This window comes from Corynebacterium sp. HMSC072A02, assembly GCF_001810085.1.
In the GTDB taxonomy this organism is placed as follows: Bacteria; Actinomycetota; Actinomycetes; order Mycobacteriales; family Mycobacteriaceae; genus Corynebacterium; species Corynebacterium hesseae.
The window spans coordinates 1-115,343 of the sequence record NZ_KV799871.1 but is presented as its reverse complement, the minus strand read 5'-3'; the positions used below and the strand labels follow the sequence as shown (position 1 = coordinate 115,343).

At 60.8% G+C, this 115,343-nt stretch carries 106 protein-coding genes, 3 tRNA genes and 1 pseudogene (1 of these 110 running past the window's edge); 39 read left to right on the top strand and 71 right to left on the bottom strand.

Features of this window, described 5'->3' with window-relative positions:
* The 3 genes in view from sufD to HMPREF2698_RS10685 are tightly spaced (at most 22 nt apart) and all read right to left on the bottom strand, a layout consistent with a single transcriptional unit that may run on beyond the window.
* Positions 1-404, bottom strand: the 5' end (the start) of a protein-coding gene (sufD, locus tag HMPREF2698_RS10695; protein WP_070564479.1) for a Fe-S cluster assembly protein SufD. 787 nt of this gene lie to the left of the window's left edge; 404 of the gene's 1,191 nt are visible here — the first part of the coding sequence; it begins with the start codon at positions 402-404; the stop codon falls past the left edge of the window.
* Positions 405-1,850, bottom strand: coding sequence for a Fe-S cluster assembly protein SufB (sufB, locus tag HMPREF2698_RS10690; RefSeq protein ID WP_070524260.1), 1,446 nt, complete (start codon positions 1,848-1,850; stop codon positions 405-407).
* 22 nt (positions 1,851-1,872) lie between these two features.
* Positions 1,873-2,523, bottom strand: coding sequence for a helix-turn-helix transcriptional regulator (locus tag HMPREF2698_RS10685; RefSeq protein WP_154736555.1), 651 nt, complete (start codon positions 2,521-2,523; stop codon positions 1,873-1,875).
* Between the two features lie 198 nt (positions 2,524-2,721).
* Here HMPREF2698_RS10685 and mptB point away from each other — a divergent pair, with 198 nt between their 5' ends.
* The 5 genes from mptB (at position 2,722) to HMPREF2698_RS10660 (ending at position 8,380) form a co-directional block, all read left to right on the top strand.
* The gene (gene mptB, locus HMPREF2698_RS10680) at positions 2,722-4,485 is read left to right on the top strand and encodes a polyprenol phosphomannose-dependent alpha 1,6 mannosyltransferase MptB (protein WP_070564476.1); all 1,764 of its coding nucleotides are present in this window, start codon (positions 2,722-2,724) and stop codon (positions 4,483-4,485) included.
* A gap of 6 nt (positions 4,486-4,491) precedes the next feature.
* The gene (locus HMPREF2698_RS10675; RefSeq protein WP_070564473.1) at positions 4,492-5,406 is read left to right on the top strand and encodes an ABC transporter ATP-binding protein; all 915 of its coding nucleotides are present in this window, start codon (positions 4,492-4,494) and stop codon (positions 5,404-5,406) included.
* A 45-nt stretch (positions 5,407-5,451) separates the two neighbouring features.
* Positions 5,452-6,213: an ABC transporter permease gene (locus HMPREF2698_RS10670; protein WP_070564470.1), complete on the top strand. Its 762-nt coding sequence runs from the start codon at positions 5,452-5,454 to the stop codon at positions 6,211-6,213.
* Positions 6,214-6,295: 82 nt separating this feature from the next.
* Positions 6,296-7,306, top strand: coding sequence for a COX15/CtaA family protein (locus HMPREF2698_RS10665; protein ID WP_070564468.1), 1,011 nt, complete (start codon positions 6,296-6,298; stop codon positions 7,304-7,306).
* A 102-nt stretch (positions 7,307-7,408) separates the two neighbouring features.
* Positions 7,409-8,380, top strand: a complete 972-nt coding sequence (locus tag HMPREF2698_RS10660; RefSeq protein WP_070564669.1) for a quinone oxidoreductase family protein — start codon at positions 7,409-7,411, stop codon at positions 8,378-8,380.
* A gap of 19 nt (positions 8,381-8,399) precedes the next feature.
* On the opposite strand, the gene HMPREF2698_RS10655 is transcribed toward HMPREF2698_RS10660, so the two are convergent.
* Complete coding sequence (locus HMPREF2698_RS10655) at positions 8,400-9,344, bottom strand: heme o synthase (RefSeq protein WP_070564465.1); 945 nt, start codon at positions 9,342-9,344, stop codon at positions 8,400-8,402.
* A gap of 340 nt (positions 9,345-9,684) precedes the next feature.
* Here HMPREF2698_RS10655 and tkt point away from each other — a divergent pair, with 340 nt between their 5' ends.
* The 5 genes from tkt (at position 9,685) to pgl (ending at position 16,344) form a co-directional block, all read left to right on the top strand.
* Positions 9,685-11,760 (top strand): transketolase, encoded by a 2,076-nt coding sequence (tkt, locus tag HMPREF2698_RS10650; protein ID WP_198531016.1) that lies wholly within the window; start codon positions 9,685-9,687, stop codon positions 11,758-11,760.
* Positions 11,761-11,804: 44 nt separating this feature from the next.
* Positions 11,805-12,893 (top strand): transaldolase, encoded by a 1,089-nt coding sequence (tal, locus tag HMPREF2698_RS10645; RefSeq protein ID WP_070564459.1) that lies wholly within the window; start codon positions 11,805-11,807, stop codon positions 12,891-12,893.
* A 130-nt stretch (positions 12,894-13,023) separates the two neighbouring features.
* A complete protein-coding gene (zwf, locus tag HMPREF2698_RS10640; protein ID WP_083303832.1) occupies positions 13,024-14,556 on the top strand; it encodes a glucose-6-phosphate dehydrogenase in 1,533 nt (510 codons plus the stop codon).
* A gap of 21 nt (positions 14,557-14,577) precedes the next feature.
* Entirely contained in the window at positions 14,578-15,510 is a 933-nt protein-coding gene (locus HMPREF2698_RS10635) for a glucose-6-phosphate dehydrogenase assembly protein OpcA (protein WP_070564456.1), read from the top strand.
* Between the two features lie 72 nt (positions 15,511-15,582).
* Positions 15,583-16,344, top strand: coding sequence for a 6-phosphogluconolactonase (gene pgl, locus HMPREF2698_RS10630; protein WP_070564453.1), 762 nt, complete (start codon positions 15,583-15,585; stop codon positions 16,342-16,344).
* A 108-nt stretch (positions 16,345-16,452) separates the two neighbouring features.
* Here pgl and secG read toward each other — a convergent pair whose 3' ends face one another.
* The 29 genes from secG to pyrR all read right to left on the bottom strand — a co-directional run bounded on the left by secG (position 16,453) and on the right by pyrR (position 48,841).
* Positions 16,453-16,686 carry a preprotein translocase subunit SecG gene (secG, locus tag HMPREF2698_RS10625; RefSeq protein WP_070524288.1) on the bottom strand — a complete coding sequence of 78 codons (234 nt, stop codon included), beginning with the start codon at positions 16,684-16,686 and terminating at the stop codon, positions 16,453-16,455.
* A 186-nt stretch (positions 16,687-16,872) separates the two neighbouring features.
* Entirely contained in the window at positions 16,873-17,652 is a 780-nt protein-coding gene (gene tpiA, locus HMPREF2698_RS10620) for a triose-phosphate isomerase (RefSeq protein ID WP_070564450.1), read from the bottom strand.
* Between the two features lie 42 nt (positions 17,653-17,694).
* Positions 17,695-18,912, bottom strand: a complete 1,218-nt coding sequence (gene pgk / locus HMPREF2698_RS10615) for a phosphoglycerate kinase (RefSeq protein ID WP_070564448.1) — start codon at positions 18,910-18,912, stop codon at positions 17,695-17,697.
* A 237-nt stretch (positions 18,913-19,149) separates the two neighbouring features.
* Positions 19,150-20,157: a type I glyceraldehyde-3-phosphate dehydrogenase gene (gene gap, locus HMPREF2698_RS10610; protein ID WP_070532937.1), complete on the bottom strand. Its 1,008-nt coding sequence runs from the start codon at positions 20,155-20,157 to the stop codon at positions 19,150-19,152.
* Between the two features lie 481 nt (positions 20,158-20,638).
* The gene (whiA, locus tag HMPREF2698_RS10605; RefSeq protein ID WP_070564445.1) at positions 20,639-21,628 is read right to left on the bottom strand and encodes a DNA-binding protein WhiA; all 990 of its coding nucleotides are present in this window, start codon (positions 21,626-21,628) and stop codon (positions 20,639-20,641) included.
* Between the two features lie 179 nt (positions 21,629-21,807).
* Positions 21,808-22,806 (bottom strand): gluconeogenesis factor YvcK family protein, encoded by a 999-nt coding sequence (gene yvcK / locus HMPREF2698_RS10600; RefSeq protein WP_070564442.1) that lies wholly within the window; start codon positions 22,804-22,806, stop codon positions 21,808-21,810.
* Between the two features lie 76 nt (positions 22,807-22,882).
* Positions 22,883-23,764 (bottom strand): RNase adapter RapZ, encoded by an 882-nt coding sequence (gene rapZ / locus HMPREF2698_RS10595; protein WP_070524299.1) that lies wholly within the window; start codon positions 23,762-23,764, stop codon positions 22,883-22,885.
* Between the two features lie 38 nt (positions 23,765-23,802).
* Positions 23,803-25,857, bottom strand: coding sequence for an excinuclease ABC subunit UvrC (gene uvrC, locus HMPREF2698_RS10590; protein WP_070564439.1), 2,055 nt, complete (start codon positions 25,855-25,857; stop codon positions 23,803-23,805).
* On the bottom strand, positions 25,857-26,480 hold the full coding sequence (locus HMPREF2698_RS10585; RefSeq protein WP_070564436.1) for a PH domain-containing protein: 624 nt from the start codon (positions 26,478-26,480) through the stop codon (positions 25,857-25,859). Before HMPREF2698_RS10585 ends, uvrC begins: the two co-directional genes overlap by 1 nt.
* A gap of 83 nt (positions 26,481-26,563) precedes the next feature.
* Entirely contained in the window at positions 26,564-27,046 is a 483-nt protein-coding gene (ribH, locus tag HMPREF2698_RS10580) for a 6,7-dimethyl-8-ribityllumazine synthase (protein ID WP_070524305.1), read from the bottom strand.
* Between the two features lie 42 nt (positions 27,047-27,088).
* Positions 27,089-28,351, bottom strand: a complete 1,263-nt coding sequence (locus tag HMPREF2698_RS10575) for a bifunctional 3,4-dihydroxy-2-butanone-4-phosphate synthase/GTP cyclohydrolase II (RefSeq protein WP_070524307.1) — start codon at positions 28,349-28,351, stop codon at positions 27,089-27,091.
* A gap of 11 nt (positions 28,352-28,362) precedes the next feature.
* Positions 28,363-29,001 (bottom strand): riboflavin synthase, encoded by a 639-nt coding sequence (locus tag HMPREF2698_RS10570; RefSeq protein ID WP_070564433.1) that lies wholly within the window; start codon positions 28,999-29,001, stop codon positions 28,363-28,365.
* A gap of 18 nt (positions 29,002-29,019) precedes the next feature.
* Positions 29,020-30,045 (bottom strand): bifunctional diaminohydroxyphosphoribosylaminopyrimidine deaminase/5-amino-6-(5-phosphoribosylamino)uracil reductase RibD, encoded by a 1,026-nt coding sequence (ribD, locus tag HMPREF2698_RS10565; protein ID WP_083303831.1) that lies wholly within the window; start codon positions 30,043-30,045, stop codon positions 29,020-29,022.
* Positions 30,042-30,719: a ribulose-phosphate 3-epimerase gene (gene rpe / locus HMPREF2698_RS10560; protein ID WP_070564430.1), complete on the bottom strand. Its 678-nt coding sequence runs from the start codon at positions 30,717-30,719 to the stop codon at positions 30,042-30,044. The genes ribD and rpe overlap by 4 nt, the downstream gene beginning before the upstream one ends.
* Before the next feature lie 28 nt (positions 30,720-30,747).
* The gene (locus HMPREF2698_RS10555) at positions 30,748-32,322 is read right to left on the bottom strand and encodes an RsmB/NOP family class I SAM-dependent RNA methyltransferase (RefSeq protein WP_070564427.1); all 1,575 of its coding nucleotides are present in this window, start codon (positions 32,320-32,322) and stop codon (positions 30,748-30,750) included.
* Positions 32,319-33,317: a methionyl-tRNA formyltransferase gene (gene fmt, locus HMPREF2698_RS10550; protein WP_070564424.1), complete on the bottom strand. Its 999-nt coding sequence runs from the start codon at positions 33,315-33,317 to the stop codon at positions 32,319-32,321. The genes HMPREF2698_RS10555 and fmt overlap by 4 nt, the downstream gene beginning before the upstream one ends.
* Before the next feature lie 88 nt (positions 33,318-33,405).
* On the bottom strand, positions 33,406-33,915 hold the full coding sequence (gene def, locus HMPREF2698_RS10545; RefSeq protein ID WP_070564421.1) for a peptide deformylase: 510 nt from the start codon (positions 33,913-33,915) through the stop codon (positions 33,406-33,408).
* A 152-nt stretch (positions 33,916-34,067) separates the two neighbouring features.
* A complete protein-coding gene (locus HMPREF2698_RS10540) occupies positions 34,068-36,110 on the bottom strand; it encodes a primosomal protein N' (RefSeq protein ID WP_070564418.1) in 2,043 nt (680 codons plus the stop codon).
* Positions 36,111-36,121: 11 nt separating this feature from the next.
* Complete coding sequence (metK, locus tag HMPREF2698_RS10535; RefSeq protein ID WP_070564415.1) at positions 36,122-37,345, bottom strand: methionine adenosyltransferase; 1,224 nt, start codon at positions 37,343-37,345, stop codon at positions 36,122-36,124.
* Between the two features lie 115 nt (positions 37,346-37,460).
* Positions 37,461-38,681: a bifunctional phosphopantothenoylcysteine decarboxylase/phosphopantothenate--cysteine ligase CoaBC gene (gene coaBC, locus HMPREF2698_RS10530; RefSeq protein WP_070564661.1), complete on the bottom strand. Its 1,221-nt coding sequence runs from the start codon at positions 38,679-38,681 to the stop codon at positions 37,461-37,463.
* Positions 38,682-38,894: 213 nt separating this feature from the next.
* Positions 38,895-39,197, bottom strand: a complete 303-nt coding sequence (rpoZ, locus tag HMPREF2698_RS10525) for a DNA-directed RNA polymerase subunit omega (RefSeq protein ID WP_070524322.1) — start codon at positions 39,195-39,197, stop codon at positions 38,895-38,897.
* A 38-nt stretch (positions 39,198-39,235) separates the two neighbouring features.
* The gene (gene gmk, locus HMPREF2698_RS10520) at positions 39,236-39,805 is read right to left on the bottom strand and encodes a guanylate kinase (protein WP_070564413.1); all 570 of its coding nucleotides are present in this window, start codon (positions 39,803-39,805) and stop codon (positions 39,236-39,238) included.
* 8 nt (positions 39,806-39,813) lie between these two features.
* Entirely contained in the window at positions 39,814-40,134 is a 321-nt protein-coding gene (gene mihF / locus HMPREF2698_RS10515; RefSeq protein ID WP_010186801.1) for an integration host factor, actinobacterial type, read from the bottom strand.
* Between the two features lie 270 nt (positions 40,135-40,404).
* Positions 40,405-41,253: an orotidine-5'-phosphate decarboxylase gene (gene pyrF / locus HMPREF2698_RS10510; protein WP_070564410.1), complete on the bottom strand. Its 849-nt coding sequence runs from the start codon at positions 41,251-41,253 to the stop codon at positions 40,405-40,407.
* Entirely contained in the window at positions 41,237-44,578 is a 3,342-nt protein-coding gene (carB, locus tag HMPREF2698_RS10505) for a carbamoyl-phosphate synthase large subunit (RefSeq protein ID WP_070564407.1), read from the bottom strand. Before carB ends, pyrF begins: the two co-directional genes overlap by 17 nt.
* 30 nt (positions 44,579-44,608) lie before the next feature.
* The gene (carA, locus tag HMPREF2698_RS10500; protein ID WP_070564404.1) at positions 44,609-45,772 is read right to left on the bottom strand and encodes a glutamine-hydrolyzing carbamoyl-phosphate synthase small subunit; all 1,164 of its coding nucleotides are present in this window, start codon (positions 45,770-45,772) and stop codon (positions 44,609-44,611) included.
* Positions 45,773-45,875: 103 nt separating this feature from the next.
* A complete protein-coding gene (locus HMPREF2698_RS10495) occupies positions 45,876-47,234 on the bottom strand; it encodes a dihydroorotase (protein WP_070564400.1) in 1,359 nt (452 codons plus the stop codon).
* Positions 47,235-47,278: 44 nt separating this feature from the next.
* Positions 47,279-48,250 carry an aspartate carbamoyltransferase catalytic subunit gene (locus HMPREF2698_RS10490; protein WP_070564397.1) on the bottom strand — a complete coding sequence of 324 codons (972 nt, stop codon included), beginning with the start codon at positions 48,248-48,250 and terminating at the stop codon, positions 47,279-47,281.
* A complete protein-coding gene (gene pyrR / locus HMPREF2698_RS10485) occupies positions 48,251-48,841 on the bottom strand; it encodes a bifunctional pyr operon transcriptional regulator/uracil phosphoribosyltransferase PyrR (RefSeq protein WP_070524339.1) in 591 nt (196 codons plus the stop codon). It abuts the gene before it with no gap.
* Between the two features lie 161 nt (positions 48,842-49,002).
* On the opposite strand from pyrR, the gene HMPREF2698_RS10480 reads away from it, so the two are divergent.
* Genes HMPREF2698_RS10480 through HMPREF2698_RS10460 form a run of 5 tightly spaced genes read left to right on the top strand, consistent with a single transcriptional unit; the run spans position 49,003 to position 52,507 of the window.
* Positions 49,003-50,400 carry a TIGR01777 family oxidoreductase gene (locus tag HMPREF2698_RS10480; protein ID WP_070564394.1) on the top strand — a complete coding sequence of 466 codons (1,398 nt, stop codon included), beginning with the start codon at positions 49,003-49,005 and terminating at the stop codon, positions 50,398-50,400.
* 35 nt (positions 50,401-50,435) lie between these two features.
* Complete coding sequence (locus HMPREF2698_RS10475) at positions 50,436-50,951, top strand: YbjN domain-containing protein (protein WP_070564391.1); 516 nt, start codon at positions 50,436-50,438, stop codon at positions 50,949-50,951.
* Entirely contained in the window at positions 50,944-51,465 is a 522-nt protein-coding gene (locus tag HMPREF2698_RS10470) for a YbjN domain-containing protein (RefSeq protein WP_070564388.1), read from the top strand. The genes HMPREF2698_RS10475 and HMPREF2698_RS10470 overlap by 8 nt, the downstream gene beginning before the upstream one ends.
* Entirely contained in the window at positions 51,462-51,980 is a 519-nt protein-coding gene (locus tag HMPREF2698_RS10465) for a hypothetical protein (protein ID WP_070564385.1), read from the top strand. The genes HMPREF2698_RS10470 and HMPREF2698_RS10465 overlap by 4 nt, the downstream gene beginning before the upstream one ends.
* Entirely contained in the window at positions 51,977-52,507 is a 531-nt protein-coding gene (locus HMPREF2698_RS10460; protein ID WP_070524349.1) for a hypothetical protein, read from the top strand. Before HMPREF2698_RS10465 ends, HMPREF2698_RS10460 begins: the two co-directional genes overlap by 4 nt.
* 3 nt (positions 52,508-52,510) lie before the next feature.
* On the opposite strand, the gene HMPREF2698_RS10455 is transcribed toward HMPREF2698_RS10460, so the two are convergent.
* From HMPREF2698_RS10455 to HMPREF2698_RS10420, 8 genes are read right to left on the bottom strand one after another with little or no spacing between them, the layout of a single operon-like run.
* Positions 52,511-53,365, bottom strand: a complete 855-nt coding sequence (locus tag HMPREF2698_RS10455; protein ID WP_070564382.1) for a PPK2 family polyphosphate kinase — start codon at positions 53,363-53,365, stop codon at positions 52,511-52,513.
* A 10-nt stretch (positions 53,366-53,375) separates the two neighbouring features.
* Complete coding sequence (locus HMPREF2698_RS10450; RefSeq protein ID WP_070564379.1) at positions 53,376-54,146, bottom strand: sulfite exporter TauE/SafE family protein; 771 nt, start codon at positions 54,144-54,146, stop codon at positions 53,376-53,378.
* A 6-nt stretch (positions 54,147-54,152) separates the two neighbouring features.
* Complete coding sequence (coaD, locus tag HMPREF2698_RS10445; RefSeq protein WP_070564658.1) at positions 54,153-54,656, bottom strand: pantetheine-phosphate adenylyltransferase; 504 nt, start codon at positions 54,654-54,656, stop codon at positions 54,153-54,155.
* Positions 54,631-55,233: a 16S rRNA (guanine(966)-N(2))-methyltransferase RsmD gene (gene rsmD / locus HMPREF2698_RS10440; protein ID WP_070564376.1), complete on the bottom strand. Its 603-nt coding sequence runs from the start codon at positions 55,231-55,233 to the stop codon at positions 54,631-54,633. The genes coaD and rsmD overlap by 26 nt, the downstream gene beginning before the upstream one ends.
* Before the next feature lie 42 nt (positions 55,234-55,275).
* The gene (locus tag HMPREF2698_RS10435; RefSeq protein ID WP_070524361.1) at positions 55,276-57,372 is read right to left on the bottom strand and encodes an ATP-dependent DNA helicase RecG; all 2,097 of its coding nucleotides are present in this window, start codon (positions 57,370-57,372) and stop codon (positions 55,276-55,278) included.
* A gap of 3 nt (positions 57,373-57,375) precedes the next feature.
* Positions 57,376-58,761: a DAK2 domain-containing protein gene (locus tag HMPREF2698_RS10430; RefSeq protein WP_070564373.1), complete on the bottom strand. Its 1,386-nt coding sequence runs from the start codon at positions 58,759-58,761 to the stop codon at positions 57,376-57,378.
* Positions 58,762-58,771: 10 nt separating this feature from the next.
* Entirely contained in the window at positions 58,772-59,380 is a 609-nt protein-coding gene (locus HMPREF2698_RS10425; protein ID WP_154762012.1) for a uracil-DNA glycosylase, read from the bottom strand.
* Between the two features lie 35 nt (positions 59,381-59,415).
* Positions 59,416-60,414, bottom strand: coding sequence for a thiamine-phosphate kinase (locus tag HMPREF2698_RS10420; protein WP_070524368.1), 999 nt, complete (start codon positions 60,412-60,414; stop codon positions 59,416-59,418).
* A 57-nt stretch (positions 60,415-60,471) separates the two neighbouring features.
* On the opposite strand from HMPREF2698_RS10420, the gene HMPREF2698_RS10415 reads away from it, so the two are divergent.
* Positions 60,472-61,386: a DUF3515 domain-containing protein gene (locus HMPREF2698_RS10415; RefSeq protein ID WP_070524370.1), complete on the top strand. Its 915-nt coding sequence runs from the start codon at positions 60,472-60,474 to the stop codon at positions 61,384-61,386.
* Between the two features lie 50 nt (positions 61,387-61,436).
* Here HMPREF2698_RS10415 and HMPREF2698_RS10410 read toward each other — a convergent pair whose 3' ends face one another.
* Entirely contained in the window at positions 61,437-62,507 is a 1,071-nt protein-coding gene (locus HMPREF2698_RS10410) for a D-alanine--D-alanine ligase family protein (RefSeq protein ID WP_070524372.1), read from the bottom strand.
* Positions 62,508-62,528: 21 nt separating this feature from the next.
* Complete coding sequence (locus HMPREF2698_RS10405; RefSeq protein ID WP_070564367.1) at positions 62,529-63,527, bottom strand: NAD(P)H-dependent glycerol-3-phosphate dehydrogenase; 999 nt, start codon at positions 63,525-63,527, stop codon at positions 62,529-62,531.
* 147 nt (positions 63,528-63,674) lie between these two features.
* On the opposite strand from HMPREF2698_RS10405, the gene HMPREF2698_RS10400 reads away from it, so the two are divergent.
* Positions 63,675-64,673 (top strand): NUDIX hydrolase, encoded by a 999-nt coding sequence (locus HMPREF2698_RS10400; RefSeq protein WP_070564363.1) that lies wholly within the window; start codon positions 63,675-63,677, stop codon positions 64,671-64,673.
* Between the two features lie 46 nt (positions 64,674-64,719).
* Here HMPREF2698_RS10400 and HMPREF2698_RS10395 read toward each other — a convergent pair whose 3' ends face one another.
* The 3 genes from HMPREF2698_RS10395 to leuC all read right to left on the bottom strand — a co-directional run bounded on the left by HMPREF2698_RS10395 (position 64,720) and on the right by leuC (position 67,753).
* Positions 64,720-65,628, bottom strand: a complete 909-nt coding sequence (locus HMPREF2698_RS10395; RefSeq protein ID WP_070564360.1) for a hypothetical protein — start codon at positions 65,626-65,628, stop codon at positions 64,720-64,722.
* Positions 65,629-65,703: 75 nt separating this feature from the next.
* Positions 65,704-66,294 carry a 3-isopropylmalate dehydratase small subunit gene (leuD, locus tag HMPREF2698_RS10390; RefSeq protein ID WP_070533004.1) on the bottom strand — a complete coding sequence of 197 codons (591 nt, stop codon included), beginning with the start codon at positions 66,292-66,294 and terminating at the stop codon, positions 65,704-65,706.
* A gap of 16 nt (positions 66,295-66,310) precedes the next feature.
* A complete protein-coding gene (leuC, locus tag HMPREF2698_RS10385; RefSeq protein ID WP_070533006.1) occupies positions 66,311-67,753 on the bottom strand; it encodes a 3-isopropylmalate dehydratase large subunit in 1,443 nt (480 codons plus the stop codon).
* Positions 67,754-67,801: 48 nt separating this feature from the next.
* Here leuC and HMPREF2698_RS10380 point away from each other — a divergent pair, with 48 nt between their 5' ends.
* Positions 67,802-68,515 (top strand): IclR family transcriptional regulator, encoded by a 714-nt coding sequence (locus HMPREF2698_RS10380; protein WP_070533008.1) that lies wholly within the window; start codon positions 67,802-67,804, stop codon positions 68,513-68,515.
* A gap of 63 nt (positions 68,516-68,578) precedes the next feature.
* Here HMPREF2698_RS10380 and HMPREF2698_RS10375 read toward each other — a convergent pair whose 3' ends face one another.
* Positions 68,579-69,325, bottom strand: coding sequence for a S1 family peptidase (locus HMPREF2698_RS10375; protein WP_232748517.1), 747 nt, complete (start codon positions 69,323-69,325; stop codon positions 68,579-68,581).
* 223 nt (positions 69,326-69,548) lie between these two features.
* Between HMPREF2698_RS10375 and HMPREF2698_RS10370 the strand changes: the two genes are divergently transcribed.
* Positions 69,549-69,839: a hypothetical protein gene (locus HMPREF2698_RS10370; RefSeq protein ID WP_070533011.1), complete on the top strand. Its 291-nt coding sequence runs from the start codon at positions 69,549-69,551 to the stop codon at positions 69,837-69,839.
* A 115-nt stretch (positions 69,840-69,954) separates the two neighbouring features.
* A complete protein-coding gene (locus tag HMPREF2698_RS10365) occupies positions 69,955-70,671 on the top strand; it encodes a hypothetical protein (protein WP_246819462.1) in 717 nt (238 codons plus the stop codon).
* Between the two features lie 57 nt (positions 70,672-70,728).
* Here the strand turns inward: HMPREF2698_RS10365 and HMPREF2698_RS10360 are convergent.
* A tRNA-Glu gene (locus HMPREF2698_RS10360) sits at positions 70,729-70,801 on the bottom strand.
* A gap of 635 nt (positions 70,802-71,436) precedes the next feature.
* Between HMPREF2698_RS10360 and HMPREF2698_RS10355 the strand changes: the two genes are divergently transcribed.
* Positions 71,437-71,841 carry a hypothetical protein gene (locus tag HMPREF2698_RS10355; RefSeq protein WP_070564358.1) on the top strand — a complete coding sequence of 135 codons (405 nt, stop codon included), beginning with the start codon at positions 71,437-71,439 and terminating at the stop codon, positions 71,839-71,841.
* Positions 71,834-72,163, top strand: coding sequence for a transcriptional regulator (locus HMPREF2698_RS10350; protein WP_070564355.1), 330 nt, complete (start codon positions 71,834-71,836; stop codon positions 72,161-72,163). The genes HMPREF2698_RS10355 and HMPREF2698_RS10350 overlap by 8 nt, the downstream gene beginning before the upstream one ends.
* Positions 72,164-72,247: 84 nt before the next feature.
* Here the strand turns inward: HMPREF2698_RS10350 and HMPREF2698_RS10345 are convergent.
* The 3 genes from HMPREF2698_RS10345 to gltX all read right to left on the bottom strand — a co-directional run bounded on the left by HMPREF2698_RS10345 (position 72,248) and on the right by gltX (position 74,122).
* A tRNA-Glu gene (locus HMPREF2698_RS10345) sits at positions 72,248-72,323 on the bottom strand.
* Between the two features lie 55 nt (positions 72,324-72,378).
* A tRNA-Gln gene (locus tag HMPREF2698_RS10340) sits at positions 72,379-72,450 on the bottom strand.
* Between the two features lie 172 nt (positions 72,451-72,622).
* Complete coding sequence (gene gltX, locus HMPREF2698_RS10335; RefSeq protein WP_083303830.1) at positions 72,623-74,122, bottom strand: glutamate--tRNA ligase; 1,500 nt, start codon at positions 74,120-74,122, stop codon at positions 72,623-72,625.
* Positions 74,123-74,284: 162 nt separating this feature from the next.
* On the opposite strand from gltX, the gene HMPREF2698_RS10330 reads away from it, so the two are divergent.
* The 8 genes from HMPREF2698_RS10330 (at position 74,285) to HMPREF2698_RS10295 (ending at position 84,275) form a co-directional block, all read left to right on the top strand.
* A complete protein-coding gene (locus HMPREF2698_RS10330) occupies positions 74,285-76,627 on the top strand; it encodes a choice-of-anchor M domain-containing protein (RefSeq protein WP_070564352.1) in 2,343 nt (780 codons plus the stop codon).
* Positions 76,628-76,643: 16 nt separating this feature from the next.
* Positions 76,644-77,741: a choice-of-anchor M domain-containing protein gene (locus tag HMPREF2698_RS10325; protein WP_246819461.1), complete on the top strand. Its 1,098-nt coding sequence runs from the start codon at positions 76,644-76,646 to the stop codon at positions 77,739-77,741.
* Positions 77,741-79,240, top strand: coding sequence for an anchored repeat ABC transporter, substrate-binding protein (locus HMPREF2698_RS10320; protein WP_070564346.1), 1,500 nt, complete (start codon positions 77,741-77,743; stop codon positions 79,238-79,240). Before HMPREF2698_RS10325 ends, HMPREF2698_RS10320 begins: the two co-directional genes overlap by 1 nt.
* Positions 79,233-80,132 (top strand): choice-of-anchor M domain-containing protein, encoded by a 900-nt coding sequence (locus HMPREF2698_RS10315; RefSeq protein ID WP_070564343.1) that lies wholly within the window; start codon positions 79,233-79,235, stop codon positions 80,130-80,132. Before HMPREF2698_RS10320 ends, HMPREF2698_RS10315 begins: the two co-directional genes overlap by 8 nt.
* Positions 80,125-80,853 (top strand): anchored repeat-type ABC transporter ATP-binding subunit, encoded by a 729-nt coding sequence (locus HMPREF2698_RS10310; RefSeq protein WP_070564340.1) that lies wholly within the window; start codon positions 80,125-80,127, stop codon positions 80,851-80,853. Before HMPREF2698_RS10315 ends, HMPREF2698_RS10310 begins: the two co-directional genes overlap by 8 nt.
* On the top strand, positions 80,850-81,746 hold the full coding sequence (locus HMPREF2698_RS10305; RefSeq protein ID WP_070564337.1) for an anchored repeat-type ABC transporter permease subunit: 897 nt from the start codon (positions 80,850-80,852) through the stop codon (positions 81,744-81,746). Before HMPREF2698_RS10310 ends, HMPREF2698_RS10305 begins: the two co-directional genes overlap by 4 nt.
* Entirely contained in the window at positions 81,743-83,092 is a 1,350-nt protein-coding gene (locus HMPREF2698_RS10300; protein WP_070564334.1) for a choice-of-anchor M domain-containing protein, read from the top strand. The genes HMPREF2698_RS10305 and HMPREF2698_RS10300 overlap by 4 nt, the downstream gene beginning before the upstream one ends.
* Before the next feature lie 79 nt (positions 83,093-83,171).
* A complete protein-coding gene (locus tag HMPREF2698_RS10295) occupies positions 83,172-84,275 on the top strand; it encodes an isochorismate synthase (RefSeq protein WP_070533024.1) in 1,104 nt (367 codons plus the stop codon).
* Between the two features lie 8 nt (positions 84,276-84,283).
* Here the strand turns inward: HMPREF2698_RS10295 and HMPREF2698_RS10290 are convergent, their stop codons facing one another.
* The 10 genes from HMPREF2698_RS10290 to HMPREF2698_RS10245 all read right to left on the bottom strand — a co-directional run bounded on the left by HMPREF2698_RS10290 (position 84,284) and on the right by HMPREF2698_RS10245 (position 96,783).
* Complete coding sequence (locus HMPREF2698_RS10290; protein WP_185963178.1) at positions 84,284-85,093, bottom strand: fumarylacetoacetate hydrolase family protein; 810 nt, start codon at positions 85,091-85,093, stop codon at positions 84,284-84,286.
* A gap of 118 nt (positions 85,094-85,211) precedes the next feature.
* Positions 85,212-85,829 carry an exonuclease domain-containing protein gene (locus HMPREF2698_RS10285; protein ID WP_070564331.1) on the bottom strand — a complete coding sequence of 206 codons (618 nt, stop codon included), beginning with the start codon at positions 85,827-85,829 and terminating at the stop codon, positions 85,212-85,214.
* Entirely contained in the window at positions 85,830-87,698 is a 1,869-nt protein-coding gene (locus tag HMPREF2698_RS10280; RefSeq protein ID WP_070564328.1) for a DUF294 nucleotidyltransferase-like domain-containing protein, read from the bottom strand.
* A 17-nt stretch (positions 87,699-87,715) separates the two neighbouring features.
* Complete coding sequence (locus HMPREF2698_RS10275; RefSeq protein WP_070564324.1) at positions 87,716-88,735, bottom strand: 3-isopropylmalate dehydrogenase; 1,020 nt, start codon at positions 88,733-88,735, stop codon at positions 87,716-87,718.
* 135 nt (positions 88,736-88,870) lie between these two features.
* Complete coding sequence (gene serA / locus HMPREF2698_RS10270; protein WP_070564321.1) at positions 88,871-90,457, bottom strand: phosphoglycerate dehydrogenase; 1,587 nt, start codon at positions 90,455-90,457, stop codon at positions 88,871-88,873.
* Positions 90,458-90,501: 44 nt separating this feature from the next.
* Complete coding sequence (locus tag HMPREF2698_RS10265) at positions 90,502-91,386, bottom strand: hypothetical protein (RefSeq protein ID WP_118781218.1); 885 nt, start codon at positions 91,384-91,386, stop codon at positions 90,502-90,504.
* A 28-nt stretch (positions 91,387-91,414) separates the two neighbouring features.
* Positions 91,415-93,208, bottom strand: coding sequence for a GmrSD restriction endonuclease domain-containing protein (locus tag HMPREF2698_RS10260; RefSeq protein ID WP_070524423.1), 1,794 nt, complete (start codon positions 93,206-93,208; stop codon positions 91,415-91,417).
* Positions 93,209-93,320: 112 nt separating this feature from the next.
* Positions 93,321-94,334 carry a ketol-acid reductoisomerase gene (gene ilvC, locus HMPREF2698_RS10255; RefSeq protein ID WP_070564318.1) on the bottom strand — a complete coding sequence of 338 codons (1,014 nt, stop codon included), beginning with the start codon at positions 94,332-94,334 and terminating at the stop codon, positions 93,321-93,323.
* Positions 94,335-94,442: 108 nt separating this feature from the next.
* Positions 94,443-94,958, bottom strand: coding sequence for an acetolactate synthase small subunit (gene ilvN / locus HMPREF2698_RS10250; RefSeq protein ID WP_070528612.1), 516 nt, complete (start codon positions 94,956-94,958; stop codon positions 94,443-94,445).
* Positions 94,951-96,783, bottom strand: a complete 1,833-nt coding sequence (locus HMPREF2698_RS10245) for an acetolactate synthase large subunit (protein ID WP_070564315.1) — start codon at positions 96,781-96,783, stop codon at positions 94,951-94,953. The genes ilvN and HMPREF2698_RS10245 overlap by 8 nt, the downstream gene beginning before the upstream one ends.
* 314 nt (positions 96,784-97,097) lie before the next feature.
* Between HMPREF2698_RS10245 and HMPREF2698_RS10240 the strand changes: the two genes are divergently transcribed.
* From HMPREF2698_RS10240 to HMPREF2698_RS13700, 7 genes and pseudogenes are all read left to right on the top strand, one after another.
* Complete coding sequence (locus HMPREF2698_RS10240; RefSeq protein WP_070564312.1) at positions 97,098-97,631, top strand: PH domain-containing protein; 534 nt, start codon at positions 97,098-97,100, stop codon at positions 97,629-97,631.
* Between the two features lie 2 nt (positions 97,632-97,633).
* Positions 97,634-99,487: a dihydroxy-acid dehydratase gene (ilvD, locus tag HMPREF2698_RS10235; RefSeq protein ID WP_070564309.1), complete on the top strand. Its 1,854-nt coding sequence runs from the start codon at positions 97,634-97,636 to the stop codon at positions 99,485-99,487.
* An 11-nt stretch (positions 99,488-99,498) separates the two neighbouring features.
* Complete coding sequence (locus HMPREF2698_RS10230; RefSeq protein ID WP_070564306.1) at positions 99,499-100,767, top strand: glycosyltransferase 87 family protein; 1,269 nt, start codon at positions 99,499-99,501, stop codon at positions 100,765-100,767.
* A gap of 99 nt (positions 100,768-100,866) precedes the next feature.
* Positions 100,867-101,430, top strand: a complete 564-nt coding sequence (locus HMPREF2698_RS13280; RefSeq protein ID WP_141748949.1) for a hypothetical protein — start codon at positions 100,867-100,869, stop codon at positions 101,428-101,430.
* 9 nt (positions 101,431-101,439) lie between these two features.
* Positions 101,440-101,709: pseudogene (locus HMPREF2698_RS13755) on the top strand (hypothetical protein); the annotation flags it as partial.
* A gap of 304 nt (positions 101,710-102,013) precedes the next feature.
* A complete protein-coding gene (locus HMPREF2698_RS13275; protein WP_141748948.1) occupies positions 102,014-102,244 on the top strand; it encodes a hypothetical protein in 231 nt (76 codons plus the stop codon).
* A gap of 4 nt (positions 102,245-102,248) precedes the next feature.
* Positions 102,249-102,740 (top strand): IS30 family transposase, encoded by a 492-nt coding sequence (locus HMPREF2698_RS13700; protein ID WP_118781216.1) that lies wholly within the window; start codon positions 102,249-102,251, stop codon positions 102,738-102,740.
* On the opposite strand, the gene HMPREF2698_RS10220 is transcribed toward HMPREF2698_RS13700, so the two are convergent.
* From HMPREF2698_RS10220 to HMPREF2698_RS10205, 4 genes are all read right to left on the bottom strand, one after another.
* Positions 102,704-103,018: a transcriptional regulator gene (locus HMPREF2698_RS10220; protein WP_070564300.1), complete on the bottom strand. Its 315-nt coding sequence runs from the start codon at positions 103,016-103,018 to the stop codon at positions 102,704-102,706. The two genes, HMPREF2698_RS13700 and HMPREF2698_RS10220, sit on opposite strands and share 37 nt — an antisense overlap.
* The gene (locus HMPREF2698_RS10215; RefSeq protein ID WP_070564297.1) at positions 103,015-103,452 is read right to left on the bottom strand and encodes a hypothetical protein; all 438 of its coding nucleotides are present in this window, start codon (positions 103,450-103,452) and stop codon (positions 103,015-103,017) included. The genes HMPREF2698_RS10220 and HMPREF2698_RS10215 overlap by 4 nt, the downstream gene beginning before the upstream one ends.
* Before the next feature lie 132 nt (positions 103,453-103,584).
* A complete protein-coding gene (locus HMPREF2698_RS10210) occupies positions 103,585-104,559 on the bottom strand; it encodes a DoxX family protein (RefSeq protein WP_070564294.1) in 975 nt (324 codons plus the stop codon).
* A gap of 28 nt (positions 104,560-104,587) precedes the next feature.
* Positions 104,588-105,472, bottom strand: a complete 885-nt coding sequence (locus HMPREF2698_RS10205) for a LysR family transcriptional regulator ArgP (protein ID WP_070524444.1) — start codon at positions 105,470-105,472, stop codon at positions 104,588-104,590.
* Positions 105,473-105,542: 70 nt separating this feature from the next.
* On the opposite strand from HMPREF2698_RS10205, the gene HMPREF2698_RS10200 reads away from it, so the two are divergent.
* A complete protein-coding gene (locus tag HMPREF2698_RS10200; protein WP_070564292.1) occupies positions 105,543-106,232 on the top strand; it encodes a LysE/ArgO family amino acid transporter in 690 nt (229 codons plus the stop codon).
* Here the strand turns inward: HMPREF2698_RS10200 and HMPREF2698_RS10195 are convergent.
* From HMPREF2698_RS10195 to HMPREF2698_RS10170, 6 genes are all read right to left on the bottom strand, one after another.
* On the bottom strand, positions 106,229-107,653 hold the full coding sequence (locus HMPREF2698_RS10195) for a YkvI family membrane protein (RefSeq protein WP_070564288.1): 1,425 nt from the start codon (positions 107,651-107,653) through the stop codon (positions 106,229-106,231). The two genes, HMPREF2698_RS10200 and HMPREF2698_RS10195, sit on opposite strands and share 4 nt — an antisense overlap.
* 185 nt (positions 107,654-107,838) lie before the next feature.
* Positions 107,839-108,894, bottom strand: coding sequence for an NAD(P)-dependent alcohol dehydrogenase (locus tag HMPREF2698_RS10190; RefSeq protein WP_070564285.1), 1,056 nt, complete (start codon positions 108,892-108,894; stop codon positions 107,839-107,841).
* A 55-nt stretch (positions 108,895-108,949) separates the two neighbouring features.
* On the bottom strand, positions 108,950-110,464 hold the full coding sequence (gene gatB / locus HMPREF2698_RS10185) for an Asp-tRNA(Asn)/Glu-tRNA(Gln) amidotransferase subunit GatB (protein ID WP_196189557.1): 1,515 nt from the start codon (positions 110,462-110,464) through the stop codon (positions 108,950-108,952).
* A gap of 34 nt (positions 110,465-110,498) precedes the next feature.
* Positions 110,499-112,097, bottom strand: a complete 1,599-nt coding sequence (locus tag HMPREF2698_RS10180) for an aspartate:alanine exchanger family transporter (protein ID WP_070564279.1) — start codon at positions 112,095-112,097, stop codon at positions 110,499-110,501.
* A 39-nt stretch (positions 112,098-112,136) separates the two neighbouring features.
* Entirely contained in the window at positions 112,137-113,168 is a 1,032-nt protein-coding gene (locus HMPREF2698_RS10175; RefSeq protein WP_070524457.1) for an ATP-dependent 6-phosphofructokinase, read from the bottom strand.
* 22 nt (positions 113,169-113,190) lie between these two features.
* Entirely contained in the window at positions 113,191-114,567 is a 1,377-nt protein-coding gene (locus HMPREF2698_RS10170; protein ID WP_070564649.1) for an MFS transporter, read from the bottom strand.
* 49 nt (positions 114,568-114,616) lie between these two features.
* Here HMPREF2698_RS10170 and HMPREF2698_RS10165 point away from each other — a divergent pair, with 49 nt between their 5' ends.
* Entirely contained in the window at positions 114,617-114,940 is a 324-nt protein-coding gene (locus HMPREF2698_RS10165; protein WP_070564276.1) for a hypothetical protein, read from the top strand.
* The last annotated feature ends 403 nt before the right edge of the window (positions 114,941-115,343 follow it).

Genomic DNA, 115,343 nt, shown 5'->3' with positions numbered 1-115,343 from the left:
ATGGAGGTCGCACCAAAGGAGGTCACGCCCTCACCAGCACCGGTAATGGTGATCTCCACCGGCTGGTCCAACTGTGCCTCAGCGTCCACAGTGACAACCTGTGCTTCCGGCATGGAAGTCCAGGCCTGTGCGGCAACGCGGTCAGCAGGGGCGCCAGCGGTGCCGAGGCGGGCGTCGTCAGGCGCGACGGTTTCGGAGGTTACGCCTTCCGGAGCGGTGACGTCGATCTTCTGTGCGGTCGCCGGCGCAAACTCACCGTTGTGCAGGCCCCGCAGGTTACGCAGGGCGATAAAGCGCCACACCTCATCGCGGCCATGCGGGACCGGGAAGTCCTCCACATTGAATGACGTGAACTGGTCACCCTTGGTGACGTCAGCAGGATTAAATTCGTTGGAAGCTACCACTTAGCCCACCGATCCTTCCATCTGCAGCTCGATAAGACGGTTGAGCTCCAATGCGTATTCCATGGGGAGCTCCTTTGCAATCGGTTCAACGAAGCCGCGCACGATCATCGCCATGGCCTCTTCCTCGGCGATACCGCGGGACATGAGGTAGAACAACTGCTCCTCAGAGACCTGCGAAACGGTCGCCTCATGGCCCAAGGTGACGTGGTCGTTGCGGATATCGTTGTACGGATACGTATCCGAACGCGAGTTATTGTCCACCAGCAGCGCGTCACACTCGACGTTGGCCGTGGAATTGGCAGCGTTGGCGTTGACCTGCACCAAACCACGGTAAGCGGCGCGGCCACCATTGCGAGCCACCGACTTGGACACAATGTTGGAGGAGGTATTCGGCGCCATGTGGACCATCTTGGAGCCGGTGTCCTGCACCTGGTTGTCCGCCGCGAATGCCAGGGAGAGAACCTCGCCCTTAGCGTGCTCGCCGGTCAGCCAGCAGGAGGGGTACTTCATGGTGACCTTGGAACCGATGTTGCCATCAACCCATTCCATGGTGCCGCCCTCTTCCACCTTGGCGCGTTGGGTCACCAAGTTATAGACGTTGGTGGACCAGTTCTGAATGGTGGTGTAGCGGCAGCGGCCGCCCTTCTTCACGACGATCTCGATGACACCGGTGTGCAGTGAGTCCGAGTTGTAGATCGGAGCGGTGCAGCCCTCGATGTAGTGGACGTAGGCGTCCTCTTCCACGATGATGAGGGTGCGCTCGAACTGGCCCATGTTCTCCGTGTTGATGCGGAAGTAAGCCTGCAACGGGATGTCCACGTGGACGCCCTTCGGCACATAGACGAAGGAGCCACCAGACCAGCAGGCATTGTTCAGCGCGGAGAACTTATTGTCACCGGCCGGGATGACCGTGCCGAAGTACTCCTGGAGGATCTCCGGGTACTCGCGCACAGCGGTATCGGTATCGACGAAGATAACGCCCTGGGCTTCGAGGTCCTCACGAATCTTGTGGTAGACCACCTCAGACTCGTACTGGGCGGCAACACCGGAGACTAGACGCTTCTTCTCGGCATCCGGGATACCCAGCTTGTCGTAGGTCTCCTTAATATCTGACGGCAGGTCATCCCAGGTTTGGGCCTGCTTCTCAGTGGAGCGGACAAAGTACTTAATGTTGTCAAAGTCGATGTCGGACAGATCCGGACCCCACGTGGGCACCGGCTTCTTGTTGAAAACGCGCAGTGCCTTGAGTCGAGACTCAAGCATCCATTCCGGCTCGTTCTTCTTCTCCGAGATATCGCGGACGACGTCTTCGCTCAACCCTCGGTGTGCTGCCTGGCCGGCCGCGTCCGAATCGTGCCAGCCGTAGTCATATCCACCGATGGAGGAGATGATCTCATCATCGCTCATCTTGGTCTCAAGCCCTGGTGCTGGTTGTGCCTGTGTCAAAGCCCGCTCCTTTCTATGTTGATTAGTCTTTTTCCCGTTCCACCGCAGACGGCGGGACAGGTTTTAAGGGGATATTCGTGGTGCAGATTCCGTGGCCATCCGCGATGGAGGCCAAGGGCTGCACATGTTTGCCTAATAGCGCGGAGAAAACTTCTTGTTCAGCTTCACACAACTCCGGATGCTCAGCAGCCACATGGGCCACCGGGCAATGGTGCTGGCAAATCTGCACTCCATTTCCCACCGATGTCACCGTGGCCGCGTAGCCGTGTGCATCAAGCACAGCGGCCAGCTGGCGTGCCACCTCAGGTACGGATTCTTCCTCCTCTACCAAAGGGGTCACGTCTTCCACGAGCCGCTCGAAGCGGGCCTTGGCAAAGCGCCGGACCGCCTCGGGCCCTCCCGCTTCGCGCAACGCGGTGAGTGCTTCCGCCGCCAGTTGGTCATAGGCGTGCCCGAATTGGGCACGGCCTTGATCCGTGAGGCGGAAGTGCTTGGCGGGGCGACCACGGCCTGCCGACTGCCCGGGGCGGGCTGCTGGGCGGCGGTGTACAACCTCGGTGAGTCCTTCCTCCACCAAAATGTCTAAGTGCCGGCGTATGCCGGCTGCAGAGAGACCTAGGCGTTCACCTAAGTACGACGCCGTCACCGGGCCGTCCTTGAGAAGCAACAACATGACGTGGCGGCGAGTATCGCCCTCGGTCGAGCGAGTCTCCCTGGGTAACTCCTTCGTCACGGTGCACACCTCCTTGAGTGAATCATTCCCTGTTTAGACAACACTAGTGTTCCTTAATTCATTCCCAATTTCCACTCTTTCCTTCGTGTCGCGGGCAGCTAGTTCCCGCTCACCACTGAGCCGCTAAGGTAGACAGTCATGAATATGGAACGCGACTACACCCGATCGGGGCGACTGCCCCGCGTCATCTGGGGCGTGCGCGATGAGCTTCCCCGCATGGGTGTTCCTGGTTCCCGTTCCGCGCTCCTTCACCAAGACTTCCCCGACTCCGCCGAGGGCGCAGATCACGCCGCGCTTGGCGACGCCCACCGCCGCACCATCTCCCAGCTGCGTACACTGTTCACGCTTCGCTGGCTCGGCACGATCGGCGCATTGCTCATTGCACTCGGCGGCCTGGGCGCCGGCGCGCTCCCAGTGGTGGGAAACCCGTATGAGTCCTTACCTTTCGGTTCACTCATGTCACGAATGCTGCAGTCTTCCTCCGCCATCGTGTTTATCGGTGTCGGTTTCATGGTGACCGCGTGGATTTGTATGGCCCCACTCGTGGGAGCACCACTGCGCCTGCGCAAGGCCGAGCACAATCCAAAGCTAACGGGCGACGGGGAAGATACGAGGTTTAGCCACTCCCCACGAGTGCTGACGCAAAGCCAGATGTGGCGAACCTGGCTGGGATGGGTACTTCCACTACTGGTCACCGCTCCCCTTTTCACCCAAGACATCTACTCCTACCTGGCCAACGGATCCATCGTGCTGCAAGGCCTCGATCCCTATTCCGCAGGCCCCGTCGAACTGCTGGGTGCCGATAACGACCTTGCCCGTTCCGTCCCATTCATCTGGGCAAACTCCCCCTCCCCGTATGGCCCTGTGGCGTTAGGACTGGCCGCATTGGTCAGCTGGCTCACCCACGACTCCATCATCTGGGGTGTAGTCCTGCACCGAGTGTTTTCCCTCGTCGGCATTATCGCTGCTGGCTGGGCCATTTCGCGTCTTGCCGCCCGCTGCCGGGTGGCGCCGGAGGCCGCACTCTGGCTCGGCATCCTCAACCCCTTGACCATCCTTCACCTGGTAGGAGGCATTCACAATGAATCCTTCATGCTAGGGCTGGCTCTCGTCGGAGTGGAATTGGGCCTTCGGGCTGTCAACGATTCCCACGCCGCCCGTTGGCGGGTATGGGCACTGTTCATCGCGTCTGGCGTCCTCATTTCGTGCGCCGGCATGGTGAAAGTTACCGGCTTTATTGGACTTGGGTTTGTCGGTATGGCGGCTGCTCGCGGGCTCGTTGACAAGCACGGTGTGCCCGCCGTCCGGGCGGTCCTTGGCGCCGGTCTCGCCCAGCTGCTTCTGCTCGCCGTCTCTATTGCGGCAGTCACGATAATCACGGGTATCGATATTGGATGGATCTTTGGTCAAGGCGGCGCGGCTACGATCCGTTCCTGGCTCTCTGCGACAACCTCCGTGGGCGTCGGCGCCGGCTTCCTCGGGATGCTGTTGGGTTTGGGCGATCACACCGAGGCCATTCTCAGCGTCACCCGCACTGTCGGCGTCATCATTGCCGCCGGTTTTATGCTCCGCATGCTGTATGCGACCTTCCGCGGAGCCATCCACCCGGTGGGCGGACTCGGTGTGTCCACCTTCGCGCTCGTGGTTTTCTTCCCCGTCGTCCAGCCTTGGTACATCCTGTGGGCCGTGCTGCCGCTCGCGGCATGGGCAAACCGGCGTTTCTTCCGTATGGCGGTAATGATTTACTCCGGGTTGATGAGCTTCATCGTCCTACCGCGCGGGCTAGGCCTGCCCCCAGGCACGGTCTTCGTTATCTACCTAGCCGCTGTGGTGACGTTCGTAGCACTGATCGCTGCGGGGTGGGTTGCGTTGCGCCGAGCGGGCGTGCGTGTCTTAAACTAACTGCCCGTGACTAGATCGGCTCTCATCCTAGAAAACGTCAAAAAGACCTATGGCGACGTCAACGCGGTTAATGGGCTGAGTTTCCGCGCTAATTACGGCGAGATTCTATGTCTGCTTGGCCCCAATGGTGCGGGCAAGACAACCACCATCGAGATGTGTGAAGGATTTAAGAAACCCACCTCCGGTCACATTGAGGTTCTGGGGCTTGACCCTGCACGCAACCCTGACGCGGTGCGCGCCCGCATTGGCATCATGCTGCAGGGCGGAGGTTCTTATTCCGGAATCAAGGTTAAGGAGATGCTGCAACTTAGCGCCTCCTATAACGACAATCCCTTAGACCCGGAATGGCTACTGGATACCCTAGGGCTGCGCGCGGTGGAAAAGAATAGTTACCGCCGTTTGTCGGGCGGGCAGCAACAGCGGCTTTCTCTCGCCTTGGCCATCATTGGACGTCCAGAATTGGTCTTCCTCGATGAACCCACGGCAGGTATGGACGCGCAATCGCGCCTTGCCGTGTGGGATCTCATCCGTGCGTTGCGTGCAGATGGCGTGACAGTCATCCTCACCACGCACCTCATGGATGAAGCGGAAGCACTCAGCGACCGCGTGGTCATTATTGATCACGGCCAGCTCGTCGCCAGCGGCACCGCAGCGTCGCTGACGAGTTCCGCTGATATCCCACAGGTGAGTTTTGAGACCGCGACTCCAGTGGACCTTGAGGCGCTGCGTAAGGCAGGCATCTCCGCCGACGCTACCCGCCCCCTCCACTACCGCCTTACCTCTTCGGTCAGCCCAGAGGTCATCGCAGCGCTCGCCACGTTCTTAGCCGCGCACAACATTGTCCTCCGCAACCTGCAAACCTCGCACCGTAACCTCGAAGAGGTCTTCCTAGATCTCACTGGCCGCGAGATGCGCAGTTAGCCCGCATCTGACACCTACCACTTTGTTTGATCAAGGAGAAGCTCCATGAGCACCTTCGCACCCGGCACATTCAGCCCGAATCCGCAGCGCGTTGGCGTTGCCGCCATGGCCCGTGCCCAAGGGGCAATCGAGTCAAAGCTGATGCTGCGGCACGGCGAGCAACAGCTACTGAGCATCATCATTCCGCTCGCTATCCTGATCGGCGCCGCCAAGATGCAGGACAGTACGGGCCACGGCGTAGAGGAGATCTTCCCCATGGTCCTAGCCGTCGGCGCTACATCCTCTGGGTTTACCGGCCAAGCTATTTCTCTGGCTTTCGACCGTCGCTATGGCGCGCTCAAACGAACGGGCGCATCAGGAGTTCCGGCTTGGGCCATCGTGGTGGGAAAGATCCTTGGCGTTCTTTCAATGGTGGTACTTCAAGTCCTTGTACTGGGCACAGCAGCTGCCATCCTCGGGCTGCATATTACTGCCGGCGGTGCCGCCATCGGTGTGGTGGTGTTGGCGTTTGGTGTCGCCACATTTACAGCGCTCGGCTTGCTGCTCGGCGGGACCCTCAGTTCAGAGGCTGTCCTGGCGGTGTCCAACCTCATTTGGTTCATTCTGCTCGGTACCGTCGGCTGGGTGATGTATTCCCAGGGTCTGGGCGATAATGGAGTGCTCACGCTCGTGCCCACTGTGGCGATGGCCGGTGGGCTCGACATCGCTCTTAAAGGAGCATTCCCTGTCTTTGAGATCCTCGTCCTCATCGGGTGGTCAGCGGTAGCGTCGTTTGCAGCGGTGCGTTGGTTCCGCTTCGAGGGCTAAAAGTGATTCTTCTCCCTTGCACGGCGTGACGCACATACTGATTTTGGTTTCGAAGCGGTGCCGAACGGTAGGCTGAGTACCCGTGAGTACTGCCAACATTTCTTCTCAACGCACCCCTGCGCCTGCTACAAGTCCTGCAGGCCCCTCGCTGAAGACACAGCGCATTATCGCACTCGTCCTCTTAATCTGTCAGGCTGGCATTACAGTATCGGGTTCCATCGTCCGCGTGACCGGTTCCGGCCTTGGTTGCGTGACGTGGCCCAACTGCCACCCCGGCTCCCTCGTTCCTATCCAGGGCGCGGCCCCCATGCTGCACCAGGCCATTGAGTTTGGTAACCGCCTGCTGACCTTTGTTGTGGCGGCGGCGGCCATCGCCAGCATTGTGGCCGTTCACAAGGCGCAGCGCCGCAAGGAGCTCAAGGTCTATGCCTGGGCGGGGCTCGCAGGTATCTTCGTGCAGGCACTCATTGGTGCCCTGTCGGTCGTGCTGAAGCTTTCTTGGTGGAGTGTGGCAATTCACTTCCTCCCCTCTATGGCCCTGGTGTGGATTGCGGCCATGCTGTTCTCCCGCATCAACGAACCCGATGACGGAACCCCTACTCGCCTCTTCCCCGCCGCCGTGCGCACGCTCGCGGTCGTTGCTGCGGTAGCGCTCTCCATCGTGCTTCTCACCGGTACCTTTGTCACCGGCTCTGGAACACACTCCGGCGACGCTGGCGTGGGCATGGAGGGGCGCCTCGGTGTCGATACCTATGGCATGGCCGTCATCCACGCTATCTGCATGTACGTTTACTTGGCACTGACCCTCATTGTGGTCTTCCTCCTTCACCGCACTGGTGCACCCAAGGCGGCCAGGAAGGCCGGCTGGGTGCTCATTGCCTGCATCGTCATCCAATGGGCTCTTGGCGTAACGCAGTTCTACCTGCACATTCCACGCTGGACAGTCCCCTTCCACGTTGGGATGTCCTCGGTGGTTACGGCCTTCACCGCCCTACTGTGGGCGCATGGACTGCGCCGCGTCCGCACCACTGAAGCTGCTTCTTCCAGCGCTACTCAACCTGGTGTCGAAAGCAACTCCGCAACCCAAAGCTAGGACAACCCGGTAGGTGCTCACAGCGCCGTCTTCCCCACCACGCTAGGAGGAAGGCGGCGCTTTTGCTGCGCGGGGGCCGGGGTGTCGTTTAGCCTAGACACCATGCATGCTATTCAGGTGACCACGACCGGAGGGCCTGAGGTCCTCACCTACGCCGAGGTAGATTCCCCCACGCCATCGCAGGAGCAGTTGCTTGTCGACGTCTCCGTGGCCGGCGTCAACTACATCGACACCTACTACCGCGAAGGCATCTACAACGCCTCTGTGCCTTTCATCCTCGGCCTCGAAGGCACCGGCCGGGTTGTGCACGATCCCCAGGGGGAGATCGCCCCGGGCACGATGGTTGCCTGGGATCACGCATTCGGTTCCTATGCCGAGCAAGTCTGTGTGCCGCGCGACCGCGTGGTGGCCGTCCCGGATGAGATCCCGTCCGCCGTCGCAGGGTCCATGCTCCTCCAAGGCATGACGGCACACTACCTCACTCACGGTGTATATCAGCTTGGGGAAGGCGCATCGTGCCTCATTACCGCCGGTGCGGGCGGCGTCGGCCTAGTCCTTACGCAGATGGCCAAGTCCCTCGGCGCCACCGTTTACTCAGTGGTCTCCACGGACGAGAAAGAAGAACTGGCCTATAACGCAGGTGCTGACTGTGTCTTCCGCTACAGCAGTGGCCTAGCCGAACAGGTACGCCGCCACAACGGTGGGCGTGGGGTCGACGTGGTTTACGACGGCGTCGGCAAGGCGACCTTCGGCGAGTCCCTCGAAGTCGTGCGCCCGCGCGGTACTGTGGCGCTCTTCGGCGCCGCATCGGGACCAGTCCCGCCCATGGATCCGCAGCTGCTGAATAAGCACGGCTCCATCTTCCTCACCCGCCCCTCACTCGGCGCCTGGACCTCCCAAGAAGGCGAGTTCCAGATGCGCGCTCAGGCCGTGGTGCAGGCGGTTATCGACGGCGAGCTTGACTTCCGCGTATCTGCAGAATACCCGCTTGCAGAAGCCGCTCAGGCCCACCGCGACCTCCAAGAGCGCAAGACCACCGGCTCAATTGTTTTGCGCGTGCGGGAGGAAGAATAGCTAGATAAACACTAGCTAATTAAAAGAGCGTGGCTGACCAACCCAGCATGCGCCCGATGGGCTCCCAACCCACGATGGCGTCGATGGACAGGCCGATGAAAAGAACTGACAGATAGTTGTTGGAGTAGATAAACAGGCGCATGGGCTTGACCTTTGCGCCCTTCTTTACTCCTTGGTGCAGGCTGATGGCCATCCACAGGAAGACCGCACCGGAAGCCACCGCGGCCACCAGATAGATCCACGAAGCGGCCGGGATGATGAGGAAGGTTACGATGACCGTTCCGATTGTGTACCAAACGATTTGGCGAGTTACTTCCACTTCTCCGGCAACAACGGGCAACATCGGTACCCCAGCCTTGCGGTAGTCCTCTTTGTACTTCATTGCGAGTGCCCACGTGTGTGGTGGGGTCCAGAAGAAAATGATGAGGAACAACACCACGGCCTGCCACCACTTATCGGGCTCCCCCGCGGGCGCGTTATCCCGAATCACTGCCCAGCCCACCATGGCGGGCATACAGCCAGCGAGACCGCCCCACACGATGTTCTGGGAATTCCGCATCTTGAGAAACTTCGTGTAGACGATGACGTAGAAAAAGTTGGTCAACAGCACGAAGAACGCGGCCAGCCAAGAATGCGCCAGCACGCCCAACCAAAAGACGGACAGCGCGAGCATGCCCCAGGCAAAGGCGGCGGCATTACGGCGCGAAATGGTCTTGCGCACCAGCGGACGAGCGCGCGTGCGTTGCATCTTCTGATCGATTTCATAGTCCACAACGTTGTTGAACGTGTGGGCTGCTGCGGCACCCATCCAGCCACCAAAGATGGTGGATAAGATGAGCCAGAAATTCGACGACACCGCCTCGAATCCACGCTGGGCCTGGAGCATAGCCGGGATTGCTGCCACGAGGAGGAGCTCAATGATCCTCGGTTTCGTTAGCGCAAAATAGGCCTTGATAGTCTCCAAGGAACAGTCCTCCGTAAATCCGGCACGTGGGTGAATGGCTTATTGATCTGAAGTAGTGGTCGTCTGCTCGTGCTAGAAAGTTCCCAAGGACGTCTAGAACACATCCTGAAAACCTCGTGGCGAGAATCCAGATCATTCTCCGGAGAAAACTCGCCGGCCACTGGCCGATAGCAGGGAGCAACGGCGTCAACCATGCCAGATTACCGTCCGAAACCTGGTTTCTATAATCCCCCGCCGAGGATCGAAAAACCTTTACACTGATAAACGGTATATCTGTTTCCAGAAGCGAAGTGAGGTTTTCGCCGTGTCGCACGATAAGTTGTCCCCGGAACTGCAGGCTATGGTCCAGCGCCGCTACCCTTCGGACTGGAGTGACCTCGATACCCGCGCTGTGGATACTGTTCGCGTGCTCGCTGCCGACGCAGTCCAGAACTGCGGCTCCGGCCACCCGGGTACCGCTATGTCCCTGGCCCCGTTGGCCTACACGCTCTACCAACGCGTGCTAAACCACGATCCAGCAGACGTCCACTGGGCCGGGCGCGACCGCTTCGTCCTTTCCGTCGGACACTCGTCCCTGACGCAATACATTCAGCTCTTCCTCGGTGGCTTCAGCCTCGAGATGGAGGACCTGAAGTCCTTGCGCACCTGGGGTTCCAAGACGCCCGGCCACCCGGAGGTGCACCACACTGACGGCGTAGAAATCACCACCGGCCCGCTGGGCCAGGGCCTGGCCTCCGCGGTTGGTATGGCAATGGCAGCGCGCAAGGAGCGCGGATTGTTCGACGCTTCCGCCCCAGCGGGCGAGTCTCCCTTCGATCACTTCATCTACGTCATCGCCTCGGACGGAGACCTTCAAGAGGGCGTGACTGCTGAGGCTTCGTCCTTGGCAGGCACTCAAAAGCTCGGCAACCTCATCGTCTTCTGGGATGACAACCGCATCTCCATTGAGGACGACACCAACATTGCCTTCAATGAGGATGTGGCCAAGCGCTACGAGGCCTACGGCTGGCATGTGCAGACCGTCGAATCCGGCGAGGACGTTGAAGCCATCGAGGCAGCCGCTGCTGCTGCCCGCGCCGAGACCTCCCGGCCTTCCTTCATCCGTGTGAAGACGGTCATCGGCTACCCGGCACCGAACAAGATGAACACCGGTGGCGTCCACGGCGCCGCCCTCGGTGAGGATGAGGTCGCCGCCACCAAGGAAGTCCTCGGCTTCGATCCCACACAGTCCTTCCACATCGACGAGGAAGTCCTCGCTCACACCCGCGAGCTGACTGCCCGCGGTGCACAAAAGCACGCCGAATGGCAGGAGAAGTTCGACGCATGGGCTGCGGCCCACCCGGAGGAAAAGAAGCTCTTCGACCGCCTCCAGGCCCGGGAACTTCCGGCTGACTTCGCCGCTGACCTTCCCACCTGGGAGGCAGGCGAATCTCTGGCCACGCGCAAGGCCTCTGAGGCCGCCATCCAAGCGCTCGCAGCCTCCCTGCCGGAGATGTGGGGCGGCTCCGCCGACCTGGCGGGTTCCAACAACACTGTCATCAAGGGCGCGGATTCCTTCGGCCCGGAGTCCATCACCACGGGTGCCTGGACGGCCACGCCTTACGGCCGCAACCTGCACTTCGGTATTCGTGAGCACGCCATGTCCGCAATCATGAACGGCATCGCGCTGCACGGTAATACCCGCGTTTACGGCGGTACCTTCCTCATCTTCTCCGAGTACCAGTACCCGGCTGTGCGCCTCGGTGCGCTCATGTCTACTGATACCTACTACGTGTGGACCCACGACTCGATTGGTCTGGGTGAGGACGGCCCGACCCACCAGCCGGTAGAAACCCTCGCAGCACTGCGTGCCATCCCGAATCTCTCCGTCATCCGTCCGGCAGATGCCAACGAAACTGCCCAGGCATGGGCCGCGGCGATGGAATACAAGGCAGCGCCGAAGGGTTTGGCGCTGTCCCGACAGAACCTGCCCGTGCTCGAGGGCACCAAGGAGAAGGCCGCCGAAGGTGTTCGCCGCGGCGCCTACGTCCTCGTTGAAGCATCGAAGGAAACCCCGGACGTCATTCTCCTCGCCACCGGTTCCGAGGTTCAGCTCGCGGTAGAAGCCGCCAAGCAGCTCGAGGCTGAAGGCACGGCAACGCGCGTTGTCTCCGCTCCGTGCCTGGAGTGGTTCGACGAGCAGGACGCCTCCTACCGCGAATCTGTCCTTCCCTCCTCGGTCCGCGCTCGCGTCTCCGTGGAGGCTGGCATCTCGATGCCGTGGCACAAGTACACCGGTACCTTCGGCCGCACTGTATCCCTGGAACACTTCGGTGCCTCCGCACCGGCGGCGGAGCTCTTTGAGAAGTTCGGCTTCACCGCCGACGCTGTTGCCGACGCCGCCCGGGAATCACTGAACGCTGCCAAGGAAAGCTAGTTTCCCGTTCCGAGTTCTCACCACGAAAGGATCTGCACAACACCATGACGCATATTGATGAATTGGCTCGCCTCGGGACGTCGACCTGGCTCGACGATCTTTCCCGCGAGCGCCTAGACTCCGGCAATCTTCGTGAGCTCTTGGACACCAAGTCCATCGTGGGCGTCACCACGAACCCAGCCATCTTTGCCGCGGCAATGTCCTCCGGCACCTCCTATGACGCCGACATCGCAGCGCTGAAGGAAAAGTCCGCTGCCGCAGATGAGGCGGTGTACTCGCTGGCAATCGACGACGTCCGCAACGCATGCGATATCTTCACTGAGATTTACGAGAAGTCGGGCGGGCGCGACGGCCGCGTCTCCATCGAGGTTGACCCACGCATCTCCGCCGATGCAGACGCAACCTTGAAGCAGGCGCGCGAATTGTGGGCCAAGGTTGACCGCCCCAACCTCATGATCAAGATTCCGGCTACGGAAGGCTCCCTACCAGCCATCACCGAGGCGCTTGCGGAAGGTATCTCCGTCAACGTCACCCTAATCTTCTCCGTAGAGCGTTATGCCCACGTCATCGCTGCGTACAAGGAGGGAATCAAGCGCGCTGCCGAGGCTGGCAAGGACGTCTCCACGATTCATTCCGTGGCATCCTTCTTCGTCTCCCGCCTGGATACCGAAGTGGACAAGCGCCTCGAGCTGATCGGCACTGAGGAGGCCCTCGCACTGCGTGGAAAGGCCGGGGTTGCCAACGCCCAGCGTGCCTATGCCCTGTTCCTCAAGGAATTCAAGGAGCCAGGCGCACACCTGTCGTCTGGTGCACACCCGCAGCGCCCCCTGTGGGCGTCGACGGGCGTCAAGAACCCCGACTACCCCGCCACGCTGTACGTCTCCGAGCTAGCTGGCCCAGATACCGTCAACACAATGCCGGAGAAAACCATCGATGCCGTTCTCGAACAGGGCAACCTGCACGGCGACGCTCTCAGTGACTCTGCTGAGCAGGCAGAGAACGTGTGGTCACAACTGAAGGCAGTCGGCATCGACTTCGACGATGTTTTTGCTGTGCTGGAGAAGGAGGGCGTCGACAAGTTCGTCAACGCCTGGGAGGAATTGCTTGCCTCCATGACTGATCGCCTCTCCTAATCGAACGTGAATTCTTGACCGCCTACAATCGCCGCGCGCACCGCAAATGGCCATGCAACTATGGTCGGCGGGGCGCGTGTCGCTATGCTGGGCTGTTGGACTTACCTCACACAGACCGAAAGGACACTTAGTGAGCACTAGCAGCGCGTGGGTCAACCCGTTGCGCAACTCGAAGGATAAGCGCCTGCCACGCATCGCCGGCCCCTCTGGCATGGTGATTTTCGGCGTCACGGGTGACTTGGCGCGCAAGAAGCTCCTCCCCGCCATCTACGACTTGGCCAACCGCGGATTGCTTCCGGCAGGCTTCACTTTGGTCGGCTACGGCCGTCGCGACTGGGACAAGCAGGCATTCTGTGACTATGTCCGCGAGGCCGCCGAAGCAGGTGCGCGAACCACCTTCAACCAGCATGTGTGGGAGCACCTTGCCAAGGGAATCGAGTTTGTGCAGGGCAACTTCGATGACGCCGGCTTTGACAAGCTTTCTGCGCGGCTGGCGGAGCTCAATGACTCCCGCGGCACGGGTGGAAACTGGGCCTACTATCTTTCGGTACCGCCGGAGTTTTTCTCCGATATTTGCCACCAGCTTGAGCGCGTCGGTATGGCCGATAGCACGGATAATTCCTGGCGCCGCGTCATCATTGAAAAGCCATTCGGACACGATCAGGCTTCCGCGCGCGAGCTCAACGAGATTGTCAACGCCGTCTTCCCTGAGTCCTCGGTTTTCCGCATCGACCATTACCTGGGCAAGGAAACGGTCCAAAACATCATGGCCCTGCGCTTTGCCAACCAGATTTTCGAGCCAATGTGGAATGCGCATTACATCGATCACGTGCAGATCACGATGGCTGAGGACATCGGGCTGGGCGGGCGTGCCGGCTATTATGACGGCATCGGCGCCGCGCGCGACGTCATCCAAAACCACCTCCTCCAATTGCTTGCTCTCGTAGCAATGGAGGAGCCCTCCTCCTTCGACCCCGAGGCTCTTCAGGCGGAAAAGATTAAGGTGCTGCGAGCCACCAACGCCGTGCATCCGCTGAACAAGACCACTGCGCGTGGCCAATACTCCGCCGGCTGGCAGGGATCGCAATATGTCAAAGGCCTCCGGGAGGAAGAGGGTTTTGATCCGGAATCCACGACGGAAACCTATGCAGCCTGCACTCTTGAGGTCAATTCCCGCCGCTGGGCGGGCGTTCCTTTCTACCTGCGCACTGGCAAACGCCTAGGCCGCCGTGTGACTGAAATTGCGCTCGTGTTTAAGACAGCACCCCACCAGCCTTTTGATCAAGGCCAAGCTGAGGCTCTAGGCCAGAATGCCGTGGTGATCCGCGTTCAGCCAGATGAGGGCGTCACCATGCGCTTTGGTTCCAAAGTCCCCGGATCCACGATGGAGGTCCGTGATGTCAACATGGACTTCGCGTATGCCGAGGCCTTTACGGAGGAATCTCCCGAGGCCTATGAGCGCCTGATTCTCGACGCCCTCCTTGACGAGTCTTCCCTCTTCCCCACCAATGAAGAGGTTGAGTTGTCTTGGTCCATCCTCGATCCCATCATTGAATACTGGTCCAACATTGGTCAGCCGGAGCAATACCGCGCCGGCACGTGGGGACCGGAGTCTGCCGATAAAATGCTGCGCCGCCGGGGACATTCCTGGCGTCGTCCGTAGGTCCCTAGGAGGAATGGCTTAATGATTATCCCCTTGCCCGATACGACTACGCGCAAGATCTCCAAGAAGCTCGTGGAAATGCAGGAGCATTACACGCTCACGACAGGCCGCGTCCTCACCCTCATCGTCATGACTGAGGAGGGCGATGACCTAGACAACCTTCTCGCCTCGGTTCGTGATGCCTCCCACGAGCACCCTTCTCGCGTCATCGTGATTGCCACAGGTTCCTTGGAGGAAGAGACGCGGCTCGACGCCGAGCTGCGCGTGGGCGGCGAAGCGGGCGCTTCCGAAATCGTCGTGATGCACCTGCACGGCGCGCTAGCGGACCAAGCGGAGTCCGTGGTTACTCCCCTTCTTCTTCCCGATACCCCAATCGTGGCATGGTGGCCCACCGCGTGCCCGCCGTCACCAGCCGCGGTGCCCATCGGCGCACTCGCCCAACGCCGCATTACGAACGTGGCTTTCGGCAGCGGCGTTGACCAGTATGACCTGCACGTGTTGTCTTCGGGCTACACGCCTGGTGATTCCGACATGTCGTGGGGCGCTATTACCCTGTGGCGAGGCATCGTAGCCTCGGCGCTTGACCGTCACCCCCATGAGCCGGTCACTTCCGTCGAAATTTCTGGTGCTGAGCACCACGCTGCAGTCGACTTTGCAGCTGGCTGGCTTCTCGACGCCCTCTCCGTCCCCGTCACCCGCACCGTCTCGGACTGCACGGCGGGTCCTTTCCCGATCTCCTCGGTAGTCTTCCGCCGCCCCACTGCAGATGTCAGTGTGACCGTTGTCGATTCCGAGACGGTCAGGGTCAGCGTTCCCGGCTCCCCAGAGTCCCTCGTAAGCCTCACCGTACGTTCCGAAGCGGAAGTACTCTCAGAGGAACTCCGCCACCTCGACGCAGATAAGACATACGCCCATTCTCTCCGCGCTTTAGCTCGAGTGGACTACAGTGTGTAGTCGTAGACTTTTCTTTTTCACCTAGACCCCTAGACCCCCTAGACACAGCATTCACAAGGATCTTTCTGCACTATGGTCACGCTTCGCCGCGTTAGCGACATCGATGAGCTCATATCCTCCGCCGCACTCGCCTTCATTGAGACGGTTGCGGCGGTTCAAGCCCCGGGCGGAGGCCTTCACAAAGACGGAGTAGCCCGCGTAGTCCTCACCGGTGGCGGTGCAGGCATTGGTGTCTTGCGCGAATTGGCTCGCCTTGCTCACGCCGCCCAGCAGCAAGGAACCGACTTCCCTGCCCTCTCGGTGGACTGGACGCGAGTCCATGTCTTCTTCGGCGACGAGCGCAACGTGCCGGTCAGTGATCCTGATTCCAACGAGGGCCAAGCCCGCGAAGCACTCCTGAGCCAGGTCGGCGTTCCCGAGCGCCATATCCACGGCTATGACTTGGGCGCCGTGTCCATGGAACACGCCGCCCAGGCTTATGAAGGCGAGATTCGTGAATTCGCACCTGAGGGGTTTGATCTGCATCTCCTCGGCATGGGACACGAAGGCCATATCAATTCCCTCTTCCCGCATTCGGAGGCAGTCTACGAGGACTCGGACTATGCATTCGCAGTCCACGATTCCCCGAAGCCGCCTTCGGAGCGTGTCACGCTAACCTATCCCGCGATCAACCGCTCTCAGCGCATTTGGTTCCTTGTTTCCGGAGAAGAAAAAGCCGAGGCGGTATCACACCTTGTTGCTGGCGCTGCTGCAGAAGACTGGCCGGCCGCTGGCGCCCAGGGAACGGAAGAGACCCTGCTTTTCGTGAGCGAAGACGCCGCGCAGAAGCTCTAACAACGCGTGCACGCAACCCGAGAAAACCTATAACGCCGCGTGTCCCCCTCGACGTGAGGAGGCACGCAGCGTTAATCGTGTCCGGAGCCGGAGGCTCGTCAGCTGCCTTTAGCTATAAGCCTGCAGCAGGTTCAGAGCTACGATGCAGGCGAGCCAGATGACCACCATGACCACGGTATAGCGGTCGAGGTTCTTTTCCACCACGGTGGAACCAGACAGGTTGGACTGTACGCCGCCGCCAAAGAGGCTGGACAGGCCGCCGCCCTTACCTTTGTGCAGCAGCACGAAGATAGACATCAAGATTGCGGCAATCACGAGGATGATTTCCAGTGCCAAGATCATGAAATAGTTCCTTGTTGTACGCGTTCAAACGGTTAGTGTGGCGCGTGAAGGTGTGCATCACTTTCACGCTGGAAAAGGGGCGCCAGCGAACGGGCGCAATAAACCTTGATGATACACCACGTGGCGGGCCAGAAACCATTCCGACCCGCCACGACAGAGTGGTGCAGATGCGATCAGCTGGAAGAACTAAGCGCCCTGTGCAGCGTTAGCCGCCAACTTGGCAAACTCCTCGCCCTTCAGGGATGCACCGCCGACGAGGCCGCCGTCTACATCAGGCTTGCCCACGATCTCTGCGATGGAGTCGACCTTGACGGAACCGCCGTAGAGAATGCGGATGCCTTCGGCCACTTCATCGCCACCCAGCTCGCGAACGAGCTCACGGATAGCGGCGCACACTTCCTGTGCGTCATCAGCGGAGGCAACCTTACCGGTGCCGATTGCCCACACGGGCTCGTATGCGATGACGGTTTTAGCAAGATCCTCTGCGGAAAGCCCCTGCAGGGAGTTGCGCGTCTGGGTAACCACGTAATCGACGTGAGTGCCAGCCTCGCGCACGTTGAGGGGTTCGCCGACGCACACAATCGGGCTGATTCCGTTGGCCAGCGCCGCTGCAGCCTTTTCCGCAACGAGCTGGTCGGTCTCGCCATGGTACTGACGGCGCTCGGAGTGGCCTACGACTGCCCACGAGCAGTCCAAGGCGGACAGCATCTTGCCGGATACTTCACCGGTGTAGGCGCCAGACTCGTGCTTGGAAATATCCTGTGCGCCATAGGTGAACTGGAGGTCGTCGCCGTCGACAAGCGTTTGCACAGTGCGGATATCAGTGAACGGGACCATGAAGGCCACGTCGACCTTTTCGTAGTAGTCCTTCGGCAGGGAGAAGGCGAACTTCTGCAGGGAGCTGATGGCTTCCTTGTGGTCGAGGTTCATCTTCCAGTTACCAGCAATTAGCGGGGTACGTGCCATGATTAGCCTTTCTAGATCAGACTGTGTTGACGGTGTATATGACTAGGATTCCAGGACCTTAACGCCCGGCAGCTCCTTGCCCTCCAGGAACTCCAAGGAAGCGCCGCCGCCCGTGGAAATGTGGGAGAAGCCTTCTTCGTCGAGGCCGAGGAGGCGGACGGAGGCTGCGGAGTCGCCACCGCCAACGACGGTGAAGGAGCCGTTCTTCGCGGTGGCGTCGATGATGGACTGAGCGACACCTGCGGTGCCCTTGGAGAAGGCCTCCATCTCGAACACGCCCATCGGGCCGTTCCAGAAGACGGTCTTGGAGGAAGCGATGACCTCGTCGAACTTCTTTACAGACTCCGGTCCAATATCGAGGGACATCCAGCCCTCCGGAATTCCGTCGAGTGCAACGACCTTGTTCTCTGCGTCAGCGTTGAACTCGGTTGCAGCAACGAGGTCGACCGGCAGGACGATCTTGTCGCCGAAGCGCTCGAGCAGCTCCTTGCAGTTGTCGATCTGGTCTTCTTGCAGCAGGGAATTCTGAACGTTGTAGCCCTTTGCAGCCAGGAGCGTGTAGCACATGCCGCCGCCGATGATGACCTTGTCGGCCTTGCCAGCAAGGGCTTCGATCACACCGAGCTTGTCGGAAACCTTAGCGCCGCCGAGTACGACAACATACGGGTGCTCAGGCTTCTCAGCCACTGCTGCGAGGGTCTCCACTTCCTTCTGAACCAGCTTGCCGGCGTAGGCAGGCAGGCGCTTGGCGACGTCATACACCGAAGCCTGTGCGCGGTGGACGACGCCAAAGCCATCAGAAACGAAGGCGCCATAATCCGCAGCGAGTGCAACGAGCTCATCGGCAAAGGCCCCACGCTCGGCCTCGTCCTTGGAGGTTTCGCGAGGATCGAAGCGAACATTCTCGAGCAGCAGGACATCGCCATCATTGAGGCCGTTGGCGCGCTCATGGGCATCCTCACCGCTGACGTCGCCGGCCAGGGCAACGTACTGGCCCAGGGCCTCAGACAGTGCCTCAGCAACCGGTGCCAGGGAGTACTTCGGGTTGACCTCGCCCTTCGGGCGACCCAGATGCGCGGACAGGATGACCTTGGCTCCGCCTTCGATCAATGCCTTGATAGTCGGCAACGAGGCGGTGATACGGCCAGAGTCGGTGATGTTTCCCTCGTCATCGAGCGGAACGTTGAAGTCCGAACGAACAAGGATGTGACGGCCGGAAACGCCTTCTGCGAGCAAGTCGTCCACAGTCTTGAAAGCCATAGTGTTCTCCTTAAAGGTAGGTATTCAAGCTAAAGGTTAATGCTATTCAATTAGAAAGTGTGGTGAACGCCTAGCACGGCGGGTTCGGGGCGCCGTGTGCGTTCTGGATAGACGAATAACGGCCCAGCGCACGCCACGTAATCATGAGGCGTGGCGCATGGGCCGGTTTTCTAACCTGTGGTGCTACCGCAGGCAATCACAGCTTGGTTCACTGTGCTCATTCTAAGAATCGAGTCCTTAGAGCTTGGAGGCAACCAAGGAGGTGGTGCGGACGAGCTGGTTGGTGTAGCCCCACTCGTTGTCGTACCAGCCGAGTACCTTGACCAGGTTGCCGTTGGAGACCTTGGTCATGCCGGCATCGAAGATGCAGCCGTGCGGGTCGGTGATGATGTCAGTGGAGACAATCGGGTCCTCGGTGTAGCCCAGGGTCTCACCGAATTCGCCGGTAGCAGCTTCCTTGATGGCAGCGTTGATCTCCTCGGCGGTAACCTCGCGGGAAGCCTCGAAGGTCAGGTCGGTGGCGGAACCGGTGATGGTCGGAACGCGCATTGCGTAGCCGTCCAGCTTGCCCTCGAGCTCCGGCAGAACCAGAGCGACAGCCTTAGCAGCGCCGGTGGAGGTCGGAACCATGTTCACGGCGGCGGCGCGGGCGCGGCGCAGGTCGCGGTGCGGAGCATCCTGCAGGCGCTGGTCACCGGTGTAGGAGTGAACGGTGGTCATGAGGCCCTTCTCAATGCCGAACTTGTCGTTGAGGACCTTTGCCATCGGAGCCAGGCAGTTGGTGGTGCAGGAAGCAGCGGAGATGACGTTGTGCTTATCAGCATCGTACTTGTCGGAGTTGACGCCGTAGACGAAGGTGCCGTCAACGTTCTTGCCCGGTGCGGAGATGATGACCTTCTTGGCACCGGCCTCGATGTGAGCCTTGGCAGCCTCACCGTCGGTGAAGAAGCCGGTGGACTCGATGACGATGTCAACGTTGTGCTCAGACCACTTCAGGTTCTTCGGGTCACGCTCTGCGGAGACAGCGATGCGGTGACCGTTGACGGTGATGGACTCCTCGTCGTGCTCGATGGTGCCGTCGAAGCGGCCCAGCACGGAGTCGTACTTAAGCAGGTTGGCAAGAGTGCCGTTGTCAGTCAGGTCATTGACGGCTACGACCTCGAGGTCGGTGTTGCCCTGTGCAACTGCACGGAAGAAGTTACGGCCGATACGGCCAAATCCGTTGATACCTACGCGAATGGTCACTGTAATGTCTCCTCAAATAATCGAGTGAAGTTCTGTTGTGGGGCTTCCGAGACTCTGTCTTTAACGGCAGTGCGGTAAACCGCTTCCGCGGAACCGTTGCTCTGCCACTTCCGTGACGTGCTCGGTGGTTTTCCCAACACGGCCGATAGTACCGACCCATTGTGCTTCCCGCAGTGAGCATGTGAGCTCCTGTTGCAAGCTCTCACATGACGGCACAAAGAGGCGTACACTGTTAAGGCTTCTATCGGGGATGGTGGGGGACCAAAGTTCAGACACCTGCGGTAATGCCCGATTATGTGGGATTGTGTTGGGTGTCGGAATTGTAGGGTGGGATATCTCACTTAACCGGAAAAGAGCGGGTTAACCCAAAACAGTACGGGCACCCAAACCGTGAAAAATGCCCCAGACGAGCCTTTCAGTGCCCGAACGGGCACTCACGACTCTGTCTGGGGCAAGGATTGGAAACTACGACGTTTGGATCCTAGGACTCCTCAAAGAGATCCTCAGTCACCGCTTTCGTCGTATCCGGTACACCAAGTTCCTTGGCACGCTTATCCGCCATGGACAATAGGCGGCGAATACGCCCAGCCACCGCGTCCTTGGTCATCGGCGGATCTGCCAAACGCCCGAGTTCTTCCAAGGAGGCTTCGCGGTGCTGCACACGTAGGCGGCCAGCATCAGCCAAGTGCTCCGGCACGTCATCACCCAAGATCACCATGGCACGCTCGACGCGGGCCGCAGCGGTTACTGCCGCTCGAGCGGAACGGCGCAAGTTGGCATCGTCAAAGTTGTCGAGGCGGCGGGAGGTGTCGTGAGCCTCTCGCTGGATGCGCTTCTTTTCCCACGTCAGGCGAGTCTCCTGAGCGCCCATACGGGTCAGCAACGCGCCAATGGCGTCGCCATCGCGCACCACGACGCGGTCGGCGCCGCGTGTTTCCTTGGTCTTCGCCACCACTCCCAAACGGCGCGCGCAGCCCACGAGGGCGAGAGCCGCCTCCTGGCACGGACACGTCACCTCGAGCGCTGAAGAGCGGCCCGGCTCTGTCAATGATCCTTGAGCCAAGAAGGCTCCACGCCACGCCGCTTCATTATCAGCAACAGAACCTGAAATGACCTGCGGTGGCAGGCCCACCACGGGGTGTCCGGAGCGAGTTACCAAACCCAGCCGCCTCGTAAGCTCCTTGGCCCCGGAGGTGATTCGCACTTGCACTCTGCTCTTCTTAGAGGATGCAGCGGGACCCGCCACATGGGTGCTCGCCGCGATTGAGTACAGCTCATCGAGCGCAGTGACTAAACGATTGGCCACGCTCTGGGATTCCAATTCGACCTCGTACATCACTCGATCCCCGGTGATGTGGAGGTCACCGGCAAACCTGAGAATTGCGGCAACCTCCGCCGCACGAGCGGACTGGCGCGGTACGGACACCGCCGTAAGCTCTTCCTTGACCTGATCGGTCAACGACGCAGACACCTCGTGCCTCCCCTTTCGACTCTTGACACAGTGCACCGCGAACGTCGGCAGTAGCGCAGTACGACGCAGCCTGACCTCACTCTAGAAGGCACGCAACGCGTCGCGCCGCACTTGTGCGCTATGACGTATGCGCTATGACGTAGCAGTGAACAATGAATGCCCCATAGTCTATCGTGCGCCTAGCCCCGATGAGTGCCCGGGGCACCCGCCGTCGCCCCACGTTCGGCAGCGTACTCGGCATACAGTTCGGTAAGAACCTGCGCTAGCTTGTCTGGACAGTGTTTGTTCAGCGAGTTCCCGTCAGCGTCCGTCTGACAGACATCCCGAAATACTGCGCTGGCGCCGAGCACACTAGCAGCGCGCTGCACAAAGACTCGCTCCGATTCATTGGGGAGACCGGTGCCGTCGACGATGACTTTGTCGACCCGCAGGTTTGGCGCATGCTGCGCTAGCACGTGCAGGTGGCGCTCCGCAGAAAACCCCTGGGTCTCCCCTGGTTCGGCGGAAAGATTGAGCACCACCACGCGAAGGGCATCCGACGACGTTATAGCGTTGACGATGTCCGGAACGAGAACGTGCGGGAGCACGGAGCTAAACCACGAGCCGGGGCCCAAGGTGATCAAATCCGCGTCGTGCAGCGCAGCGATCGTTTCCGGGTTAGCTTCCGGCTTCTCCGGGATGATGCGCACGCGGCGCACCTGCCCCACAGTTGAGGCAACGGCCACCTGGCCGCGCACGGAGCGCATGATACGGGGGTCGTCGTCAAGCCCGGAAACATCCGCCTCAATCTCGAGCGGTAGATTTACGGCCGGCAGCACCCGTCCGGCCGACTCCGTCAAACGCGCAACGGCATCGAGCGCCGCCTGGAAGTCCCCCAACACCTCGTTGAGTCCGGCGATAAGGAGATTACCCACAGCGTGCCCGGCCATGGCACCTGTGCTCTGGAATCGATGCTGCAAAGTAGAAGCCCACAGCTGTCCTTCGTCCGAATCGCTCGACAGAGCGGCAAGGGCCATGCGCAAATCACCAGGCGGGATGATGTCCATCTCACGGCGTAAGCGGCCGGAGGAACCGCCATCATCGGCCACAGTGACAATGGCGGAGATTGTCTCCGCGCCCGTACGGCGTGCGGCCAGCAGAGTTTGATACAGCCCATGGCCGCCGCCCAGGCTAGCCATGTGGATAGGGAGAGTCGTCACGGGAATAATAGCTTTCAGTTATTTAGGTAGGGAATGAATATGTATCTTATCGCACCTAATCGCGAGAAATATCTCGGTGCAACGTGCTCACATCGAGGTCACCGCGGTCCCTGAGGCGGCGGGCAATTTCTTCCGTAACGGCCACCGAGCGATGGTGCCCACCGGTACAACCGATGCCCACGGTGATGAAGTTCTTCCCCTCATGGCGGTAGCCGGTGAGCATCGAGTCAAACATGGTGATGAACCGCTCGATAAAGGGCTCAGCCGCCTCTTGAGACAAGACATAATCCGCAACCGGCTCGTCGGTGCCACGGTACCCCCGCAGCTCAGGTACCCAATAGGGATTGGGAAGAAAGCGAACATCAACGACAAGGTCCGCATCACGCGGTGAGCCATGCTTGAAGCCGAAGGACTCAAGCGTGACGTGTTGCTTCTCATGACCCATTTCGCCGAAGGATGCTTCGATAGCGCGCCGCAGATCATGGACGGACAGGTTGGTCGTATCGATGATGATGTCCGCGCGCTCGCGAATTGATTGCACCGCTGCGCGCTCTCGTTGGATGCCTGCTTTGAGGGTTTCGCCCTCCTGCATCGGGTGGGTACGCCGCACCGAATCGAAGCGACGGATGAGCACATCATCGCGCGCATCGAGGAAAAGCAGGGTGGGCTTCATATCCAGCTTTTCGAGTTCCTCCAAGGTTTCCGCTAAAGAACCCGGAAACATTCGGGAACGCACATCGGTCACCGCGGCAATCTTTGTCACCGGGGAATCGGGCCGAGCGCACAGCCTCAGTAGGTCGACGATAGACTTCGGCGGAATGTTGTGGGCTACGTAATAGCCCTTATCCTCCAGCACTTTAGCCGCCGACGTCAGGCCACCGCCTGACATGCCCGTGATCAAAATGGGTGGGGAGTCTAACAGCGTCATGACTTCCATTCTTACCATCTGATCACGAGGCAAGGAGGGAAACCTGCTTAGGAATCCTGGAGATGATCAAATACCGTCTGCGCCAGCTTCGGGCCAAACCCCTTCACCGCAGCAATCTCCTCCACGCTGGCCTCTTTGAGCTTCTTCACTGAGCCGAAGTGCTTCACCAGATCGGTGCGCCGCTGCGGCCCCAATCCCGGTACCGCATCGAGTACGGACGAGCGCATCCGCTTCGACCGCTGCTGTCGGTGGTACGTAATAGCTACGCGGTGCGCCTCATCGCGGAGGTGCTGAAGAAGAAATAGCGCCTGCGAATTACGCGGCAGAATCACCGGCTCATCATCGCCCGGGACCCACACTTCTTCCAGGCGCTTGGCCAGGCCGATGAGTGTCACATCGACGATGCCGAGCTCGTCGAACACCGCCTGCGCCGCCGCCACCTGCGGTGCGCCACCGTCGACGATGAACAGTTGCGGCGGGTAGGAGCTGCGTTTGGTCTGGCTCGCGGCCTCCTCGCGGACCATTTCTTCAGCGAAGGTGGTGTTTTCCAGCTCCTCGTCCGGAACCGCTCGTTTGTCCTCGTGGTGGTGCTTGAAGCGGCGCCGGGTCACCTCAGCGATAGACCCCACGTCGTTGGAGCGGCCATCGCCCGCCGCCTCCTTGATGCGGTAGCGGCGGTAATCGGACTTGCGCGGTAGCCCATCTTCGAAAACCACCAGGGAGGCCACGACATCGGTGCCCTGAATGTGCGAGATATCCGTGCACTCGATGCGCAGCGGCGCGGAATCCATGTCCAACGCTTCCTGCAGCTCCTGCAGGGCTGCGGATCGAGCAGTAAGGTCTCCGACTCGCTTGAGTTTGTGCTGCCGCAGCTGCTCCTTCGCATTGCGCTCGACGGTCTCCATCAAGGCGCGCTTGTCACCGCGTTGCGGAACCCGCAAGTCAATCTGCGCGCCCCGCAGGTCCTCCAGAACTATCTTCACTTCACCGGCTTCGTCCGGCAGCGTTTGGACCAAGATCTCACGGGGGATGGCGTTTCCCCGATGAACCGCGGTATGGGATTCCTGGTCTACTCCCCTGCGCTCCAGCTTGGCGTCTTCCGCGGCCTCCTGGCGCTGACGCTCCACGGCATCCGAATAGAACTGGATTAAGAAATTCTGGATGAGCGCCGGAAGCCCCGGATCAGGCTGTCCTTCCTCGATTGGCTCCGTGATGGCTTGGTCACCGGAGCGTTCCACCACCCAGCCGCGCTGGCCGCGGATGCGCCCCGCGCGCACGTGAAAGATCTGAACTGCCGCCTCCAACTCGTCGGAGCTAAACGCGATGAGGTCGGCGTCGGTGCCGTCGGAAAGCACGACAGCCTGTTGCTCCATGAGCTTGTCAATCGCGCCGAGATCGTCGCGCAGGCGGGCAGCCAACTCGAACTCGAGGTTCTCTGAGGCCTCCTCCATTCGCTGGGTTAGTCGCTTGCGTACAGCACCGGTATTACCGTTCATGAAGCTCAGCAGCTGGTTCACCGTCTCACGGTGTTCCTCGGCGCTCACCCTGCCAATGCAAGGGGCATCGCATTTTCCGATATAACCCAACAAACAAGGCCGGCCCAAGCGCTCATGGCGGTTGAATACCCCTTTGGCGCACGTGCGCATGGGGAAAATTCGCGTCAGCAGGTCGAGGGATTCACGCACTGCCCAGGCGTGGGAATAGGGGCCAAAGTAGCGCACACCTTTACGGCGTGGGCCGCGGTAGAAAAACGCTCGCGGGATGGTCTCCCCCACAGATACCGCGAGCATCGGATACGTTTTGTCATCGCGGTACATGACGTTGAAGCGTGGATCGAAGCGCTTAATCCACGTGTACTCCAACTGCAGCGCTTCCACCTCGCTGGCCACCACGGTCCATTCCACCGAAGCCGCAGTGAGGACCATTTGGCGGGTCCGCGGGTGCAGTTGCGTGATGTCTTGAAAATAGTTCGATAGCCGCGCCCGCAAATTCTTTGCCTTGCCCACATAGATGACGCGGCGATTGTCATCGCGGAACTTATAAACGCCCGGATCCGTGGGGATGCTTCCGGGCGCAGGGCGGTACTCAGAGGGATCGGCCACTAGTCATCCTGCGGCATGTAGCGGGCTTCCAAGTCACGGAAAGAGCGGACCTTGGTGATAATGTCCTGCTTATCGCCCGATTGCAGGGCCCACACCGGAACATATTCAAAGTCAGGAAGTTCGATGCGTGCCATGCGCGAGCCTTCGGGAAAGGACAGGCCATAGATGACCTGCCACGGGTAGAAGCGGGTTCCCACAATGTTGCGGATCTCTACGCCATCGGAGTTCGCGCGCAGCCGCGGACGCGTCAGTGCCAACCAAGACAGGATGGAGATAATCACGCCGACGCCGGGGAAGGCAAACTTATCAATCGTCGTCACAGTCGCGCCGGTAAAGGACAAGCCAACCGTGAAGCCCATAAACAGGTGCGCTGCCATCACAAGGATGATCCAGATGATTGCCACCTTGCGCAGATAGGGCGAGGTGGCCTCATACTCCCAGGGCTTGGATGAAGTCTGGGCGAAGGGATCGGCGCTGGTATAAGCCCGCACCTGCTCATCGCTCACGCTCGAGGAACCCCCAGACGCAGCGGCCGCCACCGGCTGCGAGGATTGGGAGGCCTTGCCAGCGCGGGCTGATCGCGCGCGCTCTTCGTGCGCCGAAGGCACCTGTGGATCCGTCATCGAGTTTCCATCTCCTCATCACTCCGCTAAGAAAGGCCACGGACCTGCGCGGTATGCAGATCGCCGTGGTTGCGCTTGGCAGCCTACTTTAGGGTCGACTCGTTCAGTGTACGCAACGTATGCACGGTTTCTAAAGCTGCATGCATAGCCTCCGCGCCTTTATCTTCTGAAGAGTTCTCAAATCCGGCGCGATCGACGGCTTGCTCATAGTCGTTCACCGTCAGGACACCATTTCCTACAGGCGTCGACTCGTCGAGAGCAATGCGCGTCAGTCCCTGCGTGACCGAATCACACACGTAGTCAAAGTGCGGAGTGCCGCCGCGGACGACACAGCCCAGCGCCACGACAGCATCGTGGGTGCGCGCCGCAGCTTGGACCACGACGGGCAGCTCAAGGGCACCGACGACGCGCAACGGAGTGACCTCAGCGCCAGCGGCTTCGGCGGTCTCAAGCGCGCGGCGGTGCAGCTGATCGCAGATCTCGGCGTTCCATGTGGCGGTAACCACGGCGACGCGCAGTCCCTCTCCCGAGACATTGTTCGGGGTTGGCAGGCCTTCCTTGCTCACGGTGTGCTCCTTTGTTTTGTTCTAGAGTTCGGTCTTAATGCTCTAAGAGTGTTTGAGATCCCATTCGGCCACCTGTGGCAGGTCATGGCCCATCCTGTCGCGCTTCGTGCGCAGATAGCTAATGTTTTCGGCCGTGGCGGGTGTCGCCAGGCCGGTGCGGGCAGTGGCGTCAATGCCGAAGCCCTGTAGCCCCTCACCCTTGTGTGGGTTGTTGGTCAAGAGGTTGACGGATTTCACGCCCACATCGCGCAGGATTTGTCCGGCAACGGAGTACTCGCGGGCGTCTTCAGGCAGCCCCTGCTCCACGTTGGCGTCGACGGTGTCCATCCCGTCATCTTGCAAGCGATAGGCCTTGAGCTTGTTCACCAAGCCAATGCCACGCCCTTCCTGTCCGCGAAGGTAGATGACAATGCCACGCCCGGCCGCTTGGACCGCGCGGAGGGATTCCTGCAGCTGCGGGCCGCAGTCACAGCGCTCAGATGCAAAGACATCACCGGTCAGGCACTCAGAGTGCACGCGGACAGGTACGTCTTCCGCACCGGAATAGCTCTCCACGTCACCGACGAAGAGGGCAATGTGCTCGCGCTTGTCGACGCCATTCACATAGCCCACCGCGCGAAACTCGCCGTACTCGGTGGGCAGGCGGGTTTCTACCTCGCGGTGAACCTGTTGCTCATTGTGGCGGCGCCATTCGATGAGCTGCTCGATGGAGATCATCGTGAGCCCATGGGCGTCGGCAAAGCGGCGCAGCTCCGGCGAGCGAGCCATATCCGTGGGGTCTTCTTCGGAAACGATCTCACAGAGCACGCCGGCCGGGCGGAGCCCCGCCAACCGTGCCAGATCGATCGCGGCTTCCGTGTGGCCATCACGCTCGAGCACACCATTCGGGCGGGCAGCCAGCGGGACGACATGGCCCGGGCGCGTAAACTGCGACGGCTCGGAGGAGGGATCAGCCAACTTGCGGATGGTCTCACAGCGCGAGGTAGCGGAGATGCCAGTGGAGCCATTAGCCAGGTCCACGGTGACGGTGTAGGCGGTCTGCCGCACGTCCTGGTTAACCGCCATCATCGGGGGCAAGTTCAGGCGCTTGCAGTCCTCTGGGAGCAAAGGTGCACAAATATATCCGGAGCTATAACGCACCATGAAAGCCACGAGTTCCGGGGTGGCGAGCTCGGCGGCGAAGATGAGATCACCTTCGTTTTCCCGATCTTCATTGTCCACGACGACGACGGCCTTGCCGGCCGCGATGTCGGCGATGGCTTGCTCGACGCTATCTAAACTAAAAGCTGAATCTGCAGCGCTCATAAGGACTAACTCTATCCCTCTGTGCCCGCGGCGTGGGCGTTAGGGTGAACCATTTTCTCAACATACTTTGCAACCACGTCTACCTCGAGGTTTACGCGGTCGCCGGGCGCCATCGCACCAAACACGGTATCGCGCAATGTGGTGGGAATGAGAGAGACCTCAAAAAAGCCATCCGCGCCAGGTTTATCTTCATCCGCCGACACCGCGGACACCGTCAGGGACGTTCCTTGGACGGCGATGGATCCCTTCTCCACGACGTATCGGGCGAGCTCCCGCGGCAGGCTAAAACGCAACACCTCCCAGTGCTCCGAGGGGGTGCGGGAAAGCAGCGTGCCGGTGCCATCGACATGGCCTTGCACGATGTGGCCGCCCAAACGAGTCGTTGGGAGCACCGCCCGCTCGAGGTTAACCGCCGAACCCACTTCGAGTTCTCCCAATGAACTACGGTTCAAGGATTCCTTCATAACGTCTGCGATGAAGGTTCCTTCTCCCAGCTCGGCTACTGTCAGGCAGACGCCGTTGACAGCGATGGAATCACCCAACTGCGCATCACTCAGCACGGTGGATGCCGCGATGCCCAAACGGACTGCATCGCCCTGCGGTTCCACGCTATCGACGCGCCCGACTTCTTCTACGAGTCCGGTAAACATAGTCCGTACTCCCCTTTCCTACTTCTCGTTCTTCCGGTATTCCACGAGCAGGTCGGCGCCAAGCTCGGTAACCGCTGCGCGCTCCCACCTCGGAGCCAGCGCCAAGCTCGAGGCCACAGCCCGAGTGAGAACTCCCCTGCCCTGGCCAAGGATGACGTTGCCGATGTATGCCTGAATGAAATCCACGCTGCCCAGTTCCATAAAGCTCGTCGCGAGTCCAGCGCCGCCTTCGACGAGAATGTCGCGCGCGCCGCTGGCGTATAGCTCGGCTAGCGCCTCCTGCGGGGTGGCATAGTGCTCGAAACCTAGCTTTGCCAGATTACTGCTTCCGCCTCGGTCCACGTCCCGGGAGCCGATGACGACGCGCCGCGGCTGCGTTTCACGCAATGAGCCGTCCGGGTAGCGTGCCGTCAACGACGGGTTATCTGCCAGCGCGGTGCCCGTGCCGATGAGGATGGCATCCCTTTGTGCCCGGTCGCGGTGCACATGCTCGCGAGCCTGCTCTCCGGTAATCCATTGGCTGCTGCCATCCACTGCGGCGGTGAACCCGTCGAGGCTTTGGGCAAACTTGAGCGTCACGTGCGGCCTGCCCAAGCGCACCGAACCCAACCACCCGGCGAGTGCATCGCTCACGCCTTCCGGCGCCTCAATATGCCCCACGGTAATGCCGGCGCCGCGCAATGTGGCCGCGCCGCCGCCGGCCTCCGGGGTGGGGTCTGGGTGGAGGAAGTAAACGGCGGCCACAGAGGCATCGATAAGCGCCTGCGCACAGGGCCCAGTACGGCCGGTGTGGTTACAGGGTTCCAAGGTAACGACCGCCGTGCCGCCGCGCGCCTTGTCGCCCGCATCGCGCAACGCCATGACTTCGGCATGCGGACCGCCCGGGGGCTGGGTTGCGCCGACACCGGCGACGCGGCCGGCGGCATCAAGTATGACCGCTCCTACAGGCGGGTTTGGGCTCGTCGTGCCGCGCACCTTATCGCCGGCCTCCATGGCCACACGCAGCGCCCGCGTGAGAACCGCTGAGTCTAGGTGTGGGATCACAGCGTGGCCAAGCTACGCAGCTCGTCGACGGCCGCTGCCTTATCTGCTTGTTTGTAGATGGCGGAACCTGCGACGAAAGCATCGCAGCCCGCCTCGGCGGCGGAGCGAATCGTTTCAGCGGAAATGCCACCGTCAATCTCGATGAGGACGTCCAGACCGCGCTCGTCGATGGCCGCGCGCAAGGCGCGCACCTTGTCCAGCTGATCCGGCATAAAGCTCTGACCGCCAAAGCCCGGCTCAACTGACATAACGAGCACTTCGTCGAAGTGCTCGAGGGCGTCCAGCCAAGGCTCGATCGGCGTGCCCGGCTTAATGGAAAAGCCCGCGCGCACACCTAAATCCCGGATTGTGCGCGCCAGGGCGATGGCCGCGTCCTTGTCGGCGACGGCCTCGACGTGGAAGATGATGCAATCGGCGCCGGCCTTTGCGTAGGTTTCTACCCACTTCTCGGGTTCCTCAATCATGAGGTGAACGTCCAGCGTCTGCGGTGTAATCCCGTCCACCGTCGCAGTGATATCCGGGCCAAAAGACAGGTTCGGGACGAAGTGTCCATCCATAATGTCAACGTGGATCCAATCCGCGTTGGCCACGGCGCGGACCTCGTCGCCCAAACGGGTGAAGTCGGCGGCCAAGATGGACGGGGAAATAATGGGACCAGACGAGAGTGCAGACATGACCTTCAGCCTAGTCCCTCTCGCAGCCTCAGTCCGCTACTCGGCGCAAGACCGCGAAAAACATCGCATCGGTGCCATGGCGGTGCGGCCACATCTGCGCGGACAGCTCGGCGCCAAGGTCCCCCATCTCCGGCAGCACGTCGCGCGCATCCAGTTCTTCGATGTGAATCGCTGATCCCTCTGCGTGCCGCTGCACGGCGGCATCCACGATGCCCCTGGTCTCACGCAGATCCGGCGAGCAAGTCGAGTACACCACGACGCCACCTGGACGCACCAGCTCCAACGCGGACTCGAGCAGCTCGGTTTGCAGCTGGTTAAGCTCGGCAATGTCTGATTCGGCCTTGCGCCAGCGAGCTTCCGGGCGCCGCCGGAGCGCGCCTAGGCCGGAGCAGGGGGCGTCGACCAGCACGCGGTCGAAGCCTGGTTTCAGTCCTGGCGCTCGGCCGTCCGCTTGGTGCACGCGCACTGGCAGGTCCCCCACCGTCTTTTCCACCAACGTGGCGCGATGCGGGGAGACTTCGACGGCATCGACTGTCGCGCCCTCTATGCGTGCAATTGCACCCATGAGGGCGGCCTTGCCACCAGGTCCGGCGCACAGATCCAGCCAGCGTCCGGTGTCTTCACCACTGAGCTCGGCTTCCGTTACCGCGCGGGCAATGAGCTGCGAACCTTCGTCTTGGACTGCCGCTAGCCGTTGGCGAACCGGCTCTAGCGAACCAGGATCCCCGTGCTCAAGGTAGACCGCATAGGGAGAATAGCGGCCTTCCTCGCAACCGGTGATCAGGGCGAGTTCTTCGGCGGAGATCTCACCGGGGCGCGCTACCAAGTGCACAACGGGGCGTTGGGAGTCCGCCTCGAGTGCGAGCTCCAGCTCACGCGACTGATCGGCGCTGAGCGCACCAGTGCCATCGGGTTCCAACACACCCAAGGCACGGCCGAAGGAGCGGGCAATCCACTCCGGATGGGCATGGCGGAAGGCCAAAGCAGCCACCTGACCTTGGGGAGCAAGCTGATCCAACCACGCTTGCGCCGGTGTACGGGTGATGGTGCGCATGATGCCGTTGGCAAAACCTTTTGCCTTGTCCTGGCCAGCTGCTTCCACGAGGCGCACGGTAGTATCGACCGCCGCGTGTGCCTCAACGCGGGTATAGAGCACCTGGTAGGTTCCCATTCGCAGGGCGGTGAGCACGTCGGGGGCGATAGCGTCGAGGCCACGAGAGGCGCACTCGGCGATGACGGCATCGAGCACGCCCTCGGTCCGCAGCGTGCCGTAGGTTAACTCGGTGGCGAAGGCAGCATCGCGGCCACTGAGGCTATTGGCACGTACGGCTTTCGGCAGCGTGAGGTTGGCAAAGGCATCGTCTGCATCCACGCGTTGCAATACTTCGAAAGCCACCGCGCGTGGACGATCCACCCCGCAGCGCTGCGCGGCAGAAACCACCGACGTCGACGGCACTGGGCGCCGTGTATCGTGACGCTGACCGCCGCGACGCTCCCTGTTGCCCTTGGCAGTGCGTTTCGCACCGCCGCGTTGCTGCTTCCCACGCTGCGCGCGGTCTGCAGGATCGCCTGACTTGCTGCGGGATCTAAAACCTCCGCTCATGAGAACTTCACCTCATCCTCGCCGCCTTCTACTGACTGCGAAGCCTGGTGTGCAAGCCCGCGGCCCCAGTCGGCGGCATTCATCATCTTCTTGCCTGGCGGTTGAATCTTTCCCAAACGAACCGGGGAGCTGCCAGTACCGACCATCACTTCCTTCTTGGCCACGTGGACTTCACCCGGCTGCAATGCGGAAAGCGCGGAATGTTCATTAAGGTCCTCAAGTTCTGTGGGTGGCACAGGTTCTACTGGACCGAGCTTTAAGCGTGACTGCCCCAGAAGGGTCCAAGCACCCGGCCCTGGGGTATGCGCGCGAATGTGGCGATCAACGGCCTCGGCGGACGCAGTCCAGTCGATTCGGGCATCATCGGTAGAGATCTTGTGCGCGTAGGAGGCTTCACCTACCTGCGGCTGCGGCGCGATGCTGCCGTCTTCCAACCCATCCATGGTCCGCACGAGGAGGTCGCCACCGGCATAGGCCAGCCGCGTCAATAGGTCATCCGCGGTATCGGTGTCCTGGATGTCCTCGTCGATCGTGGCGAGGATGTCCCCAGTGTCCAGGCCTTGGTCGATGCGGAAGGTCGTAGCACCCGTGCGAGTATCCCCAGCCGCAATGGCTGCTTGCACCGGTGCCGCGCCACGCCACGCCGGGAGCAGGGAGAAGTGAAGGTTCACCCAACCATGCGTCGGAAGGCTCAGCAAGTCCTCGGTGATCAGGTTTCCGTAGGCAACCACGGGGATAGCCTCGGGAGCAATGTCTGCTAGTCGTGCACGCAGGGCATCACCGTCCTCGGTGCCAGGCTTAAGTGTGGTCGGCGTGAGCACCTCGATACCGTGTTTTTCCGCCAGTGCCTTCACCGGACTTGGATGAACGGTGCGGCCACGGCCCCGGCGGGCGTCAGGCCGAGTAATGACGGCGGCCACCTCATGGGGTGAGTCGATGAGCTTCTCCAAAGCCACAACTGCGGGCTCCGGGGTTCCGGCAAAAACAATACGCACTGCTAGAGTATGCCTTTCTCGTATGAGAGTTTTTAAATCTAATGTTCAAGAATGAATCTGCTGTACTGCTGATTAAGCAGGGCTACGGCTATGTGTTGAACCACTCCGATTGGCGGATGGTTTTCATAGAGTCCTTCCGCAGTTCATCGCTCAGACGCTGCAAGAACAAGATCCCATCCAAGTGGTCCGTCTCGTGTTGGATACAACGCGCCATCAGCCCAGAGGCAAGCATGGATATCGGGCGGCCGTGTGGGTCGAATCCGCGCAGAAGTACGGTAGAAAAGCGTTCAGTGGGCTGAGAAATGCCGGGGATGGACAAGCAACCTTCGGTCCCCAACTGCATGTCCTGGCCCACCGCTTCCCATACCGGGTTAATGACGGCACCGCGCAAACCATGCTGATAATGCGAGCAATCGAAGACAAAGATGCGTTTGGTCACACCGATCTGGTTGGCCGCTAGACCTACTCCCCCTGCGGCTTCCATTGTCTCCAGCATGTCCTGAGCTAAGCGTTCCAGCGATGGCCCGAACTCGGTGATTTCCTCAGCTCTGGTGGTGAGGACCGGGTCGCCGTAGAGACGAACCTCTCGTACGGTCATAGTGGTACTCCTCGTGGTTGACGGTGTGGCACGTCGTGCGGGGGTTGTCGGCCTAGGCATTCCTCGCCTGCCCAGCACCCTCCGCGCTCCTGCACCGAGAATAGTTCACCTTCCGCGGGAGGCGCTCGACAGGGGTGGAAAGGAGCGCAGCGTTAACCGATGTTTATCGGATCCACGGCGATACGCAGAGGCAACACATCCTTGCGAGCGCTGCGCAAGGAATTGGCTGTGCGCAAGGCCTGGCCCAGGAGGGACCGCGGGCCTAGCGGGGTTCGAATTAGCAGACGCTGTGGTTCACCGCCGCGCTCATGATCGTATTCACCCGGCAAGCTCACGCCAGGCGGCAACGGTACGGGCCCGAGAAGCTCCGCATGCTCCGGCAGTTCCGCTAACTCTAGGAATGCATCGAGGGAGGCGTCGGCCCCGTCGATCGCCGCCATATGCACCGCGGGTGGAAAGCGAACCTCGCGGCGCGCCTGCAACTCGGCCGCCGCGGCGCCCACCATGTCCCACCGGCTAAAGAAAGCCACAAGCGGCAGCTGTTCATCAGCGGCGACGATAACGACACCACCCTCTTTGGCTGGCGCTACGAGGGTGGCCGCCGCGGCCCATGTGGCCAACGTGTCCTCCGTGGCGCGCAGATCCTGGCGGCCGAGCAACGCCCCGGTTTCCACAAGGAGCGCAGCCCCGTACATCCCGCTTTTCGCTACGCGCGGCTCCGCGCCGGGTGTCGCGATGACGAGCGCCGGCGCGTCTGGGATTTCATTTACGACGGTGGATCCACCGGATTGAATCACGCGTGTATTGGGAAAGGCCCGGCCCATCTCTTCCGCAGTGCGCTCGGAACCCAACACGATGGCGCGTAATCGCGGTGAGCCGCACTCCGAACAGCGGTAATGCGCGTCAACGCGCCCGCACCACCGGCACGTGGGCAGCGCCGCAGAATCGGTCGACTCGTGCTTCGAGCCGCGAGCGGAAGGCAGACCTAAGGGACCGTTGCAATGACGACACCGTGCAGGAGATGCGCACTGCCCACAGGCGAGGATTGGGGCGTAGCCCTTGCGCGGGACTTGGACAAGGACGGGCTCGCCGCGGTCGAGGGCTGCGCGCGTGGCTTGGAAGGCGGGGCCGCTTACCGACGTCGTGCCTCCCCGCATATGGCGGGCCACGTTGACGCCATACGCACCTACCGCAACAATCTCGGGGCGCCTATCTTCCAGTGTGTTCGCGGCGGGTAGAAGATCGTGGGCCCACCCCGATTCAACGAGCAGTTGGGCTTCCGCGGTGCGGGCGTGGCCGGCGAGGATAAGGCTGCAACCTTCCTGCGCGGAGCGTGTGCTCAGCACTTCCCTGGAGTGAACATAGGGCTTGAGGTTGTCAACCAGGCTATCGTCGCCATCGTTGAGCAGGACGGCCAATTGGAGGCCCTTGACCGGGGCGAAGGCGGCGGAGCGAGTTCCGATGACGATTCGAGCTTGACCCGTCAACGCCGATAGATAGCGGCGATAGCGCGCCTGGGGGCCGGTGCTGTGCGCGAGCACCGTGATTTGTTTGGCAGAGACGTGGCGGCGAAAGGCCTCCTCGAGCTGGTCCAGGTCCTTCTGGTCCGGTACGACCATGAGCACGCCGCCGCCTTGGAGCGCCACACTGGTGCCCAGCGCTGCCAGCGCGCTTGCCCAATCCTCCCCCGGCGCTATCTGCCATGCTGCACGCGCAATATGGCCCGACAGCACCGAGTCCACGAAGGACTCGCCATGCTGGTACCCGGACCACGCAGAGAGATCCGGGTGCTCCGCTGTACCTAATTCTTCCCACGGTGTATCGACATCCGCTTCCTCAGCCTTGGCATGCCGCGCCGGGATGGCGGCGCGGATGATATCGGAGCGCACGCCACCATAGCGAGCTGCAAGGGATTCGATGAGCGCCGACATTTCCGGCGAGTACACCGCAAAGGGGGAAATGACGCGATCGATATAGCGAAGCGATCCAGCGAAGTCGGAATCGCTGGCGCGGGAGAGAAGGATGGCGTCGACCAGCCGGCCATTGAAGCGAATGCGCACGCGTACGCCTGGCTGGGCGGCCTGCGAATCCGATTCATCGATGAGGTAGTCGAATTCGCGGTCCAGGTGCGCTACCCCCAACAAAGGCAACACCCGCGCGACCGGTTGCTGGGCGGCGGGTGTCTTCTTGGGCATAGCGCCCGATTCTACAGGCCGGCGGCGCGGCGCAAGTCGACGGCCCGCGAGGTGTCCTCCCATGGAAGGTCAACATCGGTGCGGCCAAAGTGACCGTAGGCCGCGGTTTGACGGTAGATCGGGCGCTGCAGGTTGAGCTCGCGGATAATGGCGGCGGGGCGCAGATCAAAAACCTTGTCCACCGCAGCCTGAATGTCGGCATCGCTCAAACCGGCTTGAGCAGTGCCGAAGGTCTCGACATAGAGACCAACCGGCTTCGCGCGACCAATAGCGTATGCAACCTGCACTTCGGCGCGGTCGGCCAGGCCGGCGGCCACGATGTTCTTAGCTACCCAACGCATAGCGTAGGCGGCTGAGCGGTCCACCTTGCTCGGATCCTTGCCGGAGAAGGCACCGCCACCGTGGCGGGCCATGCCGCCGTAGGTGTCGACGATGATCTTGCGTCCAGTCAGGCCTGCATCGCCCATTGGCCCGCCAAGAATGAAGGAACCAGAGGGGTTGATGAGGAGCTCGGTGTCTTCGGTGTAGTACTTGCTCAGGTTCGCATCGTTGACGACCCACTCGACTACATGGGTACGAAGCTGCTCCGCGAGCCATTCCTGGGTCACCTCCGGATCATGCTGGGTGGAGATGACAATTGTCTCTAAGCGAGTCGGCACATCGTTCTCGTCATATGCAAAGGTGACCTGGGTCTTGCCATCTGGGCGCAGGGAAGGAACGATGCCTTCCTTGCGGACCTGGGTGAGGCGACGCGAAAGGTGGTGTGCCGTAGAGATCGGCAGCGGCATGAATTCTGGAGTCTCATTCGTTGCGTAGCCGAACATGAGGCCTTGGTCGCCAGCGCCATATTGATCGTCGTCCTCAAACTGGCCCGAGCGAACCTCGGTTGATGCGTCCACTCCGGCGCCAATCTCTTGGGATTGCTCACCAATCGCTACGTTGACTCCGCAGGTGTGGCCGTCAAATCCCACGTCAGAGGAAGTAAACCCGATCTCAACGAGGGTCTTGCGTACAATCTGCGGGATCTCCACATACCCGGAGGTGCGCACCTCACCCACAACGTGAACTTGGCCCGTGGTGACAAGAGTCTCCACGGCGACGTGTGCGTTTGGGTCTTCCTTAAGAAGGGCGTCAAGAATGGCGTCCGAGATAGCGTCACAAATCTTATCCGGGTGACCTTCTGTCACGGATTCGCTGGTAAAAAGACGTACCGCCTGAACAGCTGTTTCAGTCACAAATCTTCCTTAAACTAGTTCTGCGCGCCGTGGGCAAGGCAGCGCCTATCCCACGTCCCGGCTAATAACACCGCCCCATCGTAGACCAAGCGGTCTACAGCTGCAAGAACGAGCGCTACCTTTCCAGAATTTCATTCACCACGTTAAGTATCTGGGCAGCTACAACCTGCTTCGATCCCGGTTCAACCTCCACCGGATCAGCACCCTTCCGAAGGATCCACCCTGCACTCGTTGGCTGTCCGAAGACCTTGCCCTCCCCAACCTCGTTGGCCATGAGTACATCGCACCCCTTCTTCACGAATTTTTGCTGGGCGTACTCGAGCACGCTCGTGTGTGCATCCCCGGTCTCCGCTGCAAAACCGACGATGATGGCATCGCGCTTCAAGTCCCCATTCTCGCGGCGTTCGACCAACCCCTTGAGGATATCCGGGTTTTCTACCAGCTCGAGATGAGCTAAGTCCTCGTCAGCGGCCCCCTTCTTCATCTTGGAGTCCGCGACGGAAGCCGGCCGATAGTCTGAAACAGCTGCAGCCATGATGACGATATCCGCATCCGCTGCTTCAGCGTTCATTGCCTTGTGCATATCGCGAGTGGAAGTCACCCGCACAACGGAGGCGCCTGATGGAATCGGAAGCGCGTCAGTATTGCCGGCAACGATAGTTACATCTGCACCGCGCTGCGCGGCTACTTCTCCTAAGGCAAAGCCCTGGCGACCAGAGGAACGATTGCCCAGGTACCGCACCGGATCTAGGTTCTCCTGCGTCCCCCCGGCAGAAATCACGACCTTGAGCCCCTGCCAATCATGATCCACGCGGTGGCCAGCAATAATTGTGCGGGCAAACTCCGCTATCTGCCCCGGTTCCGGCAAGCGGCCTGCACCGGAATCAACGCCGGTGAGCCGCCCATGGGCCGGTTCCATCACGATAACGCCGCGACGACGCAATGTCGCCACGTTGTCTTGCGTCGCTGGATTGAGCCACATCTCCGTGTGCATAGCTGGGGCAATGATGACAGGACACGTAGCAACCAGCACAGAGGCGCTCAGCAGATCATCGGCGCGGCCACAGGCCAACCGAGCGATCAAGTCAGCGGTGGCTGGGGCGATGACGACGGCATCGGCCTGCTGCCCCAGTGCGACATGCTGCACCTCATCAACTGCATCGAAAACGGTAGTCGAGACCGGATGCCCCGACAGCGCCTCGAAGGTGGCTGCACCGACGAAATTTAACGCGGCTTCTGTAGGAATCACGCGGACATCATCGCCGTGCTCAGTGAAGTCCCGAATCAGATGACATGCTTTATAGGCGGCGATTCCGCCGGCCACACCGACAAGGATGCGACGCGGCTGCGTGGTTCCGCCTGCACCCGATGAAGCCGCCTCTGCGGGAGCCGAGGCAGTGCTGCTCTCTGGACAATCTGGGGTTTGCTGTACATCCTTCACTCGGACGATAGTACCCAAGACACAACAAACCCACCCAAGCGCCTCAAGCGACACTAGGGTGGGTCTATTTCGGAATACGCGCTAGGCTGCTGCCTTCACGGGCGAAGGCTAGTTGCCTTCCTCGTGGTCCAGCAGGCCGGCGTCGATCTCGCGCAGTGCGATGGACAGCGGCTTCTCGCCCGGCTCCGGGGTCACCAGCGGTCCGACGAACTCGAAGACGCCTTCGTCCTGTTCCTTGTAGTAGCTGTTGATCTGACGTGCGCGCTTAGCGGCGAAGATCACCAGGGCGTACTTAGACGAGACCTTGCCCAGCAGCTCATCGATAGGCGGGTCAGTGATACCCGTCGGCGGATCGAATACTGGCTCCGGCTTTGCGGCCTCAGAATTGGCAGGTGTGGTCACGTTGGTCACATGCACCTTTACTGTTGGTAGATGGTCAAAATCGTGGTCTATCCACGCAGGATAGCACTAATTGCAGCAACGGCCTCATCGAGATTGTCATTGACAACGATGTGGTCGAACTCTTTTTGCGCGGCAAGTTCCGTTTCTGCGGTGTGCAAACGGCGGTCGATCACATCCTGTGGCTCGGTACCGCGCCCAGTCAGGCGCTCCACCAAAACCTCCCAGGACGGTGGGGCCAGAAACACGGTTTCCGCCTCCGGCATCGCCGCCTTCACGTTGCGGGCGCCTGCAAGATCAACCTCCACCAACACTGAGCGACCAGCCAACATCGCTTCCCTAACGGGTTGAGCCGGCGTACCAGAACGCTGCAAACCACCGTGGATCTCTGCCCATTCGAGCATGTCTCCGGCGTCTATGTGTTCCTGGAAAGCCTCCGGGGAGACAAAGAAGTAGTCCACCCCATCAGACTCGCCGGGGCGGGGTTGGCGCGTCGTCATCGAGACGCTGAAGTAAAGGTTGTCTACATCATCGCGCAGGCGCGAAACCACAGTGGACTTACCCACAGCGGACGGCCCGGCCAGAACGACCAGGCGCCCGCGTGCAGTTTCGTCAGCCATTGCGCTAATTACTCGCCGTAGCCGAAACGCTCGAGCAGGGCGCGGCGCTGACGGTCACCCAGGCCACGCAGGCGGCGGGTCTGAGCAATCTCCAGGTCCTCCATGATTTCCTTAGCCTTGACCTTGCCAACCTTCGGCAGAGCCTCGAGAAGCGCGGAGACCTTGGTCTTACCGATGATCTCATCGGTCTCGGCCTTCTCCAGTACTTCCTGTAGGTTGGTTTCGCCGCGCTTCAGCGCAGCCTTGAGCTCAGCGCGAGCCTTGCGAGCCTCAGCGGCCTTTGCGAGAGCTTCTTTGCGCTGCTCATCTGTCAACTTGGGAAGGGCCACGGGTTTCCTCCGATTTCATTAGTACGAACATTGTCATCTGATGGCTAACACCAGAATCTCGGCTCACGGTGGGAAGATTTCCCCAGCGCGGGGTAGCTTTTGCTACCGCCGCGAACCGACTTCTGGCAATCCTAGCACTGGTCTGTACGCGATGACGTAACCCGGCCCCTTTCTATTAAAGGTTCCTGCACGTCAACGCACATGCCTTAAACAAAATACCAGGTAAACGGCGCGCCTGTTAATCCAGCGCGCCGTTTGAGACCGAGCTCTTTAGTCTCGGAACTCGGCAGCCGTATCAATTACGGCTTTGCGCAGGTCAGCAACGTCTGGGCCCGCCGAAAGGATGGCTCGGGAGACGTTGGCAAAGCCCAGCTCGGGTGCCGCGGAGGTGAGTTGCCTAACATCAGCCGGAGTCGCGCCCTGCGCGCCCACGCCCGGAAGAAGAACCGGACCATGTAAATGGTCTAATACCGGCGGCGCGTCGAGTGTCGCACCGACAACCACTCCGAGCGCTCCCACAGCGTCATCCATGACCATTGCCGCGGCATTGCGCTGTCCGAGTTCATCAACGACGCGCTGCGCGACGCTGCGGCCATCGACGCTCAGCGATTGCAACGCTACGGCCTCCGGATTGGAGGTCGCCGCAAGGACGAAGACACCAGCACGGGTCTTTTCCGCAATATCGAAGACAGGACTCAACGCTCCCACACCGAGGTAAGGCGATACCGTCACCGCGTCCGCGCGCAACGGCGAGTCCTCCCCCAGCCAGGCCTCGGCATAACCCGCCATGGTGGAGCCGATATCGCCGCGTTTAGCATCGGCCAGACTCAGGCAGCCTTGCTCGCGCAGCGCTGCCAGAACCTCTTCGAGGACGGCGAAACCGCGCGAACCACAGCGCTCAAAGAACGCCACTTGCGGCTTGACTACAGCTGCCGTGTCGGCGAATGCCTCTACGCAACGCATACTGAAGGTGCGCAGTCCGTCGACGTCGACTGGCAGGCCCCACGCCTCCAGGAGGTGTGGGTGTGGGTCAATACCTACGCACAGACGCCCACGTTGCCTACCCGCGGCGACAAGGCGATCGCCAAAGGTAGGTGCAGCATTAGTTGGCTGGGTCATGCTTAAGCTCCTGCAGCGCGCGAACCTTAAGATCTCCCTGACGCAGTGCTTCGATGCCCTGCACCGCCGCGGTAACGCCCTGAACGGTCGTCACCAGCGGAACCCCGACGGATACTGCCGCGGCGCGAATGTCATAGCCGTCGTGGCGTGCACCGGCGGAACCGGCCGGTGTGTTGAGGATGAGGTCGACCTTGCCGGCCAGGATGGCGTCGACGATGGACTCTTGTCCCTCCTCAGCCTCAGAGACCTTGACTGCCACCTCGCACTCCACGCCATTGCGGCGCAGCATCTGCGCGGTGCCTGCCGTGGCGACGATGGTGTAGCCCATGTAGGCCAGGCGCTGAATCGGGAAGATCAGCGTGCGCTTGTCGCGGTTGGCCACGGACACGAAGACCGTACCCTCCGTCGGCAGCTCGCCGAAGGCGGCCATCTCACCCTTGGCATAGGCTGCGCCGAAGTTGTCGGCCAAGCCCATGACCTCACCGGTGGACTTCATCTCCGGGGAGAGCAGCGTGTCAAGCAGCTGACCGTCGGGGCGGCGGAACCGGTTGAACGGCAGCACGGCTTCCTTAACCGCAATCGGGTGCTCAATGGGCAGGGAGCCGCCGTCATAAGTGGACGGGATGATTCCCTCATCCTTGAGCTGCGCGATGGACGCGCCGAGCATGACGCGCGCTGCGGCCTTAGCCATCGGCACACCGGTGGCCTTGGACACGAACGGCACCGTACGGGACGCGCGCGGGTTGGCCTCAATGACGTAGAGGGTGTCGTCCTTAAGCGCGTACTGGACGTTCATCAGGCCCTTGACGCCGATACCATGCGCTAGACGACGCGTCGACTCCCGCACCTTTTCAATATCCTCCGGGCCGAGCGTCATCGGTGGCAAGGCGCAGGAGGAGTCGCCGGAGTGGATACCCGCCTCCTCGATGTGCTCCATGACTCCGCCGAGGTAGACCTCCTCGCCGTCGCACAGCGCGTCGACGTCGATCTCGATAGCGTTGTCGAGGAAGCGGTCCACCAACACCGGGTGATCCGAGGTGATCTCGGTGGCGCGCTCGATGTAGTCACGCAGGGAGTCTTCGTCATAGACAATCTCCATGCCGCGGCCGCCCAGCACGTAGGACGGGCGGACCAGCACTGGGTAGCCGATGCTCGCGGCGACCTCGCGGGCCTCATCGAAGGAGGTAGCGGTGCCGAAGTCCGGTGCTGGAAGCTCGGCAGCGGCAAGCACCTTACCGAACTCGCCGCGGTCTTCCGCCAGGTCGATGGCGGCGGCAGAGGTTCCGACGACCGGAACACCCGCGGCCGTCAGGCGCTCGGCCAAGCCCAGCGGGGTCTGCCCGCCCAGCTGGACGATGACACCGGCAACCTCACCACAGGCGGCCTCTGCGTGGTAGACCTCCATGACATCTTCGAAGGTCAAGGGCTCGAAGTAGAGGCGGTCTGCAGTGTCGTAGTCCGTCGAAACTGTCTCTGGGTTGCAGTTGACCATGACCGTCTCATAGCCCTCGCGGGAGAGCTCCAGCGCGGCATGCACGCAGGAGTAGTCAAACTCGATGCCTTGACCGATGCGGTTCGGGCCGGAGCCCAAGATGATGACCTTGCCCTTGGTCTTTTCGGAACTGGCTCGAACCTCGGATTCCGCGTTCGGATCCATCTCGTAGGTGCTGTAGTGGTACGGGGTTTGTGCCTCGAACTCGCCCGCACAGGTATCAACGGTCTTGTAGACCGGGCGAATACCCAGGGACCAGCGCAGGGAACGCACGCCATCCTCACCGGCGAACTCCGGGCGAAGCGCGGCAATCTGGGCATCTGAGAGGCCAAAGACCTTGGCGCGGCGCAACAACTGCGCGTCGAGCACTGGGGCGTTCTCGAGCTCCTCGCGGAACTGCACGAGTGCTTCGAGCTCCGCCAAGAACCACGGGTCCAGGTGGGAGTGCTCGTGGAGCTGCTCAACGGTAGCACCCAAACGCAGCGCCAGCTCGATGTCGTACATACGGCCCTCGGTCGGGCGCTCTAGATCCTTGAGCACGGCGTCGAGGTCGGTGGCGCGCTCACCGGCGAAATACTCATCCGGCTTGGTCCAGAAACCAGAAGGCTTGCCCTCCAGCGAGCGCATGACCTTATTGAGGCCGGAGATGTAGTTGCGGCCAATGCCCATGGCCTCGCCCACAGACTTCATCGTGGTGGTCAGGGTGTCATCAGCGCCCGGGAACTTCTCGAAGGCAAAGCGAGGGGCCTTGACGATGACGTAGTCCAGCGTCGGCTCGAAGGCGGCCGGGGTCACGCCGGTGATGTCGTTACGAACCTCGTCCAGGGTGTAGCCGATAGCCAGCTTGGCAGCCAGCTTGGCAATCGGGAAACCGGTGGCCTTAGAAGCTAGCGCCGAAGAGCGGGACACACGCGGATTCATCTCGATGGTGATGATGCGGCCGTCATCCGGGTTCACAGCGAACTGGATATTGCAGCCGCCGGTGTCGACGCCGACCTCGCGGATGATGGCGATACCCTGGTCGCGCATCTTCTGGTACTCGCGGTCAGTCAAGGTCAAGGCCGGGGCTACGGTGACGGAGTCACCGGTGTGGACGCCAAGGGCGTCGACGTTCTCGATGGAGGCGATGACCACGACGTTATCGTCGCCATCGCGCATGAGCTCAAGCTCGAACTCCTTCCAGCCCAGGATGGACTCCTCGATGAGGACGTTCGCTTCCGGCGAGGCGGCCAGGCCGCCGCCGGCGATACGGTCGAGGTCCTCCTCGTTGAAGGCCAGACCAGAGCCCAGGCCGCCCATCGTAAACGATGGGCGTACAACGACCGGGAGGCCGAGCTCGGCGACAGTCTCGTGAACCTCATCCATGGTGTGGCAGACGCGGGAGCGCGCGGATTCGCCGCCGATGGAGGCCACGATGTCCTTGAATTTCTGGCGGTCCTCGCCGCGCTCGATGGCGTCGATATCGGCACCGATGAGCTCGATATCGTACTTCTTCAGGATGCCCAGGCGGTCCAGCTGTACGGCGGCGTTGAGGGCGGTCTGGCCACCGAGGGTTGCCAGCACGGCGTCGATAGGATTGCCCTCTTCTTTTTCCTTCTGGAAAATCTTCTCGATGAACTCGGGCTCGATGGGTTCCACATAGGTGTGGTCTGCGAACTCCGGGTCGGTCATAATCGTTGCCGGGTTGGAATTGACCAGCGTTACGCGCAGGCCTTCCTCCTTGAGCACGCGGCAGGCCTGGGTACCGGAGTAGTCGAACTCGCAGGCCTGGCCAATAACAATCGGGCCGGAGCCGATAACCAGGACGTGATTGATGTCGTTGCGCTTTGGCATTAGTTTCTTCTTCCTCTTCCTGGTTGCGTTCTACTTGTTCGGGGACTTCTCAGTCATGAGCTCGATGAACTGGTCAAAGAGCGGGTTAGCATCGTGCGGGCCAGCAGCGGACTCAGGGTGGTACTGCACGGAGTAGGCCATGCCGTTCTTGAGCGCCACGCCCTCGATGGTGTTGTCGTTGAGGCAGGTGTGGGACACAACTGCCGGGCCGAAGTCAGTATCGAACTCCTCGCCCGCCGGGTTCTCCTTGCCCGAGGGGCTGGCCAGGGCGAAGCCGTGGTTCTGCGAGGTGATGTCGAGCTTGCCGGTGAGCTGGTTGCGCACCGGGACGTTGATACCGCGGTGGCCGAACTTCAGCTTGTAGGTGTCCATACCCAGCGCGCGGCCGAGGATTTGGTTGCCAAAGCAGATGCCAAAAAAGGGGTACTTGGCAGCAAGGATATCGCGCACGATGCCCACCATGGTGTCAGCGGTAGCCGGGTCGCCCGGACCGTTGGAGACAAACACTCCATCCGGGTTGTACTGCTTGATCTTCTCGAAGGGGGTGTTGGCTGGAACCACGATGGTTTCGATGCCGCGCTCAGCAAAGTTCTTCGGGGTCGCGGTCTTGACTCCCATGTCATAGGCCACGACAGTAAAGCGCTTCTCCCCTACGGCCGGGAAGGTGTAGACCTCATCAGTCGATACTTCTTCGGACAGGTCAAGACCGGCCATAGACGGCTGGTTCTTGACCTCAGCGATGAGCTCCTCAACGTCCCGCTCAGCTGCCTCGCCGGAGAAGATGCCGGCCTTAATGGAGCCGTGGTTACGCAGGTGACGCACCAGGGTACGGGTATCAATTCCGCCGATGCCGATGATTCCCTGCTTCTCCATCTCCTCCGGCAGGGAACGGGCGGCGCGCCAGTTGGAAACACGGCGGGCAAGGTCACGGATAACCAGGCCGGCAACCCAAATCTGGTCGCCGTGGGACTCGCTGTCCTCATCGTTCCAGCCCGTATTACCAATCTGGGGCGCGGAGGCAACCACGATCTGACGGTGATAAGACGGGTCAGTCATGGTCTCTTGGTAGCCAGTCATGGCGGTAGTAAAGACGGCTTCGCCCAGGGTTGTGCCCGTGGCGCCGAAGCCGAAGCCACGGAAAGTACGGCCATCGGCGAGGACCAGAATGGCGGGAGTGGTGCTAGTGGAAGTCACTGTGCGTTAAACCTTTCAGTGATTTTGTCGGTGAAGGGTTGGTTGTGTTGGCTATGAGCGTTGGGTACTCGGGTTGAGCAACTCTGACTCTCGATTATCCCGATTATTCGTCTGCCTCGTCACCACTTTCAGCAGAGAGGTCATAGGTCACCGCGCCGCGCAGGATGGTGTAGGTAACGCGCGCGCCAAACTCCTCCCCCTCATAGGGGTTGTTCTCCGACTTCGAGGCCAGGCGGGTGGAATCTGATACCCACTCATGTTCCGGATCAACGATGGTGAGGTTGGCCGGCTCGCCGACCGCAATCGGGCGACCATGGCCGGGCAGGCGGGTAATCTCCGCCGGACGCTCCGACATGACGCGAGCAACGAAGCGCCAATCCGCCAGACCAGTGGCGACAAAGAGCTTGGCGATGACCGCCAGGGAGGATTCAAGTCCCAGCATGCCCGGCTTGGCGTGCTCGAACTCGACGCACTTGTCTTCGCTGCCGTGCGGGGCGTGGTCCGTTGCCACGACGTCGATAAGCCCGTCGAGCAATGCCTGACGCAGGGCCAGGGTGTCGGATTCCTCGCGCAGCGGTGGGTTGACGCGGAAGACGCCGTCGTAGGTCACCAGCTTGTCATCGGTCAGCAACAGGTGGTGCGGGGTCACCTCAGCGGTCAGCGGGATGCCCTGTTCCTTGGCCCACTTGAGCAGCTCTACGGTGCCCTTGGTCGAGGCATGGCAGATGTGCATGCGGTTGCCGTAGTCACGCGCGAGCAGTGCGTCGCGCGCCACGATCGATTCCTCAGCCACGCGCGGCCAGCCGCGCAGACCGAGGCGGGCGGCAACCTCGCCCTCATGGGCACTCGCGCCTTCGGTCATACGGTGATCCTCCGCGTGCTGGGCCAGCAGGACGTCGAGCCCCTTGGCGTATTCCAAGGCACGGCGCATGAGCTGCGGGTCTTGGACACACTTGCCGTCGTCGGAGAACATGCGCACCTTGGCATCCGAGCGGGCCATCATGCCGAACTCGGTCAGCGTTTTGCCCTCCAAGCCCTTCGTGATGGAGCCAACCGGATGGACGTCGCACAAACCGCGCGCCTGGCCCTTGGCCCAAACGGACTCCGCGATGATCGGCTGGTCCGTGACCGGGGAGGTATTCGCCATGGTGAACACGGCAGTAAACCCACCCTTGGCGGCGGCCCGCGAGCCGGTCTCGATGGTTTCTGTGTCCTCGCGGCCGGGCTCACGCAGGTGGACGTGCATGTCCACCAGGCCCGGCAGCAGCACGTTGCCGCCCCCGTCGATGGTGCGGTCGACGCCTTCCGCTGGGGTGATATCGGCGGCGCCGATCGCCTCGATGACGCCATCCTTGATCAGGATGTTAGTGGGTTCCCCTTCCCCATAGGGGCGAACATTGGTGATGAGCAAGGTGCCCGCCGCGGGAGCAGAGAGCACGCCGGTGTCTGGATAAGTAGTCATGGTTTCTGAAAAGCTCTCCTCGTTGATTTATGAGATAACTCGTTTTAGATACCGGCGTTCTCGCCGTTGGTGAGCAGCGTAAAGAGGGTGGCCATGCGCACGTGGACACCGTTGTGGACCTGCTGGAGCACTGCGGTGTTGTCATAGTCAGCCACCGCGTAGTTGATTTCCATGCCGCGGACCATGGGGCCCGGGTGCATGATGATGGCGTCCTTCTTCATGGCAGCAGCGCGTTCCTTGGACATCCCGTAAAGAGCTGCATACTCGCGGTGCGAGGGGAAGAAGCCGCCGTTCATACGCTCTGCTTGGACGCGCAGCATCATGACGACATCAGCCTTGGCCACCTCGGAGTCGAAGTCATGGGAGACGCGTACCGGCCAGGTGTCGACGCCAAAGGGCAGTAGCGTCGGCGGAGCGACAAGCGTAACCTCAGCGCCCAACGTCGACAGCAGGTCCACGTTGGAGCGCACGACGCGGGAGTGCAGGCAGTCACCGACGATGGTGACGTTCAGGCCCTCGAAGCCGGTGCCAGAGGCGGAGCGATCCGTACCAAGGTGTAGGCGCTGGCGCATCGTGACGGCGTCGAGAAGCGCCTGCGTGGGGTGCTGGTGGGCACCATCGCCGGCGTTAATCACGCTCGGCCCCTGTCCTCCCGGTGCTACCCAGCCGGCCAGCTGCTGCGCCGCGCCGGAGGAAGGATGGCGGATGATGATGGCATCGGCGCCGATGGAGGTCAGCGTCAGTCCAGTGTCCTTGAGGGACTCGCCCTTCTTCACCGAGGACGTCGAGGCAGACAGGTTGATGACATCCGCCGACATCCACTTTCCCGCCGTTTCAAAGGAGGAACGAGTACGGGTGGAGTTCTCATAGAACAACGTAAACACGGTTCGCCCGCGCAGGGTCGGCAGTTTCTTGACTTCGCGGCCGTCCAAGGCTTCCCGGAAACGGTCGGCCTCATCCATGAGCCCAAGGATTTCCTCGGCGCTGTGGTCGGCGATATTGATGAGGTGCTTCATTTATGCCTCCTTGCCGGGCTGTGCAGTGAAGCGGGTAAGAATGACGGCATCCCGGCCGTCGATGTCGGCGTTGTAGACGGTGACGTCCTCGTCGCGTGCGGTGGGGATGTTCTTGCCCACGTAATCGGCGCGGATGGGCACCTGGCGGTGTCCGCGGTCCACGAGGACGGCAAGTTGGATGATGTCGGGGCGCCCGATATCTGCCAGGGCGTCCAGCGCGGCGCGGATGGTGCGGCCGGAGTACAGCACATCATCAACAAGGATGACCGTGGCGCCGTTGATACCACCGGCTGGGACTGTGGTGGGCTGCAATGCCCGGTGCGGGCGGGCATATAGATCGTCGCGGTACAACGTGATGTCAAGGGAGCCCCAGGGAACCTCCACCCCGGAGAATTCCTCAATCTTTTCGGCAAGGCGCTGCGCTAAAGGCACGCCACCAGAGGGAATGCCTAAGAGCAGGACCCGAGGAGATTCACTCGAATCAAGCGCCGTTTTCTCAATGATCTGGTGCGCGATGCGTGCGACAGTACGCGCGACGTCTTTCGAGCTCAGCAGCTCGTTGGACTCCGCGTGGGTGCCGGTTTCACTCATCGTGACCTCCTTCCCCGCCTCACGGTGCGGTCTTTAAAGGATGTCGGACAATGGTTAATAGGACTTGTCTATGCTTGAAAGCCAGCACTAACCATAGCACTCTTCATCCGTGCTGTATACGCCCTCGCACCCCCGAATTTTCTGAGGCAGGTCCATAGACAGTGAGTTTTACTACCCAGCACGTTGTTCCAGCCCCGCGCGGAGAGGTATGGCAATGGCACACCCGCCCCGGGGCGCTCGCCCGCCTCACCGCGCCATTTGGTTTCATGTCTCCCCTGCAGCAGGCAGAGTCACTGGCAGACGGAACATCGGTCTTGAGCTTGCCTGGCGGCCTGAAATGGGTTGCCCGGCATGATTTGAGTAGGTACCAGCCGCGGCGTTCCTTTGCGGATGTGTGCATCAACGCTCCCTTCCGTTCGCTGGCGAACTGGCGCCATGAGCACTTCTTTGAGGATCACCCGGAAGGCACACTCATCACCGACAAGGTGGACACACGCATTCCCACGGGTGCGGTGGAGTCGGTCTTTGCCTACCGTCAGCAACAGCTCATCGAAGACTTTCGCTTTGCCCAACGGCTCGGTGAGCTCAACGTCGAGCCCCGCACAATAGCGATTACGGGAACGCACGGGACGGTTGGCGCTGCTGTGGCCGCGCAGCTTGGCACCTTGGGCCATACCGTCGTGCCTTTAGTGCGCTCCTCCCCGGGCGCCGGCGAACGCTTGTGGCGCCCAAACATTCCCGCCAAGGATTTATTGGAGGGAATCGATGTTCTCATCCACCTAGCCGGGGAGCCAATCTTCGGTCGTTTTAACACCGCTCACAAGGAGGCGATCCGGGATTCGCGCGTGGGCCCCACTCACCTGTTGGCCCAGCTTGTAGCCCAGACACCGTCCGTGTCAGCGATGGTCTGCGCCTCCGCCATCGGCATCTACGGTCCGGACCGGGGCGACGAGGATCTCACCGAAGAATCGGAGCGTGGGGATGGTTTCCTCGCCGACGTCGTGGGGGCGTGGGAGGAGGCCTGCGCGCCGGCGCGCGAGGCGGGAAAGCGCGTGGTGAACCTGCGCACCGGCATAGTGCAATCAGCCAACGCGGGTATCCTCCCGCTGCTGCGTGCATTGTTTTCTACTGGACTCGGCGGCGCGTTCGGCAAGGGCACCATGTGGAATAGCTGGGTTGCACAGGACGATCTTTCAGACATGTTTGTCCGCGCCGCGCTCGACTCAGAGTGGCAGGGCGCGATCAACGGGGTCTCCCCGCAGCCGGTGCTCAACCGAGACTATGTCGACGCCCTCGGCGCCCTGCTCCACCGTCCCACCTTCATCCCCATTCCCAGCGTCGGGCCCGCCCTGCTGCTGGGTAAGGAAGGCGCACGCGAGCTCGCACTGGCTAACCAGAAGGTGGTGCCCAGCCGACTGGAGAATCTGGGCCACGTCTTCCGCTACCCAGAGTTAAAACCAGCACTTGCCCACGAACTCGGCGGCGAACAGCTCGTCGATGCCCCCACCTGCGCACCCGAGGCGGACGGCTCCGGTAGTGTCGGGGCCGGAAAAGATTAAGAAATATGTAGCAAGTAGCAAAGTGAGTAGAAGAATTGACGGACACCACTAATCACGACGACGCGCAGCAGCGCCAGCTGCAGCCCGACACCCCCATCGAGGAAGTCACCCTCGAGCGCATCGCGGAGATCTTTGAGTCAGAGAACTTGGAGTACCGCATCGAAGAGCAAAAGACCCAGGACGGCCAGACGGTCAACCTTCTGCGCACCGGTTTCTCAAACGCCGCCATTGCCTTCCAGCTCGTTGGCTCCTCCCTCATCGTCGATTCCGTGTGGCGCGGCTCGGTCCCCGCCTCCGAGGGGCCTGCGCTCCTCATGCACATCAACGCGTGGAACCAGGACCATTTCACCCCGGCTTTCCGCTTCTTCGAGGCGCCCGATAACGCCTTGGCGGTCTCTGGTGCGCGTGATCTCGACGTGACACATGGTGCCTCCCGCAACCAGCTTGGCGCGTTCGTCATGTCTACCTTGGATGCCGTGTTGCAGTCCTTCGAGTGGATTGAACAGCAGTACCCGCAGCTCGTTACCTGGAAGGAGCACAACCATGACTAATCCGACAACCACCGCCGCCGAAGACCCGCACGCACTGCCGGAGGTCACCCTCGACCGCATCATCGAGGCGATGAAGACCTTCGACATTGAACTCGAGCCAGTCACCGGCCGCGACGATGCCGCCACTGCAAACCTCAACGGTCTGCCCTGCATGTTCGCCGTGTTGGAGAGCGTTGCCATCGTGCGCTGTGATGTGCCGACGGACGTCAACTACGCCAAGGCTGATGCAGGCCTTTTCCTGGCGGCCAACCAGATCAACTCCGTGGCCATGGGTGCCCGCGCGGTGATCGCGGACTTCGACGGCATGCTCCTCGTGCGCACTGAGGCCGACCTTCCATGCGCGGCCGGAATGACTGACGAACAACTCGCGGCCGCACTGCGCGCCTCCGTGGACGGCGTCATCAACGCCCAGAACGCCATGGTCGCCGCCGCCGAAGAGATGGCCAAGCTCGGTTCGGAATCCGCCGCGCAGGCGGGAGAAGGATCCGAGGCCGCCCAGGGTGAACAGCAGTGACCGATCTCCACGTGGTTGAGCCGGTCACCATCGACCGGCTAGCGCAGTTGTGCGAGCTTATCGACGCCGACTATGCACTCATCGAGGCAGCACCAGAAGCCGCCGAGGACGCGGCTGCTGACAACTCCCCGGCCGCGCGGCGCGTGCTGCAGACCGGTGTCCCCCATATCGCTGTGCACTGTGACCTTGACGCCGAGGGTGACGTGTTGAGCGCCTTCGCCTCCTGGGAAGGCACGCTTCCCGCACACCTGGAGCAAGACGTGGCCGCCGCCGTGGCGGAGCTGAACTGGGCTAGCGTTGCACCGACGTTGAGTTACCTCGTGGAAGAGGATGCAAAGGGAAACGAGGAAATCCACCTAGGAGCCAACCGCGCCATGGCTGTGGGCGAAGGCCTCTCCTTGGCCCAGCTGGGCCACTTCCTGCTGAGCTCGCTCGCCAGCTTCGCGGAAATCTTCGATATCGTGGCGCAGCGCTTCCCGCAGGCAGTCACCTGGGATAAGGAGGAGCAAGCATGAGCCACAACTCGACAACGAACCAGAATGCATCCGTAGGTTCCGATCCCTTCGATATCATGTCCGGCTCACCACTGCCCGCCGTGAGCCGGGATCGCGTGCTCACCGCGCTGAACAGCACCGAACTGGACATGGCGGCCACTGCGCACCCGGAGGATGCGACTGCCGCAGTTGCCCGCCTCAACGATCTGGACTGGGTCATCACCGTGGAAGAGGGCCTCGTGCGCATCGAGTGCGTACTCTCCACGCAGCTCAACGCCGACATGCTCCCCATCTTCCACGTCCTGTGCAATGAGTTCAATGCAGGCGCATTCGATGGGCGCGCGCTCGTCGGGCTGGTCGAGGATGAGGTGGAGCTGCGCGGTGACGCCTGCTTCGTCACCACTGCCGGACTGAACGAAGACCAGCTCTTCCACGCGCTTAACGTGGGCGTCATCAATGCCCAAGAAGCTCTGCTCTCTGTTCTCGATACCTTCAACGCCGCGGCCCGTGAACTTGCCCGCGACGTCGATGACGCAGAAAGCGACTAGCTCTTAGTCGGCGTCCTTAATGCGCTGGCGCTCTACTTCCGGATCAAAGTCGGGCGCTGGCCATTCCAGGTCCAGGTGGCGTAGGAGATCCACGATGAGGAACTTCAGCGCCATCCGGGCATACTTTTTATTATCGGTGGGGATGACGTACCAGGGTGCGTAGTTTTCATCTGTGCGCCGAATGGCATCCTGATAGGCCGCCATGTAGTCATCCCAATAGGCCCGCTCTTCCACATCGGAAGGGTCATATTTCCAGAACTTGTCCTCCCGTTCCGTGCGCTCCAGTAGGTTCTTCTTCTGCGCGTCCTTGGACAGATGCAAGAAAACCTTGATGACCTTGACGCCCTTCGCCGTCAGATCCAGCTCATAGTCGCGGATGGCTTCGATGCGTCGGTCCACTTCTTCTTCATCGACCCACTCGTGTACGCGTTGGATGAGGACATCTTCGTAGTGCGAGCGATCAAAGGCCACGATTTGCCCCGGCTGTGGGTCATGCTTGCGGATGCGCCACAAGAAGTCGTGTTCTAATTCCTCCTCGGTGGGCTTACCAAAGCTCACGGTCGTGGTTCCCTGAGGGTCAAAGGTGTTCAACACGTGGCGGATAGCCCCGCCCTTGCCCGAGGTATCCATGCCCTGCAAGACAATGAGCACCGCTGGGGCGTCCTCACCATAGCTGCGACCATTGGCAAAAAGCCGCTCTTGGAATTCATACAGCTCATCATCGTACTTGGAGAAGCGAGCGGCGAGCTCCTCCTTATCGCCGTCAAAACCGGGGGTTGCCGAAGCATCGACCGAATCAATCTGAAAATTCTTGCCAGCGCGCAGGGACAGTGCGTCCTCAATCTTGAATTTCGCCATGGGTCCCACCCTACCCAGGCGCTGTCCAAGCACCCAGAGTGAACAAGCCTCGCAGCAATGCGCTGAGCGCCCCCAAGCTTGCCAGCGATAGCGAGAGCTTATGCGCCTTGTCCCGTGAGACCCGTCCTGCAATCTTCTTACCTAGGAAGATGCCAATGCACATGCCAACGACGCCGCAGGGCCACACCAGCCAGTGCAAGCCCTCAAAACCGCCGGATCCCAAGAAGAATTTGGTCAACACCGACGACAGGCCGCCAATGAAGAAGCAGGGCTGTAGGGTTGGCGCGAGGACCTCCTTGGGCCACCGCGCAGCCTGCGCATACACAGTGATGACCGGGCCGGCCACGCCCGCAAGCGTGTTGGTGAACCCACCCAAGATGCCCGCGGAAATGGCTGGGCCCGTACCGCGCATCTCCGGGACGAACTTTCGCCCGAAGACCACCACACCCAACGCGATCAACAAGGCCGCGCCAACGAGTACCAACAATGCTGCGGTATCAATACGCGCGATGAGCAGGGCTGCCGGGATTGAGCCGAGGATCATGAAGGGGCCGATGCGCAGCCACTTTCCCCAATCCACGTTCTCACGCATCGAATAGGTCGTGAGAACAGCGTTAAGGCAGGCCAAAACATTGATGACCATGATGCCTTCCACCGGGCCGAGGAAGAGGGTCAGGATTGGTCCACCAATGAGGCCAAGGCCCATGCCGGACACTCGTTGCAGGCAGGAGCCAGCTAGAACTGTGAAGAGAACAACGAGCGGTATTGCCAGTACAGACATGTCCCCTTAGCCTCGGTACCGTTCCATGACAGCAGCAGCCACATGCTCCGGGAACATACCCGTGACGTCGCCTCCGTAGTGTGCCACCTGCTTGCACAGCGAGGAGGAAATGTAGCCGTACTTCTCATCTGTTAGCAAGAAGACCGTATCGATTCCGGAAAGGCGCCGGTTCATCTGCGCCATGGGCAGCTCGTATTCATAGTCCAAGGAGGAGCGAAGGCCCTTCACAATCGTGTCTATGCCATGCGCGCTGGTGTAGTCCACGAGCAGACCGCCCCACCAGTCCACCTCGATTTCCGGGGCGACGGTACGGCGAATCAAATCCACGCGCTCCTCCACGCTGAACAACCCGGAAGGCTTGTCTGGGTTGCCCGTCACCAGCACCGTGACCTTGTCAAAGAGCTCGCTCGCACGGTTAAACACGTCAACGTGCCCTAGCGTGATGGGATCGAAAGAGCCGGGGCATACGGCGGGGTCGGCATGGCTAGTCCTCCTGGTTGTCGGTGTGATTGGTGTCCGAGGTCTCCGCGTCGCGGTGATAAATCGCCATATCAAAACGCGCGATACCGAAGGTCCGCTTCTTGAGCTTCTGACCGGTGGGCTCGAAACCTTCCGGCCATTGTGTCTGTGGGGAATCTACATGGCGCTCGATGACAACAATCGCGGCATCATCCAGCACCGGCTCGATCGCCGCGAGAAGTCCGTCGACGTCATCGAAGCTATACGGCGGATCCGCGAGCACCATGTCGAAATAGCCGCGCGGTGCGGTGGCCAGGTAGGAGGAGGCATTCATTTCTCGTACCTCGACGCGCGGGTGCTTGACCACCCCAATGTTGTGGCGGATGACTTTTACGGCCGCGGCGTTGTTCTCCACGAGGACGACTTCTTCGGCACCGCGGCTGGCCGCCTCCAGACCCAGCGCACCTGAGCCCGCAAACAGATCCAGCACGCGGGAATCAATGAAACCCCAACGCACGTTCAGAGATGAGAAAAGTCCCTCACGGGCACGGTCGGACGTGGGCCTCGTCCCGGCTTCGGGCACCTTGATGGTGCGCCCGCGGGCCTCCCCGGCGATGATTCTGGTCATGGCTTCTACCCTATCTCCCCTGTCCCAGCCGCGGAGACTCCCCTAGTTCTTCTCCAAAAATCCCTGCTCATCGGCGCTCAGATTGTGCGTCAACTGCTCCGCCAGGTCAGGATTGCGCTCAACCAATGCGGCGGCATCGGCATGCGTGCGCTCGATGATGTCCCTGTCATAAACAAGGTCGAGCAATTTGAGCGTGCGCTTCGTGCCGGATTGGAGTGTTCCTAAGATGTCGCCTTCGTGGCGTTGCGTGAGATCCAATTCGGCAAGGTCAAAGCCGGACGGCGTATCCGCAATGGCTTTGATGCGCCGAAAGGACTTGCTGTCTGGCTCGGCCAGCGTATGCAGCAAACACACGGATTCGTTTCCCCCGCGGCCCACGCGCCCGCGCAGCTGATGTAACTGCGAAACTCCAAAATTCTCCGATTCACGGATGAGCATGACGGTGGCGTTGGGCACATCGACGCCGACCTCGATGACCGTGGTGGCCACGAGGACGTCAATCTCCCCGCGGGCGAATCGCTCCATCACCTCATCCTTATCGGGCATCTTGCCGTGGAGCATCTCCACTCGAAGCCCGCGAAAAGGTAGGTTGCGCAATTGCAAAGACATGGTTTCCACCCCGCCCTCGCCTTCAATTCGCGGGCAGACGATATAGGCCTGGTGGCCTTTGCTCACCTCTTCGCGAATGCGCTCGATGGCGCGGCGCACCCATTCCGGTTTCCATTCAGGCACCACCGCGGAAAGGATGGGTTTGCGCCCACCGGGAAGCTCCTTGAGCGTCGAGACTGCCAGGTCACCGAAGACGGTCATGGCAATGGTGCGCGGAATGGGGGTTGCTGTCATCACCAGCACGTGCGGGCTGATGCCCTCACGCGTCTTGGTGCGCAGACTATCGCGCTGCTCCACGCCGAAACGGTGTTGCTCATCCACGATGACCAGGCCAAGATCGAAAAACTCTACGCTGTCCTGGATGATGGCGTGGGTGCCGATGACGATATCGGCCTCACCAGAAACAATCTCCAGCAGCGCCTTGCGCTTCTCCGCCGTCTTCATCGACCCTGTCAAGACCGTAACGGTGACACCATCCGGAACGCTGGCGCTTATCGACGCCCCATGCTGCGCCGCCAGCACCTCCGTCGGCGCCAGGAGCGCGGCCTGCTTGCCGGCGTCTACCGCTTGCAGCATGGCGCACGTGGCAACGAGCGTTTTTCCCGAACCCACCTCGCCTTGCAGCAGTCGCATCATGGGCGCGGTGCCGCAGAGATCAGCATCGATTTCGGCGATGACGCGGCGTTGGCCGTCGGTTAGCGCAAAGGGCAGCTCAGAAAGCAGCTCATCGCGGTAGCCCTCCAGAATGGCTGGCATTGGGGTTGCCGTGCGCGCCTTGACGTCGCGCTGACGAAGGGCCATGACCAATCCGATCGACAAGGCCTCGTTGTATTTCAGACGCTGGATGGCGCGTTCCGGCCCGCTGTCTCCCGGTTCGTGGATTTCGCGCACTGCCTGATCGAGCGTCACCATCATCCGATAGTCCAGCGGCTCCGGAATAGGCGGGGTGTGTTCGAGGACCTTGTGGATGGCACCCATGATGTACCACGACGTCACCTTCCCGCTGGCCGGGTAGACGGGGATCCATTCACGTTGCAAGAAGGTGTCTAGTGAACCGAACTGGGAGAGCTTCTTGAGCGAGCCTGTCCCCTGCCCGGTTGCGCTATCCAGCAGGGACTCCTGATAGCGGCCGGGATCAAGGATGAGGAAGTCGGGGTGCTGCAGGCTGGGATATCCGCGAAAGTACTTCAGCTTGCCGGAGAGCATGACGCGCATACCTCGGCCCAGCACGCGCTGGACGTAGTGCGCGTTAAAGAAGGAGGCTTGGACTCCGTTATCCATGTAGAGGATAAACACCATGGCTTTAGAGGTGTGCTTGACGCGGGCCTCCTCAATGACGCCGGTGATGGTGACGTGATCTCCGTCCTCGGCACCGCCGAGGCCCACGTCCTTGTTGTGGCGGATATAGTCACGCGGATAATGGCTAAGCAGCTCCCCGCACGTGGTGTAGCCGAAGGCGCGCTTGAACGCCGCGGCATCCTTCTTTGCCAGTACTTCCGTCAGCGCCCGATCGTCTTGCCATCCCAGCATGGTCTACTCCACCCCGATCTCCGTGCGCAATCCGGGAACTCGAAGCACAACGACGTCGACACCAAGAATCTGCGTCAACTCTTCAGCATCGATGTCACAGCCGGACAACACAGTGATTTGTTCGCCCCCATAGGCCAACTGGGTGCGGCATGCCGCGATGATGCCGTCGAGGCTTTCTGTTTCCGGATGAGCCACCCGCATGGAACGCGCGGCATCGGACATAGCGGCCACTACTTCGGCCGAACGAGAGGGGTTGGGCGAATACACCGATAGCGCGGCGAGCCCGGCCACGATGGAGCCAGTCGGTATGACTGTCGCCCTGCCTGGATCTCCACCGCACCCGTTGGGCAGGAAAAGATCGCCTGCCGCAGCATGTTCCAGATCCTCGCCGGGCCCAATTGCTCGCGCCCCAGCCTTCTCAAATAGCTCCCGCGCGGCCCCTTCGGGCACCGCGGCAAAAATACGCCGCTGCGGGCTCTCGCCCTCGCTGTGCTCCGTGGCGCACGCCCCCGCCTCTGCGGGCGGCAGCGCCTCGAGCCGCAGGTTGCTGACCTTTCCCAGGCCGTAGGCCTTTTCGATCACCGTGCCGGCCTCCGGACTATGGATGTGAACGCTGCCAGAGGTGTCCGTCGCCCGCGCGATGACGAGGCTATTGCCCAGCGAGGCCAATGTTTGTTCAACCTCAGCGAGGTTTCCCTCGAAGAAGAAGACGACTTCGATCTCTGCAAGCTCCTCAGGTTTCTCTGGCACCGAAACGCTCAACGGCTGGTTGGCGGGTTCTTCACCGGTGACCTGTGCAAGGAGGCACTCCAGCAGAATCACGAAGCCGGTACCGCCGGCATCCACGACACCTGCCTCGCGCAGCGCGGGCAGTTGCGACGGAGTCTGCGCCAGGGCCTGCCGTGCGGCGTCTAACGCTGCAACCAGGATGCCGTGTAGCTGGGCACCGGGCTGCCCGGCGGCCTCACTGGCAGCGGCCGCTGCAGCGCGCAAAACGGTGATGATGGTGCCTTCTACTGGGGCGGCAAGCGCGCGATCGACCAACGTGACAGCCAGCGTCAAAGCATCAGCGAGGACCGCACCATCCACGCGCGAGTCCGTTGTGGCATCGGCAACGCCACGCAGCACCTGCGAGAGCACCATCCCCGAGTTGCCGCGGGCACCGCGCACCGAACCGATGGCCAATGCTTCAGCGACGTCCGCCTCACCCTTATCGGCCTCCGCCAAGGCGGACTCCATGGTGTGCGCCATGTTGGATCCCGTGTCCGAATCGGGCACCGGGAAAACGTTGAGGGCATTGATTTCAGCGCGGCGGCGCTGCAGCTCCTCCACGGTTCGTGCGGCCCACTCATGCAGACCACGAGCGTCCAACTCGGCGGGATATGACATGGTGGCTAGTTTACAAGCGCCAGTCCACCGCGGGGACGCCACGGGCCTCTAAGGCCGCGTTTGCGCGGGAGAAAGGGCGCGAGCCGAAGAAGCCACGCCGCGCTGACAGCGGCGAGGGATGCGGGGAAGTAATGCAGTCCGTGCCCGGTAGGTAGGCCTGGCAGGACTGGGCGTCGCGGCCCCACAGGATGGCCACGATATCGCGCCCCGCCAGCGCCCTAATGGCTGCCTCGGTAATCGCCTCCCACCCGAGCCGGCGGTGCGAACCCGCCTGGCCCGGGGCCACGGTGAGTACCCGGTTGAGCAGTAGTACGCCCTGGTCAAACCAGGCCCGCAGGTCACCATCGGCGCGGCCGGGGATGCCGAGGTCGGCGCCAAGCTCGGCGTAGATATTCTTCAGCGAACGCGGTGCCGGCACGCCCGGCCGCGTGGAGAAGGACAAGCCCATGGCATGCCCCGGTGTGGGATAGGGATCCTGGCCCACGATGAGCACCCGCACGTCCTCGAGGGGCATCGACAGGGCGGCAAAGACGTCCTCGGCCGGCGGCAAGAACTCTGCCCCAATCTCACGCTCGATGCGTGGGAGGTTGTCCTCCAAGGCCTGCCTGATGTGCGGCATCCACGAATAGTGGATGTGAGAAGTATCGATGTGGCTCACGCAAATCCCTCCCAGCCCTCGCTATAGCGAGGTTCCTCTCCATCGATGGTTACTCCGGTGCCGCGCATCACCCGGCCAATTTCCCGGAACCCGGAGGGGGCAGCCTTAAACGTCGTAGCCAACAGCGTGTGGTCCTCCCCACCCGCCAAGACCCACTCCCAAGGGTCGATGCCGAGCACCGCACCGGCGGCGGCCACAAGCGGATCGGGAGCAATGGCGCCGCGGTCAAAATCGATGCGCACCCCGGAGCGCTCAGCCAAGTGCCCCACATCGCGCACGAGACCATCCGAGTTATCCGTCATCGCGGTCGAGCCGGTTGCCCGAGCGATGACGCCGCGCCCGGGTGCGAGGGTGGGCGCGCAGTGGGCGTCGATCAACGGCCAGAGCTCGTCCAGCTCCGGGGGCAGCGCGCGGCCATAACGTTGCAAGAGGGCCAAGCCCGCCCCGGAATACCCAATCTTGCCGTGCGCCACTAGCTTCTGGCCCGCACGCGCACCATCCAGAGTCAACGGTGCGCCGCTTCCGCCCAAAGAGCCCATCGCTGTGACGTTGATGACCAGGCTGTCGCTGCGGGTCAAATCACCGCCGACCAGCTCAGCGTTGTACACCGCGCAGCGCTCAGCAATGCCTTGCGCTATCCCACGCACGAAATCCACCGGGGTATCGCCCGGGGCGGCGATCGCCAGAAGCGCTGCAGTAGGCCGAGCCCCCATTGCCTCAATATCGGCAAAGTTGCGCACGATGGCCTTGTGACCGACTTCCGCGGCGGTGGACCAGTCCCGCCGAAAATGCCGGCCCTCCACCATCATGTCCGTCGAGGCCACAGTGCGCGAATTAGGCGCCGCCGGATAAAGCACCGCGGCATCATCGCCGTTGAGTGCACTCGGCGCTGCGGTGACGATTTCATGGATAACGTGCCGTTCGCCGGCTTGGTCGAGGGTATGGGATAAACCCACCGTCACGGACTCCTTTTCCTTGCGCAGATGGCGCACCATTCTGGCACGCCTTCAACGTTCGTTCTTCTTGGGCTATCAGCGATAGGATAAGCCCCTATGGATACCCAATTTAACCGCACCGCTATATACATCTCACTCGGGATTGCCATCGCGATGGTCTTCGCGGTGATTTTTGGGGCAAAGTACGTCATCACCAGCGCCGCGCAACAGCCGGTGGCGCTGCCTCCCACTCCGTCTGAAGCAGCGGACTCCCCCGAATGCGCCGCTGTCGTCGACTCTCTGCCGGAAAAGCTCATGGGATACTCACGGGTCGAACTCGTCGACCCAGCCCCGGCGGGTGCCGCAGCCTGGACGAAGAGCTCGGAGGACAAAGTAACCCTGCGCTGTGGCGTTGACCTGCCGCAGCAGTTTACGGATTATTCCCAGACCATCGAGGCCGACGGCGAATCCTGGTTGCAGGTCATTGACGCCACCCCCGGCTCGAACCTCACGACGTGGTACAGCACCCAGCGCACTCCTGCGGTCGCCGTGACTACGTCTACAGGCGACGCACATTCCGACGCCCCGCAAGGGCTAACAGAAGCCCTCAACAAACTAGATAAAAAGCCTCAAGACCCCAATCCGGCACCGCTATCCAAACTCAAGGCAGGTCCGGATTCCATGTGCCCCGCGCTGGACAAGGCTCTGCCAGACTCACTCGCGGAGGGCTATACGCGCCGCACGGATGCTGGCGCTAAGAACACCTGGGTCTACAGCGCGCCGGGCCATGAGGAAATAGTCGTGCGCTGCGGTGTCGCCGCTCCAGAGAACTACCGCGCGGGCGTTCAGCTCCAGCAGGTTAATGACGTCCCTTGGTTCGAGGACACCACGCTGGCGGAAGGCACAACGGCCGGCACGTGGTTCGCACTCGGCCGCGCGGAGGACCTCGCGCTGTCTGCCCCGCAAGAGGCAGCGAACTCGGCGCTGGTGCGGCTTAGCGACGCCCTCGTTGAAGCCACCCCCGCTCAGTAGGTGTCGCGGCCTCTTTCTTCACCACCTTCCCTTCGCGCACGGCTCAGGGACTAGGAACGCGCGAGAGCGGTCTGGATGAGAGTATCGAGCAGTTCGGCGTAGCCCACTCCCACGGCGGCGAAGACCTGCGGGTACATCGAAATCGGCGTGAATCCAGGGAAGGTATTGATCTCGTTGATGCAATAAGAGTCTTCGCTAACGAAGAAATCCACGCGCGACAGCCCCGTAGCGCCCAGCGCCCGGAAGGCCTCGATGGCGCGCTGACGCAGCTCGTCGATGAGCTCCGCGCTTAGCGGCGCAGGAATCGCCGCCGACACTCCCTCATCGATGTACTTGGCATCGAAGTCATAAAAGCCTTCCTCCGACTCGGTGGTCCCCAAAAGCTTGGCCGGAACAGAGGCTTGCAGGCTTCCGTCCGGGTGCTCGAGAACGCCCACCTCAACCTCGTCTCCGCGGATCTCAGGCTCGACTAGGACCTTGTCATCGGACTCATAAGCCAGGGCCAGCGCCGCGTCAAAATCTTCCCACGCGGAAACCTTGGAGACACCGATGGAGGAACCGCCCCGCGCCGGCTTCACGAAGACAGGCAAACCAAGGCGCTCTTTCTGAGCATCATTCAGCGTATCTCCACCGCTAAGCACTTCTTGGGGTGCGACGGGAAGACCTTCGGCCACCAGGAGCTTCTTGGTGAACTCCTTGTCCATACCCACCGCAGAGGCCAGTACGCCCGCGCCGACGTAGGGGATTCCGGAAAGCTCAAAAAGGCCCTGTACCGTGCCATCTTCCCCATAGGGTCCATGGAGAACCGGAACGATGACATCCACCTCTGTGTAGTGCTCGTGGCGGGTGACATTGTGGATGCGCCCCCGTGTTGCGGGGTTGAGAGATAGTGCCAACTCATCGTGGAGTTCCACCTCAGGCAGGCGCCCATCGACAATGGCGAGGCCCGCGCGGTTGCCCTGGGTCCAGGTGCCTTCCCGCGTGATACCGATCGGCACGACCTCATACTTTTCCGGATCTAGGTGCTCCATGATCGCGCCGGCGGAAATGCACGACACCGAGTGCTCGGAGCTGCGGCCGCCGTACACAACGGCTACGCGCACAGGTTTCGCTTCAGTCATACCGAGCAACTTTACTCGGCTTTACTCAGCTTTCTTGGTACGACCCATCAGAGCGACGATCATGTCGTCGACAGTCACGCCGCGGTGGCACACTCCATAGACCGCCTGGGTAATGGGCATCTCCACGCCCGCGCGCTGCGCCAACCTAAAGATGGAATCGGAAGAGATAACGCCTTCCGCGACCTGCCCGTTGGTGGCCGCGGTAGCTTCCTCCAGAGTCCCGCCCTGGCCAAGGCGGTAGCCAAAGGTTCGGTTGCGCGAGAGCGTCGAGCTGCACGTCGCCACCAGGTCACCCATTCCAGCTAGACCAGAGAAGGTAAATGGATCCGCGCCCAGCTTCACCCCAAGGCGGGTAATCTCAGCAAGCCCGCGCGTGATAATGGTCGCCATCGTGTTATTGCCCAACCCCTTACCAGCGGCCATACCACACGCAAGAGCAATAACATTCTTGCAGGCGCCACCAATTTCTGCGCCGATAACATCGGTGTTGGTATAGGGGCGGAAATATGGAGCGGCAGCTGCGTGCTGGACGGCCTCCGCGCGGGCAGCATCGCTGCAGGCAATAACCGTAGCGGCCGGCTGCTCCTGAGCCACCTCCTTGGCCAAGTTGGGCCCTGAGAGCACGGCAATGCGGTCAGCGGATACGCCGGCGGCGTCCGCGATGACCTCGCTCATCAAGTTAAGCGTGGCTTTCTCCACGCCCTTCGAAATTGAGACCAAGGTAGCGTCCTCTGGCAAGAGCGGCGCCCATTTTTCCAGGTTTCCGCGAAGGGTCTGAGAAGGAACACCGAAGATGACGATGTCTGCGGCTTCCAAAGCAGCGGCGGGTTCGGTGGTTGCCCGGATCGACTCAGGCAGTAAGAGCTCCGGGAGATAGTCCGGGTTTTCGTGGCGCGTGTTGATGGTGTTTGCCAGTTCCTCGCGGCGCGCCCACAAGCGGACGTCATTGCCGGCGTCAGCAAAGACTTTCGCCAGCGTGGTTCCCCACGAACCCGCGCCCATTACTGCCACGTTTGCCATGTGCCACCTCACGATCAATTCCACTGCATCGACTTTTCCCATTAAAGCACGCCCGGCATTGAAATACGTTCGGCGCGTAAAGCTGCATCGTGGCGGAGAGTGGAGGAAGATGGAGAAGGTCACAAGCTACAGGCGCAAAGGAGCAGCATGCCCAAGGCAAAGAACATGCATGAGACGGATAAAGATATCCGATCGGAGGTCTTCATCTCTGGTCGCCACCAGGAGATCCCTGTCGATCCGGCGGATGAGTTCAAGCGGACGACGCTTGCCGCTGGTGCGGTTCTCTGGCGTGGGGATCCGCACGATCCGGAGGTTGCTATCATCCACCGCCCGCACTACGACGATTGGTCGCTGCCTAAGGGCAAGGTCGATCCGGGCGAATCACTTCCCGTCACCGCCGCGCGCGAGATCTTCGAGGAAACCGGCTACACCGTGCGCCTGGGCAAGCTCATTGGCAAGGTGGCTTATCCCGTTCAAGGACGCACGAAGGTTGTCTACTACTGGCTGGCACGTGTACTCGACGGCGAATACACCACGAATTCGGAGACCGATGAGCTGCGTTGGATGACAATCGACGAGGCCTGCACGCTGCTCTCCTACGACGTTGATACGCAGGTGCTGGCGAAGGCTAAGAAGCGCCTACGCCTGGCTCCGACGACGCGTGTGCTGTATGTGCGCCATGCACGCGCTCACCAGCGCCGCTCCTGGGAGGGCGACGATGACCTGCGCCCGCTGGATAAGAAAGGCCGCCGCCAAGCAGAGATGCTCGTGCCGATGCTCACGCCTTTTCACCCGACCGCCATTTACAGCGCCCCGCCGCAGCGCTGCCAGCACACCGCCGCACCGTTGGCGGATGAGCTCGGCATGGACATCGCTGTGAACAAAGCATTCGGCGATGATGTTTTCACCGAATCGCCTGATGCCGCCCGCGCGGCCTTCCAGCGCGTTGTTGACGGCGGCGGAGTCCCCGTCATCGTGAGCCAGGGACTAACCATTCCGGGAATTATCGAATCCTACGCGCCGAAGTTCATCACGACTCCCATCGACGAGCTCAAGTTCAAGAAAGCTTCGGTGTGGGTGCTCTCCTTCAACGACGGTGAGCTTACCGGCGCAGACTACCTCGCTAGCCCGCTGCCCGTGCGATAAGCACTACATCGCCACTTCACTAGGTACCTTTCGCCGCCCTGCTGCTCTATTCCCACCGCACAGCAGGGCGGCGCTGCATAGCGCGGGTGAAAAGGACCATCCCCAAAGCCCAGATCGGGTAGGCGGCAAGGAAGCCGACGATGGGGATAAATATGACAAAGCTCGTGATGAGGGAACAGATCAAGATAAAGAGCAGCGATTGCCCAAGGTTCTCAATGACCAAGTTCAAAGCCTCCCGGAAGCACTCCATGAGAGGCTTATCCGGGGCATCAGCCTTGATGACAGGCGCTGGCCACAGAAGCGCAAAGAGAATCAGTCCGGGGAAGCCGCCCGCAATTGTTCCGAGCATTGCCAAAATAAAGAAGCAAGCATAGACGCCGGCGCAACCATTCAGCTGGGCAAACCTAAAGTAGTCGCGGAAGGTGACCTTCTCCCCATCAGCGATCTTCCGGGAGCCATTAAAAAGGTTCGCCATCAGCCAGAAAAGATAAGCGAAGGCGGCTAGCACCATGACAACCATGAGAGGGATCCCCACGGTAGTCGCTAAAGGCTCGATGTCCGTGCCATTTCCTTCCATTACTGCGAATACACCGCCTACAACGGTTCCCGGCACAAGAAGAAGAGCAAACGTGATAATGAGATGCACCAGCATGGCCAGCATTCCTGGCACCGGTTGCTTTAAGTAACCCTTGAATGACTGGCCCAGAATATCCATGGCGTCAATGGGCGGTACGCCTGCCCCGCCGGGTGGGTTGCCAGGCGCGGCGCCGGGCTGGTGGTACCCGTAGCTTCCCGTCTGCTGGTAGCCGTAGCCGTTGGGTTGCTGGTAGCCGTAACTCCCGGATTGTTGATAGTCGTAGCCACCGGGCTGGTGATAATCCGAGCCACCGTACCCGGTGCTGCCGCCGAATTGATTGCCGTTCTCTCCGCTAAAGCCGTCAAAAGGATTAGTCATGCTGAGGATGTTAACGGCGCTATGTGCACCGCGCCACAGGAGGCGGGGAATACTACCCCACCGATGCCGCCTCCGCTAAGACGCAAGGACGCGCGGTTTGAATCCCGGGCGCTTGGATTCAAAGGCATCGATATCGTCCTCGTTACGCAAGGTCAGGCCGATGTCGTCGAGCCCCTCCATAAGGCGCCAACGGGTGTAGTCATCGATATCGAAGGTATAGCTATTGCCGCCCACGGTAACCGTGCGCGCCTCCAAGTCGACGGTGGTTTCGGTCTCCCCGGCCTCCAGCTGCTTCCAGATAAGCTCAATGTCTTCTTGTTCCATGAGTCCCGTCAGCAAACCCGCTTTACCGGAGTTGCCGCGGAAGATATCTGCGAAGCGCGAGGAGAACACCGCCTTGAAGCCGTATTCCGCAAGCGCCCACACCGCATGCTCACGGGAAGAACCGGTACCAAAGTCCGGGCCCGCGAAGAGCACGGAGCCCTCTTTAAACGGTTCCTGGTTGAGCACGAAGTTTTTATCGCTGCGCCAATTGGAAAACAGGCCGTCGGCAAAGCCGGTGCGCTTCACGGATTTCAGGTAACGCGCGGGAATAATCTGGTCGGTGTCCACATTGGAGACACGCAGCGGAACGCCGACGCCCGTGTGAGTAATAAACTTCTCCATTGTCTTTTTCCTTTCCTTAAGCGCCGGCGACGGCGGAATCGTCGATGTCTGCTGGTGCGGCCAGGTGGCCCAGAACGGCAGTTGCCGCAGCGACGGCCGGGGACACCAGGTGGGTGCGGCCACCAGGGCCCTGACGGCCCTCAAAGTTGCGGTTGCTTGTCGACGCCGACCTCTCCCCCGGCTTCAGCTGGTCCGGGTTCATGCCCAAGCACATCGAGCAGCCAGCGGTGCGCCACTCGGCGCCGAAGTCGGTGAAGATCTTGTCCAGCCCTTCCTCCTCAGCCTGGGCCTTGACCACGGCCGAAGACGGAACCACCATCATGCGGGTATCAGCCGCGATGCTGCGCCCCTTGACCACTTCGGCGGCCGCGCGCAGATCCTCGATGCGCGCGTTCGTGCACGATCCAAGGAAGACCGTGTCGATCTGGATATCGCGCAGCGGCGTGCCGGGTTTCAGGTCCATGTAGGCCAAGGCCTTCTCGACGGCGGCTTTTTCGCCGTCGTCGCCGCACTCCTCTGGGTCGGGCACGGTAGCGCTCAATGGCAAGCCCTGTCCCGGGTTAGTACCCCAAGTCACGAAAGGCGTCAACGCGGAGCCGTCGATCTCCACGACGGTGTCGAATTCGGCGCCGTCGTCAGTCGGCAGCGTCTTCCAGTACTCGACGGCCGCGTCCCAATCTTCTCCTTGGGGTGCGAACTCACGGCCCTTGACGTACTCAAAAGTGGTCTCATCCGGAGCCACCATGCCGGCGCGGGCACCGGCCTCGATGGACATATTGCAGATGGTCATGCGGGCTTCCATCGACATCTTGCGAATGGCCTCACCGCGGTACTCGATGATGTGGCCTTGGCCGCCGCCGGTGCCAATCTTGGCGATGATCGCCAAAATCAAATCCTTGGCGGAAACGCCCTCCGCCAGCTCACCGCTGACCTCGATGGCCATTGTCTTAAAGGGCTTAAGCGAAAGTGTCTGGGTGGCCATGACGTGCTCCACCTCAGAGGTACCGATGCCCATGGCAATAGAACCGAAGGCGCCGTGCGTCGACGTGTGCGAGTCACCGCACACGATGGTCATGCCGGGCTGCGTAATGCCCAGCTGAGGACCCACTGTGTGAACGATGCCCTGTTGAGCATCACCCATCGAATGCAGGCGCACGCCGAACTCTTCACAGTTCTTGCGCAGCGTGGACACCTGCGTGCGGGAGACCTCATCCTTGATTTCTAAAAGGTTACCGGACTTAATGCCCACGGTTGGAACGTTATGGTCCTCAGTGGCCAGGTGCAGCTCTGGGTGACGCATCCTGCGACCGGCCAGGCGAAGACCATCGAAAGCCTGCGGGCTGGTAACTTCATGCAAGAGTTGGAAGTCAATATAGAGAAGATCGGGCTCGCCGTTCTCCCCTTTACGCACGACATGGTCGCGCCATACCTTCTCTGCGAGTGTCAGTTTCTCAGTCATGTGCCTCTCCACTTGAAATCTCAATTAATGGGACGTAGATTTCATTATATGGGAGAGTATAGTGCAGTATCAGGAATTAAGGTATTGGATCGCGCGGTAGCCATCATGATGGCCGCGACCAACCAACCTTCTACGCTCAACGAGCTTTGTGAGACCACCGGCCTGCCTCGGGCAACGGCACATCGTCTCGCCACAGCGCTCGAGGCGCACCGAATCCTTACCCGCACCCCCGATGGAAAGTGGGGCGCTGGGCCGGCCCTACCCGGCAACCGTGATCGCATAATCGAAACCGCAGGCCCCATTATGGAGGAGCTTCTCGACGCCACCGGTGAGTCCGTCCAGCTTTACGAACTCTCCGGCACCACGCGCACGTGTATCGCCACGCGCGAGCCGGAGATCGGACTCCACAACGTGGTGCCCGTAGGCCGCCAGCTTCCACTCACCTCCGGTTCCGCCGCCCGCGTCTTCGCCGCCTTTGCTGATGTCCATGTTCCCGATGCCATCTTTAGTGAGCACGATGTCGAGCTCGCGCGCACCAACGGCTACTCCGAATCCATCGAAGAGCGCGAGTCAGACCTCGCTTCCGTTTCCGCCCCCGTCTTCGACGGCGCAGGGAACTTCATCGCCGTCCTTTCCGTCTCCGGTTCCGCCGAACGCTTCCGCCCTTCCCCGGCGGAAAAGTTCGCAGATGTCCTGGTTAGCGCATCCAACCGCTTAAGTGCCGCACTCTCCAATGGCACGCCACACGACGGCAACCGTTAAGAACTGGGCACTTAGCGCAGCGCAGTGCAGTGCAGCGGGGTCTAAAGCTTCGAGGCGGCGTTCCTAAATACCGAGACCGAAATACATCGCAAGGCCGCGCAGCCCTTCCGGTCCCGCGCTACTCGTCGAGGACAATGCCTCACCTTTTTCTTGGGCCACCCGGACTGGGTTTCCTGGCTCCCGGTTGGGACGGCGCGGCACCCAACCCTGGTGTTGCAGGCGCGCTAGCTCATCCGCATGTGGCATGCGCGCATAATTTGAGAAAGTAACTGTCCGGCCACCCCGATTAGCCTGGGTGATCCCCTGGTAAATGCCCACAACGCCCGGCTGCCCTGGGACGGACACTGCTCCACCGCTGTCCCCAGGCGCCAGCGACACATCGGCCGCATAGTTCATGCCCGGAAAGACACCCGGCCCCTTCACCGCGGTGCCACACTGACGCGACGCGGCCTGTCCGTCGAAGCACACCGTTGAGCCTTCACCAGGCACCGGTGCCATGCCATCCCCGGTGAGCGGGTTGCCTGCCGAATAGGTTCCGCCGGCGAATTGAATATAGGCCAAGTCATGCCCCGCAGCCCCCGAGGGCGTGAACCAACGCAACGTTCCTAGGTGCTGGCCTGCTTCGTTATACACTTGTTCGCCATTTAAGCCACAGTGCGCCGAGGTCCACGCCCGATTAGCCTCGACGTAACCGACAGTGCACAACGCGCCATCAGAAGCCGCGATCTTTTGCCCTTGCCGAACCGGCACCCCCTCAGCAGCGGTCGCGGGGGCGGCGAGAGCAAAGGCCAGCGAGCATGCGCCAGCCATGAATGCAAAGCCTGGTAAGACACGGGAAAAGCGAAGTTGCGGAGACCTTTTCATCATCACCTCACTCTAGCCTGGGCTACGCCAATTCTCCCTTCACGCCCCGCGTTCAGCTCCGGCGATACCCCCACCCACCCCCACTATTGAAAGTGGATTGAAAACACGCTTTACTAACATTGATAGCTACTGAAAATGTAGTGAAAATCCCCGACCTCCAGGAGGAGCCATGACCCACACCATCCACGACGAGCACACCCACGTCCACGGCGAAGGCTGCGGCCACGTCGCCTTCCCGCACGGCGATCACACCGACTACGTACACGACGGCCACATTCATCGCGAGCATGAAGGCCACTGGGACGAGTGCGAAGCATCCGAGCACACCGTTCACGAGGCCCACGAACACGAGCACGGCGAGGGCTGCGGGCACATCGCTATTCCCCATGGCGACCACGTGGACTACCTGCATGATGGTCACCGCCACGCGGCACATGACGGCCACTGGGATTGCCACTAAGAGCTACCCCGATTCTGTTTATTGAGCTGCCCAATCTGAGTGCACGTCACTGTGATTGGGCAGCTTTCCCCGTTTTCCCCAGCGCATCGCCACACATCTCGTTAGGGTGGGCTTTATGACTTCCACGCGCGCCCACCGTCCCATCGCAGCTTTTGCAGCCATAATCACCGCCGGTGTTCTAACAGTCGGATGCTCCACGTCATCCGAAATGGCAGCGCCGTCGAGGACGGAAACGGCATCGGGTGAGCCAACGTTTGAAAACACTTACCCGGCATTTCAGCCGCTTAACGATGACGCTGAGCTTCACGTTCCGAACGCTGCCGACGAGGCAGCCCCCGACGGCCCTGAACCAACCTTGCCGGACAACGCTAGCGATCAGCCTGCGGACCAGGCTCAACAACCTGACACACAGGCCCAGAGTGCACAAGGAGCCCAAGCCGCCCAACCAGCCGCAGGCCAACGCCAAACCTCTCAAACGGCACAAACGGCCACGTATAACAGCCTTTCTGAACAACTCCCCGAGGGCGACGCCAACGGCGCATCAGTCAGCGTTTACGGCACGCCCGCCACTGTGTGCCAGATGGGCGACGGCTATAACATCGCTTTCGTCATGGCCGGTGCGAACACCAGTTGCGATTTCGCCCGTTCCACAGCAGGCCGCTTGATGACCTTGGCGCCAGGCTCTAAAGACGACCTCCGGTCCTTCATCCCCGGACAGGTCACCGTCAACAGCCCCATTACCCAACAGAACTATTCACTGGCATGCCAAACCGATGAGCACGAGGTCATTCGCTGCACCGGCGGCAATAACGCTGAGGTCCTCATTGTCTAGTCTTAAGCCCCAAACCCAAAAGGCGGCGAGCATGATGCTCGCCGCCTTTTATTTTTGTACCCCGTACGGGATTTGAACCCGTGTTACCGGCGTGAGAGGCCGGCGTCCTAGGCCGCTAGACGAACGGGGCTCGTTTAGCTGTCCGTTGCGGACTTGCTAAACACTATAGGATCGGCGAAAGAATGCACAAATCGGCAGCTAGCATGGCCTTTTACACAAAGAAAATCCCGAACCTCGTTGCCACTTTCGACTGCGATGAAATCATTGACTCTCAGGGCCCGGGCGCGGATCGAATCAGTGGTTATTCCGCTGGCGTGCCGTTGGCAGCTGGGGCCGGAGCACTCGTTAGTCATCGCTAGAGGTTCGGGAGGACACGTGCGCTAACAGCATGTGGTGCAAGGCTCCTACTTCGCTCGAATGTTGGCTTTAAGAAGTTGTGGATTATGGCGATGCCGCCTCGTATTATCTGCTAGAGTCGCGTCGGCGATAGTGATGATTATCAGCTTCCGCCATCCGCTCTCCTTTCTGTCGGGAATGCCTTATACCTGCAGTGTATGACCGCCAAAGGCATAGCGGAAGAGATTAGACCAATTGGCCACTGGTATACCCCCTGGTAACTTTCCCAAGTCCGCTTGCACTTGGACTTTTAACCCTCCGGTAAGGGGCACAACCACACCACTCCTTGATCACAACAGCCCTCACCCCCTTACTTGCACTTAATGCAAGTGATACACTTGCATCAGATGCAAACAAAGGAGTCAGGCCATGAACGATGAACTCAAGATCATTCAAGACGCCCAACAGCGGACCGCCTGGACACAAAGCTGGTGGGCGGTGGCACTTGTAGCGCTCGGTATCGGTAGCAGTCTTGCGCTATCCAAGGTGTCCTGGTGGTACACACTCGCAATCCTGATACCGACGTTCATTCTCGGTTTCCTCCTCAAGGACAAAATCGCGAACCCTTTTGTTCGCCCCAACCCCAACAAGGGGCCGAGGAACGATCGCGCGACATGGTCACGGGTAGTCCTCCCCTTCGCCATGATCATGTCAACTACACCGACCCCCGACACGTGGCCGTGGATGATCGCTTGCGGGGTCATAGTTACTGGCTCGACAGCCTGGATGCTTTACGAGAACAGCAACGCCGCCATCAAGGGCATCAATGTCTAGGCAAGCATCTCACCAGGTCCCTGAACTGGACCCAATTATCCACCCCATCAATCGGCTCAAGATCTGCGCCACACTCTTCTCCGCCGGCGCCACCGAAGGACGGCAGATGAAGTACGGACAACTCGCCGAGCTTACGGAACTCCCCGCCGATACGCTCTCCAAGCAACTAAAGCACCTCGAAGACCACGGCTACGCAAGCCGCACGCGGGAGTACGGCTCTACGCGCGCCAAGGACACCGTGTGGGTCACGCTCACCGAAACCGGCGCAGACGCCTACACACGGCACGTTCTAGCCCTCAAAGCAATGACAGAAGGCCTATAAGCCTCCAGACCAATAAGTCGGGCTAGGATTATGGCCGATGAAAGAAAAAGAGTGGCAAGCGCGTTATGCTTGCCACTCTTTAAGTGGTACCCCGTACGGGATTTGAACCCGTGTTACCGGCGTGAGAGGCCGGCGTCCTAGGCCGCTAGACGAACGGGGCATAGAACTGTGATCACTGACGCAAAGTGCCGCAGCACTTTACGCAGTTATCACTGCTGGCCTACCAGGACTCGAACCTAGAATGACGGTACCAGAAACCGTTGTGTTGCCAATTACACCATAGGCCACTATCGCGTTGAGCCTGCTTGGGGTTAACCCCTCGCCGCTCGCTGCAACGGTTTATTACTATATCCAGCACCACCGATACACACAAATCGCCAGGCCAGATAGCATTTTCGGGACATTAAGAACGATTCTTAATGCCCCGAAATTACAGGCCTGTGAGACTAGCGCTTGAGACTACTCAGCGCTCCACGGAGTCACGGCCAGAGCTGCCTTAAGGCGAGCCAGCGTGGACTCCTTGCCCAGCAGCTCCATGGACTCGAACAGCGGCGGGGAAACCTGCTGTCCCGAGACCGCGACACGCAGGGCGCCGTAGGCCTTGCGGGGCTTGAGACCGAGGTCGTCGATAAGTGCGCCAGAGAGAACCTTTTCAATCTCTTCGGTCTTCCACTCCCCAAGCTCCTCCAACTTGGCAATGGCGACCTCGAGAGGCTGAACAGCCTCCTCCTTGAGGTTCTTCTTCGCCGCCTTGGCATCGAGCTCCAGCTCAGCGTCCGGCGTGGTCAGGAAGGACATAAGCCCGTAAGCGTCAGACAGCGTCTTAATGCGGGTCTGCACCAGGTCGGCGGCGAAGGCGAACTTGTCTTCCGGGTAATCCACAGGGAAGTCGGTGTACTCGGTGAGGTAATCCCGCAGGCGCTGGGCAAAGTCAGCCGGCTCAAGCAAACGAATGTGGTCGGCGTTGATGGCTTCCAACTTCTTCTGGTCGAAACGGGCGGGGTTGCCCAGCACGTCGTGCACGTCGAAGTTGGCAATGAGCTCATCGACGGAGAAGATGTCCTTGTCCGCGGAAAGGGACCAGCCCAGCAGGGACAGGTAGTTGAGCATTCCCTCCGGGATGATACCCGCATCGCGGTGGTTGAACAGGTTGGACTGCGGATCGCGCTTGGACAGCTTCTTGTTGCCCTCACCCATCACGAACGGCAGGTGGCCGAACTCCGGAGTCTGCTTGGCAATGCCCAGCTCAATGAGCGCCTCGTAGAGGGCGAGCTGGCGCGGAGTGGAAGACAGCAGATCTTCGCCGCGCAACACGTGCGTAACCCCCATGAGCGCGTCATCGACAGGGTTAACCAACGTGTAGAGCGGTGCACCATTGGAGCGGGCCACCACATAATCTGGCTGGGTCTCCGACTTAAAAGTCAGCTCTCCACGCACCAGGTCATTCCACGTCCAGTCCTTGTCCGGCATGCGAAGGCGCCACACCGGCTTGCGGCCTTCCGCCTCGAAGGCATCGATCTGCTCCTGAGTGAGGTCGCGGTCAAAGTTGTCGTAGCCAAGCTGCGGGTCGCGTCCGGCTGCCTTGTGGCGCGCCTGCACTTCTTCATTGGTGGAATAAGCCGGGTAGACATAGCCGCCATCCTTGAGCTTCTGCAGGACATCGGCATAAATATCCATGCGCTGCGACTGACGGTACGGCTCGTCCGGACCACCCACATTGACGCCTTCATCCCAGCCCAAGCCGAGCCAGTTCAGCGAATCAATGATGGCCTGGAAGGACTCCTCGGAGTCACGAGCGGCATCGGTGTCCTCGATGCGGAAGATGAGCTTGCCGCCGGTGTGGCGGGCATAGGCCCAGTTGAACAGCGCCGTGCGGACCATGCCCACGTGGGGCGTTCCTGTGGGCGACGGGCAAAAACGTACGCGGACGTCGGAAGTTGTTTCAGTCATGTCAACCATCGTAGTTCAGCGCTGAGTTACGGCACCGCCCGCCCCACTTGGGGGTAATTGAACCCGGTTTCCACTAAGCGTGAACTGGGTTTTCGATCCAGACTAAACGGAATTGATTTCCATTCCCTATAGTGAAATTCTCTCGACAGAACTGAAGAAAGGTTCCACACTGTGGCTCGAACTCGCTCCGTGGCGCTGCTTACCTGCGCCACACTTCTCTTCTCCCCCGCTACCGCCGTAGCCGGCCCTGACGACGGCAAACACGTCGCCACCCAAACGCACATCGATTCCCCCAAAGCATTCTGGGAAGACAATTCTCTTAACCTCAAGAGCCATTCAGCCGAATCCGACCACGATCTCGCCGACACCGTCACATGGGTAGGCAAAGGCTGGGACCAAAACGGCACGAACCAATACCAGTTCACCGTGCCTGAAGACCCTGCGCTCTCCTTCCTAGGGAAGCCGGGCGAAACCTATTACATGGCCCCTGCCAGCGTGCAGGGCAGCCTGGACCCGGTATGGATGGGCTTTGGCGCGGACACTGAGCTTCCTGTCGACAGCTTCCGCGATAACATCGCCTCCCTCGACCTGTTAAGCGTCGATGGACCGGGCGAAGTAGAGATGTTTGGCTACTACCCCGGCCCTGGCGGGCTTCAACGATTCTTTGGCACGTCGGAGGGCGCACCTCACTCCGCGTGGCTGACTAGCGGCACGCATACCCACAACTTCACTGTCTTTTCCAAACCCGGGCGCTACCAGCTCACCTACCAAACCACCGCGCGAAACAAAGACGGCGAGTTCATTTCCTCCAAGCCGACAACCACGTCCATTCAGGTCGGAGGGCAGCGCCCGTCAGACCACAGCACTCCCTCCCTCAAGGAACGCTTCGAACAGGCATCCGCGGGGGACGCTAGCCAGAAGGACTATCGCCTGCGCATCGCCCCTGCTAAGTCCCGTGACAAAGATGGAGACGAGCGGCTTTCCTCCATCGACTTCACTGGGGGCAGTAACGGCACGCTCACGCTGCTTATCGACGGCTACTTCCTCACCGATCTAGCCGTGAAAGATGGCAAGGCACACTTCGATGAATTCTTAGGGCCCGAGGCCTCAACAATCCAAGCTGTGTACACCCCGAAGGACGGCAGCCCGCGCTGGGTGAGCGAGGAGCTCGCCTATTCTGAAAACGCTGAGCTTTCTACCTCCTCGAAGACGTCCGCGGAGTCCTGGACCGAGACCACAAACCCCCGTCAACTCTTCTCCGGAGAAGAGGTTTCGCTATCTGACACGGGACTGTCCGCGCGCGCCGTTCCGGAGGGCGAAGACGCCACCCGCATCATCCTGGAGGCAGCCGATAAAAACCTAGAAGGCTACGTGCACGGTGGCTTCTTTAGTAAGGGAAGCTCGCTTCCGGACATCGATTTCGACGGCACTATCACCCGCGGCCGCGCGGAATTTGTCGTCGGTGCCGATGCAAACTTCAACGGCAATACCGTGCGCCTCGATATTCTTCCGCACCCAAGCATCACGCAAGACTCCGGCAGCATCACGCTGACCGACAATTTCGCTTTCGGAAAAACGTACGAGCGCGTGGGCAAACTCGGCGCTGGGGCTCAGGCTCCTGCGCCAGCCCCAGATAACACTCCTCAGCCCGAACCCGGCGACAACACCGGTGTCTGCGCCGACAAGGCAGTGCTCGACCACGGACACGTCGATATTGCGGTATCCCGTGACGGCGATAAGTTTCTCACCCGCCTCAAGGATGAAACGGCCATCGTGGATAAGAAGACCGTTGAGCGCCCGCTTGACGACGTCGCCCTCGCAGTACACGACAACGCACTGCGCTCCCGCCCTGCCGCGCTCAACGGCAAGGAATTCGACTACCTGGGCAAGGAGAAATTCTTCCTCCTCCCCCAGACTCAAGAGCAGAGCATCATCTGGCCGGGATATAACACCCAAGCTCTCAACTACAAGGACTACAAAGACGGCAAGGTCATGCTCAATATCAAGCCCGTCGAGAAGCCTGAAGGCGCAGAAATTGGGCTCTTCACCACTGAAGGATTAGGCAAAGGTTTTACCCCGCTGATCAACTCAGCCGCAGGAGACTTGTCCATCGAGACCACTTTTGCCTCGCATACCCACAGCAATTGGGTGTTTACCAAGCCGGGAATCTACAAGCTCGAAGTCAGCTATACGGCCACCACCGCCGATGGCAAAGAAATTTCTTCCGAACCCCAGGTGCTCACCGTCGCGGCTGGCGACGCCGCAATCAAGGACTGCGCAAGCTCCAAGGAAGGAAGCGAAGGCGAAGGCACCAACACACCCGGCGGTAAGAAGCCAGGAAACACGAAACCCAGTGGAGATAAGGGGATGACGTCCTCTAAGCCCAAGCTCGACAGCCTGTGGGGATTAGTGCTTCCGGCCGTCGTGGCCCTCATTTTCCAACGCCTCTTCAATTTCTACAACGACCACAGAGCCCAGATTGAGGCCCGCTTCAACGGTCTGCTTCACCGCTAGAAAGGACACACTTCGATTGCATTCCGCACCGCTGAAAACATTCAATGCCGCCGTGTGCGCCATCGCCGTGGCACTTCTCGTGTCCGTCCTTGGCCTTCCAGCGACTGCCCGCGCCGAAGGCGAGCTTATAGATTCTGGGCACGTGGATGCCTTCTATGTCTCTGCGCCGGGTGGTCAGCTGACGTTGTCGATGAAGGAAGACGTCACCGGTAGTGGCGTCGTCAGGCCCGGTAACGATGTCACCCTCAAGGTGGCTGAGGAGGCATGGAGCGAGGCGACCGAGCGCATCGATGGCATCGGCACACCGACGTACTACCTCCCCCAGACCCAGGACAGCTCACTCCTGTGGCCGGGTTGGGATACGCAAGCGGCCCAATCTGCTGGATATAAGGACGTGAACTTCGAATTTGTTGAGGTCACCGGGCCCGGCGACATTTTCATCTTCGAAACCGCAGGCTTTGGTGATATTCAACCGGTCACGGACGCCGGCGAGCTCGACTTGGTGTCCGGTGACGTCATCAATCAGGCTTACCCGGCGCACCGCCACGTCAATTGGGCGTTTAGCGAACCTGGTACGTACACCATGACTGTTCAGGCTGAATCCAACGGCGACACGAGTAATCAGGTCACCTATACCTGGGACGTCGGCGACGGCGAAGCCGCTCCCCAGGATTCCGGGGACGAGGAATCCAGCGTCGATGATGGCACTGACGGTGCCGACGATGACCACGGGACTGCGCAAGGCGCCGCCTCCCCTGAGCAACCTGCTTCCTCCAACTCCGGCTCACGCTCTCACGCTGGAAGCACCGGAGCCGGCAGCTCTGGAGGCGCTGCCCGCGGATCGGCCACCGCTGCCGGTGCCAAAGACACCAAACAACAGGCCCACAACAAGGAGCGTAAAGACCGCACAACTCGCGGGGAAAGGAAGGAGCGCAAGCCTTCTCACCGATCCGCCGAAACCGCAGACGGGGAGAATGTGGACACGGTGGCTGCGGCCGGCTACTACGACAGCGGGCAAAACCTGTTGCCGTGGGGCATCGGCATCCTCGGCCTGGGAATGCTTGTGCTGGGCCTGGCGCTAGCGCGCCTCGCGCTGCTGAGGGGCCGCGACTGATGCCTCGGAAAGTACGCACTCGGATGGCGTGCATCGCGATTCTTTCCGCCATCTCTCTCGGTGCCTCAGCGCTGAGTGGCTGCGCGAGCACTGCCAGCGGAGACGATGCAAAGGTGAAGGTGGTGGCGACGACACCGATACTGGGGGACGTCGCCAAGCATGTGGCCGGACATGACGCCACGGTGACGACCCTGATCCCCGCGGGAAAGGATCCCCATACCTTTGAACCGAGCCTGCGCTCGGTGCGGGACATCGCAAACGCAGACGTACTGCTGTCCAACGGGTTTCTTCTCGAGCCACAGAATCTGCTGAAGTCCATGAAGGAGTCGTCGGATGTGCCCGTCACCGAAGTGGCGGATCAGGCCTCCACGCGTGGAGCGAAGCTGGTCCCGCTGGTGGAGAACATCGCGCTCGACGCCGTGTGGCTGGGGTTGCGCGTGCGCAACGCGCCCCCGGGGACCTCAAGCGTCGACCTGCGCCTGATCGACGCAGAAGGCCCGGGCGATGCCGCCGCCTACGTGGTCTCGACATTCGGTACGCCAGAGGTCCTTTTTAACACCGCCGATGGGATAGATCCGCGCGAGGATTCCACAACGCTGCCAGCCAACGCCCACACGCACGTGTCCTGGGCTTTTAGCAAGCCCGGTACCTACAGGATGAGCTTTGGCGCTCACGATGGCTCCCCGCAGGAATTCACAGTGGCCGTCGGCGTAAACGCACCTGAGGGGATGCACGAGCTCGATGCGGGCCACGTGGATATCACCGCTGACATGGCTACAGGAAAACTCGATTTGGAGGACCAAGGCGAGCGTTTTGATCCGAAGACCACGGTGTTGCGCGTCCCTAACTCCGCGCTGCAGGAGATCCCGCCGGATCCCTCCTACCGTTTCTTGGGCCGGCCCGGGGATGAGACCTATCTCCTGCCCCAAGCTGTCTTGGGCAAGCACATTCACGGCGAAGTAGACCCACACCTGTGGCATAACGCCGCCAACGTTGTCAGTTTCACCGAGGTCATCGCTGAACAGCTTGCCCAGGCGGACCCCTCACACGGCGCGGATTACCGCGCCCGCGCACAGGACTACATCACGCAGTTGCGGGAAACCGATGCCGAAGTAAGACGGCTCATCTCCGCCATCCCGGAGCGCAACCGCCACCTGGTTACGCCGCATCACGGTTATGCCTACTTGGAGCAAGGCTACGGCATTGATATCGCGGGCTTCGTTACTCCGAACCCGGCCATCGAGCCCTCGCCGCGCGATGTCATCGCTCTGCGCCGCACCTTGGAGAACCTCCAGCTTCCCGCCGTATTCGTAGAACCAACGCAACAAGCCAGCGCGGATGTCATCCGGGAAGCCGCCGATTCCCTCGGGGTGGCTGTATGCCCGATTTACGGCGACACGCTTGATGACGCCGTTCCGACGTATCTCGACCTCTTGCGCTTCAACGCGCACTCACTCAACCGCTGTCTCAGCAACACAACAAAGGAATCTCATGTCTAAACTCACCATCCGAACCCTCACTATGCCGCTTGCGACAGCACTTACCGCCGCGGCCTTGGCTTTCGCACCGGCAGCTGCCTTCGCCGGAGATCTCGCCCAGGTGGTCAGCGCTAACGAAGAGGTAGCCGCGCCTGGAACGGCTGCCACCATCGATCACGGCCACGTCGACCTAGGGCTCCTGCTCTCCGAAGGCCAAGCTGAGTTCCTCGCTCGCGACGATTCGGCTGAAACACCCGTGTGGCGCCAGCCCGAGGATGTGGTCTTCCAGGTGGGTGACAACGCCCTGTTGACTCTGCCGGAGGACAAGGCATTCTCCTTCGTTGGCGCAGAACCTGGCTCGCAGGTGTGGGTCGTACCGCAAACGGAGCAGGCTGACGTTCCGTGGTTGGGCTGGAATACCCAAGCTCCCTCATTGGCAGACAATGTTGAGCGAGGAGTGACCATGGAGTTCCTCGGGCACCAAGGCCCGGGTGAGTTCTCCCTCTTCCTGCAAAACGGCGGCTTCGAAGAACCTCAGCTGCTGTGGTCTACAGCAACCGGGGACTCAGAAGGCTTCTGGGTGGACTTGGGCACTCATACCCACGCCAATTGGGTGTTCACCGAGCCCGGCATTCACCAGATCCGGGTCCGCATGAGCGGCGAGGGCGCAGGAGAAAGCGCCGGAAAAGAGGTAGCTGCCGAAGCCACCTTGACCTTCGCTGTGGGCGATGACGCCGACGTTGCGCAAGCACAGGCCGTGGAATGGGACCCGAATGCCGAGTCCTCCACCACGTCCGGCTCTATGTCGGCATCGGTGCCGACGTGGAACTGGGTCCTCGCGGGCGTAGGCGTCCTTGTGCTCATCGGTGCCATCATCGCGGTCGTGCGCGCGAAGGGTGGGCGGCGTGGCTAATCCCTTCATTACGGTAAATAATCTGTCCGTATCGCTGTCCGGCCGCCGCGTCATCGACGGGGCAAGCTTTTCTGTTAACCCTGGCGAGTTTATCGGCCTCCTCGGCCCGAACGGCGCTGGCAAAACCACGCTCATGCGCGCTGTCTTAGGCCTCGTGCCCTTTACCGGGACCATCGACGTGACCACCTCGCTTGGCTATGTCCCGCAGCGCCACGACGTGGAGTGGGACTTCCCCATCAGCGTGGCCAAGGCGGTGCTGAGTGGGCGCACTGGACTAGTGGGGTGGTTCCGGCGCCCAGGGCGCCTCGATAAGGAGGCCGCACGGCGCGCCATCGAGCTGACCAACCTGGAAGAATTCGCACGGCGTCCTATAGCCCAACTTTCCGGCGGGCAACGCCAGCGCGTCCTCATCGCCCGCGCCTTAGCCTGCGAACCAGAGGTGCTGCTTCTCGACGAACCTTTCACCGGACTCGACGCCCCCAATACCGAAGAGCTCTTGCTTCTTTTTGACAAGCTCACTACGGATGGCACCAGCGTTGTCATGTCCACGCACAACCTCTCAGAGGCCGTGCATTCCTGCTCACGGCTTGTGCTCTTCAACCGGGGCATCATCGCTGACGGCCCGGCGGAAACCTTGCGCTTAACCCCGCAGCCCTGGAGCACTACCTTCGGGGTCTCAGCCTCCTCACCCCTGCTCTCCGCGATTGGGGTGGCGGCATGATCGACATCTCGCTAATTGAGTTCTTCCAAGACCTCACCAACCCGCACTTGGACTTCCTCGCCCGCGCAGTAGGGATCTCCCTCCTCGCCGCAATCGTGTGCGGCGTGGTGGGGTGCTACGTCGTGCTGCGTGGAATGGCCTTCATCGGCGATGCAGTGTCCCACGCAGTGTTCCCGGGACTGGCCATCGCCTTCGCACTTCACGGGTCAGTACTGCTGGGCGGCGCCGTGGCGGGTTGCGCGGTGGCCGTGCTCATCGCGTGCTTCTCCCAGCGGCGAACTGTGCGCGAAGATTCCGTCATCGGCATCTTCTTTGCCGCTTCCTTTGCGCTCGGCATGGTGATCATCTCACGCGTGGAGGGCTACACGGCCTCGCTCACCAGCTTTCTTTTCGGCTCGCTGACGGGTGTCTCCCACGCTGATCTCTACACCGCGTTCACCGTCTCGGTGCTTATCGTGGCCACAGTATTGCTCCTCGGCCCCCAGCTCACAGCCACCTGCCTAGACAAAGAGACTGCCCGTGCCATGGGGCTTCCCGTCTTTGTCCTAGACATCGTGCTTTACCTTTGCGTCACGGGCGCGGTGGTTATCTCCGTGGGAACCATCGGCAACGTCCTCGTCCTGGCCCTCCTCATCACCCCAGCCGCGACCGCCAGGCTGCTCTGTGACTCGCTGGGGTCAATGATGATCGCCTCCGCGGTGATCGGTTCGCTGGGCAGCTTCTTCGGAATCTACCTTGCATGGGCCATCGATCTTCCCGCCGGCGCAACCATCGTTCTGCTGCTCACCGCCTGCTTCCTTGTGGCGTGGGCACTCTCCCCTCTACTGCATTCCCGCCGCGACGCGGCATCCACCTCGCAATCACACACCTCGAAGGAGACCTTGTCCGCATGAACTCTTTCCATATGACACGTATGAGCTTCCGCCCGCTTACCCTGACCGCTGTCGCTGCACTAGCTCTCAGTACCCCGCCCTTGGTGGCCGCTGCACCGCCAGCCCTCGCCGAAGAGCACGCGAGCGAGGCCTCCTGCGATGCCGACTCCCTGCACGCCTTTACCCGCGGGCACCAAGACCTCGCCCTGGTTGGTGACTCTGGGGACCTTTCTTTTATAGCCCGCGATGATGAATCCGGTAAGGACTATGCCTCCGGGGAGTTCTACGTAGAAGTCGGTAGCAACGCCGCTTTCGATGAATCAGCGGGCAGCGATATCCCATCGAGCGGTTGGCAGATCCCCCAAACCCAAGATCCCAACATCCCCTGGGTGGGGTTCAACACCAGCTACCTCGATGAGAGCACTGCGGCCGATGCCACCTTGTCCTTAACGCTGCACAGCGGCCCGGAAGGCGGACGCATGGTGGGTTTCCAGAACTCTGTGGGCGCTGAACCCACCGTGCTCTTTGATTCAGATAACCCGGATATCACTTGGGACTACCCCGATCACTTCCACAGCCACACCGGGATAATCTTCACCGAACCGGGAGCATACGCCGCTACCTTCACGTTCACGCTCAACGATGGCTCCGAGCACTCCATCGACGTACCGTTCTTGGTCGGCGACGCCGATGCCTCCGACATCTGCGAATTGGAGTGGGACTCCAGCGAAGGCGACAATGCTGGCTCGGGCAGCCCGAAGAACCGGCCGCAGCAACTGGCCAAGGACATCAATGACACCTCCAAGTCCATCGCACAGTTGGATAAGACTATGGACAAAACACTCAAGGAGGCAGATACCCTCCTCAACGGTGGAAAGCCCTCCGAAACAAGTCGGGCTCAAGATTCGCGGCACTCCACGCGTCCGAGTGCACGCAGTAAAGCACAACCGGGAACATCATCAACGTCAAAAGAGCCCAGTACTGAACGCCCAGCTGATGGCCAGCGCTCAGTGTCGCAGTCCCAAAACTCGACACAGAACGGTGTAGCCCACACAGCGCAAGGACAGAGAGATTCGGCACACCGTGGGGCGTCGCCAAGCACTGCTTCCTCAGGAGAAAAAGGCTCCACGCGCAACACCGCTGCCAACCGGGAACGCGGCGCAAAGCAGGAAGCACAGCAACAGCACTCTGCGTCCGACTCCAACGAAGACTATGCTGAGGCCGAAAACATCCAGGCCATGAGCTATGGAGCACCGATGGTCGGCTTCTGGGCAGGCTTTCTAGCAGGCATGGGCTCCCTGGCCCTGCTGCTTGGTATTGGGCTTTTTGTTGCCGTGCAGTTCTTCCGCCCCCGCAATCGCGACTAGCACCTCGATACCGGTCATATCACAAAGGCAAGGGATCTGGTTTCGGCGCTAGCAGCGGAAGGAACTAGAGTTATTCCTTATGTGTGAAAACAGACCCTCTACCGCCCCCGACTTCCTCCTGTCCCGCGCGACGGGGTCTGTGCGTACCCAAGGTTCAACCACCACCTTTAGCGCTGTCGATGATGCAGTGTCCGCACTACGTGCCGGCAGCGCGCCCATGGTCGTCGGCGCACTTCCCTTTCACAAGGGTGATCCAGCTGCGCTCACCGTGCCGCGCAGCATCATTCGTGAGGACGGGCCTCTTGAGCCCCATGCCTACTACCGCAGCGGCAAGCTCAATGCGCGCGTAACCGGTTTTGATCCGGAGCCGGAAGAGCACCTGCGCCGCATTGAAGCCGCCATCGCTACGATCGAAGCCTCCAAACTGGACAAGGTGGTTCTTGCTCGCGCCGTTGACATTGAATTCAATGCTCCGGTGGATCCGCTCCTCGTGGCCGCGCGATTGATCGATCTATCCTCGCACCGCGACGGCTTCATCGCCGACCTGTCACCGGCGGGACGCCCGGGATCTATGCTCGTGGGCTCCTCCCCGGAAGTATTGATTAAGAAGCAAGGCTCAACGGTTACGGCCTTCCCCCTAGCTGGCTCGGCGCCCCGCCAGGCCGATAAGGCACGCGACATCAAGGCCGGTCAAGACCTCCAGAACTCAGGTAAGGATCTGCGCGAGCATGCCTTCGTCGTGGACCACATCCGCCGGATCCTGCAGCCGCTGTGCAGTACTCTCGACGCCCCCACCACCCCGCAGCTGACCTCCACGAACGAGATGTGGCATCTGGGGACCCCAATCGCGGGAACACTGAAGGATTCGAATTTCACGGCACTCGAACTGGCCGAGCTGATCTACCCCACCCCCGCCATCTGCGGCACCCCCACGGAAGCCGCGCAAGCGCTGATCGAAACCGCCGAAGCCGACCGCGGCTTCTACGCCGGCGCAGTGGGCTGGTGCGATGACTCCGGCGATGGCGAGTACATGGTGGCCATCCGTTGCGCCGAAGTAGCCGGCGATGGACTCTCCGCCCGCGCGTGGGCGGGCGGCGGAATCGTCGTGGATTCCGACCCGACGGCCGAGCTTCAGGAAACCACGGCGAAGTTGCGCACCATTCTCAAAGCACTCGGCCTCTAAAGCGGCCTTTAGGCGCGCTCAATCGGGTTGGTCAGGCTGCCCACGCCGGGGATCTCAATTTCGATGGTATCGCCCGGCACCATCGGCGCCGTACCAGCCGGGGAACCTGTGGTGATGACATCGCCGGGCAGAAGCGTGTACGACTGCGAGATCTCCGCGATGATGCCGCCCATCTTCACGATCATCTGGTCGGTGTTGGAATCCTGCTTTTGCTCGCGCTTGCCATCGTGGGTCAGGTAAGCGTTGATCTTCTGGTCATCAAGGTCGATGCAGTCCAGGTCCGTCTCAATCCACGGGCCCAGCGGGCAGAAGGTGTCAATGCCCTTCGCACGTGCCCACTGGCCATCCTGGAACTGCAGGTCGCGCGAAGAAACGTCGTTGCAGATGGTGTAGCCAACGACGTGATCCCGCCACTTCTCCGGATCAATATTCTTCGAGACCTTTGAGATCACCACCGCGAGCTCTCCCTCGAACTCCACGTTGGTGGCGAACTCCGGGATCTTGATGGGGGCACCAGGGCCAATGACCGCGGTGGAGGGCTTAATAAAGATCGTCGGCGGCAGGTGCTCCGCGGATTCCTTGAAGACCTCAGCCACGTGGTCGGCGTAGTTTCGGCCAAGCGCCACGACCTTGGTGGGCAGGGTCGGCGCCAGCAAGCGCACCTCGCTCAGCGGCCACTCGCGGCCAGTTGGCTCCGGCGGGGTAAACGGGGTGCCGGAGATTTCCTTGGCCACCAGCTGGTCAAGCGGGGCGTCGGCGGGGCCATCAATGATGGCGAAACAAATACCTTCGGTGTGAGCAATTCGTCCTAAACGCATGACGGCCATACTACTCGCAAGGGTTTTTCACTCGCGTTCAGGGGCTAGGTGTAAAGCTTGCAAAGAATGCGATGATACTGCAGGCGTCTAACCTGTGGAACAGAGCCCGCTCGGCCGCCTAGCGCTTGGCGACGTCCCCCAAGGTCACCGCCCGCGTGCTCCCCCGCTGTGCCAGATATAGCTCAGCGCAGGCCAAAGCATCACTCAGCGCGTTGTGATTGCCATAGCGCGGCAAACCGTATCTTGCGCGTACTCGGGGAAGCCGCAGGTCCTCGCCGCGCGGATAAGTGCCCATACGTTCCATGTGGCGCCGCTCGATAGCGAAGGTATCCACCACGCTCAGCCGAGGGACCTGACCAAATATCTCTTTGGAAGCCGCTTCTATGAAACCCACCTCCACAGGTGCGAAGTGAGCGAGTAGCGCTCGGCCGTTCAGGGCCTTTCGCAACTGTTTCATTGCCACTTCGCGTTCCTCGCCGGCATCAATAACCTCCTGCGTCAGCAGGTGGACATGTGCATCTTCGGCCACCTTCGCGCCGCGCACCACGGTATAGCCGGCGCCAGATAGGTCGATAACACCGCCGTTCACCGGTACCCACCCGATAGAAACAATCTTTCCTGTGCGCGGATCAAGACTCGTGGTCTCCATATCTACGGCGAGCAATCCCAGCTCATCGAGCGGGGTGCTTCGTGCAGGCGCGCCCCAATCCGCGCGGCGGCTCCACCGGCTCCACATCTAGACACTCCTCACCGGGTACTTGGTGGCAAGCGCGTTCTGCATGGATTTGATCGCACGGAAAGCATCACGCAGGTGCTCGCGGTCCATCCGCCCCAAGCTCTTGGGGTCAATGTGGTAGTCCGGCTTGTGCCCTTCCCGCAACTGTCGGGCTTGGTGCTCGAAAGAAAGGGATCGGAGGTAGTCGAAGGCGTCGAGAAGCTCCTGTGCACCGCGGCGGCTCACCGTGTTCCCGGCGGCTTCGCTCAGGCGCTGGCGGGTGTCCACAACCGTGGAGCCGGATGCTAAGGCGAAGAGCCGGGCGATCTGGACAATACCCGCGGTACCTCCCTTTTTAATGTCGAGGGTATGTGCATAATCGCCATCGCGCTCCACCACGAGTCCGCGAAAGAGCGTCAGCGGCGGCTCGCGGCGCGCGGCCAGGCTAGCCAGGTGAGCGTGCAGGCGCGTCGCACCCTTGCCCATCTCCACGGCGGCAGTGTGAACCTCGCGGGCCAGCTCCTCGCTTCCGTAGAGCACGCGGAAGTCGAAGAAAATCTGCGCGTTGAGCAGCGCCTCCGGTTGGGGGTCCCGGATCCATCTGCGGAAGGTGTCGATCCATTGGGAGCGCGTCATCCGCCACTCGGCGTTCATGGCCATCATGTCACCAGGGCACAGAGCCTGACCGGCGGCGGCAAGGCCCTGGCACACGAAGGTACTAAGCCGAGCGAAATACTCGCCGTGCGCGTTGGCATCATAATCATCCGCGAGGACAAGCGCATTGTCCTGATCCGAGGCCAGCGCCATTTCGCGCCGCCCCTGCGAGCCCACGGCCACGAAGGCATACTCCACAGGCGGAGGACCAAGTTCCTCCTCCGCGAGCGTGCACAGGCGCCGTGCCACAGCATCGGCGGCAAGCGTGACCAAGCTCGAGGCTTCCGCCGGTGTCGAGCCGCGTTCCACGAAGCGCCCGGCCAGGCGCGTGGCCTCGTTGAAGGCACCATTCAGCTCCGCAACACTGGAGCGCCGTGAAAGATCCGCCGCAAGGTAGACCGGATCATTGTGCAGCAGCCGGGTAACGTCCGACTGCGTAACAATCCCCTGCAGGGTGCCTTCTTTAACCACCGGCAGGTGGTGGATTCCGCGCTCCGCCATGTGCAGCAGAGCCTCCATAGCGGGGGCATCTACCGATACCGTGAGGGGCTGAGGCGTCATGATCTCCTCCACCGATTCAGCAGGGTCACGCTCCGCGGCGAGCACGCGGGTGCGCAGATCACGGTCGGTCACAATGCCGGCAAGACGCTTGGCTGAACCTGAACCCGGTGTAACAACGAGCAGTGAGGACACGCCGCGGTCCGTCATCAGCATCGCGGCTTCACGGATGGTGGTGGCAGCCGGCGCAGTCAATATGTCGGTACGAGTGAGCTCTCGCAGCGGCGTGCGTAAAACGTCGGTCGAAGTTGATTCAGAAAGTTCGCGTGCTGCGGCGCGGATCCGGCGAGACTGCGCTGAAAAGAAACGCGCAATGTCGGGGTTGCGGCGGGACAACTCGGTGAAGTCCTCCTGCGCCAGGGTGAAGACGAGGCTGTCCTCTACCGCGACCATCTCATAAGCGGAGTGCGGCTCCCCCTGCAGCGTGGAATAACCGAAGGTGAGCCCGGATTCGCGGCGGTCTAGCAGCATGCTGTCCTCCCCCAGCACATCAATCGCCCCGGTGCGGATGATGTGGAGGTTGACATTTTCTTGCCCCAGCTTGATTGGGATATCCCCTCGGCGCAGGTAGATCATGCTCAACTGTGAGGACAGCGCGTTAAGCTCTTCCTCCGGCAGGTGGGAGAAAGGCTCATTCTTGGCCAGGAAGCTGGTGACCTCATCTATTTCGACGCTCATGCGCCAACCATACAGGGCTAGGCGCTGAGCGCGGAGGCGATTCGATCACCAATTTCGGTGGTGCGCGCCTGTGCGTCGCCGCGAGAGGAAACGTCGGTAGCCACGGCCTCTTCGATGCGCACGGCGTTCTCCTCATCCCCGAGGTGGCGCAACAGCATGGCCGCCGACAGGATCGCCGCGGTCGGATCCGCAATGCCCTTGCCCGCGATATCTGGCGCGGAGCCGTGAACCGGCTCGAACATGGAGGGATTAGCGCCGGAGGCATCGATGTTGCCGGAGGCAGCCAGACCAATACCGCCGGTGACTGCTCCCGCCAAGTCGGTCAGGATGTCGCCGAAGAGGTTGTCGGTCACGATGACGTCATAGCGCGCTGGGTCGGTGACCATGTAGATCGTTGCGGCATCGATGTGGTTGTAATCTACGGTGACCTCGGGGAATTCCTTCGCAACCTCGTCCACCGTGCGCTGCCAGAGGCCACCGGCATTAACAAGGACATTGGTCTTGTGCACCAAAGTCACGTGCTTGCGGCGGCCCATCGCACGCTGAAAGGCATCACGCACCACGCGTTCAACGCCGAAGCGCGTGTTCTGGGAGACCTCCGAGGCCACCTCATGTTCAGTACCTTCGCGCAGCGTGCCGCCGTTTCCGCAATACAGACCTTCGGTGCCCTCACGGACGACGACAAAGTCGATATCGCCCGGGTTTGCCAGCGGAGAGGTGGACGTCGGGTACAGCTTGGAGGGGCGCAGGTTGACGTGATGGTCCAGGGCGAAACGCATCTTCAGCAGCAAGCCGCGCTCAAGCACACCGGGCGGGACCTCACCGGGCGCACCAATGGCGCCGAGCAGGATGGCGTCGTGTTCGCGCAGGGATGCCAGGTCGGCGTCGGTTAGCAGCTCCCCGTTGCGCAGGTAGCGTCGGGCTCCGAGGTCATAGTCCGTTACCTCGACATCCTGGCGCACCGCGCGCAGGACCTTGAGTGCTTCCGCGGTTACCTCGGGGCCGATTCCATCGCCGCCAATCACTGCCAGTTTCATTTTGCGGGATTCCTTTCTCACATATTGGATACTTGTGAGAGTACCACCCCCTCTGCCTTGAGGGCGGCGAAACCCCCGCAAAGAACCGTTCTCGGTCCTTCACGGGGGCTGGGATGAAAGGTTCAGCTGTCCAGACTAGGCATCCAAATCAAGCTGGCGGCAGGTAGCACCCAGCGCCGCGTTGATTTCCTCGACAAGCTCCTCCGGTACCTCGCGCTCAACTCGCAAGATAAGGACTGCATCGGAGGCATCCTTGCCCTGGGTCAATGCAGCCGCCACGATATTGATGCCGGCAGCGCCAAGCTTCGTACCCACAGTGCCCAAGGCACCCGGGGCATCCTTGTAGGAGAAGAAGAGGTTGCGGCCCGTAGCGCGCATGTCGACGCCACGGCCGTTGATACGGATGATCTTTTCGACGCCGTCGATGCCAGTCAGGGCACCAGTGAGCTGCGATACCAAGCCGTCGGGGCCGATAACCTTGACCCTCACGGAGGAGCGGTGCCCCTTCGATTCCACGTTGGTCTTGACGTCCACGCTCACGCCGCGGCTTTCGGCGATCTGCATCGCGTTCACAAAAGTAACGGTCTCCGAGACCACGCCAGAAAACAGCCCGCGAGCAGCGGACAAACCAAGAGCCGAAACATCCTCGTTGGCCAGCTCGCCGCAAGCCTCCACTTCGACGGCAACCGGCGCAGCGTCCAACAGGTTGCCTGCGACGAGGCCCAGCTTGCGTGTCAGATCCAACCAGCCGGCAACCTCTTCGCCGACACGGCCGCCTTCGACGTTGACGGCATCGGCAACGAATTCGCCGGCCAGTGCCTTGAGCACGGAGGCAGCCACATCGGTACCCGCGCGGTCCTGAGCCTCGACCGTAGACGCGCCAAGGTGCGGGGATACGGTAACTTGCGGAAGCTCGAAGAGTGGGGAATCCGTGCACGGCTCGGAGGCATAAACATCGAAGCCGGCGCCGCGGTGGTGACCGGATTTGATCGAAGCAGCCAAGGCTGCCTCATCCACGAGGCCGCCGCGGGCAGCGTTGATAATGATCTGCCCCTTCTTGGCCTGCGCCAGGAGCTCGGCGTCAAACATACCGGCGGTCTCCGGAGTCTTGGGCAGGTGAATGGTCACGAAGTCAGCGCGAGACATGAGCTCCTCAAGGGGCACCAATTCCACGCCCAGCGCTGCCGCACGGGCCGGGTTGGCATAAGGGTCGTGCGCGATGACGGTGGTCTCAAATGCCAGCAGGCGCTGGGCAAAGAGCTGGCCGATGTGGCCGAAGCCCACGATGCCGATGGTCTTGCCGTATACCTCAACGCCCTTGAAGGAGGAACGCTTCCACTCACCTTGGCGCAGGGACTGATCCGCCGCCGGAACCTGGCGTGCGGTGGCGAGAAGCAGCGCGATCGCCTGCTCGCAGGCGGAGTGGATGTTGGAGGTCGGCGCGTTGACAACCATGACGCCACGCTCGGTGGCAGCGGGGATATCAACGTTGTCCAAGCCGACGCCAGCACGCCCCACAATCTTCAGGTTCTTCGCTGCGGTCAACACCTCCGCGTCCACGGTCGTAGCGGAGCGGACGAGGAGGGCGTCTGCCTCCGGCACCGCGGCAAGCAGCTCCGCGCGGTTGGGGCCGTCAACCCAGCGGACCTCAACTGTGTCCCCGAGAGCATCGACGGTGGATTCTGCAAGCTTATCGGCGATAAGTACGACCGGCTTCGACATAACTTCCTTCACTAGTCTGAAATGTGGATGCCGAGAAGTGTAGTTTATTCTTTCCAGCCCTGAGCGATTTTATGCGTGAATTCTGTCACTGAACCGAATTCCGGCCCGAGGGCCACGATCGGGCCATCCGCCAACCCCGCAGTAATCGCCGCGCCGGCTTTCGTTGCCGTCGGATCCGGTTGCGCCATCACGAACACCGTACCGCCATACGCGGTGGCGTTCACCACGTTTGCTAAAGGGCTGTCCTTCGTCGCCACGATCACCGGTGCCATCTGCGCATCACGGCGCGCCTGGGCAGGAATCGCTGGCATCTTTTCCTTCGTAAGGTGCTGCGGCAGGGGTTCCCACGCGGCCTTCAACTCCGTCTTGGTCGAAGAATCTAGGCGCGTGATGCTGTCCACCATGCGTTCGCGATTCACCACCACCTTGGATTCAAAGCGGAATGCGGTGTACTCCCCCAGCGCCTTGGTGTTTCCCGGATCGTGCACCACTTCGCGTTCGCCATTGTGGCTAGCCCATGGGACATCCCCGATGACGAGGATCTGGTCAACGTCAAGGTCGGTAAGCAGCTGCGAGATCTGCGGGCGAATCGATGAATCGTAGGTCACCATTGGCACGCGCTGCGATACGCTCAGCGTCGCGGCCCGCAGGGCAGCGGCATCTGAGTCTTCGGCCAAGATCAGCGTATTGCTTTCCTTGAAGAACAAGCGCGCGGAGTCAATTCCCCAGCGGTCCTCAACCACCGTAACCTCGTTGGCGAATTGCGGGTCGATGAGCCGCAGACGGTTTTCTTCGCTCGCGCGGGCTAGGTCAATCTCCACCTCAGGGCGGGCGGTGATGTCCTGCGTCAGGATTGGCTCACCGCGCCCAAGCGAGGAGCAGCCCACGGCCGCAAGCGCGCTCATGCCCAGCAGCAGCGCTACAGGCACGGCCCGCAGCGCGCCCGGCGACGACACCTTAACGTGCAAAGGCCTGCGGGCCCTCTTCGCCGCCGGAAAGGTTCGCCTCATCCACGTCGCGCACAACCTTCTTGTTGAGCGCGTACTCAACGATGCCCACGAAGCGCTCGCGGCGATCGGCGAAGAACTGATGCGCAGTCTTCGCGGTCAGCAGCTCCGGCTCTAAGTCATGGGAGGCCAGCACGCTGTCGAACTCGGCGTCTTCCATAATCGACTTCGACTGCACGCGCGGCAGGTAGCGCTCCGGCGAGTGCCCGTCGAGGACAACCTCGGTGCGCTTGCCCATCGGCGTGCGGTTGAGCACGGAATTAGCCAGTACACCGCTGACGCCGTGGCGCTCACACCAACGAAGCGGGAAGACCGGGAAGAAGCCTGGTTGCAGCTCCTCGAAGCTGTGGCGGTTGAACGGGCGGCCGGTACGCCAGTCCTTCGCGCCGCGTGCCATGAGCAGAGCATAGAGGCCGTGCCACACCCCGTCGTGCTCCCCCACAGACAACAAGCGGGACTCGCGGAAGGAGGCATCGCGCACAGTCTTCGGGACATCCTCGGTCTCACCCGCGACCCAAGCGGTGACCTCATCGACATCACGCGCAGCGCGCAGCCTCACTGCAGAAGAGCCATAAAGCTCACCAAAGACGCCGCTCCAGAACCACTGGTTGAGGCGGTCCCATGCGTCCTGGCTGGACAGCACGCCCTTCTTTTCTGCCAGGCGCGCAAGGATGACAGCCAGCGGAATGATCTGCTCGGAATAAGGCACCTGCTCAAGGGAGAGAATGCAGCGCTCGGCCAAGAACTCAGCGACCTCACGGAAAGTAATCACCAGGGTTTGCGAGGCCTTGCGGTACTCATTCAGTGACAGCTGCAAGATATCTTCGCGCTGGCCGCCAGCGTTCCCCTTCTCCCCGGACACCAGCAGCGATACTGCCGAAAGGAACTCGTTGCGGCCGATGCCGTCGAGCGCAGGGAAGGCACGCAGCTGCTTCTCGACGCCTGCCCAATCCTCCGCCAGGTGAAAGTCCGGATCTTCAGAGGCAAAGACAGCCGTCAGGAGATCGAAGACGTCCATCTGCAAACCGGCCGAGTTGGCCTGAGCGAAAATGGAGCCAATTCCCGAGCTCGCCGTCTCGCGGGAGAGGCGAATCATCGGCACCGTGTAGCCGGACAGGGGCCGTAGAATCCGGTTATTGAAGGCAGCGACGACGTCACGGGTGGCGCCATCGTTGGCAGCGGCGAGCTCGAAGAGCATGCTGGTGCCTTCCTCACTCAGCAACGCCGAAACCGGGATGCAGCACGCCTGCACTGCGGCCTCGCGACTATCCAAGGTGCCCTCGATGTCCGGCGCGAAGTGGGAGCGCAGTTCGCCGTGCTGGTTGATGGCGAAGACAGCTTCATCCGGCATGATGTCCTCGGAGGTAGCTTTGCGCAGGTCCACGAAGTACTTGCGGGAGACTTTCTTGGAGCGGAAATCGGTGGTATCCACAAAGCCCTCACCGCGGAAGCAGTGATACAGGGTGGTGAGCCTCTGTTGCCCATCGAGCAGGAGCAGGCCGGGGTTCACCCCAGTGTTAGGCGCGCCCGCGAGAGGCCGTGGCCGAAAGCGCATGGCTTCATTGCGGGTATCCAAGGCCATGAATGCACCGAGCGGGTAGCCGCGCAGGACGGTGACGATCAGCGATCGAATTCGGTCTTCATCCCAGGCATAGGAGCGCTGGAAATCGGGCAGCTGAATATCACCGCGATCGATGCGAGCGAAAAGGTCATTAAGGTCATAGCTTGGCGTAGAGAAACCCATGGCCCCGAGCCTACAACTAAATGTGGGAATATGCCCGTTTATGTGCGAACATCACATCAAAAGGAAATCCCGCTGACCAATGGCCAACGGGATTCTTTAGTCGAAGCGCAGTTTAGGCAGTTGCATCCAACGGATTCTTGACCCAGCTCATGAGATCACGCAGCTGGGAGCCGGTCTGCTCAATCGGGTGGGAGTTCACCTTGGCGCGCAGCTCCTCCAGCTCCTTATTGCCGCCTTCAACGTTGGCGACGAGGCGCTTGACGAAGGTGCCGTCCTGAATATCAGTGAGGACATCCTTCATGCGTTCCTTCACGGAAGCGTCGATGACGCGCGGGCCGGAGAGGTAGCCACCGAACTCAGCGGTGTCGGAACAGGAGTAGTTCATGTTCTTGATGCCGCCCTCAACGATGAGGTCAACGATGAGCTTCAGCTCGTGGCAGACCTCGAAATAAGCCATCTCAGGCTCATAGCCAGCTTCAGTCAGGACCTCGAAGCCGTTCATGATCAGGTACTCCACGCCACCGCACAGGACCGCCTGCTCACCGAAGAGATCGGTCTCAGTCTCATCCTTGAAGGTGGTTGGGATAACGCCGGCGCGGGCACCGCCGATGGCCGCAGCATAGGACAGGGTCAGCTCGCGCCCCTCGCCCTTCGGATCCTGCTCGGTGGCGATCAGGCAGGGAACGCCCTTGCCGTCGACGAACTGGCGGCGAACCAGGTGGCCCGGGCCCTTCGGAGCAACCATGCCGATGGTGATGTTCTCCGCCGGCTTGATCAGGCCAAAGTGGATGTTGAGGCCGTGGCCGAAGAACAGCGCGTTGCCGTCCTCCAGGTTCGGCTCGATATCATCTGTAAAGATCGTCGCCTGGGAGGTATCCGGCGCCAGCAGCATGATGACATCAGCCCACTTGGCGGCCTCAGCGTTGCTGAAAACCTTGAAGCCAGCCTCCTCTGCCTTCTCGCGGGACTTCGAGCCCTCGCGCAGGCCGATGGCGACCTCAACGCCGGAATCACGCAGGTTCATAGCGTGGGCGTGGCCCTGGGAGCCGTAGCCGATGATGGCGACCTTGCGGCCCTGGATGATGGTCAGGTCTGCATCAGATTCGTACAGAGTCTCAATAGCCATGTTTGATGTTCCTTTTCTTTTGGGTTAGTTCGCACTACGCATCCAGTAGTGACTCGGCCTATTGAATTTGTATCACACCTTGGGACAGTTTGCCCACCTTGTGGGATTTCATTTCGTCGGTGCCATTGCTTTCGGGCCGCGCCCCAGTGCGACGTTGCCAGATTGCACCAGCTCGCGGATACCGAAGGGCTCGAGGACGTCGAGAAGCGCCTGCAGCTTGCCCGGGGTACCGGTGGCCTCAACCACCACGGACTCCGGCGATACATCCACGATGCGTGCGCGGAAGATGTTCACTGCATCGACCACCTGAGGGCGGTTAGAGTTATCCGCGGCTACCTTCACCAGCATGATGGAGCGGGCAATCGTGTTTTCCTCCTCCAGCTCCACCACCTTGAGCACCGGGACGATTTTGTTGAGCTGCTTCGTCACCTGCTCGATGATGACCTCGGAGGCATCCACAACGATGGTCAGGCGGTTAATACCCTCCGTCTCGGTCCGGGCAGACACCAATGAGATGAGGTTGTAGCCGCGGCGGGTGAACATACCGGTCACACGGGAGATGATGCCCTCAATATCCTGAACCCGAACGGAGAGGATGTGTCGGGTGATGTCGTCTTTAGCCATTGTTTTCGGCCTCCTCGAGAGATTCGTGGATGTCGGCCGGTTCCTCGGCCGCTGACTCATTGTCATCAAACAGCGGGCGCAGGCCCAGGGCGTACTGGATTTCCTCGTTAGAAGCCCCGCCGCCAATCATCGGCCACACCTGGGCATCCTGGCCCACAATGAAGTCAATAACCACTGGGCGGTCATTAATTGAGCGTGCACGCTCAATCGCGAGGCCAATCTCTTCCGCCGTGGTGACGCGAATAGACTCGCAGCCCAAGGCTTCGCTGAGCTTGACAAAGTCCGGCACATACTCGTCGTGCTCGCGCAGCTTGGTGTGGGAGTACTTGTTGTCATAGAAGAGCGTCTGCCACTGGCGCACCATGCCCAGGTTGCCGTTATTGATCACGGCAACCTTGATGGGAAAGCCTTCCACGGCCGCGGTGGTCAGCTCCTGGTTCGTCATCTGGAAGCAGCCATCGCCATCGATAGCCCAGACCTCTCGCTCCGGGCAGGCAGCCTTAGCCCCCAGCGCCGCGGGCACGGCGTAGCCCATCGTGCCGGCGCCACCGGAGTTGATCCAGCTGCGGGGGTGCTCGAAGTCGAGGAACTGCGCCGACCACATCTGGTGCTGGCCCACGCCCGCACAGTAGATAGCCTCCGGGCCAACGATGGAGCTGAGTTTTTGGATAACCTCTTGCGGGTTGAGCAGGCCATCTGACGTCGGCTCAAAGCCGCGCGGGAAGCGGCGCTGCATGTTCCCCAAATACTCCATCCACGGACCAATTCGCGGGGCATCCAACTCCGCATCATTGGCATAAGCCTTGGTCAGTCGCAAAAGCACCTCGCGGGCATCGCCCACGATGGGAACAGCCACCTCGCGGATTTTGCCGATCTCCGCCGGGTCAATGTCGGCATGGATCACCTCGGCGTGGGGAGCAAAGGTGTCCGTATCACCGGTCACGCGGTCGTCGAAGCGTGCGCCCACGGCGATGATAAGGTCCGCCCGCTGCAGGGCCGCGACCGCCGGCACCGTGCCGTGCATGCCGGGCATACCCATGTGCTGCGGGTGATTATCCGGGAAGGCACCGAGAGCCATGAGCGTGGTCACCACAGGGATTCCGGTCAGCTCCGCGAACTCGCGCAGCTCGCGGGAGGCCTCGGCCTTGATGACGCCGCCGCCAACGTAGAGCACCGGACGCTCGGCGCGCGCAATGCGCTGAACGGCCTGGGTAATCTGGCGCGGGTGCGGAGTAGTCGTGGGCTTGTACCCCGGTAGCTCCGGCATCTTTGGGCCCGAATATTCCATATAAGCGTTCTGCACGTCCTTCGGAATATCCACGAGCACAGGCCCAGGGCGCCCAGTGGCGGCCAAATGGAAGGCGGCCGCGATCGCCCCGGGGATATCTTCTGCCTTGGTGACGATGAAGTTGTGCTTCGTAATCGGCATCGTCACGCCACGGATATCAGCCTCTTGGAAGGCATCGGTGCCCAGCAGGGAGCTGCCCACCTGGCCCGTGATTGCCACGACGGGAATCGAGTCCAGGTTGGCGTCAGCCAGCGGGGTCACCAGGTTGGTCGCACCCGGGCCGGAGGTAGCAATCATGACGCCGACCTTTCCGGATGCTTGGGCGTAGCCTTCGGCTGCATGGCCGGCCCCCTGCTCGTGGCGGGTGAGCACGTGGCGCAGCTTCGTGGATTCAAAGAGGGCGTCGTACAGCGGAAGCACGGCGCCACCCGGAATGCCGAAGACAAGCTCGGTGCCGAGATCTTCGAGGGTGCGGACAATGGCGTGTGCGCCCGTGATGCGCTCGGGCGCCCGCTGTGGCGGTGTGGAAGCTGTCACGGTTGATGTGCTCCTTCAGTGGGGTGGGTGGTGAAGAGATCATCCAACGAGTAACGCCCCCGTCTTTCCTTCCTGGGTGTGAAGGTAACGGGGGCGCTTGCTGGTCGACGTCACTTGTGGACTCGCTACGGCTCGCGCCGCCCGGGTACTACTACGAGGTGAAGTCGAATAATGATCATGGGACAAACTGTACACTGATAGAAACACCACCGCTGGCATTTACCCCCATTTTTGGGATCTTTTTCTCATTTTGCGAGATTGCACAGGTGGGGCGGTTCGCCACCGCGCCGCACAGTCAATTACGATGGCCCACTATGACGTCCTCACATCCGCAGAACGCATCAACTCGTGCCGAACACCCCACGGCCGAAACGTTCAAGCCCACCCGCGAACACCTCCTCGGCATTGGCATCCTCGCCGCCATTGCTTTTCTCAGCATTGGCTGGGCCCCGAAGTACCTCTTCTGGGTACTCATCTTCCCAGTGCTGGCCATCTGGTGGGTTCTACGCGCACGCACCACCGTCGACGGCAAGGGCATCCACATTTCCTATGGCTTCCGCGGCCCCAAGAACATCGAGTGGGGCAACTTCAAGGGAATCGGCTTCCAGCGCTCGCGGGCCTACGCCCGCACCACAAGCGGCAACAACTTCAACCTGCCGGGAGTGACCTTCAACTCCCTCCCCCGCCTTGCCGCCGCTTCCAATGGGCGCATCCCCGACGCATTGACTGCAGGCCGCAACGCCGCCGACGACAAGGTCATCATCGTCCACCGCGATGGCCAGCAAGTCCTCCTCACCAAGGAGGAATACGCCGAGTACCTCAAGAAACACCCCGAATTAAAGGATTAACCATGTACCCGCTCCGCTCCAAAGTCACGACTGTTGGCCGCCAGGCATCCGGTGCGCGCGCACTATGGCGCGCTACCGGCTCCAAGGAGAGTGACTTTGGCAAGCCAATCGTCGCTATTGCCAACTCCTTTACCCAGTTCGTCCCCGGCCACGTCCACCTCAAGAACGTCGGTGACATCGTGGCCGATGCCGTGCGCGAAGCCGGCGGTGTGCCCAAGGAATTCAACACCATTGCCGTCGACGATGGCATCGCCATGGGCCACGGCGGCATGCTGTACTCCCTGCCTTCACGCGAAATCATCTCCGATTCCATCGAGTACATGGTCAACGCCCACACTGCCGACGCCCTAGTGTGCATCTCCAACTGCGACAAGATCACCCCGGGTATGTTGAACGCCGCACTGCGCCTCAACATCCCCACCATCTTCGTCTCCGGCGGCCCGATGGAAGCCGGCAAGGCCGTTGTTGTCGATGGCGTGGCGCACGCGCCGACGGATCTGATTACGGCAATCACGGCGTCGGCAAGCGACGCCGTCTCCGACGAGGGCCTAACCCGCGTGGAGGAATCCGCCTGCCCCACCTGTGGTTCCTGCTCCGGCATGTTCACCGCCAACTCCATGAACTGCCTCACCGAAGCGCTCGGACTCGCACTGCCAGGCAACGGCACCACGCTGGCCACCCACAGCGCACGCCGCGATCTCTTCGAACAAGCAGGCCACACCATCGTCGAGATGTGCCAGCGCTACTACGGCGAAGAGGATGACGCTGTCCTCCCGCGCTCGATTGCCACCAAGGAAGCTTTCACCAACGCCATGGCGCTGGATATGGCCATGGGCGGTTCCACCAACACCATCCTCCACACGCTGGCCGCCGCGCAGGAGGGCGAGGTGGACTTCACGCTGGAGGATATCAACGAGATTTCCTACCGCGTGCCTTGCCTGTCCAAGGTGGCGCCCAACGGCACCTACCACATCGAGGACGTGCACCGCGCCGGCGGCATCCCCGCCATTCTGGGCGAGCTGCGTCGCGCCGGCCACTTGAACCTCAAGGTCCATACCGCGCTCTACGACAACGCCGAGGAGTGGCTCGACGATTGGGATATCCGCGGTGGCAAGGCTACCGACGCTGCCCGCGAGCTCTTCTTCGCCGCCCCCGGCGGTGTGCGCACCACCGAGCCTTTCAGCCAATCCAATCGCTGGGATGAGCTCGACACGGACGCTGCCAATGGCTGCATCCACGACGCCGAGCATGCCTTCTCCTCCGACGGCGGCCTGGTCGTCCTGCGTGGCAACCTCGCCCCCAACGGGGCCATCGTCAAGGCAGCCGGCGTTGACGAGGAACTGTGGACCTTTACCGGCCCAGCCCGCGTGGTCGAATCCCAGGAAGAGGCCGTGTCCATCATCCTGAAAAAGGAGGTCCAGCCCGGCGATGTCATCGTCATCCGCTACGAGGGCCCCGCGGGCGGTCCCGGCATGCAGGAGATGCTGCACCCGACTTCCTTCCTCAAGGGTTCTGGCTTGGGCAAGGCCTGCGCCTTGATTACCGATGGCCGCTTCTCCGGCGGCACCTCCGGCCTGTCCATCGGACACATCTCCCCCGAGGCTGCCCACGGCGGCCTCATCGGCCTAGTGGAAAACGGGGATCCCATCACCATCAACATCCGCGAGCGCCAGCTCACCCTCGACGTGGACGAAGAAGTCTTGGAACGCCGTCGCGCCACCGAGGAGCAGCGTGAGAAGCCCTGGACGCCGAAGGACCGTAATCGCCCAGTCACCAAGGCACTGCGCGCCTACGCCAACATGGCCACCTCCGCTGACCGTGGTGCGGTGCGCGTGGTGGATGGTTACGTCAATTAGAGTATGGGGCGATGAATTTCGCCACTAACGCCGCAAGGCGCACACTTTTCACCGCCGCCGGGCTCATCATTGGCCTGGTGGGCGTCATCCGCCACGTCCTCCACACGGACTACCCTGTGGACATGATCATTTACCGTGAGGGCGTCCGCGCCTTCATGGAGGGCCGCTCGGTCTACTCGGAGCCCATGTACGCCGGGGATTTGGCGCTCCCCTTTATCTACCCGCCCTTCGGGGCACTGGTCATGGTGCCGCTGACAGCCTTTGACTGGATGAGTGACGCCCTGGCGGGCGATATCATGATCGTCCTCTCGGACGCCCTGGTCTTTGCGTGCCTCTACGCGATCTTCCGCGCACTCAAGGTGCCGCACCTGTGGCCCACCGTGGCGATCGCGTGGGCCGCGGCGATGTTCTTTGAGCCCATCCGCCTCAACAACGGTTTTGCGCAAATCAACATCGTCATCATGGCGTTGGTCATCTTCGATCTCGTCCCCCGCAAACGCAAACTTCCGCAGGGCTGGCTGATAGGCCTCGCGGCAGCCATCAAGATCACTCCCTTGGCCATGCTGCTCTACTTCCTGCTGCGCCGCGAGTGGAAGCCGATCCTCACAGCCTTCGCCTCCGCCGTCGTGGCCACCTTGCTGGCCGCGGCCTACCGCTGGGAGGCCTTTGTCGAATTCTTCAGCTCAAAGCTTCTCGATATGGGCAAGGGCGTAGACTTCGGTGTGGCCACGGACTATCAGTCCAATTCCTCGCTCAAGGGCGTCATCCAGCGACTCTTCACCTCCCAAGAGGCGATGGACAACCACGGCACGCTCATCAACATGCTGTGGCTGGTCGCAGCGCTCACGGTCATCGGCCTCGGCTCCGCACTCATCCTGGCTCAGATGCGGCGCGGCCTGCTTGTCGACGCCCACCTCACCACCGCCACAACCATGCTGCTCATCTCCCCCGTTTCGTGGTCCCACCACTGGGTGTGGCTGTCGCTCATCGTGCCGGTTCTGGTCTACCGCGCATGGTCCTGGCGGAATTCCACCTGGGTCGCCGGTAGCTTGCTGGCTGTGCTGGCCGCCTGGGTGGGCATGCTGCTCACCGTTCCGCCGAAGTGGTGGTTTGGTGACAGCATCGATGTCCACGCGATGCCGCTGTATCAGAAGTTCTTGGTCGATGACTTCGTGTGGCTAGCACTCCTCAGCTGGATTCTCTACGCCATCTGCCTCAAGGTTAAGGGCACTCAATCCGACAAGCCCCATGTTGCACTCGCTGCGGCCCAAACCACCTAAGCCCCGAAACGCAAAACTGCCCGTTCTGCCAAAGTTATGCGCCGCGCCTGCGGCGGGCTCAGGTGGTGAATGCATCTATACAGCTAGGAGGTTGTGTAGATGTTAGGCGATAGAAAGCTACGTGAGCGGTATGTGCAGGCGTATCTGCATGATGCGCGTCCGATGTCGGTGATCCTCAAGGAGTTGGGGGGCTCGAAGGCTACGGCGAAGGTGTGGCGCCAGGCTGAGGGCCTTAGCCGTGGCAAGCGCCGTCGGAGCCTGAATGAGGATAAGTACAAAGATCAATACCAAAAGATCATTGCTCTTGTAGAAAGCGGCCAGTCTGCGTATAGCGCACTGAAAGAGACAGGTTTCCCACAGACCGCTTACCGATACCTTGCGCGAGACGGTATTGAACTCGCCAACAACAGTCGCGGTGGAGCCATACAAATTGAGCGGGATCGCATTGCTAAAGCTTTGAAACTTGTTAATGCTGGCAAAAGCTATAAGGAAGTCGGCCAGGTAGTTGATCACTGCGCTGACACTGTGAAAACGTGGCACCATAATCACATGTCTGGGCGTTTGGTGCTCAATGATCATCCCACCGAATCCGAATCGAAGGTAGGACGCGGAAAACGTCTTATCCGCCATAACCGAATAGCGATGGCCTATCTGCTGAAGTAGGGCCATTCTCATCGTGAGATTGCAGCCCAGCTTGGCCGGAATCAGTCGACGATTAGCAGGGAAATCGCCCGTGGGATGACTGAGCATGGCTACGATGCCCTCGTGGCGCAAAACCGTGCTGTAGACCGTTTAGCCAGGCCTAAACCCCGTAAACTCGATACCAACCCGCAGTTGCGGGCCTTTGTCATCGAGGGGTTGAACACGAAGTGGTCACCTTCCCCTTGGCTGCTGAGCCCTGCCCCTAGGAACAAAAATCGGGGCACTTCACTTCTGCTCTGAACCAGTGCGCCCTCTGGGCTAGCATTGGACTGCTATCTACACTTTCCTAGGATAGGCACGAGAATGGGGTTATGTTAATGAGACGCATGATGGCACGGATAGGGTTCACTAGTATTGTCTCCCTATTACTCTCCTCTTGTAGTTTTGATGACCCATTGGCTTCTCATCTCGCGTCCCTAGGACGATCGGGACATGCAACCCCGTTACTGAGTCCATCACACTGGAGGAACTCTACGGACCAGAATGGACTGAGTTTTCGCTCGTGTGCCCATACACTCCGTATCAAACAGTCAAAGAAACACTTATGGCTGATGATCCCCCTGTTCCAGAACACGGCTTCTCCGATCAAGAAAACTTCCTCTTTCTTAGAGGAAAGGGCGACAGCGAACAATGGGTGAAGTTCTCTCGAAAGGCTCTCGATCTGTGTTCTCCATCAAGTCCGCCTTCTTTAATCATGGAGTCAACGACAGTTGCTCTCAGTTTTTCTCTGGATAATCCGGGTAGTGCTTGGATTCTAACCGGCTTGAACAAGTAGTCATATGGGCTCGCTGCTTGATGTGCATGATTCCGCCACGACTGTCGATAAGTTAATCGAGATGTTTACCGGAAAAATACGCAACATCACCAAAACATTGACCTGGGACCAAGGTGTGGAACTAGCCCAAGTAGACAGGCCGAGCATCGAACGTGGGCTCGCAGTCTACTTCTGCGATCCACACTCACCCCGGCAGCGTCCTACCAACGAAAACACCAACGGGCTAGTCCGAGACTTCCTACCCAAAGGAAGCGACTTTAGTACCCTGACCGATAAGGGCGCTCAACACATTCAAGACCCACTCAACGGGCGCCCCAGAAAAGTCCTCAACTGGTACACACCAGAAGAGAAAATCCAAGAACTATTCAAGTGGTGCATCCACCACTTGAAACCGCCTGCGGCGGGCGGGAAAACTTTGGCAACATTGGCACCTCAGCGACGCCATACTATGCGCCCAACTCAGCCCTCAGCTAAATCCTTGAGTGCTGCCAAGTGACCGTCGAAGGCGATCTTGCCTTGCTCAGTCAAGGCGACCCACACCGAGTCCTTAGCGCGGCTGGTGCCGTATTCGCGGAAGCGAGTCACGTAGCCGGCTTGTTCTAGCGCTCCGAGCTGCTTGGACAGGGAGGCGTCGGAAAGCTCCGTGCGGTCGCGCAACACGGCGAATTTCATCTCACGGTTTACCTCCCCACCCTGCGTGGCCCCGAAGGCATTGAGCGTGGCGCAAATTTTAAAGCGGTTGAGCGGGTGGATTATCGGATCGAGCTCACTCATCGCGGCATCCTATTCAGCGCACCGGTGTGCAACGTCCAAAAGACCGACAAACTGCACAGCACACCTGCGATGCACGAGGCAATAACGTGCCCTTCAACAAAGGGATTGAACAGTGCCGGCAGCATCATAAACCCCAATCCTGCGTAGAAGCGCCAGGTCACATTCCTGGAGGCGTGCGGATCAACCTTCTGACGCATCGAATCCCGCACCCCCGTGCGGTAAAAGAAGGCAAGACTCACCAAGAGCCCGAGTACAAGAAGCAGTCCACCAACAAGAACGAGAGGATGGACGTCATCCTTGATCCACATGTAGGCAAACCACGCGCCGTAAGCAGCCGATGCGAGCAAACTCAGCCAGATAGGCGGCCGCTTCGCCGCGGCTAGCTGTTGTTGCTCCTCAAATGCGAGTGCTTCTCGAACATCCTGATCGGACAAAACTAAAGCTCCCCTCCTGCGGCACCAAAGTCATTGTTTTCCATTACGGAAACCAACTTACTTTACGCAATGGAAAACAACAACAGTTGGTGTATAACTGCAGGCTGGGAGCTTAAGTAGGCGCTAAAACTCTTAGCTCAACGGGTTGACGCCAGCTCCAAACCACCAGATGGCCACGAGCGCGGCAACGCCAATGACGACAAAGACCCACGAGGTTGCCAGTGGGCGACGGGTCCAGGAGCGATTGAAGTCAAGGGAGATGAATCCCGGACCGGTGAACTGCAGGGCCACAGCGATAACAAAGAGCACCAGACCCAGCCAGACGCTCTCATTCCAGGCAAAGACATCCAACCCAGCACCGGAGGCGTTGAGGCCGTGAATAGCGGAGAAGCCTGTGACGATGAGACCGAACATGGCCGCCAGCGGTGTAACTAGACCCAGAAGCAGGAAGGCACCGGCAATGAGCTGGACGGTCGGCACGCCGATGGCCAAGGCCGCCGCCATGGTGTACTCACCGAACTCGTTCTCCAAGCCTGACAGCCCCTCGTTACCGCCGAGCTTAAAGAAGGTCGAAGCACCCGCCACGAGCAGGTAAACGCTGAGCGCCAGGCGCACGAAAAGCAGACCAAAGTCAATGGTGCCTCGGCGAGCCGACAAGTGCTTTTCTTCTACAGCCTCCGCTTCGGTTGCGGTGACTGGCTCAGCCGCAGGGTCAGCCACGGCAACGGCGCTGGGCTCTTCATCAGCCTCAGCCACTGGCATTGCAGTCGTCTCCGTATCGGTTCCTGCCGTCGCCTCCGCGCGCGGGAAAGCAGTAGTTTCAGTTTCAGCATCAGCGGCAGAGCTGTCGAAAGACAGGGATTCCTTGGAGGCGCTTTCAAAGGTTTCGGTCTTCGCCTCGGGTTCGGCCTCGACGGCGGGCTCTTCAGCCTTCTTTGGCTTGATCACCTGCGGCTCGGCGCGCCCCGGGCGCTGGAAGAGGCTGCTCTTCTTTGGCTTTTCGGCCGCAGCTTCCGCAGGCGCGTTGTCCTTCACGGAGTCTTTGCCCGTGTAGGTCGGGATATCGTCATCAAAGTTGGTGGCTTTATCAGGAGTTTTATCGCTCATACCTCCAACTTAAGGCAGCACAGCACCCTTATGGTGCATCTTTACCGGCGCGGCGCGAAGCTAAAACCGCATGGCCAGCGTTTAAGACGTCTTCGGTGAGATCAGCAAGCAACTCCGACTCCAGCCGCCAGCGTTGCCAGTAGAGGTCGATGTCGAGCGGGAAGTCGTCGAGAAGCACCAGCTCCCCGGACTCCAGCAATGGCTGGGCCTGCAGGCGTGGCACCAAACCCCAGCCCAGCCCGTAGCGCACGGCCTCCACATAGGACTCCGAGGAGGGAATCTGAGATACCCGTGCGCGCAGGACGTGCGAGTCGATGAAGCGCTCACGCATGGCGTCATCCAACGTGGCGTCGTTCGGCCCGAAACCCACGATGGGCAGCGTCTCCCAGTCCTCGAAGGTCTCCGCCAGCTCCGGCGCGGCGACGGCAAAATAGCGCATGGTGCCGAGATACGTGGATTCGCAGCCGGAGACCGGCGTTTGCTCGCGAGTCACAGCTCCCAGAACGTCGCCGCGGCGCAGCATCGCGAGCGTACGGGCCTCATCTTCGATGCGGATGCGCAGCGCCGCCGCACCGCGCTCGGCGGTGCGCTGGATTACGGGACGAAACCACGTGGCCAGGGAATCCGAGTTGATGGCAACGGTCAGTGGCACGCGGGACAACCGTTCAGTAAGCCGCGCATCCGCTTCCGCCTGGACCAGCGCCATGCGCCGCGCGGCTTGGGCGACGATCTCCCCCGCCTCAGTCACGGTGACGGGGGTCCCGCGGCGAAGGAGGATGCGGCCCGTCGACACCTCCAGTGCCTTGATGCGCTGGCTCACAGCCGAGGGAGTGATTCCCAACACAGCCGCGGCACCCTCGAAGGAACCTTCATCGATGATGGCCAGCAGTGTTTCGGTATGCAGCGGGTTCATGAAGCAATATTAAACCAGATGTAGAACATTTAACTGGACTTCATATGTCGATATACGCACACTAGAAGCCATGTCAGTATTGCTCGCAGGATTTGCGCTGGGCCTGTCCCTCATCATCGCCATCGGACCGCAGAATGCCTACATCATCAAGATGGGTATTAAACGCGACCATGTCGGCCCCATCCTGTTGGCATGCTTGCTTTCCGACGTCATCTTGATCACCGGCGGCACCGCCGGCGTCGGCGTCCTTGTGGAGCGCTTCCCCACCGCGCTCGTCGTGGTGAAGTACCTCGGCGCGGCCTACCTCATCTACTTCGGCTTCACGTGCTTCCGCGATGCTTTCAAGAAGGAACAGGAAGCGCTTGTCATTGAGGAAACCGCACCGGTGGCCCAAGTGGTTGATGAGAACTCGGGCAATTCGGGCGCGCCGAGTACCTCCGTGCTCACCAAAATTCGCCCCCACGTGCGCTCAAAATCCTGGGTCAAGCCCGTCCTCGGCGCGTTGGCGCTGACGTGGCTTAACCCCCTGGCCTACGTCGACGCGCTAGTCATGCTGGGCTCCATTGCAAACCAATATGGCGACCAGCGCTGGGTGTTCGCAGCAGGCGCCATCATGGCCAGCGCAGTGTGGTTCCCCTCCCTAGGCTTTGGCGCCTACAAGCTCTCCCACGTGCTGGCCAAGCCGACGACGTGGCGCGTCGTCAACATCGTCATCGGCTGCGTCATGATTGCACTAACAGCGAAGCTGTTGCTCCACTAGTTCTTCTGTGAGTCCTCGGGGAGGTCTTCATCCTCAGCGGGATCTCCCACCGCGCCGGTTTCTTCCACCCAGGCCTTGATCTCTTCGTCGCTGCGGTCCTGCTCCACGGCGTCGCGCTCGGTGTAGTAGGAGTGGTCGTTACGGTTTTCCTCCCACTCTTCCTTGTCGAAGTCGAGCTCCTCGTCCGAATCCAGCTCATCAACCACATCGGAGACGAGATCCTCGAAGAGGGCTTCATCATCCATGTTGGAATCGGCGATCTGCTGACCAATCTCATCGTCGTAACGCGCTGCGTCATATTCCGAATCGGGGTGCAGCTTCAGGTGAAGCAGGGCGCGGATGCGCTCGCGGCGCAAGCCTTCATCCTTGATCTTGCCCAGGGAACGCAGCCATCCAACCACCAGGATGACGACGAGGACGATGCCCATGTAGCCCAGAACCGGGTACACGTACTGCATGAGCGCCTTGAAGCCGGCGAAGGAAACCGCGAAACCTGCAAGGCAGCCGGCGATAAAGATGATGCGGTACTTGGACTCGTTGCCGGAGGACAAACGCTTACCCAGCGCATAGAACATGCCGATGGCCGTGTTGAAGATCATCAGGTAGATGATGACTGCCATGATGACGCCAAGGACTGGGTGAACGTTGTCCACCAGGGTCAGCATCGGAATATCTGAATCGCCCACATTCTCCGCGTTCATCAGCAAGGAGAAACCAGCAATGGCCATGAGCACCGCGTAGACCGCGCCGCCTACAATGCCACCGACACCAGCCTCACGCGGGCTGATGTTATCGCCACCGATCACCAAGGACATCGATACAGCCAGAATGAGGGCGAGGCCGTTGTAGTTCAGCGCGGAGACCAACCAATTCGAGATCGGGGACTCAATCGCTTCAGAGGCGCTAATCGCCGCATCAACGCTCTCCGGCATGTGCAGCAAGGTATAGGTGCCCACGAAAAGAACGGCGATGATGATGGTCGGGGTCAAAAGGCCGATAACTTGGGAGACCTTGTCCACGTCGAACATACCCGTAACCATGACAAGCACGAGCATGAGCAACGAACCTACCCAGGCAGGCCAACCGAACTGCTGCTCCATGTTGGAGCCAGCACCTGCCAGCATGACAAAGCCCACCGCAAACAGCGTGAGAATCACCGCAACATCAAGAATGCGCGAGATGATCGGGTGAGTAATGTTACGGAAGACTTGGTTGTGTTCGCTGGCGTGGAAGTAGCTTCCTAGTTGAAGAAAGACTGTACCGGCAAGGGTCATGACCAAACCGGCAACCAGGATTCCCCACATGCCGGGAATACCGAAGGACGTAAAGTACTGGACAACTTCCTGTCCCGTGGCAAAGCCCGCACCCACGAGCAAGCCAATGAAGGACAAAGCGATGCCTACGACGTTTTTATAAGACACGTTTTCCTATCTGTTTTCTAGTTTCTTCTCTTTATGCTTAATGGCTAGCGCATAAAAACGCGCCATACCTTTGATGGAGTACGGCGGCACACTACTACCACGGTACTCCATCCTGACAGGAAAACAGGTGTGCGGCCGTGGAGAGCTTGCTCCAATGGCCGCTAAAGCATGAGGCGGCTCACCTCTTAATGCTCGGCAAACGTAGCGGTATCAATGACGAATCGGAACTTCACATCACCCGCAACGACGCGCTCATAGGCGGCATCGACGTCATCGACGCCGACCTTCTCAATGACCGCTCCCAGGCCGTGCTCGGCACAAAAGTCCAGCATTTCCTGGGTTTCGGCGATGCCGCCGATGTTGTTGCCGGTGAGCACCTTGCCGCCGCCTACCAGGCGGTTGAGGCGCAATGGAAGGGCCTCCGGCGGCAGCCCCACGACAGACATGATGCCGCGCGGCTTGAGCATCCGCAGGTAGTCCTCGAGGCTGTACTCGGCGGAAATCGTGGAGAGGATGAAGTCGAACTCCCCGCGGTGGTTTTTGAAAAAGTCCTCTTCTTCGGTGGTGGCGAGCGTACGGTTCGCGCCCAGCTTCGCGGCCTCCTCAGCCTTGCGCGAGGTGCGCGAGATGACAGTGACATCCGCGCCCTTGGCAGCGGCAATCTGCACGCCCATGTGCCCCAAACCGCCGAGGCCCACGACGGCCACCTTCTGCCCTTCCTTGACGTCCCAGCGAGCCAGCGGAGAGTAGGTGGTAATGCCGGCACACAGCAAGGGCGCGGCGACATCGAAGTCAAGGGCATCCGGAATACGCAGGACGAAATCCTGGTTCACCACGACCTTCTCCGCATAACCACCTTGGGTGATCGTGCCGTCGACGTCGGTGGAATTATAGGTGCCCACACCACCATTAAGGCAGTTCTGCTCCATTCCAGCTTGGCACTGCTCGCACTCGCCGCAGGAATTCACCAGGCAGCCCACGCCGACGCGGTCCCCCACCTGGAACTTGGTGACGTCCTCCCCCACGGCGGAAACAACGCCGGCGATCTCATGGCCGACGGTCAGCGGGAAGTGCGCCTCGCCCCACTCGTTGCGAATGGTGTGGATATCCGAGTGGCAGATGCCCGCAGCCTTGATGTCGATGACGACGTCATCGGCGCGCGGGTCACGGCGCTGGATGGTCACAACCTTAAAAGGTTCGTTTGGGCCTGTCTTTTGGAGTGCTTTAGTAGAAATAGTCATGGCGACCACGGTACCCCGCAGCCGCCTGACCTCGCCTAATGGAAATTTATACCAATTAAGAGAGCTTCTTCGCAATCAGCTTGTTAACCTGCCCCGGGTCAGCCTTACCCTGGGTGGCCTTCATGACCGCACCAACGATGGCGCCGGTGACCTTCTTGTTGCCGGCCTTGTACTTCTCCACGATGTCCGGGTTGGCTGCCAGGGCATCATCAACGGCCTTCTCGATTGCGCCGTCATCGCGCACGACCTCGAGCCCGCGCTTGGCGACGACCTCGTCGACATCCCCCTCGCCTTCGAGGACACCGTCGACCGCCTTACGAGCAAGCTTGGTGGTCAGCTTGCCTTCCTTGACCAGTTCGACCACGCGCGCGACCTGAGCCGGGGTGATATCGAGGGCGCTCAGCTCAACGCCCGCCTCATTAGCCTTACCGGTCAGGTAAGAAACCCACCAAGAGCGGGCCTCATCCGGGCTGGTGCCGGCATCCACGGTTTCGATAATGAGATCGAGCGCGCCAGCGTTGACCAGATCGCGCATCTCCTCGTCCTTCAGGCCCCATTCCTCTTGGATGCGGGCGCGGCGAATCCACGGCATCTCCGGCAGGGTTTGGCGGATCTCCTCAACCCACTCGCGGGAGACAATCACCGGCGGCAGATCCGGGTCGTTGAAGTAGCGGTAGTCCTCCGCGGTCTCCTTCGGGCGGCCCTTCGAGGTCGAGCCATCCGTTTCCTGGTAGTGGCGGGTTTCCTGGACGATCTCGCCACCGTCGACAAGCACCTGCGCCTGGCGCTGCATCTCAAAACGCACCGCCTGCTCGACCGAGCGCAGGGAGTTGATGTTCTTGGTTTCGGTACGCGTGCCGAACTCTTCCTGGCCCACCGGGCGCAGTGACACGTTGGAATCCACGCGCATCGAACCCTGATCCATGCGGGCATCGGAGACCCCCAGCGCCGCGACGAGCTCGCGCAGTGCGGACACATAGGCGCGGGCAACCTCGGGGGCACGCTCACCGGCGCCAATAATCGGCTTGGTCACAATCTCGATGAGCGGAATGCCCGCGCGGTTGCAATCCACCAGCGAGGAGGTCGCGCCATGGATGCGGCCGTCCGCGCCACCCAAGTGGGTGAGCTTTCCGGTGTCCTCTTCCATGTGGGCGCGCTCAATCTCTACGCGCCACTCGGTGCCGTCATCGAGAACGACGTCAAGGTAGCCGTCGTATGCAATCGGCTCATCATACTGAGAGATCTGATAGTTCTTCGGCTGATCCGGGTAGAAGTAATTCTTGCGAGCAAAGCGCGACGATTCCGCAATCTTGCAGTTCAGCGCCAGACCGATCTTGATGGCGCCTTCCACGCCCTTTGAATTCACCACCGGCAATGCTCCGGGCAGACCCAGCGAAACCGGGTCCACGTTGGAATTGGGGGCTGCGTTGAAGTTCGTGGGAGAGGTGGAGAACATCTTGGTTTCCGTATTGAGCTCCACGTGAACTTCCATGCCCATTACGGGTTCGAACTTTTCCAGGACCTCGTCGTAGTCCATCAGGTCATACATCGCAGCAGTCATGCGTGCCATCTTAGTATGTTAACGCGACACCGTGCGCAACCGCCTAACCCAACAAGGTGATGCCGTGCGTAATAAGAATTTTGGCAATCATGGCCGCTGGATACACCATGGCATAGCCCAAGGACACACGCTGATCAGTGCTCGTCCGATTATTCACAAAAGCGAGAACTGCCGGTTGAGTCTGAGCTCCGGCCATAGCACCCGCCGTCTTTGTAGCGCCGACGCGCAGGAATCGGCGCATCACAAAGGCAAACCCGAATGCGACCAGCGTTGTGATGATGATGCCAAGGAGAAGAATCTTCCACCACGCGCCGCCTGTAAAGGCACCGGCGATCTCCCCGCCCGCATTCGTTCCGGCTTGGGCCAAGAAGAGCAACAGTCCGAGCTCGGAAAGAATCGTGTTGGCTGAGTGCGGCAATGCGGTCACTGTATTGCCGATTCGCCCAATCCGCGCCATGACCAACGCGACGATGAGAACGCCGGCGGCAGCACCGAGGTTGAAGGAAGATCCGCCCGGAAGCGGGATATCGATATGCCCTACAAAGATGCCAAGGGCCAAGCCGAGGCCGAGGGATACGGGGTTGATATCGGTTAGGCCTTGCGAAGAATCCCCAAGAAAGTTTGAGATCTCGCGCAGCGACTTCTTTGAGCCCACGACGCGCACGCGATCTCCCAGCTCCACGATGTGTTCGGGGATAGCAACCTGATCGTTGTCCGCACGGCGAACGCGCGAAATGCGCGCGCCCCACCGGTCAGACAGCTGGTTGTTCAGCTCCGCAATAGTCAGGCCAGCCAAGCTGTGCTCGGAGATAGTAATGCGACGAAAGTCTAGCTCGTGGCGGTCATCGTTGAGGATCTGCGGGGATTCACGGCCAGCGCGCTCAATGATATTGTCCAGATCTTCCGGGGCACCGACGAGCGTGACCACATCACCTGGGTGCAACACATCGAAAAACTTCGGCAGGACGATATCATTGCTGCCGACGCGCCGCAGGCGGGTCACTTGCACTTCCCCGTTGCCGATGTCTGCAATCTCTGCCACCGCGATTTCTCTCAAAATCTGCATGTGCTGGCGCGTGACGGGTGACAGGGTGTCGTCGTCATTCCCGGCGTCGCGAAGCACGAGCACCGTGGCCGCGAGCATGCCGATGACGCCGAATAAGTAAGAAACCGCGTAGCCCACGGTTGCTGCGCCGGGATCACCCGTAGCTTCCGACGCCGCCGCCAACGCGGGGGTATTCGTCACAGCGCCGGCAAAAGTACCCGCGATGGTGGCATTCGATAGCCCAAAGACATAAGTGCCCAACCCCCACGCGGCAAGCGCCGCGACGATGAAGACTCCAATCATCGACAGCACTGGGCCCGTCGCGGTTTTCAGCGACTTAAAGAAGGACACCCCAGAATTATTGCCAATGCCAAAGGCAAAGAGCACCAACCCGAGCATTCCCAGAATGGGAGGTACGGAGGCCTCCACACCAACGGCGGAGGCGGCGGCCGAAAAAGCAATACCAAGGAAGAGAACGGCGGCCGCCCCTAAGCTAATTCCCCGGGTTTTGATGCCGCCGAGCGCCATGCCGATGCCAATCAGCAAAAACACCAACAGGACCGGCTGCTCAGCAAGGAAAGCTAATACGCTTGTCATCGAAACCTTTATTAACTATGGGCGGCCTTGTCGCGGCGTTTAACCGAAGAGGGCTTGCGCGTTGGCATAGCGCTTTGCCGGAACCACCTTCAGCTTGCCCACGGCATCCTCGAGCGGGACGAGGTCGATGTTTTCACCGTGGAGGGCGACGCACATTCCGGACTGACCATTGTGCGCGGCACGGGCGGCGTGGGTGCCGTAACGGGTTGCCAGGACGCGGTCATACGCCGTCGGCGTGCCGCCGCGCTGGATGTGGCCGAGGACCGTCGTGCGCACGTCGTAACCGGTGCGCTTCTTGATCTCATCACCGATGACCTGGCCAATTCCGTTGAAGGTCTGGTGACCAAACTGATCGACACCGCCCGCTTCGAAGTCCATGGTGCCTTCCTTGGGAAGTGCGCCTTCGGCGACGCAGATGATGCCATACTTCTCACCCATCTGGAAGCGGCGTTCCATCGCCTTGGTGATATCTGCGATATCGAATGGGACCTCGGGGATCACCGTGTAGTGCGCGCCGCCGGCCATGCCTGCATGCAGCGCAATCCACCCAACGTGGCGGCCCATGACCTCCACGATGAGGATGCGGTTGTGGGACTCAGCAGTGGTGTGAAGGCGGTCAATCGCATCGGTGGCCACGGACACGGCCGTGTCGAAACCGAAGGTGTAGTCCGTTGCATTGACGTCGTTATCGATGGTCTTTGGAACGCCGACAACTGGGATACCGTTGTCAGAAAGCCACTTAGCCCCCTTGAGAGTTCCCTCGCCGCCAATGGCGACGAGCGCATCAACCTCAGCATCGGCCATATTGGCCTTGATGGTGTCCAGCCCAGCCTTGAACTTATCAGGGTGGAGGCGGCCGGTACCAAGGATGGTTCCGCCGCGAAGGAGGATGCGGTCAATTTCAGCGTCGTCATAAAGGTCACGGCGTCGGTCCTCCATCAGACCAACCCAGCCGTCCTCGTAGCCGACGACCGTATCGCCGAACTCGTTGGATGCGGTGCGAACGACCGCGCGGATAACAGCATTTAGACCGGGGCAATCACCACCGGATGTCAGTACAGCAAGACGCATGACATCCAATCTACTCGCTTCCCTATTGGCTCGCAGTCTCCACACCAGCGTGCAGGGTATCCCGGAAGAAAAGCGAAGCAATACACCCAACGAAAAGGATCGCAACGATAGCGACCAGCGAGTCCGCCGCGCCGGCGACCTGCATGACTGCTGATACGCCGGCCACACCAATCACCGATCCCACCTGTCGCGATGTGTTATATACCCCGGAAGCAGCTCCCATGAGATGTGCATCAATATCGCGCATCGTCGTCGCGGCATTGGAACCCCAAATAAAGGACTGTCCCGCCCCCAAGGCCGCACATGGCAGGCTCAGCCACCACCCCGAAACACCCGCGTGCATGAGGAACCACAGCACAGCGAAAGTGGCAATCAACATGCCGAAGCCCGTGAGCGCTAATAGTCGTGGATGCAGCTTATCTGCCAAAATGCCCGCTAGCGGTGACACGCACAAGGAAACCAGGGCCATCGGCGTGACGATCATTCCGGCATCTCCCGCCGATATCCCCTCCTCGACCTGCAACCACATCATGATCGGAATCATCATCGACGCAGCCATAAAGCCCATGGACACGATGGCCACCGTGCCCACGGAGTAGTTTCGATCCTTAAACAACCCAAGCGGAACGAGCGCTGCCGCCCCACGGGATGATTGCAAGCGCACGAAGATAGCCATTCCGACAATTCCGGCGACGAGGAGGGCCCAAATCCACCACGGCCAGCCAGTCTCTGGCCCTTGTTGCACCGCAAAGACGAAGCAGGTCAACGCGACAAACGACGCCCCTACCGACACGAAATCAATCCTTCCGGTCGCCGTCGGCAAGGCAGGCACCCACAGGCCGGAAAGAACAATCGCTGCAATGACAATGGGAGTGTGGATCCAAAAGACCGCCTGCCACCCAAACGCGGCTACGACGAAGCCTCCCACTAGCGGTCCAGCAAGAGTGGCCAGCGAACCCACCACGCCCCAGGCACCCAGCGCACGGCCGCGCCGCTCACGAGGGAAAACACGGTTGATCACCGCCATGGTCTGCGGCATCTGAATGGAGGCACCTAGGCCTTGTAGCGACCGTGCGGCGATGAGAAACTCTATGGATGGCGCCAGCGCACAAAGCAGTGCACCAAGGCCAAAGAGTCCGTTGCCGAGCTGAAACATTCGCTTCTGCCCGTAAATATCCCCTAGCCTTCCAGTAAACAGGAGCGGCACGACCACGGCGAGCAAATAGATGGCGGAGACCCACAGCACCTGATTGACGTCGGCGTTGAACTCACGACGGACGTCGGGAAGCGCAACTGCAATCATGGATTGGTCGAGCAACGACATGAAGAAGCCGAGTGACAGCGCCACCATGGCGAGCCAAGCTTGCTTTTCTGACGTGGGCGTTGCTGCGTGATTCATGGGGGGGAAGTCTAGCCACCGCCCATGCAGGCGGCCTAAACTGAAGCGCATGGGAATGATTGACATCAAGAAACCACAGGACGTATCGACGGCCGCGACCGTCTCTCTGGGGCTCATTGGCGGTTGGCTCACAGTTCGGGAAACTGGAATCCGCCCGCTTGGCGGCGTAGTGCTCGCCGCCGCTGGCGTCTGGGCCGGACGCAGCTGGTGGGCCAAGACGAACCCCGCCACTACGGCTGGCCTGGCTGCCCTATACACCGGCGCGTTTGGCCTCTCTCACCCGCTGGCTAAGAAGATTGGCTCCTGGCCGGCAGTCCTGACCGTCACCGCCGCAAGCGCTGGCGCTGCCTACGCGCTTTCCGACGCCCAGTAGATCCCCACGCCCCACGTGCCGCCAACAACGCGCGTGGGGTTTTGATTGTTTTCTCCCATCCTCCCTATTGCACCCTATCGAACCTCCTGGCTAACATGGCGCCGCTACCCCCGTTTATAGTGACGACTTGACATTAATTTACCACTGCCTATGGCCATACAGGTCATATGGCACTAGAATTACGGTTAGAACACAGCTTCTAAAATGGTATCAGTCTCGGGGGAGCCTTCCATGACCACCACTGTCACACGCCCACCTACCTTTTTCTTCTCAACGACAAACTCTAATAACCCACACGCGGTTGCTCGCGCTAAAGCCCGCCGAGCTATCTACAACACCTGGGTTGCTGCTATGCCCAGCCTGCAAGCCGATATCAACACCACCGCTTTAAGCTTGGTGGCTG

Excerpts from the sequence above, each read along its gene's own strand:
- HMPREF2698_RS10685 (WP_154736555.1), bottom strand. The coding sequence starts at position 2,523 with ATGTTGTTGCTTCTCAAGGACGGCCCGGTGACGGCGTCGTACTTAGGT.
- mptB (WP_070564476.1), top strand. The coding sequence starts at position 2,722 with ATGAATATGGAACGCGACTACACCCGATCGGGGCGACTGCCCCGCGTC.
- HMPREF2698_RS10670 (WP_070564470.1), top strand. The coding sequence starts at position 5,452 with ATGAGCACCTTCGCACCCGGCACATTCAGCCCGAATCCGCAGCGCGTT.
- HMPREF2698_RS10660 (WP_070564669.1), top strand. The coding sequence starts at position 7,409 with ATGCATGCTATTCAGGTGACCACGACCGGAGGGCCTGAGGTCCTCACC.
- tkt (WP_198531016.1), top strand. The coding sequence starts at position 9,685 with ATGGTCCAGCGCCGCTACCCTTCGGACTGGAGTGACCTCGATACCCGC.
- tal (WP_070564459.1), top strand. The coding sequence starts at position 11,805 with ATGACGCATATTGATGAATTGGCTCGCCTCGGGACGTCGACCTGGCTC.
- HMPREF2698_RS10635 (WP_070564456.1), top strand. The coding sequence starts at position 14,578 with ATGATTATCCCCTTGCCCGATACGACTACGCGCAAGATCTCCAAGAAG.
- pgl (WP_070564453.1), top strand. The coding sequence starts at position 15,583 with ATGGTCACGCTTCGCCGCGTTAGCGACATCGATGAGCTCATATCCTCC.
- secG (WP_070524288.1), bottom strand. The coding sequence starts at position 16,686 with ATGATCTTGGCACTGGAAATCATCCTCGTGATTGCCGCAATCTTGATG.
- tpiA (WP_070564450.1), bottom strand. The coding sequence starts at position 17,652 with ATGGCACGTACCCCGCTAATTGCTGGTAACTGGAAGATGAACCTCGAC.
- pgk (WP_070564448.1), bottom strand. The coding sequence starts at position 18,912 with ATGGCTTTCAAGACTGTGGACGACTTGCTCGCAGAAGGCGTTTCCGGC.
- yvcK (WP_070564442.1), bottom strand. The coding sequence starts at position 22,806 with ATGGCTAGCCTGGGCGGCGGCCATGGGCTGTATCAAACTCTGCTGGCC.
- rapZ (WP_070524299.1), bottom strand. The coding sequence starts at position 23,764 with ATGGAAGTCATGACGCTGTTAGACTCCCCACCCATTTTGATCACGGGC.
- HMPREF2698_RS10585 (WP_070564436.1), bottom strand. The coding sequence starts at position 26,480 with ATGACGGATCCACAGGTGCCTTCGGCGCACGAAGAGCGCGCGCGATCA.
- HMPREF2698_RS10575 (WP_070524307.1), bottom strand. The coding sequence starts at position 28,351 with ATGAGCGCTGCAGATTCAGCTTTTAGTTTAGATAGCGTCGAGCAAGCC.
- HMPREF2698_RS10570 (WP_070564433.1), bottom strand. The coding sequence starts at position 29,001 with ATGTTTACCGGACTCGTAGAAGAAGTCGGGCGCGTCGATAGCGTGGAA.
- rpe (WP_070564430.1), bottom strand. The coding sequence starts at position 30,719 with ATGTCTGCACTCTCGTCTGGTCCCATTATTTCCCCGTCCATCTTGGCC.
- HMPREF2698_RS10555 (WP_070564427.1), bottom strand. The coding sequence starts at position 32,322 with ATGAGCGGAGGTTTTAGATCCCGCAGCAAGTCAGGCGATCCTGCAGAC.
- def (WP_070564421.1), bottom strand. The coding sequence starts at position 33,915 with ATGACCGTACGAGAGGTTCGTCTCTACGGCGACCCGGTCCTCACCACC.
- HMPREF2698_RS10540 (WP_070564418.1), bottom strand. The coding sequence starts at position 36,110 with ATGCCCAAGAAGACACCCGCCGCCCAGCAACCGGTCGCGCGGGTGTTG.
- gmk (WP_070564413.1), bottom strand. The coding sequence starts at position 39,805 with ATGGCTGACGAAACTGCACGCGGGCGCCTGGTCGTTCTGGCCGGGCCG.
- pyrF (WP_070564410.1), bottom strand. The coding sequence starts at position 41,253 with ATGACCCAGCCAACTAATGCTGCACCTACCTTTGGCGATCGCCTTGTC.
- carB (WP_070564407.1), bottom strand. The coding sequence starts at position 44,578 with ATGCCAAAGCGCAACGACATCAATCACGTCCTGGTTATCGGCTCCGGC.
- HMPREF2698_RS10495 (WP_070564400.1), bottom strand. The coding sequence starts at position 47,234 with ATGACTACTTATCCAGACACCGGCGTGCTCTCTGCTCCCGCGGCGGGC.
- HMPREF2698_RS10490 (WP_070564397.1), bottom strand. The coding sequence starts at position 48,250 with ATGAAGCACCTCATCAATATCGCCGACCACAGCGCCGAGGAAATCCTT.
- pyrR (WP_070524339.1), bottom strand. The coding sequence starts at position 48,841 with ATGAGTGAAACCGGCACCCACGCGGAGTCCAACGAGCTGCTGAGCTCG.
- HMPREF2698_RS10470 (WP_070564388.1), top strand. The coding sequence starts at position 50,944 with ATGACTAATCCGACAACCACCGCCGCCGAAGACCCGCACGCACTGCCG.
- HMPREF2698_RS10460 (WP_070524349.1), top strand. The coding sequence starts at position 51,977 with ATGAGCCACAACTCGACAACGAACCAGAATGCATCCGTAGGTTCCGAT.
- HMPREF2698_RS10455 (WP_070564382.1), bottom strand. The coding sequence starts at position 53,365 with ATGGCGAAATTCAAGATTGAGGACGCACTGTCCCTGCGCGCTGGCAAG.
- HMPREF2698_RS10450 (WP_070564379.1), bottom strand. The coding sequence starts at position 54,146 with ATGTCTGTACTGGCAATACCGCTCGTTGTTCTCTTCACAGTTCTAGCT.
- rsmD (WP_070564376.1), bottom strand. The coding sequence starts at position 55,233 with ATGACCAGAATCATCGCCGGGGAGGCCCGCGGGCGCACCATCAAGGTG.
- HMPREF2698_RS10435 (WP_070524361.1), bottom strand. The coding sequence starts at position 57,372 with ATGCTGGGATGGCAAGACGATCGGGCGCTGACGGAAGTACTGGCAAAG.
- HMPREF2698_RS10430 (WP_070564373.1), bottom strand. The coding sequence starts at position 58,761 with ATGTCATATCCCGCCGAGTTGGACGCTCGTGGTCTGCATGAGTGGGCC.
- HMPREF2698_RS10425 (WP_154762012.1), bottom strand. The coding sequence starts at position 59,380 with ATGCCGCACATCAGGCAGGCCTTGGAGGACAACCTCCCACGCATCGAG.
- HMPREF2698_RS10420 (WP_070524368.1), bottom strand. The coding sequence starts at position 60,414 with ATGGTGCGCCATCTGCGCAAGGAAAAGGAGTCCGTGACGGTGGGTTTA.
- HMPREF2698_RS10415 (WP_070524370.1), top strand. The coding sequence starts at position 60,472 with ATGGATACCCAATTTAACCGCACCGCTATATACATCTCACTCGGGATT.
- HMPREF2698_RS10410 (WP_070524372.1), bottom strand. The coding sequence starts at position 62,507 with ATGACTGAAGCGAAACCTGTGCGCGTAGCCGTTGTGTACGGCGGCCGC.
- HMPREF2698_RS10405 (WP_070564367.1), bottom strand. The coding sequence starts at position 63,527 with ATGGCAAACGTGGCAGTAATGGGCGCGGGTTCGTGGGGAACCACGCTG.
- HMPREF2698_RS10400 (WP_070564363.1), top strand. The coding sequence starts at position 63,675 with ATGCCCAAGGCAAAGAACATGCATGAGACGGATAAAGATATCCGATCG.
- HMPREF2698_RS10395 (WP_070564360.1), bottom strand. The coding sequence starts at position 65,628 with ATGACTAATCCTTTTGACGGCTTTAGCGGAGAGAACGGCAATCAATTC.
- leuD (WP_070533004.1), bottom strand. The coding sequence starts at position 66,294 with ATGGAGAAGTTTATTACTCACACGGGCGTCGGCGTTCCGCTGCGTGTC.
- leuC (WP_070533006.1), bottom strand. The coding sequence starts at position 67,753 with ATGACTGAGAAACTGACACTCGCAGAGAAGGTATGGCGCGACCATGTC.
- HMPREF2698_RS10380 (WP_070533008.1), top strand. The coding sequence starts at position 67,802 with ATGGGAGAGTATAGTGCAGTATCAGGAATTAAGGTATTGGATCGCGCG.
- HMPREF2698_RS10375 (WP_232748517.1), bottom strand. The coding sequence starts at position 69,325 with ATGGCTGGCGCATGCTCGCTGGCCTTTGCTCTCGCCGCCCCCGCGACC.
- HMPREF2698_RS10370 (WP_070533011.1), top strand. The coding sequence starts at position 69,549 with ATGACCCACACCATCCACGACGAGCACACCCACGTCCACGGCGAAGGC.
- HMPREF2698_RS10365 (WP_246819462.1), top strand. The coding sequence starts at position 69,955 with ATGACTTCCACGCGCGCCCACCGTCCCATCGCAGCTTTTGCAGCCATA.
- HMPREF2698_RS10355 (WP_070564358.1), top strand. The coding sequence starts at position 71,437 with ATGAACGATGAACTCAAGATCATTCAAGACGCCCAACAGCGGACCGCC.
- HMPREF2698_RS10350 (WP_070564355.1), top strand. The coding sequence starts at position 71,834 with ATGTCTAGGCAAGCATCTCACCAGGTCCCTGAACTGGACCCAATTATC.
- gltX (WP_083303830.1), bottom strand. The coding sequence starts at position 74,122 with ATGGTTGACATGACTGAAACAACTTCCGACGTCCGCGTACGTTTTTGC.
- HMPREF2698_RS10320 (WP_070564346.1), top strand. The coding sequence starts at position 77,741 with ATGCCTCGGAAAGTACGCACTCGGATGGCGTGCATCGCGATTCTTTCC.
- HMPREF2698_RS10315 (WP_070564343.1), top strand. The coding sequence starts at position 79,233 with ATGTCTAAACTCACCATCCGAACCCTCACTATGCCGCTTGCGACAGCA.
- HMPREF2698_RS10305 (WP_070564337.1), top strand. The coding sequence starts at position 80,850 with ATGATCGACATCTCGCTAATTGAGTTCTTCCAAGACCTCACCAACCCG.
- HMPREF2698_RS10300 (WP_070564334.1), top strand. The coding sequence starts at position 81,743 with ATGAACTCTTTCCATATGACACGTATGAGCTTCCGCCCGCTTACCCTG.
- HMPREF2698_RS10295 (WP_070533024.1), top strand. The coding sequence starts at position 83,172 with ATGTGTGAAAACAGACCCTCTACCGCCCCCGACTTCCTCCTGTCCCGC.
- HMPREF2698_RS10290 (WP_185963178.1), bottom strand. The coding sequence starts at position 85,093 with ATGCGTTTAGGACGAATTGCTCACACCGAAGGTATTTGTTTCGCCATC.
- HMPREF2698_RS10285 (WP_070564331.1), bottom strand. The coding sequence starts at position 85,829 with ATGTGGAGCCGGTGGAGCCGCCGCGCGGATTGGGGCGCGCCTGCACGA.
- HMPREF2698_RS10280 (WP_070564328.1), bottom strand. The coding sequence starts at position 87,698 with ATGAGCGTCGAAATAGATGAGGTCACCAGCTTCCTGGCCAAGAATGAG.
- HMPREF2698_RS10275 (WP_070564324.1), bottom strand. The coding sequence starts at position 88,735 with ATGAAACTGGCAGTGATTGGCGGCGATGGAATCGGCCCCGAGGTAACC.
- serA (WP_070564321.1), bottom strand. The coding sequence starts at position 90,457 with ATGTCGAAGCCGGTCGTACTTATCGCCGATAAGCTTGCAGAATCCACC.
- HMPREF2698_RS10260 (WP_070524423.1), bottom strand. The coding sequence starts at position 93,208 with ATGGGTTTCTCTACGCCAAGCTATGACCTTAATGACCTTTTCGCTCGC.
- ilvC (WP_070564318.1), bottom strand. The coding sequence starts at position 94,334 with ATGGCTATTGAGACTCTGTACGAATCTGATGCAGACCTGACCATCATC.
- ilvN (WP_070528612.1), bottom strand. The coding sequence starts at position 94,958 with ATGGCTAAAGACGACATCACCCGACACATCCTCTCCGTTCGGGTTCAG.
- HMPREF2698_RS10240 (WP_070564312.1), top strand. The coding sequence starts at position 97,098 with ATGACGTCCTCACATCCGCAGAACGCATCAACTCGTGCCGAACACCCC.
- ilvD (WP_070564309.1), top strand. The coding sequence starts at position 97,634 with ATGTACCCGCTCCGCTCCAAAGTCACGACTGTTGGCCGCCAGGCATCC.
- HMPREF2698_RS10230 (WP_070564306.1), top strand. The coding sequence starts at position 99,499 with ATGAATTTCGCCACTAACGCCGCAAGGCGCACACTTTTCACCGCCGCC.
- HMPREF2698_RS13280 (WP_141748949.1), top strand. The coding sequence starts at position 100,867 with ATGTTAGGCGATAGAAAGCTACGTGAGCGGTATGTGCAGGCGTATCTG.
- HMPREF2698_RS13275 (WP_141748948.1), top strand. The coding sequence starts at position 102,014 with ATGGCTGATGATCCCCCTGTTCCAGAACACGGCTTCTCCGATCAAGAA.
- HMPREF2698_RS13700 (WP_118781216.1), top strand. The coding sequence starts at position 102,249 with ATGGGCTCGCTGCTTGATGTGCATGATTCCGCCACGACTGTCGATAAG.
- HMPREF2698_RS10220 (WP_070564300.1), bottom strand. The coding sequence starts at position 103,018 with ATGAGTGAGCTCGATCCGATAATCCACCCGCTCAACCGCTTTAAAATT.
- HMPREF2698_RS10210 (WP_070564294.1), bottom strand. The coding sequence starts at position 104,559 with ATGAGCGATAAAACTCCTGATAAAGCCACCAACTTTGATGACGATATC.
- HMPREF2698_RS10205 (WP_070524444.1), bottom strand. The coding sequence starts at position 105,472 with ATGAACCCGCTGCATACCGAAACACTGCTGGCCATCATCGATGAAGGT.
- HMPREF2698_RS10200 (WP_070564292.1), top strand. The coding sequence starts at position 105,543 with ATGTCAGTATTGCTCGCAGGATTTGCGCTGGGCCTGTCCCTCATCATC.
- HMPREF2698_RS10190 (WP_070564285.1), bottom strand. The coding sequence starts at position 108,894 with ATGACTATTTCTACTAAAGCACTCCAAAAGACAGGCCCAAACGAACCT.
- gatB (WP_196189557.1), bottom strand. The coding sequence starts at position 110,464 with ATGGCACGCATGACTGCTGCGATGTATGACCTGATGGACTACGACGAG.
- HMPREF2698_RS10180 (WP_070564279.1), bottom strand. The coding sequence starts at position 112,097 with ATGACAAGCGTATTAGCTTTCCTTGCTGAGCAGCCGGTCCTGTTGGTG.
- HMPREF2698_RS10175 (WP_070524457.1), bottom strand. The coding sequence starts at position 113,168 with ATGCGTCTTGCTGTACTGACATCCGGTGGTGATTGCCCCGGTCTAAAT.
- HMPREF2698_RS10170 (WP_070564649.1), bottom strand. The coding sequence starts at position 114,567 with ATGAATCACGCAGCAACGCCCACGTCAGAAAAGCAAGCTTGGCTCGCC.
- HMPREF2698_RS10165 (WP_070564276.1), top strand. The coding sequence starts at position 114,617 with ATGGGAATGATTGACATCAAGAAACCACAGGACGTATCGACGGCCGCG.